The following is a 113,395-nucleotide window of genomic DNA, read 5'->3' as shown; positions in this document are numbered from 1 at the left end:
AGAAGACGATCGCTTTGGGGTTCAGGACGGCCGTGACGGCCCCGGCCCAGAGACTTCCCCATCCTGTGGACACAGTCTCAGGTCCGGGAAGTTCAAACGCATCCTTCCGGCTGTCGGCGATCTGCCGGTATCCAAGAAAGGCCAGATACAGAACGCCTGCCCATTTCACCGCCTGAAAGAGCACGGCGGACGCCGCCAGGATCGCGCCGACCCCCATGAAGGACAGACACATCAAGACGATGCTGCCGATCAGATCCCCGGCAATGCACATCATCGCGGCTCTTTTGCCCCTGGTCAGGGCCTGACCGATCACCAGAAGAACGCTGGGACCCGGAATGAGGGTCAGGACAATGCAGGCGATCGTGAATGCGATCCAGTTTTCAATGGACATGTGACGCTTTCTGAATTCCGGCTTGAAGCCTTTCAGGGTTCAATCGATAAATGCCGTTCCAGGAAGGCAACGAGATGTTCGTGGTGTTCGTTCTCGGACGCGCTGCCGGGGATGTGATCCTGTCCGTCATAATAATGGACCTCGGGATTTCGGCCATTCTTTTCCAATCGGGCCGATAACCTGCGGGTCATCTCGACCGACCAGACGCGATCGGCGGTCCCGTGACTGAGGAAGATCGGCCCGTTATAGCGCTCGATCTCGATCGGTTGCGTGGGAAGCAGATCTTCGGTGGAACCGCGCCAGGACCATGCACGCTGTGCCGGATCCCAGGATTGCCAGCCAGGATCCCCGGCATCACGATGCCGTCGCGCATCGAAAGCACCACAGACGACGTCCGGCGGACTATGAGCGGCCACGGCGTCCGGCATGCCTTCCAGGCCATCGCGCGCCATCAGCGAGGCCAGAAGAAGCGCATGCTCTGCTCCGCGCGACACACCGTAGAAAGCCACTTTGCCGCCCGTAGCCGGAAAGGCGCGAAGGGCGGCAAGCGCTTCCACGGTACGATCCAGCGGCACATCCTCGATACTGCCTGCGTTCCAGGCGTTGCCGCCCCTGGAATAGCCGAAAGGGAAGGCAAGGAAGCCGTGCGCCGCCAGCAACACGGCATTGCGATGGCTCCACCCCGAATAGGCACCTTCCGATCCGTGAAAGATCATCACGGCCGGAAAAGGCCCGTCCCCCGGCGGGCCATAGGTCGTGCCCCAATCCGGGATTAGTCGCCGAACGATTTTCAACGCCATGTTTTGCCTTTCGTTCTTCCGTTACAGCCGAATGACGGGCTTTCAGATATCCGGCTTGGTCAGCATCAGCCAGATGATGGCCAGGACGGCAATAAACGCCGGAAAGCCGCAGGCGAACCAGATCCGGTAGAGCCGGTGATAGGCGGGCGGCAGCGCGGTTCCCGCGTCCCGGGCGGAAGCTGCAAGGCGCCGCAGCCTGATCTGGATCCAGACCACCGGCAGCCAGAACGCGCCGACGAAGACATAAAGGCCGAGGGAGACGGCCACCCAGCCCTCCAGGACCGGATAGCCGGTTATGTTCGCCAAAAGCACGCCGGTGACGGGCTGGAAGATCGCCGCGGTCGCGGTGAAGACCGTGTCGGCCAGCACCACGATCCCGGCGGTATGGGCGATCAGGGCCGGATCCTGCGACCGGTTGGAGATCACCATGAAGAACGCGATGCCCGCGCCGGTTCCAAGCAACACGCAAGCGCCGATGACATGGGCAAACCGCAAAAGCTCGTAGACCATTATCGCCGCTCCAGCAAAAGCGCCGGGAAGAGGGCCAGCATCATCGCCGGCAGAACCTTGACCAGAGGTCCCAGCGGATCCGCCCACAGGTCCGGCGCGATGAAACTGCCGCCGATGAGATAGGCCAGCGAGACCGCGACCATTCCAAGGCTTGCCGGCCGGGTCCATTTGCGGACAAGGATCGCAAATCCAAGACCGATATCGATCACCGAGCCGCCCAGAACCGCCGTCCCGGCAAGAAAACCGGAAACGCCCTTGTCCGTCAGGACGGCTGCCGCTTCACCGAAGCTGAAAAAACCGATCAGGCCGGACAGGATCCAGAACAGGGACAGGACCGCGATCGCCGCGGGCAGCAGCAGATAGAGCCGCGAGAACATCCTTTCCTGCGGAGTTGCGGGCATGGCCTGTAGAGTCTCGTCCAGGCCGCGCAGGTGACGGCCGCCGCGCTTCTTCCATTCCGACGGATCGCCGACAATGCCCCCCGCCAGCGCCTTCAAGGCATTGGTGCGCAAGGGCGAGCGCCAGCCGAGCCAGCCGAGGGCATCCGCGCCCTTGCCTGTCAGACTGATCACGGCATCCGGGACCGGCAACATGGACCGCCAGGGCTTGTAGCCGAGCCAGGCCCTGATCCTTGTCGTGAGTTCTCCGAAACTTCGGGACTGATCTTCGGTTATGTCGGCAATGAACCGGACACCAAGCTCGCCGCCTGCCGCCTGAACCACCGCCTCGGCGAGATCTTCGACGAAGACGGTCCGGACGGGCACGCCGGATCGAATGGCAAACCCCACCCCCGGCATGGCGGCGCTTGCGCGCAGCAAGGCGGTGCCGCCGTAGGCCTCCGGCCCGATCACCAGAACGGGCCGGAGCACGATCCAGTTCAGGTCCGATGCGGCGATCAAGGCGTCTCCAGAAGCCTTGGTCCGGAAGAAATCCGTCGATGCATCTTCGGCAACGCCGGCGGCGGAGATCTGGATAAAGCGGGTATCAGAGCCGTTCAGCGCCGCGATCAGTTCCGCGATCGCGGTCTCATGGATGGCCTTCAGGCTGTCGCGTGCGCCGTCTTGCAGGGCGCCGGAGGCGTTGACCACCACATCCGCGTCGGCGAGGTCCCGTTTCCAGGTTGCCGCATCGGTGCGGGCAATATCGCGCTCCAGCCAGGCAATATCCGGATCGCTGGCAAGGCCCGCCGCCAGGGACCGGCCAATGCCCGTGACCTCGTAGCCGGCACGTTTGAGGGCGCGGATGCAGCCGGCGCCGATAAATCCGTATCCGCCCAGCACACAGGCTTTCTTGGCTGCCAAACTCCGCCCCTTTTTCCGTCAATGACAAAGGAGTGGCGCAAGCACGGATCATGCGCAACCGTTTCGGGCGTCAAAATGAAAAGGGCGCCCCGAGGAGCGCCCTTTCCCTTAACCAGATCCTGTGGACCGGATTACATCTTGTCGGTGACGACCGTGGTGGTGGCGCCTTCCGGCTCCTTGGTGATGACCGGATCGGAACCGCCGGCCAGCAGGGACTTCACGGTGCGCTCGTAAGCGGCCATGTCGAGCTTGCCGTCGGAGCCGTCAACCAGCTTGTTGATCTCGCGGACCATGCGCTTCTGGTGCTTTTCGGTCTGGGCGCCGGTGGCGTCGTTTTCAAGAACGATCTCGGCGGCTTCGTCCGGATTCTCGTTCGAATAGGCCCAGCCCTTCATGGACGCGCGCACGAACCGGGCGAGCTTGTCGACCATGGCCGGGTCCTTGAGGCTGTCTTCCAGCACATAAAGGCCGTCTTCCAGCGTGGCGACACCCTGGTCTTCATACTTGAAGACGATCAGGTCTTCTTCCGGAATACCGGCGTCGATCACCTGCCAGTATTCGTTGTAGGTCATGGTGGAGATGCAATCCGCCTGCTTCTGCAGCAGCGGGTCGACGTTAAAGCCCTGCTTCAGGACGGTCACGCCATCAGCTCCGCCTTCGGTCGGCATGTTGAGGTGGCTCATCCAGGACAGGAACGGATATTCGTTGCCGAAGAACCAGACGCCCAGGGTCTTGCCCTTGAAGTCTTCCGGCGACGTGATGCCGGTGTCCTTGCGGCAGGTGAGCATCATGCCCGACTTCTTGAACGGCTGGGCGATATTGACGAGCGGCACGCCCTTTTCGCGGCTGGCAAGAGCCGACGGCATCCAGTCGATGATCACGTCCGCGCCACCGCCTGCGATCACCTGCGGCGGAGCAATGTCCGGGCCGCCCGGCTTGATCGTGACGTCCAGGCCTTCCTCTTCGTAAAAGCCCTTGTCCTTTGCCACGTAATAACCGGCAAACTGACCCTGGGTGACCCATTTCAGCTGAAGCGTGAGCTCATCGGCCGCATGTGCAGCACCCGCCATGACCGTTGCGCCGAATACGGATGCAACCGCCAGAGCTTTCAAAGCCTTCAATGCCATTCCCCTACTCCTCTTTCGTCGGGGCCGACCGGCCCCTTCTCTGGAAACTTTCAAGACCAACGAAGCGAACGAGAGCCTTCTGCCCCTGCCGTCATGAACGCGCGCGCCATCGGCAGCCTATCCGCTCCGGTCCTCCGACGCCCGCACTCTTTTTGCTTTTTCGCGCGGGCAATTCGTCTGACCATTTGGTCAAGAAATCGTAGGGAACTGCCGAGCCTGTGGTCAAGGCGAATTTTTAATCAGAGGCAAATTTGGCGACGTCCGAAGACGACCCGGCACGATAACCGGCAACAGGCCATGCAACCCGCATCTCACCTTTTTCCAAATTTTGTTGCAAAATTCTTTGACAAAATCGCGCCTTATTCACCTCGACATCTTATATCCAGGAATAATAAATATTGTTATTTATACTGATAATCAACCTAAGTAATATCCAATACTCCTTTAGTTACTCAAAGTAATTATTTATTATATTTAGAATGACTAGACTCGGGTGACTTCCTTCTCTCAAGCGCTTCTCGAGAGAGTGAACACGCATTGTACCGGCTTCGAAGCCGAGACCGTGAAATGGGGGAATGCCGATGGAAAATGCCAGCGATGCCGCACTGAAATTCCTGTCGTCCGCAATGTCGGAGCGGGAGCGGACCGCCGAAATGAGAAAAAGCGTTGCCGGTAAGCTCCCCGATATTCTCGATGAATTCTATGCTCGCATCATGGCCTCGCCGGCGGCGGAGTTTTTTCCGGATACCGGTAAGGTTACATCGGCCAGATCCGCCCAGCTCAATCACTGGGAGGCACTTTTCAAGGACGAGCTGTCGCCCCTTACCCTGGAAAAGTCCAAGGAGATCGGCAAGACACACCTGAACGCCGGCCTGTCGCCGGTCTGGTATATCAGCGCCTACGGTTGGGTCCTGATGAAACTGGTGCCGGAACTCGTCCGCAGGCATCGCTTCCGCAAGGGTGAGCTGGAAGGCGTTCTTTGCACGCTGATCTTCCGGCTGTTCTCCGACATGGCCGCGTCGCAGACCGGTTATGAAGAAGCACTGGTCTTGAAAACTCTCAACGATGCGCGGGAGAACAAGACCGACAGCCTTGGCAAGCTCGCCGACTCGGTCACGGATATCAACAAGGTGATCCTGCAGCTGGCGTTCCTGCAACGGAATTCGAACGACGTGGCAAACAACGGCCAGACGATTTCCTCGGCGGCGACAGAACTCGTTTCCTCGGTCGAAAGCATCGCCTCCTCCAGCGAGAATGCCGCGCAGGAAGCACAGGACAGCAACTCCTCCGTCGCAAACGGACGAACAGCGATCGGCCAGTTGTCGTCCGTTGTGTCCAACATCGCCCGGGCCGTCCATGAAACATCCAGCAGTGTCGACGAGCTTTCCGAAGCCTCCGACCAGATCGGCCAGATGCTGAGTGTGATCGAAGGGATCGCACAGCAGACCAACCTGCTGGCGCTGAACGCCACGATCGAGGCGGCGCGCGCCGGAGAAGCCGGCAAGGGTTTTGCCGTCGTGGCCTCCGAGGTCAAGCAGCTGGCAACCCAGACGGCTCAGTCCACCGATGATATTGCCCGGCGCATTGCCGCGTTGCGAGAGGGCATGTCGGCGATCCAGACCAACATGCAAACCTCCACCGAAGCCGTCGAGGAAAGCGAAGAGGCGATCGCCCGTACCTCCGAGCAGATCGACCGGTTCGCACAGCAGGTCGAAAGCGTTTCGGGCCGGATGTCGGAAATCGCCGGCGTGCTGTCCCAGCAGAAGGAAGCCAGTGGCGAAATCGCGCTCAGCATCAGCGACGTGGCTAACCTCGCCGCCGACAGCAACGAGTATGTGAAGATCATTGCATCGGCAATGACCTCGAGCACCAACCAGTTCAAGGCCAATGCCGACCAGCTGTTCGACCCCCAGTCCGATGTCGGACTGTGCTACATGGCCAAAATCGACCACGCATTGTTCAAGAAACGCATAATCGATACCTGTCTGGGTGCCGACAACTGGAACGTGGCCGATGTTCCGGACCATCACCATTGCCGACTGGGCAAATGGTACGACCAGATTACCGATGAAAGCATCCGCGCCCTTCCGGCGTTCCAGTCGCTGGTCAACCCGCACCAGGTGGTACACGCATCCGCCAAGCTGGCGCTCGAAGCAGCAAAGGCACAGGATCACACAGCCATGCTGGACGCCCTGAAGAAGCTCGACGATGCGAGCGGAGAGGTGACCGAAGGGCTCGACCAGTTGGCGAGTGCCATCAAGGCCCGCCACCAGACCGGCAGAGCCGCCGCCTGACCAAAGCCACCCTTCAGACATACGGAACCCTGCCACATGCCACTGAAAGCACTTTATATCGATGACGACGAGGACATCGGCACCATTGCCGTCATGTGTCTGAAATTGAACGATGCATTCGACGCCCAGCATGCATCCAGCGGGGCCGAAGGGCTGAACATCGCCGCGGACTGGAAACCGGACGTGATCCTGCTGGATGTGATGATGCCGGTTATGGACGGACCGACGACGCGCGTAAAGTTGAAGGACAATCCGGAAACCGCCGATATTCCGGTGATTTTCGTCACGGCGAAGACACAACCCAACGAGTTGAAAACCCTTTCCGAGCTGGACGCTCTCGGCACGATCGCCAAACCTTTCGAGCCGATCTCCTTTGCAGACGACGTCACACAGATCCTGGAAAGAATCGGATAAGCCCGGACCGCGTTTGGCGGGCCGCCTTTCGCCGCATTGCAAACGACCGGATGACACGCAGATCGGTTCGCCGGAGCCATCGCCCCGGTTTCACATTGGCCGAAGTCAGGAGGCGACTGCCTTTTTCCGGATTTTCCGATCCGTGAGGTCCCGCAGCATCTCAGGCAAATCTCCGGGCCGGCTTCGCGACTTGACCACGTTCAGATCCACCCGGGGATCATCGATCTGTACATCGAGAGCGGTGAGGACGACGACCACCATCCCTTCCACACCGCCCAGATCGTCAAGGATCTCCAGACCGTTTCCATCCTCAAGGGAAATGTCGATGATCAGAACATCGAAATAATCGACCGCGATCCGCCGCCGGGCTTCGTCCAGGGTCCGGGCCTGAACCAGCAGGATATCCTCCGCGACACTGGCGGCCAGGACTTCATAGAAGTCCGTGTCGTCTTCAATATGGAGCCCCACCAGCCGGGCGTCGCCATCCTCTCTTTCGAGAGCGTCCATCAGGGCGTTGGCTTCCGCCAGAGGAAATTCGATGCGGAAGGTGGTTCCCTCGCCTTCCTGACTGGTGAAGTCGATCGCTCCGTTCATCCCCTCGACAAACCGTTTCGTAATCGCCAGGCCGAGGCCGGTGCCACTCTTTTCCCGGCTCGATGTCCCGTCGGCCTGAGCAAAGGGCGTAAAAAGGTTTTTCTTGAAGTCTTCCGGGATTCCCTGTCCGGAGTCGATGATGGATATACGAACATATCCGCCAATCCTTTCAGCCCGGATAACCACGGTTTTCCCGGATTCCGAAAACTTGACGGCGTTGGAAATCAGGTTCGCAAGGATCTGCTGGAGCCGGTTGACATCAATCGATACCAGAAGCGGCTCCTCCGCCAGTCGAAGGTCGATCGAAACGTCATGCTGTTCCGCATATCCGGCATTGAGGTCGGCGGCCTGTTTCAACTCCGCGTGCACGTCTGTCGTGCTCATGTCGTATTCGATCTTGTTGGCGGAGAGTTTCTCGAAATCGAGGATGTCATTGACGAGCACGATCAGACGCTCGGTGTTCTTGCGCGCCAGATGCACCATCTGACGGAAGGAATCGGACAGTTCTTCAGGCATCAGCCGTTCGATCAGTCCAAGAGAACCGCGGATGGAGGTGAGCGGCGTACGCAATTCGTGACTGACCGTGGACACGAACTCCGCCTTCAGACGATCCATTTCCTTGCGGTCGCGAATATCCCGGATGACACCGCTGAATTTGACAGCACCGTCGAGCCGCAAGGCGCTGATTGCCAGTTCGATCGGAATTTTTTCTCCCGAGCGGGTAATGGCGACCACCTCGCGGCTGGTATCGATGAAACCGCTTGGCGCGCCGCTGACATACCGACTCAGGAATCCGTCATGCACCGCCGCCAAGGGGGCCTCCATGAACATGGAGACATTCTTGCCGATAACCTCCTCGGCCTTGTAGCCGAGGATGCGCTCGCAACTGGGATTGAAGCGTTCGACAATGCCGTTCTCACCGATCAGGAGCAGACCGTCCAGAACGTTGTCGACAATGGCGCCCGCGCGCGCTTCCGAAGCAATCAGCGCCTGTGTCCGTTCCTTCAGGGAGCGGGCGAGGTCGCCGACCTCATCCCCACGATCGACAGGCAGCTTTGCAAGCAATTCGTGATCATCAAGGCTGCGGACAAGACCGACCAGACGGTTCAGCGGCACCATCATCGCCCGGGCGATCAGAACGGAAACCGAAAGACAGGCCAATATCAACACAATGCCGGTCAGCACCACATCCCTGCGGGTCTTCCGCGCGTCCCGGTAGAGCTCTTCGTCAGTCACCTGTAAAATGACCGAAACAAAATCCGATGCACCGACATTGCCGTCTTCCTTGACGAAAAAGGCCACATTGTCGACGCCGTGAATCAACCCCTCCTGCTTCGAAGACCGAAGCGTTTCAGCCACAAATCGGGGCATCTGCCTGGTGTAGGCGTCATGAAGCTCCAAGGGATGTTCTATCGAAGAACCGTCTCCTTGATACTGCATGTAGTCGCCGGAACCGTTGACCACAAAGGTATTGGTTGTCGGCGCCAGTTCCTCGAACGTCGACCGCAGCATACTTTCGTAATCGACGTTGATTACGAGAAAGCCGAAGCGGGTCCCGTCCGCCCGGTCGATCGGCAGCATCCCGCGAATTGCCGGGATCTGCCGGGGATCCACGCCGCCGAATTCCCGATTATAGGTCACATCGGAAAACAGCACCTTTCCCGAGGCACCGTCCATTGCCCTGATGAAATATGGCTCGCCTGATTTTTGCTGCAACAGACTGGCCGGCGTCGGTCTCTCTCCATTTTCGACCCGGTCGATACGGACGACTTCCCTGCCCTGATCGGCAACGCCAATGAAGCGCATTTGGAAATAGCTCGGGCGATTACGCATGATCGAGGCAAAGATCGCCGACAGGCGGGACCGCCAGCTTTCCAGCGACGATCCGTCATAGGGGTCAATGCCGCCGTTTGCGGTTGCCCGGATGATTCCCCGAATGGGCGGCGTGGTCGAAAGGGCGAAAAGATCCTCCTCTATGTCCCGATAGGCGAGCCGGAACCTTTGAGCCATCAACTTGGTATGACCCGCCAGTCTTTCCTCCGCCTGGTCGAATGTCGCCTGCCGAATTCGATTGTAGGCAATCGAGCCGATGACAAGGGTACTGGCAATCACGCAGCAAAAGGCCAGGAGCATGATCCTGCCCTGCATGGATATCGTGAACAAGCGTCGTGGCCGGCCCTGCGCCTCCGGTTCGTTTTCAAAAGAAAAACCTGGTTTCATCGTACTGTCCCCCCCCGCAGGGAAAATGGCCCCGCTTACGGATTTTCGGCTTGCGAGTGCAGAACGATCCGGTTCCGACCCTGCCTCTTGGCCTCGTAAAGCGCCGCATCGGCCGCCCCCAGCAAGCCTTCAACCGTTGCGGCATCATCCAGCCCGCAGACACCGCCGCTGAAGGTCACCGTTTGAGGACCTTCATCCGTATCGAACAGAAAGTTGGAAAAACTTCTCCGAATCCCGTCGAGAACCCGCGCGCCCTGTTCGGGGGTCGCGTCCAGCAGGATCAGGCCGAATTCCTCACCGCCGTAGCGTGCGATCACATCGACGCTGCGCAAGGACCCGGTCAGGCAGTTGGCGAACATCTGAATGACCCTGTCTCCGACCTGATGGCCGAAGGTGTCGTTGACCGCCTTGAAGTGATCCAGGTCCAAAAGGCACACGGCCATCGGCGCGCCGGTTCGCCTGGAACGACCGACTTCCGATGCCAGACGTTCCTTGAAATTCACGTGGTTCAGCAGACCGGTCAGGCTGTCGCGCTCCATGATCTTGCGCAGTTCCATTGCCCGGGAGACACGGATGCAGATCTTGTCGGTCAGGGTGGCGAGATCGACCGGCTTGGTGATGAAATCGTCACCGCCGATCTGCCGGGCCTCATGCTGGATTTCTTCGTTCCGTTCAGCGGACAGGAACAGGATCGGCAGGGAGAGGTTCGGCCGCGACAGTCGCAGGGCCTTGGCCACATCCAGCCCGTTCGCCTCGGGCATGTCCAGATCCATGACGATCAGATCGGGACAGAAATCGTCCACGACCTGTCCGGTCCTCAATGGATTGGACAGGGTTTCGGTCCTCAGGCCCCGCTCCTGGAGGGCAAAGGCATAGGCTTCGGCGACGATGTCGTCGTCATCAACGATCAAGACTTTCGACTCGACCTGCTGATTGCGGTCGAAGTCCGAAAACCAGCCTTCCAGCTCAATGAGATCGACCGGAAGCTGAACCAGAGCGGAGACACCGAGGCGAGCTGCTTTGATCCTGAAATCGAAGTTCTTGTTTTCACAAAGGACAATGACCTTGTGGTCCGCGATCAGGGACGCCGCCAGTTCAAGCTCCGGATCCGCTTTTTCATGAATCACCGCGGCAAGGCAGTTCTCGCCGCCGCCGGGACTGCAGGCAACCTCGTATCCGAGACTTCTCAACTTCTGGCTCAGGTCCGTCAAATGGGGATCCCGATCGAACAGGTAGATGCGTTTTCTTTCGGCTCGGACGGCACCTATTTTCGGGACACCTGAAACAGTTTTCGATCCGGAATTTTCTGATTTTACCATTGAAATCAATGTCATATGACCACCCCGAAAAGCACGAAAAATTGCCCCGACCGCAGCATCAGGAGTTGATGGATCGGCGAATGTCCTCAGCGAGTTGCCGCGTTCGCTGAGCTATGCGTTCCGGGTCCGCCTTGTTTGCGATCAGCGCTTCCACTTCCTGCGCGGGAGCCGTCAGTTCACCAAACCCGAAGACACGGCTCGATCCGGCCAACCTGTGAACCAGGTGGGAAACCTGGTCGAACATGCCCGGATCCACGGCACTGCGTTCCAGCTCGCGGCCGAATTTTTCGAGCATGTCGAGCTCAGAAGTAAGCCGCTTCGTAAAAGCCTCCGTCAGCTCTGCAAAACGACCGTCAAATGCTTCAACCATATCGGTGCCTCAACAACAGACATGAAATTAGATTAAACTGTATTTATTAACACGAAATTGAATAAATACATGATTTCACTTATTCATTTATTGTTATTTTTCACGATGATTGATATTTACGCTACATTTCATTAATTAAACTGATTTGTTTATTTTTACTTCCTCTGGGTTCCCCGAAGAATTCAGGGGGATTCCCCGGCACTGGCTTTTCCTGCGATTGTGCCCGGACACCCTGCAGCAACGTCCGGGAAAGACAACAGCCGCAATGCGGATGGAAATACTGCAAATATCAACTAGACCCAGGACGTCTCAGCGGTCGTTTTCGTGAAAGGTCAGCAAGGGCATGAGCAGGGAAAATAACTCGGCCTGCGATGAAATCCCGCATTTGCGATAAAGTTGTTTGCGGAACACTTTGACGGTCTGCGCGGAAATGCCGAGGCGCAGGCCGATCGAAACGGAAGAATGGCCGCGCAGGATCAGCAATGCGATTTCCGCCTGTCGCGGACTAAGGGAGACGCCGTGCTCCTGCGTCATGGCCGAGATCAGGTGGTCGGTCAGATCCTCGTCGCGAAAATCGCCGCTTGATTGCAGGCCGGACCAGCGCTGTTCGATCAGGCCGCAGACAATGGGGGCGATGCGTTCCGCCTTCTGAACATCGCGCACGGAAAAGCGCCGGCTGGAGGTCACGTCCCGGCCAAGGCAGATATGCACCGACACCCCTTCCGCCGGATAGGCGATATAGGCCATTTCGTCGATCAGGGTGGTGCGCTGGTAATAGGCGGCGAAATACTCGTTGCGGTGAAACTGGTCCGGCGCGATCCCCTTCAGCCGATAAAGCCCGGGCGGGGCGTTTTCGACATGCAGCGCGTGGAACGGATCCAGCAGATAGGCCCCCGGGATATAGTCGGTTTCAAGCTTTTCATGGACCCGTTTTTCAACCGCCTGGGTAAACAGCACCTCCGGCGCCCTGTTCTGGAAATAGGCCAGCATGGTCGTGTTATCGATCTCAAAACACCGGATAAGCCATTGGTACAGCTTGGTTTCGAACTGGTCGGTCGCCAGAGCGGATATGGCCGCTCCCAGATGCTTTTCCGCTGAATTCGGAAGTTCCATCGGACATACCTCCTTGGGGGTATATACCCCCCACATTGTGCCGATTTACGGTTTCACTCACCAACTCAGGGGTATCAGAGAAGAGGCGTCCATGGCCAGCACCGAAATAGCGGTCGGTATCGACAAGGTGGTCAAGCGATATGGCCCGATCACTGCCCTGTACGGCGTCTCCATGGATATCCGCGAGAACGAGTTCTTCACCCTGCTCGGACCATCCGGCTGCGGCAAGACCACCTTGCTGCGCTCCATTGCCGGCTTCGAGGAGGTGACCGAAGGCGCCATCCGGCTGAAGGGCGCCGACATCACCGGCCTGCCGCCGCACAAGCGGCCGGTGAACACCGTCTTCCAGCAATACGCCCTGTTCCCGCACATGACCGTCACCGAAAACGTGATGTTCGGCCTGCTGCGCAGCGGCTGGTCGAAGCAGGAGTCTCGTGCCCGCGCCGACCAGGTGCTGCAGCTGGTGCAGCTCGGCGACTTCGCCACACGCCGGCCCGCTCAGCTTTCCGGCGGCCAGCAGCAGCGCGTCGCCCTTGCCCGCGCGCTCGCCCCACGGCCCCAGGTGCTTCTCCTCGACGAACCGCTGTCGGCGCTGGACCTGAAACTGCGCCAGGCCGTCCGCATGGAACTGAAGGCCCTGCAGCGGGAAACCGGCATCGCCTTCATCTTCGTCACCCACGACCAGGAAGAAGCGCTGACCATGTCGGACCGGATCGCGGTGATGTCGGACGGCCGGGTCCAGCAGATCGGTTCGCCCAAGGAAATTTACGAGACCCCGCTCAACCGTTTCGTCGCAGACTTCATCGGCGAGACCAACCTGCTCGATGTCGAAGTCCGCTCCGTTGAAAACGGTATGGCGGCGATCCTGCTGCCCGGCGGGCACGGCTTCACCTGCCCGGCCGCGGCCGTTGTGGATCCCGGCAAGGGCCATCTGTCGGTTCGGCCCGAACGCATCAGCCTGTGCGGACAGGGACAAGGCGATCTCGATGCCACCGTCGAGGGCCAGGTCTATCTCGGCACCGACATCCACCTTCAGGTCCGCCTCGCCGACAGCGAGAGGATGACCGTCCGGCTGCAGAATTCCGAGACGACGGCGGTTCCCGAAACCGGTGCCACCATCGGTCTCAAGCTGGAGGCAGGCGCCGCGCGCCTGCTCGCCGACTGATGGCGGCCGGCGCGCCGATGGGCGAGGGGTCCGCCTCCAACATCTATCGCGGCAACAGCCTCAAACTGATGCTTCCGGCCTGGATGATGATCGGCGTATTCCTGCTCGCGCCTGTCGCCATGATGGCGATCTATTCGTTTCTCACCAAGGAATTCCGCGGCGGCGTGATCTGGGAATTCTCGCTTGCTGCCTACGATCAGTTCTTCTTCGACCGGGGCCTGTTCGGCGACGAGCCGCCGACCATCGAGTGGACCTATATCGGCATCTTCTGGCGCTCGATCTGGCAGGCGGGGCTTGCCACCATCGCCTGCCTGCTGATCGGGTTTCCGACCGCCTGGTTCATCGCGACCCGCGACCCGAAGACCCGCTCCGTCTGGCTGTTCCTGGTGACCGTGCCCTACTGGGTGAACCTCTTGATCCGCACCGTGTCGATGAAATTCCTCATCCGCGACACAGGCCCCCTCAACGAGTTCCTGCTGTGGACCGGGACCATTTCCGAACCGCTCGGGCTGATCAACACGAATTTCGCCGTCCAGCTCGGGCTTTTCTACAGCTACCTGCCGTTCATGGTGCTGCCGATCTATGCGGCGGTGGAACGGTATGACTTCGCCCTCTCCGAGGCGGCGGCCGATCTTTATTCCGGCGTCTGGACCACCCTGCGGCTGGTCATCCTGCCGGTGGTGAAACCGGGGATCGTCGCCGGCTGTATTCTGGTCTTCGTTCCTTCCCTCGGCGCCTTTCTCGCGCCCGATCTTCTGGGCGGCGCCAAGACCTTCATGATCGGCTCGCTGATCGAGGAACAGTTCAAGGGCGCTGCCGGCAACTGGCCCTTCGGCGCCGCGGCCTCGACGATCCTGCTGACCATCGTCATGGCGGTGCTGCTCGTCTATGCCCGCAACCAGAACAAGGGGGCGTGAGATGGCAGCCAAGACCGACCTCCGCCGCTTCCCGGGCTTCCTGACGATCACGATCCTGTGCCTGATCGTTCTCTACGCACCGCTGATCGTGGTCGCCGTCTATTCCTTCAACGCCTCGACCTCGATCACCAAGTGGGGCGGCACGTCGCTGGCCTGGTACGTTGACGTCTTCACCGGTCCGGAAGCGCCGAAGTTCCAGCAGGCGGCGATCAATTCCTTCGTCATTGCCATAATCGCGTCCATCGTCGCGACGGCCATCGCCACCCTTGCCTCCGTCGCCATGACCCGGACCGGCCGGTTCCAGGGCAAGACGCTGAGTTTCGCGCTGATCAGCCTGCCGCTGATGGTTCCCGAAGTGGTCACGGCGGTGGCGAGCCTGGTGTTCTTCACCGCGATCGGCTTCACCACCGGGCTGATGACGATCCTGGTCGCCCATATCGTCTTCTGCATCCCGTTCGCCTATCTGCCGATCTCGGCACGGATGCAGAGCATTCCGGACATGTACGAGCAGGCGGCAATGGATCTCTACGCCACGCCGAGGGAAGCCTTCAAGCTGGTGCTGCTGCCGCTGATGACGCCCGGGATCCTGTCCGGTTTCCTGCTCGCCTTCATCATTTCGCTCGACGACTTCCTGATCACGAATTTCGTCAAGGGAGCCGGCGTCGAAACCCTGCCGACGGCGATCTTCGGATCGGTGAAGCAGGGCATCAAGCCCAACATCATGGCCATTTCCACCCTGATGCTGGGCATATCGGTGATTTTCGTCTCCCTGTCCTGGCTGATCGGCCGGGCCGGGCAAAACAAAGCAAAAGAAAACTAAACAAAACAACAGCCAACCAGAGTGGAGCAAGACATGAAAAAGCTTCTGATGACGACGTCCCTGGCGCTTCTGGCCCTGACCGGCGCGGCGCAGGCCGAAGGGAAACTCTCGATCTATCACTGGTTCGAGTACATTCCGCAGGAACTGCTCGACAAGTTCGCCAAGGAATACGACGTCGAGGTGACCATGGACACCTTCGACAGCAACGAGGCCCTGCTGGCGGCGCTGAAGGCCGGCAAGCTCGGTTCCTACGATGTGGCCGTTCCGGGCGACTACATGGTCAAGATCCTGAACAACGAAGGCATGCTCGACACCTTCGAACCGTCCGAGCTGTCCAACTTCGGCAACATCCAGGAACAGTGGGTCGATGTTTCCTTCGATCCGGGCCGGAAAAGCTCCATCCCCTACCAGTGGGGATCGACGTCCTATTCCGTCAACCGCGACATCTACAAGGGACCGATCGACAGCCTGTCGGTGATCTTCGATCCGCCGGAAGAGCTCAAGGGCAAGATCAACGTGCTCGACACCGCCGGCGAGACCCTGACCCTCGCCTCGCTCTACCTGGGCATTCCCCAGTGCACCTCCGACCGCGACCAGCTGAAAGCGCTGAACAAGCTGGTGATCGACGCCAAGGCGGATTGGGCCTCCTTCGGCTCGGATGTCGCCAAGGACGTTCTCGTCTCCGGCGATGCGGCGGCCGGCATGATCTGGTCCGGCTTCTCCGCCAAGGCGCGGGCGGAAGGTGCCAACATCGAATACGCCTTCCCGAAGGAAGGCTACATCGTGTGGATGGATAACGTCGTTCTCCTGAAGGACGCGCCGAACCGGGAAAACGCGCTGAAGTTCATGAACTTCCTGCTCGAGCCGGAAAATGCCGCGGCGGTGACCAACTACGCCCAGTACATCTCGGGCGTGAAGGGCGTCGATCCGTACCTCGATCCGGAAGTCAAGAACTCACCGGAATCCAATCCGCCGGAAGGCCAGAAGGGCGTCTTCGTGGAGGCCTGCCCGCAGGAAACCCAGGTTCTCTACGACGCCATCTGGACCAACCTGAAGAAGTAAGCGGATCGACAGCCATGAAACTCGCGCTTTACCAGGGACCGGCGATCGGCGGCGATATCGAGGCAGGCTTTGCCCGCATCGAACGACACTTGTCGGCCGCCGCCCTGGCGGGCGCGCGCATGGCTGTGTTTCCGGAAGTCTTCCTGCCCGGCTACAACCGGCCGGACCTGCACAAAAGCCTCGCCCAGCCTCTGGGCGGGGCCTGGACACAGCGTTTGTCCGCCCTTGCCAAACAGACCGGCTGCGGCCTGACCATCGGCTGGGCGGAGGCCGCCGACGGCAAGGTCTATAACGCGGCCACCTGTTTCGACGACACGGGCGCGCAGCTCGCCCATTACCGCAAGATCCAGCTCTACGGACCGATGGAGCGCGCCAGCTTTTCCTACGGCGATGCCTATACGGTGTTCGATCTCTACGGCCACAAGACCGCGCTGATGATCTGCTACGACGTGGAATTTCCGCAGCACTGCATTGCGCTGGCCGAACAGGGCGTCACCCTGGTTCTGGTGCCGACCGCCAATCCGAAAGGGTTCGAGCACGTGTCGACCGCTTTTGTGCCGGCGCGGGCGGCGGAAATGCGCCTGACAATCGTCTATGCCAATTTCTGCGGAACCGAGGGCGATGTGACCTATGGCGGTCACTCCGTCATCGTCGGCCCCGATGCCCGGGTGCTCGCCTCCGCCGGACAAGGCGAGGCGCTTCTGGTCGCCGACCTCGCCCCGGTCGACAACATCGCTCCGGAACTGCTTTCACTTCAACGCCAAGACTACAGGGAGGTCGGGAGAACCGATGAAACTTGATCTGAACATGACCACCGACGCGGTGCTGACGGCAGATACCCATCTGATCCAGTCCTTCGCCGACCTGAATGCCCTGAAACAGAACGGCGCGCGCACCGTGATCGTCGGCGCCGACGGCGCCATGGTCCGCGACAGCGAGGGCAACGAGCTGATCGACGGCATCGGCGGCCTGTGGTGCGTGAACGCGGGCCACCGGCGCAAGGAAATCATCGACGCGATCACCCAGCAGCTCAACGAGCTGGACTTTTATTCGACCTTCTACAATTTCACCCACCCGACGGCCGCCGCCCTTGCGGAAAAGATCGCAAGCCTGGCGCCCGGCCACCTGAACAAGGTCTATTTCGGCAATTCGGGATCTGTCGCCAACGACAGCGCGGTGCGGATGCTGCACCACTACAACAACCGTCTCGGGCGGCCGAACAAGAAGAAGATCCTGAGCCGCATCGGCGCCTATCACGGTTCGACCCATCTCGCGATCGCCATGACGACGCCGCTCTATTCGGTCGGCTGGGACGGCGCCAACGACCTGGTCCATCATCTGCGCTCGCCGCACTACTGGCGCGAGGGCGACGGCATGAGCGAGGCGGAATTCCTCGATGCCCTTGTGGAGGACCTGAAGACCTCCATCGAAGACATCGGCGCGGAAAACATCGCCGCCTTCATCGCCGAGCCGATCATGGGCGCCGGCGGCGTCATCGTGGCGCCGGAAGGCTATCACGCCCGCATGGCCGCGGTCTGCGCGGAAAACGACATCAAGTACATCTCCGACGAGGTGGTGACCGCCTTCGGCCGCCTGGGCCATTTCTTCGCGTCGCAGGACGTGTTCGGCGTGACGCCCGACATCATCACCACGGCCAAGGGCCTGACCTCGGGCTACCAGCCCATGTCGGCGACCATCGTGTCGGACGAGATCCACGAGGTCATCTCCGGGCCGGGCGGGCTGTTCCTGCACGGCATGACCTATTCCGGACACCCGGCCGCCGCCGCCGCCGGGCTGGCCAATATCGCGCTGATGGAAAGAGACAAGCTGCCGGAACAGGTGCGCACCACCGGCAAGATCTTCGAAAGCGCCCTGCGCGGCCTCGACGATCTGTCCATCGTCGGTGAAGTCCGCGGCAGCCATTTCATGGTCGGCATCGAGTTCGTGAAGGACAAGGCGACGAAGGAACCGTTCGCGCCGGAAGACGGCATCGGCCTGAGGGTCGCCCGCGCCGCCCAGGCCCGCGGCCTGATCGCCCGGCCGCTCGGCAACATCCTGATCCTGTCTCCCACCCTGATCCTGACGGAACGCCAGATCGGGGAGGTGGCGGACATCCTGCGGGACAGCATTACGGAAGTGATTTCCACGCTTTAATCGCTGGTGTGTGGTGTCACGGCGTATGTGTTGCAAGTCTGGCCTATCCGCTTGTTTTCCTCTCCCCGTGAGGGTTGGAAAATCGCATTTGATCGAAATCTTTGGCCACACGCTCGATGTTACCTCTCCCCCATTTTAGGTTTTCTGGGGGAGAGGTCGGAGCGAAGCTCCGGGTGAGGGGGCAGACTTTTCCATATTTCTCCAACGTTTGAGCCCCTCACCCCAACCCTCTCCCAATGGGAGAGGGAGCTGGATCTTGCCATATGCGAATGCCCTGACCTTGACGGGGAGAAGTGGGTATGCGGGACTGTTTTCGTGTTCACTCTCTCCCTCGGGCCGGAGAAAGCTGGCCAAATCGGGCGAAATGTCGGCAAATGGGCCCATGAGCACCGCATTCGACATTCTCGACCGCCTGATTGCCTTTCCCTCGGTAAGCCGGGACGGCAACATCGACCTGATCCGCTACGTTGCGGACTTCCTTGAGACAAACGGCATTCAAAGCCGGCTCTACCCGTCGGAGACGGGCGACCGGGCCAATCTGTTCGCCACTGTCGGTCCGGAAGGGCCGGGAGGGATCGTCCTTTCCGGCCATACAGACGTGGTTCCGGTGGACGGTCAGGACTGGACCCGCGATCCGTTTCGCATGAGCGAGGCGGACGGCCGCCTCTACGGCCGGGGCACGACCGATATGAAGGGCTTCGTCGCCTGCGCCATGGAGGCGATGGTGGCGGCAAAGACCCAGCCCCTGTCGCGGCCGCTGCATATCGCCCTTTCCTATGACGAGGAGATCGGCTGCGTCGGCGTGCGCCCGATGCTGGCTGAGCTTTCCAAGGCCGGCCTGAAACCGGACTGGGTGCTGGTGGGCGAGCCGACCTCGATGCAGGTGGCGGCCGGGCATAAAGGCAAGACCGGCGCCCATGCGACCTGTTGCGGTATCGCCGCCCATTCGGCGCTGGCGCCGACCGGGCTCAACGCCATTCACCTTGCCGCCGACTTCCTGAAGGACATCCGCGCCCTGCAGGGAGAACTGGAGGAAACCGGCAGCCGGGACGACGACTACGACATTCCCTACACCACCGTTCATGCGGGCATCATCCATGGCGGAACGGCGCTGAACATCGTGCCGGATCACTGCAAACTGTCCTTCGAGATCCGCAACATCGCCTCCGACGATCCGAAGGTCCTGCTGGACCGCTTGTTCGAGTCCGCCGGACGGATTTCCGCCAAGGCCAGGGAGCGGTTTCCCAAGGCGGGCATCGACATCGAGATCTTCAACGAATATCCGGGTCTCGATACCTCCTCCGGCGGCACCGCCGTTTCGAACGCACTCTCCCTTTCCCGAACCAACCGGGCGATCAAGGTTGCCTTCGGGACGGAGGGCGGACTGTTCACGTCGACGCTCGGCGTGCCGGCGGTGGTGTGCGGACCGGGCAGCATGGAACAGGGCCACAAACCGGACGAGTTCGTGACCCGCGATCAGATGGAAGCCTGCCGCGCCATGCTCGGCCGGGTGAGCGATCAACTTGCTGCTTAGTTTTTTCTGAAGCAAAATATAGAAAAGAAAGAATTTACCTAATCAACCGATCCGGCCATCATCGAAGGCAATTGAAATGCCAGGACGGGGCTCGGATATGACGGTTGAAAAGGTAGAAGCGCTCGTTGTCGGCGGCGGCCAGGCAGGGCTTGCCATGAGCGAGCATCTGAGCAGATGCGGCATTTCCCATCTGGTCCTGGAACGGCACCGGATCGCCGAGCGCTGGCGGTCGGAACGCTGGGATTCGCTGGTCGCCAACGGCCCGGCCTGGCATGACCGGTTCCCGAACATGGAATTTCCCGATTGCGACCCGGATGCTTTCGTCGCGAAGGAAGATGTCGCGGATTATTTCGTCGCCTATGCGGACCAGATCGCAGCGCCCATCCGCTGTGGCGTGGAAGTGACCGAAGTCAGGCGCAACACCGGTCGGCGCGGATTCCGCATCGAAACGTCGGACGGCCCGATCGAGGCCGATTATGTGATCGCGGCAACCGGCGCGTTCCAGCACCCGGTCATGCCGGACATGGTTCCCGCGGAGGTCGGCATTACCCAGATGCATTCCGCCGCCTACCGCAATCCCGGCCAGTTAGCCGAAGGCGCGGTTCTGGTCGTTGGCGCCGGCTCATCCGGCGCGCAGATCGCGGCCGAACTGCTTGAGGCGGGCAAGCGCGTCTATCTCTCGGTCGGCCCGCACGACCGCCCGCCGCGCAGCTATCGCGGCCGCGACTTCGTCTGGTGGCTGGGGGTCCTGAACAAGTGGGACGCGGAAGCCACGCCGGGCGTGGAACATACGACCATTGCGGTCAGCGGCGTCGACGGCGGCCACACGGTCGATTTCCGCCGACTGGCCGCAAAGGGCATGATGCTTCTGGGCCGGACCGAGGCCTACGAGAACGGCTCCTTGCGTTTCGCACCGGACCTCAAGGCCAATATCGAAGGCGGGGACGCCAACTACCTGTCGCTTTTGGACGAGGCCGATGCCTTTATCGAACGCAACGGTCTGGACCTGCCGGAAGAACCCGAGGCGCGCAGGATCGATCCGGATCCGGAATGTGTCGCAAACCCGATCCTTGAGCTGAACCTGGCGGATGCGGGGATCACCACGATCATCTGGGCGACCGGCTTTTCCGTCGACTACGACTGGCTGAAGGTCGACACATTCGACGACCGGGGCCGGCCGATCCACAAGCGCGGCGTCTCGCAGGAGCCGGGGGTCTATTTTCTCGGCCTGCCCTGGCAGACCCGGCGCGGATCCTCCTTCATCTGGGGCGTGTGGTACGACGCCGGATATGTGGCCGACCACATCGCCAAGCAGCGCGGCTACATGACTTACACCCGCACGCCTCAGCTGGAGACGGAAGACGCATGACGGACGGAAAACCCATGGCCCATAAACGCATCCGCTGTTTCAACACCAAAGACACCTATCCGGAGCAGAAGCTCGACAACGATCTCTGCCAGGTCGTGGTCGCCAGGGGCACCATGGTGTTCGTGCGCGGCCAGATCGGGCAGGATCTCGACACCACGGAAAATGTCGGCATCGGCGATGTGACCGCCCAGGCGGAACAGGCCATGACCAACATCGACATGCTGTTGAAGGAAGCCGGCTCGGAACTGTCGCATATCACCAAGATCGTCATCTACATCGTCGATCCGCGCTACCGGGAGGCCGTCTACCGTGTGGTGGGCAAATGGCTGAAAGGCGTTTATCCGGTCTCGACCGGGATCGTCGTTTCGGCTTTGGCGCGTCCCGAATGGCTGGTCGAGATCGACGTGACCGCCGTCATTCCCGACGCATAGTTCAGGGGCTCTTTCATGACCTTCTCCATTTCCGCCTGCTGCCCGAGATCCGGAATGATGGGGATCGCCATATCCTCGTCCTCTCCCGCCGTCGCCGCGCGCTGTTCCCATGCCCGTGCCTGTGCCGGCGTCGTCGCCTCGCAGAACATCACCGACCCGTCGCTGGGGCCGAAGGCGCTCGATTTGCTCGAAAGCGGCATCGGGGCGGAAAAGGCGCTGGAGATCCTTCTGTCTGATTATCCGACCAGGGACTGGCGGCAGGTGGTCGTCCTCGACCGAACCGGGCAGACGGCGACATTTTCCGGTGAGCACACCCTTGGCATCCACGCCACCGCGCAGGGACCCTATTGTGCCGCTGCCGGAAATCTCCTTGCCAATGACACGGTTCCCTCTGCCATGGTCACCGGCTATTCGGAGGCGCAAGGCGATCTCGGCGACCGGCTGATCGCGGCCATGAAGGCCGGGCTTGCCGCCGGCGGCGAGGCCGGACCGGTTCATTCCGCCGGTCTCTACATGGTCCGCAACGTGAGCTGGCCGGTGGCGGACCTCAGGGTCGACTGGGCCGAGGACGACCCGATCGGAGCCCTGTCGGACCTCTGGGCTCTCTACAAGCCCCAGCTTGAAGACTACGTCACCCGCGCCATCGATCCGACCGCGGCCCCAAGCTACGGCGTGCCCGGCGACGAATAATCCAAGCATTGTCGAGCCCATCAGCATCCCATCATTCCGAATGTGGCGCGATTTTTGTTTTCATCCGCATATATGGATTTTGGATCGATAGGTGGGTCGGGAGTCCTTCGTTAGTTAGTCCGGTCATAGGGTTGTCTGGTCCGCCTGACATGGAGGCGGCGTCAGAGTAGCGTGACCTCATAAGGACGACGGAGGATAAAAATGACGGCGTACCCCGGTACCGCGAACAAAACGGAACCGAGCTGCATCTGGCTGGTGCAAGGACACTACTTGCCTGAGAACTCGCGCGGTTGGAGGCCTTTCGAAGCATACGAACACGATGACCGAAGTCCTGCAAATGTTGTCGAAGCAATGAGACTCACAACGACCGGCCATTTCCTGCCAAGAGAGCGCTTTCCGACGGCCAACTATCCTCGGAAAGACGACGACCAAGGCGCGCACCGAAAACGTATTCCTCAAATTTTCTGCAATGGCTTCATCTTCGTCTCAAAGGAGAGCGCGGATGTGCTGCGCCATTTTGATCTCGGCAAGGGAGCGCTTTATCCAACGCGGCTCTGGTATCCTGACCGTGTGACGCCGGTGCCGGGGGAGTATTTCTATCTCAGCCAAGGCAACAGAAAGAACGCTTTCCTGCCGGAGCGTTCACCAAACGCACGGAAAGTCTACAAGTCTCAGGATCTGTGGACTCTGATGCCTAATCCTGAAGATGACCAGTTGGCTTTCTCAGACGTTGCGCTGGAAGGGCCAGACATTTGGTGGGACGAACGCATAATGTTGTATTTTTTTATCAGTGACCGACTAGCGCAGGCTCTGGAGCAAGCCGGGACAGCTCGTGATTGGCACTTTTTGCGCTGCCCGGTGGTGGCTAAGCGCGGGGAATGAGAGCACGGGCAATCTGACCATCATTGTTTTTTCGATTGAACCCAATGCTGGCTAAAATACCGGCCTGCACAGGAAAGAAACCGTTAGGCCACGCCCCCATGCGTTTCACGCTTAGACAGCTTGAGTATTTCATCGCCGCCGGCGAGACCGGCAGCATCACCCGGGCGGCGGAGCGGGTCAGCATTTCCCAGCCGTCGGTGTCGACGGCGATCTCCCAGCTTGAAAAAGAGCTCAACGTCCAGCTGTTCATCCGCCACCACGCCCAGGGGCTGTCGCTGACCCCGGTCGGTCGGACGCTGCTGGCGGAAGCCAAGCAGCTGCTGGAACAGGCGGAAACTCTCTACAGCGTCGCGACGGAAGCCAGCGACGATATCCGCGGCCAGCTCAACGTCGGCTGCCTGACCACCCTGGCGCCGATGATCCTGCCGGAACTTGCGCTCGCCTTCACCTCCGCCTTTCCCGGCACCACCATTCGCCCGCATGTGGACCATCAGGAAACCATGCTGAACGGGCTCAGAAGTGCGGCCATCGACGTGGCCGTGACCTATGACCTGTCGATCCCGGAGGATATCGATTTCCAGCCGCTGGTCGAGCTTCCCGCCCATGCGCTCTTCGGCGAGAACCATCCGCTGGCGCGGCGGTCTTCAGTCAGCCTGGAGGAGCTAGCCGAGCTGCCGATGGTCTTCCTCGACCTGCCGCTCTCGGGAGAATATTTCCAGGCGCTGTTCATGGCGGAGGGCCTGACGCCCAACATCGGCTACCGTTTCGCCCATCCGGACGTGATCCGCACCATGGTCGCCAACGGCTTCGGCTACACGCTCGCCAATGTGACACCGCGCTCGGATGCCGCCCTCGATGGCCGCAAGGTGGTCCGCGTGCGCCTGTCCGGCAGCCACCGGCCGATGACGCTCGGGGTGGCAAGCCTGAAATCCCTGCGCCCCTCCCGGCTGGCGGAAGCCTTCAAGGCCCACGCCCGTTCGTTCATCTCCAGCGCCTATGTCCCCGGCATGGTCGCCCCGGCCACGGCGCCGAAGTAGGGTCGCCTTAGCCGTTGTGCCTCTCTGGTCTATTTCGGCGAGGATGGCAATGCCGTCCGAATAAGAACTGAGCTCTTAGCATTTAGCCTCATGCCAATTTAGACGACACCAACCGATTGATGCTCACGCCTTGTTCGGCCGCCTGGATAGCCAGATTACGATGCTGCTCGGGCGGAATCCGAACTTGAAACTTCCCGCTGAACTCGCGAGAAGCCAAAGGCACGGGTACTTGCTCTCCATTCGCAGACATATCCGCGACCACTTCGCCCACGAGCTTAATCAGCCCTTTCAGAGCGGCCGTTTGTTCCGGTGCCAGGTACGACAGGCTCGGGAACTCGGCACACAAGGCGACATACTCGCCATCGTCTTCTGACCATGTGACACGGTAGGTATAATGTTTATGGTCAACCATTACCCTGTCCCTCCATTTTCCTGATTGCTGCCAATACCTGTTTCACCTGGTAGGCTTTCGCCTTTCCGTTCTTTCCCTTTTGGATGTTCACCCGTGGGTCGCCCAACCAAGGCGTTTTGTAAACGTGATGACTCGTTCCCCGTTGGCGCGGCTCACCAAAAAAGTGTTCGCACACTGCTGCGAGACTGGAAAAACGCACATTTTGCGGCGCCGTTTCCATCTCTTTGAGGATTTTGTCTAGCTGCTTCACATTTAAAATATAGTATCATTATTGGTACTATTCAAACGAATAATGATCAACATTTGATACCTAGAGCGGGTCGCCGGAAATCGGCGCAGCCTTGATATCCGCCTGCTTATTCAGAACAGCAAAAAGCATTTACTGCCGCAGAAGGGTATCCGCGTCCTTACGGAAGGCCTCGACGGACGTGAAGAAGGCGTCGAGCAGGACGCTGCGCTCGTCGGCGAGGGAAAAGACCACTTCATCGTATTCGCGATGCATGTCGCTGACCGGCACCCGGTGGACCACGTCGGTGCGCCCGGTGCCGAAGCGCCACATGAAGCCGACGCCGAGGCCGTTGACCACGGCCTCGTAGACCGCGTCGCGGGTGTCGAGGGTCAGGAACGGGACGGGCTCGAACCCGGCAGCGCGAAAGGCACGGTCCACCACGCGCTGGGTCGACGAGCCGCGGGTCCGGAAAATCAGCGGCTCAGCCATCAGCCGCTCGCAGGTGACAGAAGCCTCCCGCGACAGGGCGCTGTCCGGATGGACGATGGCGACCACGTTCTGGCGGGCCAGCAGCGCCTGGCGGAAACGCCCGTCGGCGGGCACGTCCGGCAGGACGGCGACATCGACCTCGCGCCGCAGGACCGCCTTGGTAATCTGTTCGTGGGACCCGGTCTCCACGGCGATCTCGATGCTCGGATGGCGTTTCAGGAATTGGGCGACCAGCGCCATGCCGGGCATGGAATTGCCCAGCCCGATGGTCAGCCGACCGTTCAGGAGCGTGTTGTGGCGCGACAGGATCCGCCGAGCCTCACGCTCGGCTTCAGCCATACGTTCGGCGATGTCGCAAAGTTCGTTGCAGAGCGGCGTGGGATAAAGAACGCCGTTCTTGCGGTCAAACAGGCGGACGCCGAATTCCGCCTCCAGTTCCTTGACGTGACGGGCCACGGCCGGCTGGGAAATCTTGAGCGCCCGGGCGCCTTCCGCATAGGAGCCGCCGGCCGCGACCGCATTGATCGCGCGGATACGAGACAATGTCACCGACATGAAAAGTCAGCCATTCCTGTTGGAAGCAACGCAAATGTTTTGCTGGCCCATACCATAGGTTTTCTTTGTTACGGCGGCGTCACACTTAGACGACAGTTTCATATCCATCCCGAGGCCGGAGCCACGTTCCGGCTTTCTTGAAACAAAACGGACCGCATTCCGTACCCGGCCCCTACGCGGTGAGGGCGCCGGAACGATCAATTGCGGCCAATCGGATGGACAGATGCTGGAATTGAGAAACAGGCAGGTTCAGGACCTGACCCCGGAGATGGTCGCCGGCTACGACGCCGTCCTGTGCGACCTCGACGGCTGCCTGGTTGCCGGAGGACAGCCTCTTTCCGGAGCGCTGGAGTTCGCCGATGCGGTGGCGGACCGCCTCTGGATCGTTTCCAACAATTCCGCCGATACCGGGGAAACGCTTTCCGACCGTCTGGCCCTGATTGGCTTCGACATCCCGGACGATCGGATCTGTCTGGCCGGTGAAGTCGCGGTCAACCGGATCGCACGGGATTATCCGGGTGCTGCCCTCCAGGTGTTTGCGGAAGACCCGATCCGCGATCTGGCGGAAACCCTCGGTCTCCGGCCGGTCGACACGGCGCCCGATGTGGTGCTGCTGGCGCGCGATCCGCGTTTCACCATCGCCGACCTGCAACGGCTCCTGAAGGCGCTCCATCAGGGCGCCGACCTCATCGTCGCCAATCTGGACGCCACCCATCCGGATCCGGACGGCCTGCCGGTTCCCGAGACCGGAGCGCTCGCCGCCGCGGTCCGCCTGTGCAAGCCGGATGTGGTCCTGCGGTCCGTCGGCAAGCCGGAACCAACGCTGATCGACCTGGCGCTCGGCCGGTCCGGCGCCACGGCGGAAACCTCCGTCTTCGTCGGCGACAACCCGGCAACCGACGGCGAGGCCGCCGCCCGCGCCGGTCTGGCCTTCATTCATGTGGCCCGGCCGCCGGCCATTCCCTTGAACGAAAGCGTCGTCTCCCCACCCCAAGGAGCGCTGTCATGCTGAGTTATGTCCTGCGGACGCTGTTCAAGATGGCGATCACGCTGTTCATCATCATCACGCTGGTCTTCTTCGCCACCCGGCTTTCCGGCAATCCGATCGATTTCGTGATCGGCGAAGGCATCACCCAGGAAGACCGCCAGCTGCTGATCGCCTATTACGGCCTCGATGGGTCCGTCGCCACGCAATACTGGAAATTCATCGCCTCGATCTTTACCGGCGAATTCGGCCTGTCGTTCCTGGAGCGGCGTCCGGTCGCGGAAATCGCCGCCGAGCGGATCTGGCCGTCGCTGAAGCTCCTCTTCAGCACCGCGGTCTTCACCTTCGCGCTTTCCATCCCGCTCGGCATTGCGGCGGCGGTCTACCGGACCCGGTTCGTCGGCAGCGCCATCATGGCGATCGCCTTCATGGGCTATGCCGTGCCGCCCTTCGTGATCGCCACCCTGCTGGTGCTGATCTTCGCCTACACGCTCAACTGGCTGCCCGTGGTCGGAGACGGCACCGCGCTGCATTTCATCATGCCGACGCTTGCCATGTCGGGCATGTTCGTCGCGGCCCTGACGCGGTTTACCCGCAACGCCATGCTGGACGTACTCGGCCAGGACTACATGCGCACCGCCCGGGCCAAGGGCCTGCCGGAACGCACCGTGATCCTGAAGCACGGCCTGCGAAACGCCTCCATCACGATCCTGTCCGTCGTCGGCCTGCAGATCGCCGGCTGGATCGCCGCAGGCAGCGTGGTCATCGAATCCATCTTCTCCTGGCCGGGGATCGGCGACCTGCTGGTGCGCTCCGCGATCATGCGGGACTACCCGGTGCTCCAGTTCGGCGTGCTGATGGTCGCCGTCGCCGTCATCTGCATCAACGCCGCGGTCGACATCGCCTACGCCTATGCCGATCCGCGCATCCGTCTTGCAAAGGGATAAGCCATGAGCGACCTCACTTCTTCCCTTCCCCAGGCCACCCGGCGGCCGTACCTGTCCCTGCACCGGATCCCCGGCTACACACTGTGGTGCAAGGCCGACTGGGTTCTCAGGATCGCGCTGATCGTCGGGCTCATCCTGGTGCTGCTGACGATCGCAGCACCCTTGATCTCGCCGTTCGATCCCAACCATCAAAGCCTGATCTCGCGCCTGCGCCCGCCGCTCGGCTTCGAGCGCTACAAGGCCGGATTTTTCCTCGGCACCGACGAACTTGGCCGGGACATTCTCTCGCGCTGCATCTACGGCCTGCGCCTGACTTTTGCCCTTGCTCTCGCCGGCGCCGTCATCGGGCTTCTGATCGGCGGCACACTCGGGCTGCTGGCCGGTCTCGTCGGCGGCGTGTTCGAGGATATCGTCATGGGCGCGGTCGATGCCCAGATCGCCATTCCCTTCACCCTGATCGCGCTGCTGATCCTGGCCATCTTCGGCAGTTCGCTGGAGGTCATGGTGCTGGTGCTCGGCGTCTACGGCTGGGAGCAGCACGCGCGTATCGTTCGCGGCGAAGTACGCAAGCTGACCGGAATGCCGTTCATCGAGGCGGCACGGGCGGCCGGCGCCACCCCGCTGCGCATCGCCCTGCGCCACATCCTGCCCAACGTGGTGTCGCCGCTGGTGGTCCAGTTCACCCTGAACTTCTCCAACATCGTCATCCTGGAATCGACCCTGTCGTTCCTCGGCCTCGGCGTCCAGCCGCCGACCGCGACCCTCGGGTCCATGGTCGGCGTCGGCCGCGACTACCTGCCGACGGCACCGTGGATCGTGGTCGCCCCGGCGATGATGATCCTGCTCCTCACCTTCGCCGTGCAGATCCTCGGCGACTGGCTCCGCGACCACGCCGACGTGCGCCTGCGCAGCCGCTGACCCTTTCAAAAACCAGAAGCCGGAACGGCCACTGCCTGCAACCCCTTGAAGCCCTGGAGGCTTATGATGAAGAAACTTCTGGCAACCACCGCACTTGTTTCGATGCTTGCATCGGGCGCATTCGCGGCAGAGATCACCGTTGGCGCCGCCAACGTTTCCAGCTACCTCGATCCGGGCCGCGACCATTCCAACGTCGGCTCCCAGTTCTATTACAATGCCTTCGACACGCTGATCGACCGGAACCACGACACCACGGAGACCGAATGGGTTCCGGCCCTTGCGACCGAATGGAAGTTGCTCGAGCCGACGGTCATGGAACTGAAACTGCGCGAAGGCGTGAAGTTCCACAACGGCGAAGACATGACCGCCGACGACGTGGTCTTCTCCCTGAACCGCATGTACCAGGCGACCTTCACGCCTTATCAGGTGCGCGCCCGCGACCGCCTCGGCAATTTTGAGAAGGCCGAGAAAGTGGACGATTACACCGTCCGCATCTACGCCAAGCGTCCCGAGCCGCTGTGGGAAACGCTTTTGAACCTGCAGCAGGTCATGATCATCCCGGAAGAGTACACCAAGGCGCTCGCCGGCGATCCGAACGTCGCAGAAGACGACGACTACGAAGCCTTCTCCCTGAAGCCGGTCGGCACCGGCCCGTACAAGGTCGCCGAATTCGTTCCGGGCGAACGGGTCGTCTGGGAAAAGTTCGACGATTTCTGGGGTGAAAAGGCCCCGCTCGACAAGGTCACCGTCAAGCACATGCCGGAAACCGCATCGCGCATCACCGCCCTGAAGACCGGTGAAGCCGACATCATCACCAACATCGCTCCGGACCAGCTGTCCCTGATCGAAAGCGATCCGGACATGAAAGCCGAAGGCAGCGCGACCGCTCTGTTCCACGTCATGATCATGAACGTGAACCATCCGGTGCTGAAGGATCCGCGCATCCGCCAGGCCCTGTCACTGTCCATCGACCGGGACGCGCTCAACGAAGCCCTGTGGCTCGGCAAGGCCGTGGTGCCGTCGACCCACACGCTGAAGGAATTCGGCCAGCTTTACCAGCCGGAGCTGACGACCTTCGAATACAATCCGGAAAAGGCGAAGGAACTCCTGAAGGAAGCCGGTTACGACGGTACCGAGATCACCTTCGACACCGCGCCGAGCTACTACACCAACGGCCTGCTCGCCGCTCAGGCGATCATGGAAATGTGGGCCGAGGTCGGCATCAAGGGCAAGGTGAACGTCGGCGACAAGTGGACCGGCAATTCCCCGGATCTGATGGTGCGCAACTGGTCCAACCCGATGTATTTCGCCGATCCGTTCGGCTGCTTCGGCGTGATGTGGGCCCCGAACGGTCCGTCGGAATCCGAAGGCCGGTTCAACACCGACGAGGAGTACGCGAAGATCTGGGAGAAATTCCGCTTCTCCGGCGATGTCGAACTGCGCCGCGCGGCCTATGCGGACCTGATGGAACGCATCAAGCAGGATCCGCCGGTTCTGCCGCTCTACCGTCCTTACGAAAGCTGGGCGATGAAGACCAACGTCAACTGGGCGCCGAAGCCGGGTCACATTCCCTACGTGCTCGACTTCCGCGCCGGTTCGATCTCCTTCGACTGAGTTTGACCGTTACCTGACAAACCCTGCATCGCCGGCTCTCGCCGGCGGTGCCTCTTCCCCGAAAACATAAAAAGGCTTCCCCCGTGTCCGTCCGCATCTGCATCGTCTCCGACATTCACCATGGCACTCCGACCACCACCAAGCGCGGCGATACGGCGCTCGGGCTGATGGACGAGTTCGTGCGCTTTACCAACGACGCAAAGCCGGATTTCGTGGTCGATCTCGGCGACCGGATTTCCGATATGGACCGGGACACGGACCTGCGCCTGGAACGCGAGGTCGCCGAGGCGTTCAAGCCGATCACGAGCCCCATCCATCACATCAATGGCAATCACGACCGGGACTATCTGGAGGTATCCGACAACGAGGAAATCCTCGGCCAGTCGCTTGAAAACACCACGTTCGACATCGGCGGCTGGCGGATCGTGCTGTGGCGCGCAGATAGCAAGATCATGCGCTCGCCGGAACACTCCGGCTTCGTCCTGCGCGAAACCGATCTGGTCTGGCTGTCTCGCGTCGCCCAGACCGCCGACCGGCCCTTGCTTGTCATGAGCCATGTGCCGATTTCCGGCCATGCCCAGACCGGCAACTACTATTTCGAACGCAACCCGGAATCCTCGACCTACCCGATGGCGGAACGCGCCCGCGCGGCCCTTGCCCAGGCGCGGGTGCCGGTCACCTGCATAGCCGGCCACGTGCACTGGAACACCATCACCACGGTCGACGGCATCACCCACCTGACGCAGCAATCGCTGACGGAAAGCTTCACCACCAACGGCGAACCGGCTGGCGCCTACGGCATGCTGGAACTCGGCGACACGGTGAACTGGCAAGTCCATGGCGACGATCCGATCGCGTTCTCGTTCAAGCCGGGCCTGGCCCGCTGGACCCCGCCGCTTCCCGGCTTCGACAGCCATCCGGAATTTGCAGCCCGCCGCAGAGGCCAACTGAAATGAACGCTCCCGTCGTCGAGGTACAGGACCTGCGCATTGCCTTCGGCAGCCATGAGGCGGTCAAGGGGCTCTCCTTTGCGATCCGGCCTAAGGAAACGCTGGCGCTCGTCGGCGAATCCGGGTCGGGAAAATCGGCGACGGCGCTATCGATCCTGCGCCTGATCGAACGCGAAGGCGGCCGGATCGCCTCCGGCAGCATCCGGCTGCGCGATAGAGACAACGTCATCGACCTGACGGATCTGCCTGATGCGCGGCTCTCCGACATTCGCGGCGACCGGATCTCCATGGTGTTCCAGGAGCCGATGACCTCGCTCAATCCGGTGCTGACCGTGGGCAACCAGCTGGCGGAAGTCTTCATCCGCCACCGCGACATGTCCGTGCGCGCGGCACTGGCCGCCTCGGTAGAGGCCCTGGACCAGGTGCGTATTCCGGAGCCCGCCCGGCGGCTGAAGCAGTTCCCGCACGAGCTTTCCGGCGGCCTGCGCCAGAGGGTGATGATCGCCATGGCGCTTGCCTGCCGGCCGCAGCTTCTCATCGCGGATGAGCCGACGACGGCGCTCGACGTGACGACCCAAGCGGAAATCCTCGACCTGATCCGCTCGCTTCAGGCGGAAATCGGCATGGGGGTCCTGTTCATCACCCACGACATGGGCGTCGTGGCGGAAATCGCCGACCGGGTCGTGGTCCTGAAAAACGGCATCAAGCAGGAAGAGGCAACGGTCGCCGACCTGTTTCAGGCGCCGAAGGCCGCCTATTCCAGGCAGCTTATGGCCGCGACGCCGAAACTGGGCGAAGGCAGCCAGGCCGGCAAACCGGCAAGCGAGATCGTGCTCCAGGTGGATGGGCTGTCGACCCGGTTTTCATCGAAGTCCGGGCTGTTTTCAAAGAAGACCGACAAGCACACCGCCGTCAACCGGGTCTCCCTTCAGGTCGCGCGCGGCGAGACGCTGGGGCTCGTCGGCGAATCCGGTTGCGGCAAGTCCACGCTCGCCCGGTCGATCCTTCGGCTGATCGAACCGGAGGAGGGCACCGTCCTTCTGAACGGAAAGCCGATGACCGGTGTCTCGAAAGACGTGCTGCGCGAAACCCGCAAGGACGTGCAGATCGTGTTTCAGGACCCGTTCGCAAGCCTCAACCCGCGCCTTGCCGTCCACGACCTCATCACCGAACCGGCGCGGATTCACGGACTGGTCTCGGCCAGGGACCAGAAGGACCTGGCGGCTCAGCTCGTCGAGAAAGTCGGCCTGGAACGGGACGCGATCTTCCGGTTTCCGCATCAGTTCTCGGGCGGCCAACGGCAGAGACTGTGCATCGCCCGGGCGCTCTCCGTGTCACCGAAGCTGATCATCGCCGACGAGGCTGTGTCCGCGCTCGACGTCTCGATCGCCCGGCAGGTGACCGACCTGATGCTCGACCTTCAGGCGCGCGAGGGCGTGTCCTTCCTGTTCATTTCCCATGACATCGCCGTGGTGGAACGGGTCAGCCACCGGATCGCGGTCATGTACCGGGGCGAAATCGTCGAAACCGGCCCGACGGACCGGCTTCTGTCGGCGCCGGAACATGCCTATACCCAGCGGCTTCTGGCAGCCGTGCCCAGCGCGATACCGGCGTCGCTCAGAGTTCTGCAATGAAGGCGGTCAGGGCCGTGGTCGCGAAGCTGATGATCGCCTCATCGGCCAGCAGTCCGTCCTTCATCTTGTCATTGGCGGTCGGGACGACGACTTCCTGATAGGGAAACACCCGGGCCAGAACCGCGCTCATGGCGTATTTCAGCTGCGCCTGGGCGCGGACGCCTCCGAGCGCGCCGCCGGAGACGGTGATGACGAAGACGGGCTTGTCCTTGAAGACGGAGGCATAGCCCGGCCGCGAGGCCCAGTCGATGGCGTTCTTGAGGACGCCGGGAATGCCGTAATTGTATTCCGGAGTGACGAACACCACACCGTCGGCCTCCGCCACCTGGCGCTTGAAAGTCTCGACTTGCCGGTTGTCGGTTATGTCGGCGTTGTAATGGGGCAGCGCGCCGATGTCGGCCTCGTCAAACGCACAAGCCCCGGCAAGGGCAGCCTGCAGCGCCCGCTGGGTGCCGCGGGCGGAAGAGGCGGTCCGCAGGCTGCCGCAGATGAAGAGGAGCGTCTTCATGGGTCTGGTCTCCGAAGTTTTTATAGCCGGGCGAGATAGGTCGCGATCGGCGGGAAGGCGACGATGATCGCGATGCACAGGATCATGGTGAGGACGAAGGGCATGGCGCCGCGGAAGACGTCGCCCAGCGTCAGGTCCGGATCAGCCATGGACGACTTGATCGTGTAGACGGACAGGCCGAAGGGCGGCGTGAGCAATCCGACCTCCACCCCGATCACGGTCAACACCCCGAACCAGATCAGGTCGAAACCTGCGGCCTCCGCGACGGGCAGGGCGATCGGCAGCAGGATCAGCATGATCGAGATGGAATCGATCAGGCAGCCGAGCAGGATCACCAGCACCAGGAAAAGCAGCAGAAATCCGTAAGCTCCGAGCGAACTGCTGAGAAGCAGATCGGCCAGTGCGTTCGGCAGGCCGGACAGCGCCAGCATGCGGCTGAAGAAGCTCGCCGACATGATCAGGAACAGGACGGACACGGTGATCTGCCCGGTTTCCACCAGCAGACGCCAGAAGCTGCGGCCGGTCAGGGATCTGCGCAGGAGCGCGACCACCAAAGCCCCGAACGCGCCTGCCGCGCCGGCTTCGGTCGGATTGAGAAAACCGCCGTACAGACCGCCGAGGACGAGCAGCATCAGGCACAGGATCGGGATCGCCTTGAACACGATGTCGAGCAAATTCAATTCGCCGATATCGCTTGTGTCATTCTCCTTTGAAAAGACGAAGTCCTTGCGGAACGTGGCCATGAGCCAGATCGCCAGGCAGAACATCAGGGAGAGCAGGATTCCCGGACCGATGCCTGCGAGGAACATGCGGCCCACCGATTCCTCGGCAATGACCGCATAGACGATCATCAGGAGCGACGGCGGGATCAGCATGCCCAGCACCGAACTGCCCGCGACGACCCCGGTCGAGAACTGCCGCGAATAGCCGTGCCGGGTCATTTCGGGAACCGCGACCCGGCTGAAGACCGAGGCGGATGCGATCGAAATGCCTGTAATCGACGCGAAGATCGCATTGGAAAACACGGTGGCCATGCCGAGACCGGCGCGGATCCGCTTCATGGCCCGTTCGAAGACATCGAACGTGTCCTTGCCGACGCCGGAAACGGTGACGAGCAGTCCCATCAGAACGAACAGCGGCACCACCGCGAAGAGATATTCGCGCAAGGAATCGTTGGCGACGGCGCCGATCATGCGAACGGCGACGATATCGTTGCGGATGGCGGCGACGCCGAAGAAGGAAACCGTCAGCATCGAGACCCCGATGGGCATGCCGAGATAGATCAGGACCATCAGGCCGGCGATGGCCGCGATACCGATTTCGACCGGGCTCATCTGGCACCTCCCGACGCCGCATAGCGCAGGGCGGCAACAACACGCATGAGAAATTCAATCGCGGCCACGGTCACGCCCAGCAGGATGAGCACCCGGAACGGCCACGTCGGCAGGGTCGCGATACCGGTCACCCCGATGTATTCGCCCGACTTCCAGTCCTTCTCCAGGATCCGGACCGTCGACCAGGCGATGCCGCCGATCGCGGCGGCGCCGACCGCATCGAAAACGGCGGACAGCAGGGCCCCTGCGCGCGGATAGCTTTCGCGGAAACCGGTGAAGAAGATTTCCGTACGGGCGAGACGGTCGGCGCGCACGGTGGTGGCAAGCTGCAGATAGACGATCATCACCAGCATCAGGGCGCCCAGTTCGGAGACAAGCGGCAGGGATGCGCCCAGGGTGTTGCGGGCCACCGCATCGGCGCAGATGACCAGCATCAAAACCCCGATCAGCAGCGTGCCCGTCGCCGCCAGCGCATCGACGAGAAAGGCCCAGGAGCGGCGCAGGATTGGAAGCCGGCGTTCCGTTTGGGAAACGCCGGCCTTTTCAGGATGTCCCGTCACGTTGCCGGACCGCGATCAGAGATCGTTGTCCCAGGCCCGCACGGGCGTCTCGCCTTTCTTGCGGAGACCGGTCATGTAGGCCTTGAGGAAATCGCGCGCCGGAATGTTCCGCTCCTCAAGGGAATCGGCCCATTCCTTGGCGAGATTCGGCATGGCGTTGACCCACGCCCCTCGATCAGCCTGCGTCATTGGCGTGATGGTGACCGGCGGGTTCTGGTCGGCCCCGACCTCGACCATCTTGTTGAGCGCGAATTCGTGGCGCTTCAGCAGGTCCTCGCCGTGGGAGACCGTGTAGTACTTGCCCGCCTCGACCATGGCGTTCTGCACTTCCTCGGGCAGACCGTCCCAGGTGTCCCGGTTGATCGCGACCGCGCCGGAGAAGGCAACGCCCATGTCCACGCGGGTGATATAGGGCGCCACCTCGTAGATCTTGGCCGGCAGGACGCCGAGGGCAAGCGACAGCACACCGTCCGACACGCCGGTCTGGATGTCGGTGTAGAAGGTGGTGAGCGCCCCGTCGACCGCATTGGCCCCGGTGCCGCGCAGCCAGTTGCCGAGCACGCCGGGAGCGGACAGTTTCATGCCGCTAAGCGCGGCGAAGCTGTCCAGAGGCTGCTTGGTGTAGAGGTCATAGCCGTCGGTTCCGGTGAAGCCGAGCACCTTCAGATTGTGCTGTTCCCACTCGTTGCGGAAGGCGTCGTTGGTCTCGAACAGTTCCTCCATCACCGACAATTGGACCGCCGGGTTGTTGGTGGAAAACGGCGCATAGCCGGACGCCTGGCTGAGCGGCAGCTTGGCGGCCTCCAGGAAGGAGAACACCCAGCCGATATCGGTGATGCCTTCCTCCACCGAGGTCAGCGTGGCGTTTGCCTTGTAGAGCTGGCCGCCGAAGGCCTCGTTCCAGTCGATCTTGTAGTTGCCGGTCTTGGCCAGGATCTCGTCGGTTTTGGCCATGAAGTGGGTCTTGATCATGCCGACCCACGGGATCGCGGTCGGGTGGCTCGACGCCACGGTGAGATTGATCGTTTCCTGGGCCATGGCCGGCACGGATAGTGTCAGCATGCCCGCAGTCAGCAGTCCGAACAGGGTTTTCATTGGTTCCTCCCTCCCTCTGTTCACAGCAATTCAAATGTCTGGCTCGAGTAGTCGAGCCGGACGGTGACGCTGCCTTCGTTGATCATCCAGGGGCGGACCCGGAAGGTCCGGGCGCCGCTCCGGTGCATCGGATCGCGTTCGGCAATGGCGATGGCGTCCGCCCGCGAGGCGGCGCGCACGACGACAAGACCTTCGCCCTCCCAGCGCTGCTCGTCGTCGGTCCACATGGGTCCGGCCGCATACATGATGCCGTCTTTTTCAAGCTGGACCTGGAAGGCCAGGTGGTCGGCCATCTGTTCCAGAACCGGTCCGATGCCGTTCGCCGGCTCGGTGAAGATGGCGTAGAGCTGCTTCTGCAGCATCTCGCGGCTGGCTTCCATGACGTCCGGCACCGGCAGTGCCGTCAGTTCCCCATTCCCGCTCATTGTTCCCCCCTTTGCTTCTTTGCGCTAAAGGCCCTCCCGGCCGACGCTTATCCGGTCTTCTTCCGCCTGAGTTCTTCGCGGATTTCGGCGCCGTGCTCGTCGAGCACCGGCGGCGGCACGATGTCGAGATCCGGCTCGCTGTCGAACGAATAAGGCGCCCGCACGGTGGTGAACGGCCCCATCGACGGGTGCTCGGCATGAACCGCGATCTGCAGGTGTTTCGCCTGCGGGTCTTCCAGCGCCTCGTTGGAATCGTAGGCCGGCGAATGAGGCACTTCCGCCGCCAGCAGCTTGTCGCACCAGCTTGCACGGGTGTCTGTTTTGAAGACCGGCGTGAAATGGGCGATCAGGTCGTCCTGGTGTTCGATCCGCCGCAGGCGTTCGCTGAAGCGCGGATCGTCGTTGAGTTGTTCCTGTCCGGTTGCCTGCAGCAGGCCGTTCCAGAACTTGGCCGGGGAGGAAAGATGGATCGCGATCCATTTCCCGTCGCTGCATTCAAACGTGTAGGACTGGGACACCACGGGGCGCGACAGCGGCCCCATCACCTCGCCTTCGGAGAAATAATGGGTGAAGCTGTCCAGGTTGAAGTGGGTCATGGCTTCCAGCATGGAGATGTCCAGCCGGCGGCCTTCGCCGGTCTGCGTCCGCTCCAGGAGGGCGGCGAGAATGCCGAGCGCGGCATACTGGCCCGTGACCGCATCGGCGATCGCCGGGCCGATCACCCGCGGGTTCACCGGCGGGGTCAGCAGGCGCAGATAACCGCTGGCGGCCTGGGCAACCGTGTCATAGGCCGGGCGGTCCTTCGACGGACCGGTGCGGCCGAAGCCTGAAATCGCGCAATAGATGAGATCCGGATTGACCTTGCGCAGATCCGCCTCCCCGGCCCCGAGCTTTTCGGCGACACCCGGCCGGAAGTTCTGGATGAAGACATCCGCGGAGGCGACCAGGTCGTGCAGGACCTGAAGATCTTCAGGCTTCTTGGTGTCGAGCGCGATGGAGCGCTTGTTGCGGTTGTAGGTCTGAAAGTGCGGCGAATAGAGGCCGCCCTTGAAAGCGCGGAACGGGTCGCCTTCGCCCGGACGTTCGACCTTGATGACATCGGCGCCAAGATCGGCCAGATGCATGCCCGCGGCAGGACCGGTGATGTAGGTGCCCAATTCGATCACGCGGATGTTTCTGAGGATCTTGACCATGGCTCAGTCCCGCGCCGCCTTTGTTTCTTTTGTCTTTTTCGAAGGTTTCCCGTCGTAGGCGATCGCGAGATCCGCCTCGTTCGACATGATGAAACCGATCGAGCGCTGCGCCTCTTCGTAAAGGTGCGCGGCCAGGCCTGCTGTGCGGGCAAGCAGGGGGACCGCCTTCAGGGCGTCGAGCGGCCAGCCGGCATCGAGAATGGCGGCCGGAATGGCGCCGGAGACATTGATCGGCAGCGGCCGGTTGATGATGCCGGGGGCATGTTTCGCCAGCACGCGCAGGGTTTCGATGTAAACGCCGGAGATGCCGTTCTTGTCGGCGATCTCAAGCAGCCGGTCCGCGCGCGGATCGCCGGCGCTGTGCTGGGGGTGACCGAGACCGGGAACCTTCTTGCGCGCTTCCTTGAGGGCGTGAAGGCTTTCGATCGCGGCGGTGTCGATGTCCTTGTCTTCGCTCTTCGCCTTGGCGATCACCTCGGCGAGATACCGGCCGGCGATCTCCGAACTTCCGGCGACCACCGAGCCCATGCCGAGAAGGCCTGCGGACATCGCCCCCTGCCAGGCTTCGGGTGCGGCGGCCAGCGTCATGCGCGCCGCCTGCACGCTCGGCACCAGACCGTGCTCCGCGATGGAGACGAGACAGGCATTCATCATGCGCCGCTGCTTGTCCGTCGGTTTTTCTCCCAGGACCAGCAGCCAGAAATAGTCGGTGAAATCGATCTCCCCGATCAGCTCGTCGACAAGGTTGTAGCCCCGCACAGTGATGCTTTCCGCGTCTGAGGTCGCGATAGCCGTGAAAGCCTGATCCTGCTTTCCGATACGCATGTCCGCTCCTTATATTTTTCGGTATGCGAAAACTTTTACGCTTGTAGAAATTTATTATCTGTTTTACGGTTTCGTCAAGGGTGCACGGCCGATTGCGAAGCTAATGTCGCGAAATCAACGGCTTGGCAGACGTACGGGAGGAGACGATGAAAGACGTGAACGAGTTCACGATCACCCAGGCAGTGAAGGAGTCCTTCAAGACCGAGGACGGAAGCCGCATTCAGCTTTTGATCAACAAGCTGATCGAACACCTGCACGACTTCACGCGCGAGGTGAACCTCACACACGAGGAATGGATGGGCGTGCTCACCTTCCTCTATGACTGCGGCAAGATCTCAACGCCGGACCGGCACGAGTTCATTCTCCTGTCCGATGTGCTCGGCTTTTCCGCTCTGGTCGATATGATCAACACGCGCGGCGGGGCCACGGAAGGGTCAAACCTCGGCCCGTTCTATCTGGACAATGCGCCGGACATGCAGCTTGGCGGCCATCTCGCCGACGGTCGCGACGGTGTCACCGTGCTTGTCCACGGCAAGGTGATGGACACGCTGCGCAATCCGCTTCCCGGCGCGATCATCGACACCTGGCAGGCCGATTCCAGCGGCACCTATCCGATCCAGGAGGAAGGCCAGGACAAATACGACCTGCGCGGCAAGTTCGTGGCCAACGACAAGGGCGAATACTACTACACTACCGTCCTGCCCAAGCCCTATACGGTCCCCTATGACGGCCCGGTCGGCGATCTTCTGCGCGCCGGCAACCGGCACGCATGGCGCGCGGCACATCTCCATTACATCATCCGCGCCGCTGGCATGAACGCGATCACCACCGAAGTCTTCTTCGAAAACACCGAATATCTGGACAATGACGCGGTGTTCGGCGTACGCAGGTCGCTGATTGCAAAGCTGGAGCCGGTCAAGCCGACCGACACGTTCGACTTCGATTTGAAGATCAAACCTGACGCCAAGTTCAAGTTCGATTTCGTTCTCGCTCCCCAAGGCTGAGCGGGAACGGAAAGGAAGCCGACTTGGAAGAGACGACCCGACCACCGGAATTCGTGGAAGCGCTCGCTAAGGGCCTCGCGATCATCGAATGTTTCGACAGCGGGCATCCGGAAATGAGCCTCAGCGAAATCGCCCGCCGGACCGGCCTTACGCCGGCCGCGGCCCGGCGCAGCCTGATCACGCTGGTGGAACTCGGCTATGCCGGGCACGCCAACAAGCGGTTCTTCCTGCGGCCGAAGGTGATGGGACTGGGCTCTGCCTTCTATTTCTCCGCGCGGATCGACGAGATGCTGCTTCCCGAACTGCGCAACGTGGTCGAGGATTTCGGCGACGCCTCTTCGGTGGGAACGCTCGACGGCGAGGATGTCATCTATATCGCCCATTACTCGGTGCAGCGTGCCCGCCGCGCCACCGCCGTCGTCGGCGCGCGTTACCCTGCCCATGCCACTTCGCTCGGCCGGGTGCTTCTGGCAGGCTTAAGCAACGATGCGCTGTACGCCTATTTTCACGACCTTCGGCCGAAGGCGCTCACCAACAAGACCGTGACGGACAAGGAGGCGCTGCGGCGCGAGGTGGAGCTTGCCCGCGAACGCAACTACGCCACCACCGTCGACCAGCTCGACTACGGCATTACGGCAATCGCGGTGCCGATCCGCGGCAGCAACGGCCGGACCATCGCGGCCCTGAATTCCTCCGGCTACACCGGACTGGTGACCCCGGAACAACTCGTAACCGAACGCCTGCCGAAGCTGCAGGCGACCGCTTCGCGCATCGCCCATGCGATCGCACGCTATCCGATGGCGGAATCGATTATCGGCAGCTGACCCGGCGACAGGATGTCTGTCACTCCCGTCGTCTGCTGCCGTCGTCGCACATGCAAGACTAGGGAGGACTTCCAATGTGCAGACTTTGCGGGAGCGGCGCGCCGCTTTCTTCATGCCCGACGCGGCGTTACTATCTGAGCCTTGCCGGCACCGCCGGCGCGGAGGCCGCGGCCGCAACCCTCAACGGTTCGACCGCCGCCCAGGATGCCGCGGCAGCGACCCTGCCCAAAGGCATCGGCGAAGCGGGCCGGAAGGTGCTGATCAAGGGGGGCGCGATTCTTTCGGTCGACGACAGCATCGGCAACTTTCCCGTCGGCGACGTCCTGATCGACGGTAGCCTCATCGCGGAAGTCGGCGCCAACATCGATGCGCCGGACGCCGTCGTGATCGATGCTTCGGGAAAGATCGTCATGCCCGGTTTCATCGATACCCACCACCACCAGTTCGAGACCGCGCTGCGCGGGGTGCTTGCGGATGCAATCCTGATCAACGACGGCCGTCCGGAAAGCGAATACAATTATTATGAGAAGATGCTGCAGACCTTCTCCATGGTCTACCGGCCGGAGGACGTTTACATCAACGAGCTGTTCGGATCGATCGCCCAGCTCGATGACGGAGTCACCACCGTGATGGACGTCAGCCAGATCCATCATTCGCCGGAGCATTCGGACGCGGCCATCGAAGGCCTGCGCGACGCGGGCCGCCGCTCGGTGTTCGGCTATTTCGAGGGCTGGGGCGACAATGCGAAATATCCGGAGGACGCCCGGCGCATCAAGGCGGAGCATTTTGCCTCCGACGACCAGCTGATCACCATGGTCATGGGCGGCGAGATCTACCTGCCCGGTTACGAGAAGAGCTGGGAGATCGGCCGCGAGCTAGGCCTTCCGATCGCGCTCCACGTGGTCGGCACCTTCGGCATGCAGCCGGTCTTCGATGAACTGGGTGCCGCGGGCAAATTCGGCCCGGACAACATCTTCATCCATATGACCGGCATGTCGGACGAAGGCTGGAACTACACCGCCGACGCGGGCGCGCATATTTCCCTGTCGGTGCCGATCGAAATGCACATGCGCCACGGCGCACCGCCGATCCAGAAGGCGATCGACCACGGCCTCCGGCCGTCCCTGTCCTCCGACGTGGAATGCACCATGACGGCGGACGCCTTCACCCAGATGCGCTCCATGGTGACCCTGCAGCGCATGTGCGCCAATGAACTGGCGCTGGCCGGTAAGGACTATCCGACCCTGCTGACGGCCATGGACGCGATCCGGAGCGCCACCATCGAAGGCGCGCGCGGTCTCAAACTGGACAAGAAGACCGGCTCGCTGACCCCGGGCAAGGAGGCCGACATCATCCTGCTCGACGCCGAAGCCCTGAACGTCGCGCCTCTCAACCACGTGCCGGGCACCGTGGTCACGCTGATGGAGCGGACCAATGTGGACACCGTCTTCGTCGCGGGCAGGATCCGGAAATGGCGCGGGGTACTGATGGGCTTCGATCTGCCCCGCCTGCGTCGGGAACTCGAAGCCAGCCGCGATTATATATTCCGGGCCGCCGGTATCGATCAGGATCTGTTCCGGCATTAGGTCCCATTTCCCGGCAGGTGGCGGACCTCCGATTTCAGTTTAAAAGCCGGAAATCGTCGGAACGCCACCTGAAAGTACGGACCCTTAAAGCAGCCGGTTAGCGGCCGAAGACGCGGACGGTCGCGCGTCTCAGCTTGAGACTCGTTTCCTCATAGATGAATTTGACAGAGGCGATGTTGCGCCTGGGGCCCTTGAGGTCGATCGCGCGCGTGCATCGCCCTGCATTGATCCTCCTGGCAATCTTGACGTCCTGACGGCCGCCGTTGGCGAAGCGGACATCGACATCGTAGAAACGCACCGGATTGCGGAAAACACAGATCTTGATCTGCTTAAAACGCCGTGGCCCGGACGCGTGAACCACGTCCCGGTCCACCCGGTCGGTCACGACCCTGGTGCCAATCAGGTCCCAGGCGAAAGCAGGGCCGGGAATTGAAATCGCCAGAACGGCAGCGACAGACAACGCAATCGAATAAGTACGCATGCTAGACAATCCTTATCTCTTGCCCACTACCGGAAGAGATAGGAGGCCGGAGATATCCCGGCATGCGACGTTCGTGCGATGGGCGATGTTTTTCCTGGTGCCGTGCCGATGAGGAGTTATCGGCACCGTTCACCTGTAAGCGCTAACTGCTTTCCTGCCGCCTTTCAGCCAGCGCAACAACAGCAAGCTGGCGATTCCGGAAGGAACAAGAGCCGCCAGCGCGATCAGCGCGATGATGAGCGGCGCGGCCCACAGGGTCTCGAAGTTGTTGAGCTTCACATCGCCTTTTCGGTCCGGGCTAAACAGGATTTCGTGGCTGGATCCGATCGGGAAATTCCAATTGGGAGACGACAGTCCCGTGCTTGCCTCGGTCATGGAGCCGTCGGAGAATTGATATCGGAAGACGGGACTGTAGGCCATCGTGTCCCCGTCCCAGGGTGTCCAATCCTCCCATTCATAGACCCGCACGACCTCTCCGATTGTCCGTGCGGCCGTGGCATCGAGGTAAAGGCTTTGGAAGACCAGCCAGACCGTGGCGCACAGGAACCCGATCGGCAGGAGGAAGATCAGAAACCACATGCGCCATGAGGCTTCCCGCTTGCCGTCGCGCGTGCGCAACAGCCATTGGTGGGAGTTCATCGGGATGTAGACAAACATACCTTCGGCTCCTTGAGATTATTCCGGCCGGAGCCGTTCGGCGGCCGCCAGCTTTCTGCCGACCCGGTGGAACAGCCAGCCGCATGACCCGAAAAAGGCCGCCAGAAGTCCGGAGACGAGTAGCCCCCAGATGCTGCGTTCCGGGTCGATCCGGTTGAATTCGGGATTACCCGCCAGGTAGCGGACCGGAAACGTCTGCCCCTTGGCGAGGCCTCGGTAGAAATCTTCCGAAACCCGGCTCTCCTGCCGATAGTCCCGGCCGTCGGCCGCTAACCTGTAGGTTACGTGATAATCCGTCCGCATTTCGGTCCGGACCGCAGTTCCGCCAGCGCCATAGTAGCTGCGCACCACGCGATACGTCTCGTCGCGCAGGTCGACGACCGTTGCCTCGCCGGTTCTGCCGGCAACCTTCAGCAGGATTTCGCCCGCCCCCAGATAAACCAGCGCCAGCACCGCAAGCAGTGCGACGCCATAAAGAGCAAAGGCGAAGTAACGCAGTATTCTGGCAGCGTCCGATACCGGCTTGCCGACTGGCCTGGAGGTGTCCGCCTCAGCCATTGGCCGCCGCCAGCGGATCGGGCCCGAAGCGGTTTTCGCCGGACGTTCCTTTAAGGAAGCCGAGTTCAACGATCATCCACAACGAAACCGCGATCGACACATAGGTGACGATCATCGCCGGACGTCCCGGCACCGCGACCGCGACGCCGGCGATGTCCACGGCGGTATAGCCGATCAGGAAGATCGTCATCACGCTGTTCAGGATGGCGGGGCCGAGAAAAATAACCGCATAGGGTACGGCCGGCTTGTCCCTGTCATGCAGACGCTTCACCACCACGGCCGCCCAGATGTAACACATGGCAACCACGACGATGAGCTGCACGATCTTCATCCCCAAACCTGCCGGCAGAGCGGCGAACAATCCCAATCCCACCGCAACGCCGATGACCGCCATAACCAGGAAACCCAGCCAGAAAGTGCGCCGGGAAATGCGTCCGTCAAAACTTGTAAAGAGTGTCATTTCACTGTCTCGAAATTTAACCGGCCCCTAAAGATCCGGGCCGGTCGAAACCCACGCAACCACGCGAACGATAGGGGATCCGTCACCGCCGCACATCACACGAACGTCGCACGCACAGCCGCTTCCTTCTGCCTAGCCTTCCGGACGGGCAGAAGGAAAAGGACTGTATTTGGATGTCTCATTTCAGATTGAAAGCATGCACCAGTGCCGTAATGTTTTTTGCGGCGATCACCTTGTTGCCCATGCCCGCTTCGGCCGTCGACCTGGGAGCCTTGGCGGACCGCTTCCAGGCGCTGGACATCAAGGTTCTGAACAAGCCCGCGACCGCTGCCTCGCTGTCGACGCTCAAGTTCCTATCCGTCACAAGCACCGCGACCGCGTTTTCCGACGAAGACCTGAAAGCCGTCGTGGACTTGCCCAAGCTGCAAAGCCTGACGATTATCCACCAGCTTGACCTGACACCGTCCGGACTGGCTGCGATTTCCGGTTCATCGTCCCTGACCAACCTGTCTCTGACCAATCTTCAGATTACCGACGAAGCCGTCAGCGCGATTGCCGCCATGGCCAATCTGAAAGCTCTCAGCCTGGCCAGGGTGAAAGGCATCACCCCGGACGGGTTTGCGGCGCTCGCCACGTCAAAAAGCATCGAGCAGCTCACCCTGACAAGCATGTCGGTCGGCGATGCCGGACTGGAGGCGATTTCGGGCATGAGCCAGCTGGAACGCCTCAACATCGCGCGAACCAAGGGCGTCACCCCCAAAGGCGTTGCGTTGCTTGCCGGTCTGCCGCGCCTGCGCGACTTCGAAGCAAGCAATCTCTATATCGACGACGATGCGCTGAAGGCCTTTGAAAAGCATCCCTCTCTCAGCCGTTTGAACCTGAACAATGTGGACACCATCACCGACGCGGGTATCGGGCACATCGCGACCATTCCGGGTCTGAGCGAGCTCTTCCTGAACGACACGATCATTACCGGTACCTCGTTCAAGGCGCTGGCGGCTGCCCCCCATCTGAAAAGACTGTACCTGCAGCGGACAAGTCTCAGCGACGAAACGGCCGGCGATATCGGCAAGCTTGCCCAGCTTGAAGAGCTGAACCTGAACGAAAACCACGTCGGCGATCCGACCGCAGCGGAAGCGGCCAAGATCATCAGCCTGACCAACCTGTCCATGGCCGGCACGGACGTTGCCGACGAGGGGCTTAAAGCCTTCGCCGAGCACGGCTCGCTGGCCTTCCTGACCCTGTCCAAAACAACGGTCTCGGATGCCGGGATCGCCGCACTGGCAGGCAAAAATCTCAAAAGTATCAATATCGACGAAACCGCCGTCACGGATGCCGCCCTCAAGCATCTGGCCGGGCTTGAAAGCGTGACTTCCATCAACGTGCGCAAGACCGGCGTCACTGCCGAAGGAGTCGAGGAAGCAAAGAAGATCCGCGGCGATGGCAACCGCCTGAACATCTACAAATAACCGCCTGTCCGCGATCAAGGAACACCTCCCATGTCCGACCAGTTTACGGAGACAACATCCACATCCTGGTTCCGACGGATCACCGGTGCTTTCGGTGGCATAGCCGCCGGTTTCCTCCTCGTCATCGTCGCCTGCGGCGCTCTTTTCTGGAACGAGGGCCGCGCAGTGAAACTCGCGCGCGCCCTCAACGAGGGCGCCGAAACCGTCGTGTCCGTCGCTGCCGCACGCCCGGACGTTACCAACGACGGCCGGCTCGTTCACATCAGCGGACCGGTCAGGGTTGCCGCGCCACCGGCCGACCCCCTGTTCAGGGGCCTCGCGTTGCCGGTCAACACGATCCGGCTCATACGCCATGTCGAAATGTACCAATGGAAAGAAGAGACACGGCGCGAAACGCGAAACAAGATCGGCGGCGATACGCAAAAGGTGACCACCTACAGCTATTCCAGAACCTGGTCCTCCGGCCCCATCGCCAGCTCCAACTTCAAAAAACCGGAAGGACACGAAAACCCCGATTTCGCAGTCCCTCAAAACAGCGCGACGTCCGAAAGCGCAGCCGTCGGCGGGTTCCAGTTCCCCGGACGCATCCTGGCGGGACTTGGAAAGACGGAAACCCTGCCGCCGTACCAGACCCCTCTTGCCGGGTTGAAAAAATTTCTGGGCAACAGCTTCAAAGTCCAGCCCTCGGCCGACGCCATCTATGTGGGCAACAATCCGTCATCCCCTGCGATCGGCGACTTGAAGATAACCCTGACTGCTTTCGTCGCCGATAAGGCCAGCATCGTCGGCATGCAGCAAGGCGACCGACTCATGCCCTACAAAACCTCCAGCGGAAACAAGATTTTCCTCACAGCTGCCGGCGACAAGACGGCCACGGACATGTTCGAAACCGTCAAGTCGGCAAATGTCACCAAGACCTGGATCATTCGCGGGGTCGGCACGCTCGCGATCCTGATCGGCTTCCGGCTTATGTTCTCGATTGTCGGCGTTCTCGGCGATATCATTCCGTTTATCGGCGACGTCTTCCGCTTCGCCACCGGGCTCGCCGCCCTGGCTTTGACGTTTGTCCTCGCGCCGCTGGTCATGGGCGTGGCCTGGATCGCCTACCGGCCCGTTCTCGGACTCATTATGCTGATGGCCGGACTGCTGATTGCCGCAATGTTTCTGTTCATCGGCAAGTCACGAATCTCGGCACGGAAAACAGGCACAGGTACATCATCGCCGGCCTCCCCCGCTTAAGAAGGATTTTTTTGAGCGGTGAATGGATCGGTCGAAAAATCCGGGTCAAGCAGCTCCATTCGATGATGGTCGTTTCGCCATTCGGCGCAGCCTTGCCGGGCGTCATCAACCGTCCTCTTGCACGCGATTCGCGCACGCGATGTTTGTATGATGGCCAGGTCTTGCCTAAGAATGAACGGTCAGACGTATGTCGAGTGCCAAACCTTCACCGATAAATGACTGCGTCGACACTGTTTAGTCAGCGCCGGAGTGCGTCTCTTGCAGTTTGAAAAGAAGCGCCAGATCATCGACCTTGCGCACCAATCCGTTTCCGACCCGGCCAAGACCGAGCGGTTCATCAAAGAACTCTCGGCAATCTACGACAAGTCGCAATCTCCGGAAGCGCTTCCGGGCGGCCAGACCCGGGAAGGCGAACAGGTTCTCGATCATGTCGAGGCGGAGCTTCATTTCGAGCAGGCGGCGAACGCATTCGCGCGCTTGTGGCAGCAGAATGATTTCCGCGCCGCCAGCCTGCGCGACGAGGGCGATTTCGTTCTTCTTGACCGCAACGGGACGATTATTTCGGTCCACGCCGACGATGAACAGAACATGCCTTTCGTTGCGCGACAGAATGTTTTTTCCGCACCGATGGACGCGGAAGGCGAACACCTCCTCAAGGACGGTTTGAAGCAGATCTTCGGAGCTCGACCCGAAAACGTGTTCTGCATCGTTCCGTTCTACCGGAATGATCAACGGCGAACCCTTTGGGCTCTGTCTCCGGCGACGACCAGCGAAGACGGCACCGCTGCGCGGCTCAGCCGGATCGACTTCGACTGGTCCCAGGCAGCCGGCGAAGCGATTACGGAGGCCTTTGGCCTGTCGAAATCGGAACAGGAGATCCTGAAAACGCTGGTGAGCGGCCAGAGCCTGACCGAACTGGCGACCAAACGGCAAAGGTCCGTCGAGACCGTCCGTACCCAGGCCAAGTCACTTCTGACGAAGACCGGCGTCAGTTCGCAACTCGACCTCGTGCGCCTCTTCGCCGCGATCACCCTGGTCACGCCCGAACTGTCGATCCCGGTGCACGGGAAACCCGATGACGGCACCCCTCCCGGCAGCCTCATCCTGACATTGCCGGACAATCGGCAAATGCAGGTGGAAATATGCGGTCCGCCGACCGGGCGGCCGGTGGTTTTCCTGCACAACATGTTTTCCGGCACGATCATGCCGCCGGTCGTTCTCGACAGCCTGCACCGACACGGAATCAGGCTGATCTGTCCCTGGCGGGCCGGCTTTGCCAAGTCGACCGCATTTCCGGAAAAGCCGGCCTCGCCGGAGCGGGCCTTCGCATCGGACCTTGCGTACCTGCTCGATGTACTGGGTATCGGAAAGACGGTCGTCGTTGGTCACATGTCTTCGGCCATCTATGCGGCCACGGCTGCCGCCCTGCTGCCGGACCGGTTTCAACATGCCGTTGCCATTTCCGGTTTTCCGCCGTTCCTGGCCCGCAGACACATAGACCATCTGCCGGCATGGCCACGCCTTTTTGCCTATACTGCGCGGTATTTTCCCAAAGCGCTGTCATTGCTCGTCCGGGGCACATTCGGGCTTCTGGTGGAAAACCGGATCGAGGTTCTGTTCAACAACCTGTTTGCCGGAGCGGCGGAGGATACGGCGCTGATTTCCGACCCCGTCAACAGAGACCTTTTTCTGAATGATTTCCGCCGGGCCTTCGAACAGGGAACCGCGGCCTATGAAATCGACGCAGCACTGGCGGCGTCCGACTGGTCCGACTGGCTGAAAAGACTCGCACCGCGCCGGATGTCATTCATCCACGGTGTTCATGATCCAGTGACACCGCTCGACCTGGTCATCGAAATTGCCGACCTGAGGCCGGAAATCGACCTGATACCGCTAGAGGGCACCGGCCAACTGGCTCTCTACCAGGCTCCGGACCGGATCATCGCCCTTCTGGCCGGTCTGGGCGAATAAGAGACCGGCTCCTTCGTTTATCCGCAGTCCGACCGCAAACGCCTCAATTTTCAGCAGTCTTCAGGAATTACCCCATGTGGGGTAAGCGCCATTATCCGCATCTGCCTAATGTGACGAGGGTCAGGTTCCCAGGGGCAAAGTTCGGATGATATTGAAAGATGAAACACGACACCGCCTTGAACATCGTCGGAGAAATCTACGACGCGGCCCTGGAGGCCGATCAGTGGCCTGAACTTCTGACGAAGATCGCTGCATTTTGCGGCGGGGCCAACGCCGCCCTTGTGGCCGTCGATCCCGATATCAACTATTCTTCGGTGATTACGCCCGGCGCAAATCCGGACTCGCTCGTCGCCTATAACCGGCACTGGTGGCGGCACGATCCCCTTTCCGAACTTGCTGCCAAAACGCCTCCGGGCAGGTTCATCTCGGTGGCCGACATCGATCGCGACGCCTATTTTTCCAGCGCGTTCTACAATGAATTCCGGCGTTTTACAGGCTATGGAAACTACGGCGTGACCGTGCCGCTTTTTCGGGAACGGACCGCGTTCAGCACGTTTGTCCTGCAGACCTCGCCCGCGAAGGACGAATTTGAGGTGCAAACATTGCGGAAAGCACGGTTGATGGTTCCGCATATCGAGCGGGGCGTGTCCATAGCACGCAAACTCCATCGCCTGGACCTCCAACGGTCCCTAATCGATTGCAGTCTCCGGTCCGACCATGCGGGGCTCATTCTGGTCGATGCCAAACGACGGTGCCTGTATCTGGACGATGATGCGGAGGATCTGCTCGCAACGGAACCCGGGATCGCCGTGAAGAACGGCGTCTTTCAAGTGCGGGACGCAAAAACAGACATCCGTCTCAAATCCGCCGTTCAGTCCTGTGCCCGGATCGATCCGCATAAGCCTTGCGGCAAACCCATTGGAATCCAGCGGGAGCACGGACAGGCCGAGCTTGTGATCGACGTCCTTCCGTACCGCTCAAATACCGGCAATCCGCATGGAACGCCGGCAGCCGCCATGCTTGTGATCCGGGCCCCGGACCGGGGCAAGGTCGCGGATATGGAGGATCTAAGGGTCCGTTTCGACTTAACGCCAGCGGAAGCCGCACTCGCCGTGGAGATGCTCAAGGGTGATGGCCGCGCGGCAGCGGCTGCGCGGTGTGGCATTTCCATCAATACCGCCAGAACCCATCTGATGCGGATCTTCGAAAAGACCGGCGTCAAGCGGCAGGCAGAGCTGATCCGTGTGTTGATGGACACCTGAAGCTAGATGTGCCGGATCGTTTCTGGGCCGTTTTTTCTCAGTGTTCGTATTTTTGTCGTTATGATCCGTGGAGCTGTCGCAAATCGTTCTGGGATTTATGTTTCGCAGGGTCGGCCTATGGGCTTTTTGAGGGCATCTTGTCCGGTCAAAATCCTTGAGGCAGTTTTCAAACGCAAAAAACCCGGCGGTGTGCCGGGTTTTATTGTTTGGTTGCGGGGGCCTGATCATACCGAGACTTTAAATTCAAAGCTTGTGTGGATGCGCAGGTCTTAGCGCACCGTCCGACCAGATCCGGAGCCTCCAGATCGGTTCGTTAGAAAACGGCTCCGTCTTCCGGAAGCCCTTCGGCGCGCAGCAGCTTACGTGCCGGCCAATACACGCAGTGCAATCTTACCATGAGGTGTACTATCCGCCGCACTCCAACTCGATCCCCTAACAATATTGGTAGTCTTATTATCTCCTCTCTTTACCCACAATGACGTTTCCGGCCAGGGGGCATAATCCTGCAGAAGGTTAACGGATCCGCTCGCTCCCAGGCTGTCCCGCACGTCTTGCGGCATACCGGGCATCATTGATGTTGCTGAAAGCCCCGGAGCGATTGTGACCACACCAATCCTGTGGCGCGTCAGTTCCCGCGCCGCGAGAAGGGTTAGCGCGACGATCCCATTTTTGGAGGCCGGTTATCCAGCACCAGGCACGGTATGGCCGGGGTTTCAATAGACAGCCCGCAGTCAATGCAGATTCAAAAACCGCTCGTAAGGAGTAGTCGATCGCGGCGCGGACCGTTACCGAGATGGACGTCAAGTTTGGCAACTTGCAATGCCGTGGAGCAACATTCATTCCCGGTGGCGATATCAGCGAGTTTGACCGGTGTCTATTACGTTTTCAGCGCCCATTCTCCCGTTGCAAGGAATGGGCTATGCCAAGATCAATTCCTTCATCGCGCCAACCGCAGTTCTGTATCCGGACGGCCCCAACCCGGCGATCACGGCCGTGGCGACTTTCGACACCAGCGAGTTGTGATAGATCGCGTCGCGCCGGTGGATGTTCGAGATATGCAGTTCGATGATCGGACCCGGGAACATCTTCAGGGCGTCGAGGATCGCGATCGAGGTGAAGGTGAAGGCAGCCGGGTTGATGATGATGCCGCCGGCCGGGGCATCGATGGCTTCGTGCACCCACTCGATGATTTCGTATTCCCGGTTGGACTGATGAAATTCCACCGGCGTGGCGCCGGCCGCTTCGCGGCACATCGCCTCGACTTGCACCAGGGTTGTGTGGCCGTAGATCTCCGGTTCGCGGGTGCCGAGCCGGTTCAGGTTGGGACCGTTCAGGATATAAATGGGATTTGCCATGGGCCGCTCCGCGAAGGGATGGAAACGCGATTTCCGCCGTCAGGTCGGAGATCGGACAGGCGGACGTGCAGATTGTCCGCCTGAAGGTGGTGCCGACAGGAAACGCGCGGGCAGGCAAAAACCTGCCCGCGCGGCTCGAGTGGCCTCAGATCATCACTGGATGGCATTGATCCTGTCGACGATGCCTTCCGGCCAGTCCTTGGCAAGATCGGACTTCAGATACTTGTCCTGAGCGTAGGCCCGGAAGGCATCCACGTCCGGCTTGTAGATCTTCAGGCCTTGTTCCTTGAAGAAGGAACCGAGTTCCGCTTCCCGGTTGAGGTGCTGCTCCGTGCTCCAGCCAATGGCTGCATCGGCAGCCGACTGCACCTTGGCCTGCTGTTCCGGCGACAGCTTCTTCCACGTGTCGAGCGAGATCGACAACAGGTCGTAGCCGACGAGGTGAGACGTCAGGACGATCTGCTTCATGACTTCGTAGAACTTCATGTTCTGGACGTTGGGGAACGGATTATCCTGACCGTCGATGACGCCGTTCTGCAGCCCGATATAGACCTCGCTGTAAGCCATCGGCACCGGGTTGGCGCCGAGCGCGCTGCCCATGAACTGCCAGGCTTCGCCGCCCGGCATGCGCAGCTTGACGCCGGACATGTCGGCGGGGGTCTTGATTTCCTTGTCCAGATTGAGACCGACCTGGCGGACGCCGAAATAGGTCGGGCCTAGGATCTTCACCTTGAGCTTATCCTCGACCATTTTGGTCATTTCCTTGCCGACGTCGCTGGCGAAGAATTTGCGCAGGTGATCGGAGTCGCGGAACAGGTAGGCCGACGTGAGCACGGACCATGCCGGGATCTGCTTGGCGATGTCCTGCGGGGCGATGTTGCCCATTTCCAGGTTGCCGCGCTGCATGGCGACCAGCTCGGTGCCCTGCTTGAACAGCGTGCCGCCGTAATAGCCGTTGAACGTGAACTCGTCGCCGATGCCATCGGCGAAGTTCTTCATCATCTCGGCGCGAATGTCCTGCGGCGAAAAGACGGCCGAGAAGTTCAGTTCCATCTTGTCTTGTGCCGACGCGGTCGCGCCTGGCGCGATGAGGGCCGCGGCCACACCGGCGGCCAGCAGCGTGCGTCTCGTGAATTCCATCATGGCTGTTACCTCCCAAGCCAAATGTTCACGACGGTTAATTTCCGTCACCGGGAGTCGTGCCATTAGACGAACTCAATTTCAATGGGTATTATCAAAAATCTCATAGATTATTGATTTTATCCTTTCCATGCCGCTTGCCGGGACGGCGGGAAACTGCAAAGAAGGGGTCCATGAGAGCCGCCGAAGTCGCAACGCCCGACATGTCCGTCGAAACGTCCGGAGAGATCGCCTACCGGCAGATCCGGCGCGATATCGTTTTCGGCACGCTTGTGCCCGGGTCTCGCCTGAGGCTGGAAAGCCTGAAAGCGCCCTATCTGGTCAGCGTCAGCACCTTACGCGAAGTCTTCAACCGGCTCGCTTCCGAGCGGTTCGTGGTGGCGGAGGGCCAGCGCGGTTTCCATGTTTCGCCGGTTTCGGAAAAGCATTTCAGGGAAGTGGCCGGCATGCGCGAATTGCTGGAGGCCAATGCGCTTCGGCAATCTTTCGTGCGCGGCGACCTGGAATGGGAAGCACAGGTCGTAGCCGCCCATCACAAACTGACGCGGATGGAGGCGCTGATGGAGGCTGGGGACCGCACCCGGACGGAAGCGTGGAAGCGCTACGACGGCGAATTCCACGGCGCCTTGATTGCCGCCTGCGGCTCCAATGTCCTGATGGAAGCCCACCGCCGGATCTTCGATCACTTCCTCCGCTACCAGATCGTGGCCGTGGTCTATCGCGGCAAGGCTGCCTGCAATGAGCACCGCCGGCTCCTGGAATGCGCGCTGGAGCGTGATCACGAGACCGCGGCGAAAATCCTTGCCGGACACATCGAGGCCTGTGTCGAACACACTCTGAACAATGGGCTGTTGAAGGTGTGAATGTGGGACGCCATTTCAAAACGCCTCATTTATGCGGAGCGTGTCAATGAAACGCGAAGTGCCGCCGCACTCCGGGCAGGCCGTTCCGACGATCGGGGAAGGCGCCTATCGCCAGATCCGCTCCGACATCATTTTCGGCAAGCTGGCTCCGGGGCAGAAGCTTCGGCTGGAGAAACTGAAAGATGCCTATGGCGCAAGCGTCAGCACGCTGCGGGAAATCCTGAACAGGCTCGCATCCGAAGCGCTTGTGGTGGCGGAAGGCCAGCGCGGTTTCCAGGTCGCGCCCGTCTCGGCGGCAAACCTGAGGGAAATAGCGGACCTGAGACTTCTTCTGGAAACCCACGCGCTGGAGCAGTCCTTCGCGGCAGGTGGCATGGAGTGGGAAGGGCGCGTGGTCGCGGCCCATCACCGGCTGAAGGCGCTCGAAGCCAGGATGCGCGACGGCGATCACAGCGAAATCCAGTCCTGGAAACGCTATGACTGGGAGTTCCATCAGGTGCTGATTTCCGCCTGCGGATCGGAACTGCTGATGGAGACACATGCGGACGCCTTCGACAAGTACCTGCGCTACCAGCTCGTCGCGCTTTCCTATCGTGGCGATATCGCCGCCGAAGAACACCGCCTCCTGCTGGAACATGCGCTAAAGCGCGACGCGGCCAGGGCCTGCGAGGTGCTTGCCTGCCACATCCGGGGCGGTGTGGAGCATGCCCTGGCGACCGGGACGATTGGCTGAGGAGACCGTCGATACGGTCTTGGTGTTTTAGCGCTGATTTTTCGGCATCAAGGAAGCCTACCAAATCGAAAAGCGAGCAGTGTCTCAAAGCTCCTACTAGGCATTCAGGTCCGAGATTCGATTTCCGTTATCTTTCCTGGCAGCCTACCCCCTGGGCATGCCCTTTGCCCGGAGATGGCGTTTCTGGGCGGCGATGCGGAAGGGGGCGTTGCCGGCGCCGTAGCCGGAATAGCCGCCGCGGCGCTCGATGATCTCGAAGAAGAAGCCCTCGCCGAAGAACGGGCTGTAGAGCTGGAAATACTCCCCGCCCTTTTCGTCCCGGTCATACAGGACACCGTGGCTTTTCAGCCGCTCGAGGAAGACGTCGTCCAGTCCGAAGCGGGCATCGAGATCGTCGTAGTAGTTGGGCGAGATGACGAGCGGCTTGAAGCCGTTGATGGCGAGCGCAGCGGCGGTGGCGAAGATATCCGCCGTCTCGAAGGCGAGATGCTGAACAGCGGAACCGAAATTCTCCGTCAGGAAGTGGCCGGCAAGGGTCTTGCGGTTTTCCGCGCCGTTGAGCGTGATCCTTAAAGATCCTTCCGTATTCTCGATCGCCTGGCTGCGCACCAGGCCTGCCGGGTCGACCACGTCCACCATCGGCGTCTTCTCCGTCTTGAAGATCGAGGTGTAGAACAGCAGCCAGGTCAGCATCTCGTCGAAGGCCATGGTCTCGGCGATATGGTCGATGCGTAAGAGATCCGCCGGCTCCGCCTTGCGGTCGTCGGAGACAGGAGAAAACTCGATCTCCCACACCCGGGCGAGCTCGCTTGTGCCGTCGATGAAATGTATCACCCCGCCGCTCAAGCCCCGGATCGCGGGGATGTTCAGTTCCCCCTGCCCCACCGGCTGCTCGAAGGGTTCGGCGCCGAGCGCCCGCGCCCGCTCTACGGTGGCCTTTGCATCGGCCACCTTTAGGCCGATGTCGCAAACATTGGTGCCGTGGGTCACGTAGGAGGAATGGGCGAAGCCCGACTGTTCGGTGTTGAGCACGATGTTGATCTCGCCTTGGCGCCACAGGTCGACCTTCTTCGACACGTGCCGGCCGAGGCGGGCAAAGCCGAGCGTGTGCAGCAGGGCTCCGAGATCGGCTGCTTCCTGTTCGCTGGCGGCGAATTCCACGAACTCGATCCCGGACACCGCGATCCGGTCCGGCATGTCCGGAACCTCGATCTTGATCCCCGGTTCCTGCCGCTTCACTTGATCCATCAGGTAGACCAAGGACCGGTGGCCGTCGACGGAGATCGGCTTGGCCGAGCCGCCGCGGAACTGGTCGTTGAAGATCTCCAGCGAGATCACCCCGTCATAGCCGGTGGCGGCGACCGCGCGCATGAAGCCGGTGACGTCGAGATCGCCTTCGCCCGGCATGTTTCGGAAGTGGCGGCTCCAGTAGAGCAGGTCCATGTCGATCTTCGGCGCATCGGCCAACTGGACGAAGAAGATCCGGTCCCCGGGGATGGAGCGGATCGTCTCCGGATCGATTTTACGCGCCAGCGTATGAAAGCTGTCGAGGATCAGGCCGACGTTTGCATGATCGGCGCGGCGGACGATCTCCCAGGCATCCCGGTGATCGCTGACATGCCGGCCCCAGGCGAGCGCCTCATAGCCGATGCGAATGCCGTGCCTGGCCGCCCGCTCCCCGAGTTCGCGGAAATCATCCGCGGCCCGGTCGATACCGCCGAGCGACAACGGCGACACGCTGGAGCAGATCAGCACCAGGTCGGTGCCGAGTTCTCCCATCAGGTCGAACTTGCGTTCCGCCCGCTCGAAGGCGCGGGTTCGCTGCGGTTCCGGCATGCCCTCGAAATCGCGGAACGGCTGGAACAGGGAAATCTCCAGACCGTGGTCGCGCACCATCTGGCCGACTTCGCGCGGGCTGGCGTCGAAGGCGAGAAAATCGTTCTCGAAGATTTCCACCCCGTCGAACCCGGCTGCCGCGATGGCTGCCAGCTTCTCAGCCAGATCCCCCGAAATCGAAACCGTCGCAATCGCCGTTTTCATGACCGGTTACTCCGTCGCGTAACAATTGGCGAGCCATGCGCACATGCGGGCGAGGCTCGCGCGCGAGGCCGCGCAATATTCCATGGCGCGCAGATAGCCGTGGATCAGGCCCTCGCCGGTGTCAAATTCCACCGGCACGCCGGCGGCCCTGAGTTTGTCGGCATAGGATGCGCCGTCGTCGCGCAGCGGATCGTATTGCGCCACGGCGATATAGGCTTGCGGCAGGCCAACATGGCTTTCGGCGAGCGACGGGGCCGCGAGCGGGTTTTGCCGGTCTTCTTCGTTCGGGCAGTAATTGGCATTGACCGTGGGCATGCCGGCGACCTTCAGAAGCGGCGCATCGGCGTTCTCAGTATAGGACGGCTTGCTCATGTCGAAATCGGTGCCCGGGTAGATCAGCAGCTGCGCCATCGGGGCATAGGCGGTGCCGCGCAGGGCAATCGTGATCGCTGCAGCAAGATTTCCGCCGGCACTGTCCCCGCCGACGGCGATCCGGTTTGGATCGATGTCGAGATCGGCCGCATTGTCCTTCGCCCATTTGACCGCGTCCCGGCACTCGTAGACCGCCCGCGGAAACGGATGTTCGGGCGCAAGAGCATAGTCGACGCTGATCACGGTCTGTTTGTTTTCGGCCGCGATCCGCATGGTGATGTCCGCGTGGGTCATCGGGCTGCCTTGCGCCCAGGCGCCGCCATGCATGTAGATCAGGCAAGGCTGCGTGCAGCCGTCGTCGTGCCGGTCGACGCGCACCAGCACGTTGCGCTTTTCACAAGGCACGAAGCGTACGGAAGAGGTGACGCCCTCAGGCCGGGGCAGGCGCATGCGTTCTGCGATATATTCGAACAGAAGCCGGCGCTCCTTCGGCGAGGCATTGGCTGGCAGCACCGACCAGCCTTTGTCCCAGACCGATAAAAAGGCGTCTAGTTCCGGATTAATCATCTGAAATTCCTCAAGGTTTCAGCTTACCCCTTGTAACCGAGCATCCGCGGCAGGAAGAGCACGAAGTCCGGTACGAAGGTGATGAAGGCAAGTGCTGCGAACAGCGCAATGATGAACGGGACGAGGTCGCGCACAATGCGCGCCAGCGGTTGCTTGGTTATGTTGGCCACGATGAACAACAAAAGCCCGTAGGGTGGCGTAATCAGCCCCAGCATGGCATTGACCACGACCACGACCCCGAAATGCACCAGATCGATCCCAAGCGCCTGGGCGGTCGGAATGAAGATCGGAGCGATGATCAGAAGGATCGCGCCCGCCTCGAGGATGCAGCCGAGCGCCAGGAACAAGAGGTTGATCGCGAGCAGGAAGCCCCATTTCGACAGTTCGAACTGGGCCATGAAGTCCGCAATGGAATTGGGGACGTTTTCGCGGGTGATCACGTAGTTGAAGGTGAGAGCGCCGGCAATCAGGATACCGACGGTCGCCGTCGACCGGGCACTGTTCAAAAGGGTCGAGTAGAACTGGCCGGCTGTGACCGACCGGTAGACGACGACCGAGATGACCAGGGCGTAGAAGGCCGCGACCGCGGCCGCCTCGGTCGGGGTGACGACACCGCCGTAGATGCCTCCGAGCAGGATGACCGGCAGCATCAGGGCCGGAAAAGCCTGCATGGTGACGCGGGGCATCTCCGAAAGCGGGACACTGTCATCGACCGGGAAATTGCGCCGGCGGGCAATGATGGTGTTCATGACGGCGAGCACGAGGCCCATCAGCAGGCCCGGCGCCATGCCGGCGGCAAACAGGTAGCCGATCGACTGATCGGAGACGAGCGCATAGAGCACCATCGGGATGGACGGCGGAATGATCGGACCGATGGTTGCCGTCGCCGCTGTGATCGCGGCGGAATAGCTGGCCGTGTATTTGCCGTCCTTGGTCATCATGCCGATGATGATCCGGCCCATGCCGACCGCATCTGCGACCGCGGAGCCCGACATACCGGAAAAGATCAGAGACGACACAACGTTGACGTGGCCGAGCCCGCCGCGGAACCGGCCGACCAGAGCCTGGCAAAACCGGAGCAGACGGTCCGCGAGGCTACCGACGTTCATGATGTCGGCGGCCAGGATGAACAGGGGAATCGCAAGCAGCGTGTAGCTGTTGAACAGGCCCTGCAGCAGTGTTTCAGACGCGATTGAGGGATCGAAACCCTTCAGGACCAGGTAGATGGTCGAGCCGCAGATCATGGCAAGGCCGATCGACAGGCCCGACAGGGCCAGGGCGACGATCAGGATCAGCGAAAGAACGAAAGGATCAGTCATAGTCGTGCATTTCCGACGCCGCACCGACGGCATATTTGGGGTGGTTTCCGCTAAGGCCGTGCCAGACGCTGATCAGCGACCGGATAATGACGGATAGGGCGAAGGGGATGTAGATCATGAAGACGTAGTCGAAACGGATCTGCATGTAGGCGGTCCGTTCGATGGCCATGAAGGTCACGTAGTCCCAGACGTTGGGCAGGGTCCACAGGAAGATGCCGGCACACACCAGTCCGGTGAAGACATCCATGATCCGTTGTATGGCCGCCGGGACCGAGCCGTAGACGATGTCGAGCCGGATCACGTCATCTTCCCTGACGACGAAGGCGTAGCCGAACAGTATCCCCCACAGCCAGGCGATGGCGACGTATTCGACCGTCCAGCCGAGCGGCAGGTTGAGCACGTACCGGAAGACGATCTGAATCAGAAAGCTGACAAAAAGGCTCGCCAGCACAAGCGCGAGAATGTTCTCGGCCCTGCTGTAGAGGAATTCGATTGATCTGGTCACACTGGGCACGGGGAAACATCCGGTTCTAAGGGTAAGGACCCGGCATTCGCTGCCGGATCCTGAAGGTTTGTTGCGCGGGTTACTCCGCGTTGATCTTGTCGATCAGACCTGCTGGCCAGTCCTCGGAAAACCTGGAATCCGCATAGGCCGCGAGCACATGGTTGCGGAACGCGTCGATGTCCGGAGTATACACTTCCAGACCCTGTTCCTTGAAGAAGTCGACCAGTTCGCCTTCTCGCTTGCGAGTAACCGCGTCGAGAGCTTTCTGGAAGTTGATCGAGCACTCCTGGACCTTGGCCTGCTGCGCCGGCGTCAGGCTGTTCCATTTCGAAAGAGAGATGGAATGCTGGTTGTTGGCGATCAGGTGACCGGTCAGGATGATCTGGTCCGTGACCTCGTAGAACTTCATGTCCTTGTCGGTCGGCAGCGGATTGTCCTGGCCGTCGATGGCGCCGGTCTGAAGCGCGGTATAGACTTCCGTAAAGGCCATCGGCGTCGGGTTGGCGCCCAGGGCTTCGCCGACGAACTGCCAGCCTTCGCCGCCGGGCATACGCAGCTTGACGCCTGCCAGGTCCGCCGGGGTCATGATCTTTTTGTCGCCCTTCAGGTTCAGGTGGCGGGTACCGATATAGGGGTTCGACAGCACCTTGACCTTTGCCTTTTCCTCGATCTCCTTCATCAGATCGTCCAGCGCGCCGGAGGCCCAGACCTTCCGCATGTGATCGTAGTCGCGGTAGAGATAGGCGGCACCGAGGATGCCGGTCGACGGGACCTGATTGTAGAAATCGTAGATGGCGAGGTTCGCCATATCGAGATTACCGCGCTGCATGGCGGTCAGCTCGGTGCCCTGCTTGAACAGGGTCGCGCCGTGATAATCCTTGAAATTGAACTCGTCGCCGAGACACTTGCCGAAGCTTTCGCGCAGGATCTTCGTGCGGTCGTCGTTTTCAGGAACGGTGTCGGAATAGACGATCTCGACCTTGTCGGCCGCCAGAGCCGCCTTGAGCGGCAAGACCACGGAGGTGAGTGCGACACACCCCGCGGCCAGTTTCAATAAAGCCTGCATTGTTTCCTCCCATTGCAGTTTCTGCACCCTTGTTATTTTCCTTAGGCCGGCCGGGCGCCGGGTATCGGCCTGTTGAAGCCGGTCACCTCTTTCTGCGGGTGGCCTGGTTGATCGAAGGCATCGAACGTCGCCTTCATTCTGGAAATGTCCGGCTTGATGCCGGTGAACAGTTCGAACGCCCGAACGGCCTGGAAGACCGCCATGCCCGACCCCGGAAGAACCCGGCATCCTCGTGCGCGCGCACTGGCCAGAAGCTCGGTTTCAAGCGGGAAATAGACGATGTCCGCGACCCACAGGGACGGATTGAGCAGCTCCGCGGGAAACGGCGTCCCCGGGGACTTGTCCATCCCGACAGGCGTCGCGTTCACCAGCCCGTTGAGGTCCTCGACGGTTCCATGATCGATCCGTTCGATCGTTTTCGCGACAAGGCCGGGACGGTTTGTGCGGACCTGTTCTGCAAGCCGTTCCGACCGGCCTGCATCCGCGTCGAAAATGCGCAACTCCCGGACGCCGCAGTCGGCAAGGGCATGGGCGACCGCGCCGCCTGCGCCGCCCGCGCCGATCAGGACAACGCGGTCCCGCACTGTGCCTTCCATGTTGCGCCGGAAGCTCTCGGCAAAGCCCCACAGGTCGGTGTTGTGCCCGTAGCGACGGCCGTCGCGAAAGACGACCGTATTGACCGAGCCGATGGCGGCTGCGTTCGCCGACATGTCGTCCAGCAGCGGAACGATGTCGATCTTGAAGGGATAGGTGACGTTGAGGCCATTGAAGCCGGACATTTCCGCTGCCCGGACAATGTCGCTCAAGTCAGGGGAAGACGGTTCGAAGCTATCGAGATCGATGATCTTGTAGACGGCGCGCATGCCAAGCGCCTCTGCTTCGGCCATATGCATTTCGGGTGTCCTGGAACGCGCAATGCCGCGCCCGACCAGTCCTGCCAGCAACATCTTTGCTGCGCCGCTCACGCGTCGCTCCTCCCGCGTTTTTATTCGTTGGTCGCAAAATGAACCTCTCGGTTAATTGTGTCAATCACTTTGTACCGTTTGGTTAAATTGCTATGGTATCCGCGTCTCCTCTGGGGTAGAAAGAAGCCATGGCCATCGATGATTCTATGACTGCAGAAACCGGAACGAACCGCGCCCGCTGGAAACAGGATCCGGAAGGAGTCCGCGCGGATATTCTCGCGGTGGCCCTGGAGGAGTTTTCCCGCAACGGCCTGTCCGGCGCGCGCATGGACGACATTGCCGCCAAGACGCGGACGTCGAAGCGGATGATCTATTATTATTTCGGCGACAAGGACGGCCTTTACCTCAAGGCGCTCGAGGCGGCATACAAGAAGGTGCGTACCGGGGAGGAGAAGCTCGATCTTGAGCATCTTCCTCCGAAAGAAGCACTGGAACGGCTGGTGGAATTCACCTTCGACCATCACCGGAAAAATCCGGATTTCATTCGCCTCGTCATGATCGAGAACATCCACCACGGCCGCTTTCTGGAGCAGTCCGATGCAATCAAGAAGCTCAATGAGGCGGCTATTTCCCGCATAGCGTATATTTACGAAAAAGGGGTGCAGGAAGGCGTGTTCCGCGACGGCCTCACCCCCTTGCGGATTCACTGGATGATTTCGGCCATCAGCTTCTTCAACGTCTCGAACAGCGCGACCTTTTCCTTGCTGTTCGGCAATGATTTGAAGAGCGTCAAGGGACAAGAAATCCTTCGTTCGGATGCCAGCCAGGCGGTGCTCAGCTTTGTTTGCAAATGAGTTTATTCAGACTGCTTTACAGATGCTCTTTGCTGTTGCTTAGAACATTCAAGCGATCGATTGCGCGAAGGATTTGCACCCCACCAAATAGATATTGAGACAAATTCCAGACTTGGCCAATGGCGGTGTCGGGTATGCCTGATTAGATGGATGGGTTGAGCAATTTCGTGGGAAACGGCGAGGCAGTTGCTATCTCCATTTAGATAGGCGTCGCATTGGTCAAGGCCTTGGCCTTCAATGCGGGTAAACAACATTTTTTAGCGTCAACCGCTAGGCTGAATCGACATTCATCGCATCCATAAGATATCGGCCGCGATTTGGATGAATGAGAGAAAATTGATCGCCTTTCGATCGTATCGAGTAGCTATGCGGCGAAAATGCTTGAGCTTGTTGAAGCAGCGCTCGATGAGATTTCGAGCCTTGTAGGCTTGGAAGTCGTAGGGGATGATGTGCTTGCGGGTTGGGTTACATGGGATGACGGCCTCCGCATCCATATCCGCGATGATCTTTCTCAACGCATTGGAATCATATGCCTTGTCGGCCAGGGCCCGGCATGGCTAGAGCCTTTAAGCAACTCCGGCGCCTGGGTAACGTCGCCACGCTGGCCGGGTGTCAGGATGATCTTGACGGGCCGTCCTTTGCCGTCGGTCGCCATATGGATCTTGGTGGTCAATCCTCCTCGGGAACGCCCCAGAGCCTGGTTGCCGTCCCCCCTTTTCCGGTCGCTGCCTGTTGATGGGCGCGAACCAGAGTGCTTTCGAGCATGATGTAATCGTTGTCGGGGTCTTCGATCAGGTGATTGAACACCTTCTCCTAGACTCCGGCCTTGGCCCAGCGGGTGAAGCGTTTGTGAACGGTCTTGTATTTGCCATAACGGCCAGGCAGGTCCCGCCAGTGAGTTCCGGAGCGCAAAACCCACAAAACGCCGTTGACAAACAATCGGTTATCCTCGCCACAACGGCCGGGGTCGCCCGGCTTGCCGGGTAAATGATCACAGATGCGCCGCCATTGGGCTGTCGTCAGTTCCTAGCGCTTGGTCATCACAAAACCCCAGATCAACAAATCTGGAGCCCCATGAATCACACATCACAACTAATTTGAATCATGAATGTCGATTGGACTTAGGGCTCCCCGTGTACCGACTTGCAGGGAACTTGGCGGCGCCGAAGCGCTCAAGTGCCGCAAGGCCCAACGAAATTGTCGAAGGTCGCTTTCAGGCGTTCCGGATCGGCCGGTCGGCCGGTCAGAAGCTCGAAGGATCGGGAGGCCTGGAAGATGGCCATTCCGGAGCCCGGCAGGACGCGACAACCGATTTTGCGCGCATCCTTGAGAAGCTGCGTCTCGAGGGGGAAATAGACGATGTCGGCGACCCACATGGCCGGATCAAGCAAGTCCGCAAGCAGAGGAGACCCCGGGGATTTCGCCATTCCGATCGGCGTCGCGTTGACGACCCCGTCCACACCGGACACGGATCGGCTGTCGAGGCAATCGACGACTTCGGCGGACATGGCCGGCCGGTTCGTCTTCAGTTGTGCGGCAAGATTGCCTGCGCGCGCCCGGTCGACATCGAAGATCAGCAGGTTTTCAACGCCGCGATCGGCCAGTGCATGGGCGACGGCAACGCCGGCGCCCCCGGCGCCGATCAGAAGGACATTCCGCCTGGCTACCCCTTCCATGCCCCTGTGGAAGCTTTCCGAAAAGCCCCACAGGTCGGTGTTGTGGCCGTAGCGGCGGCCATCGCGAAACACCACCGTGTTGACCGACCCCACCGCCCTGGCATTCGCCGACAATGCATCGAGCAGCGGAACAACCTGGATCTTGAACGGATAGGTGACGTTGAGACCGTTGAAGCCGGTCATTTCCGCCGCGCTCAGGATTTCGGCCAGATCCGGTTCACGTCCCGAAAAGACATCGAAATCGATAATCTGATAAACGCTGCGCATCCCGTGGGCGGCCGCTTCGGCCATATGCATTTCCGGTGTTCGCGAGCGCTGGATACCGCGCCCGACGAGCCCGGCAAGAAGCATGTCCTGCGACGGCATCAGACATTTGCGATCCAGGACATTGTCCTGTGTGAGTTGCATATCGGCCTGCATGGTTCGTTCGATTTTCCGCTTGTTTGCAAACTGGAGACGCGCACCGGGCAAGCCCGGTGCGAAAAGAATTGGAACCTCGTCGGTTCACGTCAGTCAGCAGGAACACCGGGAACGCGATAGAGGATACTGTCGAGGAGCCCGCCGTCGACGACCAGCGACTGCCCGGTCACGTAAGAGGCCGCATCGCTCAAGAGGAACCACACGGCCTCGGCAATGTCCTCCGGACGCCCCACCCGTCCCAGCGGAACGAAATTGGAGCGGGCCTCCAGCACGGCTTCATTGGTGTAGATCTTTTCCGTCAGCGGTGTTCGGATCATGCCCGGAAGCACTGCGTTGACGCGGATGCCGTCGCAGGCCCATTCCTGGGCGAGGCTGCGGCAGAGCATGTTGAGCGCCTGCTTCGAGATGGAATAGGCCGCGTTGCCCTTGAGCGGGGCAAGGCCCGCCATGGAGGAGGTCGCAACGATCGCGCCCCTGGCCGCCGTCAGCGCCGGCTTGAGGTTCTGGGCGAGCAACAGGGTTGCGCGCACGTTCTGATCCATCTGGGACTGCCAGGTGTCGATGGAGATGTCGGCAAGCGGCGTCGGCGCCATCGCTCCGGCATTGGACACGAAGCCCTGCACCTGCCCTTCGCCGATTTCCATGGCCCTGGCGGCAATTTCGCGGCATATGTCCGGATCAGACAGATCCCCGGCCACATAGGTCACCTCTGCACCGAGATCCGTCAGGCCGTCGATCAGGGACTGCGGGGCCGGTTTGCGGCCGGAGGTCGTCAGGACGAGCCTGACCAGACCCTGTTCCGCCTCGGCGATTCTCCTGCAGACGGAACCGCCGATTCCCTCGCTCGCTCCCGTGACCAGATATGTCTTCATGCGACGTTCCTTTATCGTTTCAGCTTATTTTTTATGGAATGCTATTCCATATTCGAAAAACATTCAATAATATCTCGATCAACAAAAGCGGAATCGGGAGAACCATCGATCGTGCGTTTTCAGGACAAAGTCATTGTGATCACCGGCGGCGCCGGGGGCATCGGATCGGCTGTCGCCGACCGGGCGGAGGCGGAAGGTGCACGGGTCGCGATCTGGGACCTCAAGGCCCCGGACAATGCGTCCCGTTTCTCGGCCACATGCGATTTGCGCGATCCGTTCGCGGTCAAGCAGGCCTTCAACCAGACCATCGACCAATTCGGCCGGGTGGACATTCTGGTGACCTGCGCCGGGATCACCGGCCGGACGACGCCGATCGAGGGGCTGGAGGCAGACGAGTGGCATCAGATCATCGACATCAATCTCACGAGCGTCTTTCTGGCCTGCAAATACATCGTGCCGGGCATGCGGCAGCAAGGCCAAGGCCGTATCGTCAATGTCGCTTCGATCGCAGGCAAGGAAGGCAACGCCAATCAGGTCGCCTATTCCTCCGCCAAGGCGGGCGTGATCGCGCTGACCAAGGCGCTGGCCAAGGAACTGGCGGAGACCGGCATTCTGGTGAATTGCGTGACACCAGCGATCATCGAGACTGACCTGATCCACCAGATGACCGACGAACAGTTGCAAGGCCTGTTGGCGCGCATTCCGATGAAACGGGCAGGCAAGGCACACGAAGTGGCGGAAATGGTTCTGTGGCTGGCATCCGAGCAATGCTCGTTTTCCACCGGCGCCGCCTTCGACATGTCCGGCGGGCGGGCCACCTTCTGAATACGCACATTGCGGAACGATACAGGCGAGAGGAAACGGGAGGGTAACCCCATGAACGAATGCAGGATTGCGGTGATCGGGGCCGGCGTGATCGGCCAGCAGCACCTTGCAACCATTGCAAAGGCTGCAGACAAGGCAAAGGCGGTCGCCCTTGTCGATCCCCTCCCGGCTTCTTCGAAGGTTGCCGAAAACGTAGGCGTCCGCTTGTTTCCGGACACGGCCAGCCTCCTGAAGGACGGCGGATTTGACGCTGCCATTGTGGCCTCGCCCAATGCGACGCATGTGCCGATCGCCCTTGAACTTATCGATGCGGGCATCCCGATCCTGGTCGAAAAGCCGGTCGCAGAAACCGCGCGGGCGGCGATCCGGCTGGCGGAGGCGGCAGAGCGGAAGAACGTTCCCGTCCTTGTCGGCCATCACCGGCGCCACAATCCGATCATTCAGGAAGCCCGGTCGCTGATCGCAGCCGGCAGGATCGGAAAGCCGGTCGTGGCAACCGTCATAGGCGCCATGTTCAAGAACGCCGGATACCACGATGTGGAGTGGCGGCGGCAACCGGGCAGCGGCGGGCCGATGCTGATCAACATGATCCACGAGGTCGACCTGCTGCGCTATATTTTCGGGGACATCACGGAGGTCGTGACCCTGGCGTCTTCCGCCGTGCGCGGCCTTGATGTCGAGGACAGCGCGGTGGCGTCCGTACGTTTCGAAAGCGGCCTTCTGGCGAATTTCACGGTGACGGATGCCGCGGTTTCCCCGTGGGCCTGGGACCTGACGGCCGGCGAAGTTCCCAAGCGCTTCCCCGCCCTGCCTGCGAGCGCCCATTATTACAGCGGAACCGAAGGGGCGATCTCGCTGCCGGACTTCCACATCTGGTCTTATCCGGGAGAAAAGTCCTGGTACGAGCCGATGATGCCCGAGAAGCATACCGTGCAGCCGGAAGAGCCCTTTTCTGTCCAATTAAAGCATTTCCTGTCCGTCGTGGACGGAAATACAGAGCCGTTGGTAACCGTCCGGGACGCCATGCAAAGTCTTGCCTGCGTTGAGGCAATGCTGTTTTCTGCACAAAGCAGAATGGGGCCGGTTTCACCGCAATCCATGCTGTCCTAACTGGGGGATACACAATGAGTAGCGTGATCGAGAAAGCTCTCGGCATCCTGGAACTACTTACGGAGGATCCCGACGGCTACACGGTGAGCGAAATCGCCGCCCGCACCGGCCAGCCGATGAGCGGGGTTCATCGCCAGCTGAATGAATTTGCCCGGCTCGGCTATGTCCGCCAGCACGAAGCAGGGGGTCGCTACACTCTGAGCCTCAAGCTGGCGGCCATGGGCCTGAACTATCTGACCCGCTGCGGCATCAACGACTTTGCCCAGCCTGTGCTCGACAAGCTTGCCCAGGCCAGCCACGAACTGATCCGCCTGTCCGTCGTCGACGGCGACAAGCTAATCTGGGTCGCCGTGGCCCAGGGCGCGACCACCGGACTGCGATACGACCCGGGCCCGGAACAGGGGATGCAGATCCACCTCGCCTCCACGGCGGGCGGCCTCGCCTGGCTGTCGACAATGGACGACGACGAAGCGATCGCCCTGGTCAGCAAGCAGGGACTGCGCTCGGGATCCACGGCCGCGGGCCTCAGGGTCATCGAAAGCATCGCCGAACTGCAGAAGCTGCTCGCCACCTTCCGGGAGCAGGGCTACGCCTATTCCGCCAACACCTATACGGTGGGACTGGCGGCAATGGCAATGCCCGTTCGCAACGCGCTGACGGGCAACGTGGTCGGCTGCGTGTCGATCGCAGGCCCCTACGCCCGTCTCAACGAAGACCGCGCCAGGGAACTCAGCCCCACGCTCAAGCAGGCCGCGATCGAACTTGGAGCGGCCAGCTCCGCGTCCTCGTTCTTCACCCACAGCGCCAGCCTGAAACAGGCCGGTTAGTCCGGAAAGACACGAAGTCCGACTGGTTTGAACAGTCCGCCACCCGTGGGCGCCAAAAGCGTCTGCGCAGGATTCGTGCGCCCTATTCGCATCGATCCAGCAAAAATTTCGTAAGGAAAATCAATGTCTCACATCCCTTCCCTTTCCTTCCTCACCCTGCACGACGTGGCGCCGACCGCTGCGATCCAGGCGGCGGCAGAAGCCGGATTTCAAAAGCTGGGCCTGCGCCTGTTGCCGGCCAACCCGCAAGCGGAAGCGCCATACCCCCTTCTGACGGACGATACCCTTCTGAGGGAGACATTGTCCGTGCTTTCGGACACCGGGCTCCAGGTCGCCGATATCGAGATGGTTCGCCTGAACGCGACCACGACGCGCGACGACTACGCGGCCTTGCTCGTCCGGGCAGCCGCTCTTAGCGCCGGCAACATCCTGGTCGTCGGGGACGACACCGATGAGGTCCGCCTGACCGAAAAATATGCCGAATTCGCCGAAGTTGCGGCCGGTTACAAAATCAACGCCGCCCTGGAATTCATGCCCTTCACCGGCGTTCCCGATCTGGCGACGGCGCAGCGCATCGTCGATGCGGTCAACACGCCGAATGCGACAATCATAATCGATGCCCTGCACGTGCACCGGTCCGGGACGACCTGCGACGAGATCGCCGCCCTGCCCGTGCACCAGATTGCTTACGGCCAGCTGTGCGACGGCCCCGTGCCGTTCGACCCGTCCAGGGAGGAGCTCACGCGCATCGCCCGGACCTCCCGCAATTTCCCGGGCGAAGGGGGAATCGATCTCATGGAACTGGTGAAAGCCCTGCCGGAGGATCTTCTGATCAGCGTCGAGGTGCCCGACGTGGAATTTGCCCGGACCGCCTCTCCCGTCGAGCGGGCAAAGCGCGCCTTCGAGACCGCGACGTCCACCCTCGCAAAAGCAGGACATGCATGGGCCTGACAAAACCGGGCCTGATTCCGGGCAGAATGGTCGAAATCGATATATGGAATCCAAAACAAAAAAAGAAAAGATTTTAAATCTTGAATTTGATTCCATTTTTTGCAAGTGTCGCGATCAAGCTTCGTGGTGAAGCTGGCCCTCATGGCAATTTCTGACTGGGAGGAAAATGATGAGGAAAATCACTCGCCGTACGGCACTTGCGCTTGGCATTGCCGCCTGCACCCTGGCCGGAGCGACCGGCTCGTTCGCACAGGACAAGATGCGCATCCGTTTCTCGACGGTTTTCAACGAGCAGGATATCCGCGCCAATATCGTCAAGCAGTTCAGCAACGCGATCGCCGACGACTTCGATTTCGAAGCCTATTACAACGGTACCATGTTCAAACAGGGCACCGAGATTATCGCGATTCAGCGCGGCAATCTGGAAATGAGCGATCTGCCGCCCCAGGACATCGCCAACTTAGTTCCCGAATGGTCGCTTCTGACCGCGGCCTATCTTTTCCGCGATGCCGACCACCTGACCCGCTTCTTTGAAAGCGACGCCGGCCAGGAAATGAAAGGCATGGCCGAAGATAAGCTGAACATCAAGATCCTCGGCCCGATCTACAACGGCACCCGTCAGGTCGGCCTGCGCATCGACAAGGAAATCAAGACCCCTGCAGACATGAACGGCGTCAAGCTGCGCATGCCCGGCGGTGAATCCTGGCAGTTTCTCGGCCAGGCCCTCGGCGCAAATCCGACACCGATGGCCTATGCGGAAGTCTACACCGGACTTCAGATCGGCGCGATCGACGGCCAGGACAATCCGCTGAGTAACGTCCAGGCTATGAAGTTCTATGAAGTCATGTCCCAAATCGTGGAAACCAGCCATATCCTGGGCTACACGCTTCTTACCGTGTCCAAGGACGCCTGGGACAAGATGAGCCCGGAACAGCAGCAGAAGTTCCAGGCAGCAGCCGATGCCGCGATTGCCGCCAACAATGAGCTGCAGCTTCAGAAGGAAGTCGAGCTCGTCGGCTTCATGAAAGAGCACGGCCTGAAGGTCTACAAGCCCGACGTCGACGCATTCCGCGCCTACGCGCAGGACATGTACAAAAAGTCCGACATCGCGAAGAACTGGCCGGAAGGCATGCTTGAGCGGATCAACGCTCTCTAAGCCCACCACGCGGGGAAGGTCGCCGACCGGTAGGTTCTGCGGTTTTCCCCGCTCCCGGCTTTGCGTCTCAGTTCTTGATACGGATCTCTCTCATGCTTGCATGGCTTCATCGGCGTGCCGAAAACGTCGCGGCCTTTCTGCTCGCCCTGGTCTTCGCGGCGTTCATTCTCCAGGTCGTCTTCCGCTATTTGCTCAATCTGCCGAGTGGCTGGGCATCCGAACTCACCGTGACCGCATGGCTCTGGCTTGTGCTTTGGGGCGCTGCCTTCGTTCTGCGCGAAGAAGAGGAAATTCGCTTTGACATCCTGACCACGAGTGTCGGCAAGCGAACCCGCGCCGTGATGGCCCTGGTGACCGCCGTGGTCCTGCTCGTGGTCTATGCCGCGTCCTTTCCCGCGGTCTACGACTTCGTCTCCTTCATGAAGATCCAGAAGACGACCTATCTGAAGATCCGGTACGACCACCTGTTTTCCATCTACCTGCTGTTTGTGTTGGCCATTCTGGCCAAATACGCGGTGATCGGTGCGCGTTCCTTCGGCCGGGCCATTTTGCGCTCCCCGAAAAAGGGAGAAGCAAAGTGAGCCTCGCCGATCCGTTTACCGTCGCCATTCTCTCCATCCTCGGCCTGTCGATCCTGGGCCTCCCGATCGGTCACGCGATGATCGTGTCGTCGACGATCTATCTTTTCCTGGCCGGGCTCGATATGGGCACAGCCGCCGAGCAGGTTCTGAACGGCCTGCACACCAGCTATGTGCTGCTGGCAGTGCCCCTGTTCATCCTGGCTGCAGAGCTTATGAACAACGGCTCGATGACGCTTCGCCTGCTGGAATTCTGCAATGCGATCGTCGGGCGGTTCCGCGGCGGGCTGGCCCTCGTCAACGTCCTGCAGAGCATCGTCTTTGCCGGCATGTCCGGATCGGCCATCGCCGACGCCGTCGGCACCGGCCGGATGATGCAGAAGATGATGACCGAGGGGAACCGCTATCCGGCAAGTTTCGCGGCAGGTCTGACGGCCGCTTCCGCCGTGATCGGGCCTATCATTCCGCCGTCCATTCCAATCGTGATCTACTCGCTCGTCTCCGACGCCTCTATCGGTTTCCTGTTTTTGGCGGGCGTTCTGCCGGGGCTGGCCATGGGGCTCGTCCAGATGGCGCTCATCGTCTATATCGCCCGCAAGCGCGACTTTCCGGTCGAAGCTCCGGTGCCGATCAGGGAACTCCCCAGGATCACGGTACGCGCCTTTCCGGCCCTCATGATGCCGGTCGTCCTGCTCGGCGGTATCTATGGCGGCATCACGACGCCGACCGAGGCCGCCGCGGTTGCCGCCCTCTATGCGCTGTTCATCTCGGTCTTCCTGTACCGTTCGGTGACATGGAAGGGGACCTACACCTCCGTCCTGTCCAGCGCGCGCATCTCGATCTCTGTCGGCATGCTGATCGCCGGTGCCCTCGCCTTCAACTATGTGGTCACGGTCGAAAACATCCCGAACGCCCTGAAGGCTTATATCGGCGGTTTCGATCTCTCCACGACAGGCTTTCTGCTGCTTGTGAACGCGATCCTGCTGGTCCTGGGCTGCCTTCTGGAAGGCACAACGATCCTGCTGATCGTGATCCCGGTACTGATCCCCACCGCCAACGAACTCGGAGTGGACATGGTCCACTTCGGTATCGTGTGCGTCATCAACATCATGATCGGGCTGATCACCCCGCCATACGGGCTGTTGCTGTTCGTCATGTCCTCCATATCCGGCGCGAACCTGAACAGCATCGTCAGAGAGATCCTGCCGTTCCTGTTCGCGATGCTGGCCCTCCTGCTGCTGATCACCCTGACGCCCGACTTCGTGCTCTGGCTGCCTCGGCTGTTTGGATACAAGGGCTAACCTTTTTTATCGGGAGACACTAAAATGAAACGCCATATTCTCATCCTGAACGGACCCAACCTGAACCGCCTGGGCAGGCGCGAGCCGGAAATCTACGGCACGACCACGCTGGCCGACGTGGAAGCCATGTGTGTTGCCGCGGCCCACGGCAACGAGATCACCTTCCGCCAGTCGAACCGGGAATACGAGATCATCGACTGGGTGCATGAGGGCATCGACACGGCCGATGCAATCATCATCAACCCGGCCGCCTTCACCTTCTATTCGATCGCCATCGTCGACGCCTTGAAGATGTTCAAGGGACCGATCGTCGAGCTGCACATTTCCAACGTGCATTCCCGCGAGGCGATGTATCACAATTCCCTGGTATCGCCTTATGCGACCGCCGTCATGGCCGGCTTCGGCGCAAGAGGATACCTGCTCGCCATCGAAGCGGTGCTGGACATGCTCGATCCCGGAGCAGAAACGGCCGAAAAATGATCTACGAACGCAGGGCCTATCTGCTGCGGCCGGGAGAAGAAGGCGCTTTCTGGGACGCCCAGAAGAAGTGGAATTCCGGCCCGCTCTTCCTGCCGCTGCTGCGGGCCAATCTCTTCTACATGGTCTGCCCGGGCGAGGACGGGACGGAAATCCTGCATTTCTATCGCTATGATGACCTGGACCACTGGCGTGCGACCTACGACCGGTATTTCGCCAAGCAGGACAGTAACTTTTTCGCGACCGTACGCGGCCTCATGCTGTCCCAGCAGACGGATTTCTTCATCGAAAGTCCGTTCTATCCGGGCAACGGGGTGAGCACACCGCAAGCGCTCGCAGACGACCCAACGGTGGTAGAGACGATCGTGGATGCCCTGCCCGGCCAACTGGCGCCGTACTGGGAGAAAGCGGGCGAACGACCGTTGATTGCGGTTCAGTCCCTGACCGGCACCCTGCATCGAGCCCTCGAATATCGTGCCTTTCCGACCGAAGAGGCCGCCAGGGTGTATGCCGAAACCAAGACGGAGACGCCCTGCCCGGACGGCATCCGTCAACGCCAGGTCCGCATCGGCCGAGCCCCCATACTTCCCGGACGTTTTTCTTACTTTGAAGGCGGCGCAAATACGGCATCGAGCGAGAGGATTGCCCCATGACAGACGCATCGACGACGATCTCCCGATTGCCGGAGAATGCAGAATTCGATGTCGCGGTTCTGGGCGCCGGCGCGGCCGGGATGGCTGCGGCCGTCTTCGCAGCCCTAAAGGGGGCATCGGTCATTCTTATCGAAAGGACGGAGTATGTCGGCGGAACGACGGCCTATTCGGCCGGATCCGCCTGGATTCCCAACACGCGCCATGCCGCTCCCGATGACAGCCCGGAAAGGGCGAAGAGATACCTCGACAAGGCGGTCGGCAACCGGTCGTCCGCGTCCATGCGCGACGTGTTCCTGAAAAACGGTCCGCTGGCGGTCGAGGAGCTTGAAACCCGTACGGACCTGAAATTCAGCGCCCGGTCGCTCCATCCGGACTATTTGTACGAGCTCGATGGATCAACCTCCCACGGCCGGGCGCTGGAACCGCAGCCCTTCGACGCCAGTCCGCTCGGCAGGGATCTGAAACTCGTCCGCCCGCCGATCCCGGAATTCACGATCCTGGGTGGCCTGATGGTCGATCGTGACGACATCTCCCACCTGCTGAACCTGACGAAGTCTCTGAAGTCATTCTGCTATGCGTTCCGGCTGCTCGGCTCATATCTCTTTCAGAAAGTCCGCTTTGGACGGGGGACCCGACTTGTCATGGGCAATGCCATGATCGGGCGGCTGTTGAAGTCCGCACTCGATCTCGGCGTCACCATCGCCACGCAGACCGAGACGGAAGCCTTTTCCGGCGACGAAAACAGGATCGATGGCCTTGTGGTCCGCCAGGGAGACGTGGAACGCAAGCTGACGATCCGGGGCGGCGTCATTCTCGCAAGCGGCGGCTTCGGACGGCATCCGGAACGGCGCGCAACGCTCCTGCCCGAACCGGTTCTGGATTACAGCCCCGCCGCCCCCGGCCATACCGGAGCCCTTCACGATCTCGCCTTCGCCAAGGGTGCTGGCTACGGCACCGGCGCGGAACAAAATGTATTCTGGGCGCCCTGCTCGGTTCGGAAGCGGCCCGATGGCACAACGGCGGTTTTTCCGCATTTTGTCATGGACCGGTCGAAGCCTGGTACCATCTGCGTCGACAAGAACGGCAGGCGGTTCACCAACGAAAGCCGGTCCTACCACGAGTTCGGCGTTGCCATGTATGCCGCCGACGAGAACGGGTCGAGCATTCCGGCCTATCTCATCGCCGATGCCAAGGCGCTCACCAAATACGGCCTGGGCATGGTGCGACCGGGTGGACGGTTTCTCGGGCCTTTCCTGGAAGATGGATATCTCGTTCGGGCAAACACCCCCGAAGACCTGGCCGAAAAACTCGGTATTGACGCTTCCGCACTCAAGCAGAGTATCGAACGGTTCAACGGTTTTGCCGAGACCGGTGTCGATGAGGACTTCCATCGAGGCGAGACTGCCTACGAATGCGTCAATGGCGATGCGACCCACAAGCCCAACCCGACGCTCGGCAAGCTTGAAACCGCACCATATTACGCAGTCAGACTCTGGCCCTGCGACATCGGCTCCGCCACCGGCCTGCAGACCGATGAGAATTGCCGGGTTCTGACGGAGTCCGAACAGCCGATTGAGGGACTTTATGCCTGCGGCAACGACATGCAATCCGTCATGGGCGGTGTCTATCCGGGCCCCGGCATCACCATAGGACCGGCCATCACATTCGCCTATGTCGCGGCAAACCATGCCTGCGAGCGGGCACAAGACGGAAAAAGCCGCGCGTCAGGCGATGGCGGCTCAAGGCAGAATATTGGAGAAAACTGATGGCTCTGACCGGTAACGCATTTCTCGCCATGTGGCACGATATCGACCCTGCGGCGCAAAACAACTACATGGAGTGGCATACGCGCGAGCACATGCCGGAGCGGCTCTCCATTCCCGGCTTCCTGATCGGCAAGCGGCTTATCAATCATTCCTTCGACCGCTATTGCTACGGCACCATCTACACCGGCGAAAACGTCGAAATCTTCCGCTCCCCAGCCTACCTGGAACGCCTGAACAATCCGACGCACTGGAGCCTGGGAGTGCAGCCGGCGTTCCGTAATTTCCTTCGGGTCGCCTGCGAACGCATCGCTTCGGCCGGCCTCGGCAACGGCGGCGCGCTCGCCACGGTCCGGTTGAGCTATGTGGACGGCGGCAACGAGGCAACGCTTCGCGCCGGAGCCCAGGCGCTGGCCGAGGCACTTCTGAAAATCACCGGTGTCTGCAGCGCCCACGTCGGCGTGGCCCGGACTGAGGTCTCCGACGTCAAGACGAAGGAAACCGAACTCCGCCCGGAAATGAACGAAAGTGCCTTCGATGCGGTCGTGATCGCCGAAGGCAGCGGACTGCCGGAACTGGAAGCCGTCGTTTCGCAGATCGAGGCGGCCATCACTGCAAGCGATTGCGGCGTCGGAGCGCCGAAAACGCTGGTCTACAACCTCGCCTATCAACTCACCGCAGAAGACATGCGCCAGGGCTAACTCTCCCCGGCCCCGAAACCGCGCAAAGGAAAAACAAGATGAAGGCAATCGCGAAACTCCGCCCGGAACCGGGCGCCATGGCGGTCATCGAGAAAGAAAAGCCGGTTCCCGCAGCCGACGAAGTGCTCATCAAGATCGGAGCCGGCGGTATTTGCGGAACCGATGTCGCCATCTGGAAATGGTACGAGGCGGTCGTCGGCCAATATGCGCCGACCTTCCCCGTCGTGGTTGGCCACGAATTTTCCGGCACGGTGGTCACAGCGCCGGAAAAAAGTTCGCTGAAACCCGGCGACGTAGTCGCAGTCAATCCCCAGAAAGGCTGCGGCAAATGCCGTTATTGCGACCTGGGACGCCCGACGCTCTGCGACCAGCGCCGGATGATGGGCGGTCACGTCGACGGCGGCTGGACCGAATTCGTCGCTGTGCCGGTCAAACAAGTCCATGCGCTTCCCGAAAACATCGACCCGGCCGTCGCCCCATTGCTTGAGCCCTTGAACGTGGGCGTTCATGCGGTGTACGAGCGTGTTCCCGTCCGGGGTGGTGATGTCGTCGTGGTGATCGGTGCCGGACCCATCGGATTGCTGACCGGCCTGCTCGCCCGCCACGCAGGCGCCAGCGAAGTGATCATTACCGGCGTCAGTGCCGATGCGACCCGGCTCCGTCTCGCGGCGGACCTCGGCATGCTTCCGGTCAATGTGGAAACGACCGATCCGGTCGACTACCTGAAAAAGATCACGCCTGAGAACGCCGATATCGTTTACGAGACGAGCGGCAATGCGGCGGTCGTCCCGCAGATGCTGGACCTGATCGGCAAGGCAGGCCGTGCGGGCCTGATCGGCCTGTGCCACAGCCCGGCCAATGCCATCACCACCCCTGTCGTGCTCAAGGAAATGGAGCTGATCGGCTCCCGTGGCTACAACGACACCACCTGGCGGCTGGCGATGCGGCTGTTGCCCGGCGTGTCGAAAGACCTGATGCGGCTGGTGACCCACGAATTCGGCTTCGACGAATTCGAAACCGCCCTGTCGCTGGTGGAAAATCGTGAGGGCGTGAAAATCATTCTCCGGCCGTAGGAAGTCGAGCAGTCAACTACGCCTCCGGCCGGATAAATTCTACTGGATTTTATACCAAGCAATAGCGAGGAGAAATCCGCGCGATAGACTTGGCGTCAATATAAACTAACTAGTTCGTTCATTTTGATGGACCGGGAACGAAGTTCGGGTTATGGACGAAAGGATCTGCCTGCAAACCGTGAAGCGACCGCAGGCCGGTCCGATGGGAGGAACAGCGAGACCTTAGGCCTAAGTCGCTGATTTATAATTACGAATGATGACGGGATGGAAGTGATCGAACGACCGGACATTGAATGTGTAGCCAGGGTTTCGAACCAGTTGGGCGAAACGCCGCTCTGGTGCGAGCGGGAGCAAAAGCTGTGGTGGCTCGATATCGAACAGCCCACGCTTTTCGCGCTGACGCCCTCATCCGGCGAGCTGGAAAAATACGAACGCAATTGCATGTTCCTCGGCAGCCAGGCCCTGACCAGATCCGGACGGCACCTGCTTGCAGAGGACCTCACCCTGTCCCTGACAGGCACGCCCGACGGCGATGGCATCCCCCTGGCCGAAGTCGAGCCCGGTCTCGACAACCGACTCAATGACGGCCGGGTCGACGCGCAAGGGCGACTGTGGATCGGGACGATGGACAATCAGCTTCACCGCCCGAACGGAAATCTCTACAGGGTCGATCCGGACGGCACTGTCACTACGATCATGGACGGTGTCATCGTCTCCAACGGCATCGCCTTTTCTCCGGACGGCAAGCTCGTCTACTTCACCGACACCCGCAGGCACTTGTCTTTTGTCCTGATGATCGATCCGGCCGACGGCGTCGTCACGGACACGAAGATCTTTGCCGACTACTCGGGCACGGGCGAGCGCCCCGACGGTGCCTGTGTCGATGTTGACGGCTGCCTGTGGGCCGCCTTTTTCGCGGGCGGAAAAATCGTCCGATACGCACCGGATGGCCGGATCGATCTGGAAATCCCGCTGCCCGCCACCAATCCGACCTGCCTGTGCTTCGGCGGACCGGATTTCAAGACGCTTTATGTCACCACGGCCTTCAAGTTCCTGGATGATGCCCAGCGCGCAGCCGAGCCTCTGGCCGGCGCGCTGCTGGCGATCCATGGGGTGGGCCAGGGTGTGCCAGAGAATCGCTTCGACGTCTGACGTCGCGATACCACCGATTTCGGGAGGAAACAGGAGGAGTACCCGATGAATTGGAATAAAGTGAAAACCTTGGCCCTGGCCGGCGCCTTTGCCGTCAGCCTCGGCTCTGCCGCCATGGCGCAAGACAAGATCGAGCTGATCTTTCCGGATGTGAACCCGCCCAACGTGCCGCGTTCCGTCGCTTTGACCGATATCTTCGCCAAGGAAATCGGCGACGATTTCGACTTCAAGCCCTACTTCAGCGGCACCCTGGTCAAGCAGGGAACCGAGCTGGTCGCCATCCAGCGCGGCAACGCACAGATGGCCCTGCTGCCGCCGTCCGACTTCGCCAAGCAGGTTCCGGAATTCGACATTCTGGGCGCCGCCTACGTGATCCGCGATGCAGAGCATCTGCAGAAAGTCTTCGACAGCGAAGTCGGCGACACCTTCCGCAAACTCGCCCGTGAGAAGCTGGGCGTCGAGATCATTGGCGTCTCCTACTACGGCACCCGCCAGGTCAACCTCCGCGGCGACAAGGAGATCAAGACCCCGGCCGACATGGACGGCGTGAAGCTGCGCATGCCGGGCGGCGAAAGCTGGCAGTTCCTGGGCGCTTCGCTTGGTGCCAACCCGGTTCCGGTCGCCTATTCCGAGGTCTATGTCGCGCTTCAGACGGGCGTGATCGACGGCCAGGACAACCCATTGCCGAACGACAAGGCGATGAAGTTCTACGAGGTGACCAACCAGATCGTGCTCACCAGCCACAACGTCGGCTTCGGCATCCTGGTCATGAGCTCGGAGGTCTTCGACAAGCTCACCCCTGAGCAGCAAAATACGGTCAAGGCCGCAGCCCGCAAGGGCTTCGAATGGAGCAACCAGCAATATATCCAGCAGGAAGCCGACCTGGTCGACTTCTTCAAGGGTGAAGGCCTGAAGGTCTACACCCCCGACGTGAAGGCGTTTCAGGACTATGCTCAGGAGAAGTACAAGTCGTCTCCGCTGTCTGAATCCTGGCCGAAAGGCATGCTGGAAAAGATCAACGCTTTGTAATAAAACCACATCCAGCGGCGAATACAATTTGAGGGGCCATTTGGCCCCTCTTTCGCGTCATCGGCGTCTTTCAAGTGCGGGACGCAAAAACAGACATCCGTCTCAAATCCGCCGTTCAGTCCTGTGCCCGGATCGATCCGCATAAGCCTTGCGGCAAACCCATTGGCGTCCAGCGGGAGCACGGACAGGCCGAGCTTGTGATCGACGTCCTGCCGTACCGCTCAAATACCGGCAATCCGCATGGAACGCCGGCAGCCGCCATGCTTGTGATCCGGGCCCCGGAACGGGGCAAGGTCGCGGATATGGAGGATCTGAGGGTCCGTTTCGACTTAACGCCAGCGGAAGCCGCGCTCGCCGTGGAGATGCTCAAGGGTGATGGCCGCGCGGCAGCGGCTGCGCGATGTGGCATTTCCATCAATACCGCCAGAACCCATCTGATGCGGATCTTCGAAAAAACCGGCGTCAAGCGTCAGGTAGAGCTGATCCGTGTGTTGATGGACAGTTAAAAACAGGTTGTCGGCGCTGCCGTCACAAACGCAAAAAACCCGGCGCGCGGCCGGGTTGTTTTGTGTTTGCTTGCCAGGGCCTGATCACACCGAGACTTTAAATCCAGAGTCTTTAAGGCCAGCGGAATCGTAATCCGCATTTCGGGGAGCGAATCCCTCCTCCGCTACCACCAATCCAACGCACCCGTTTGACGCCGTTCGGATACGCTTTTCCCCTCTTGGGTAGCATTGTTTTTAGCGGCACACGGTCTGCCTGAACCGCGCGATCTTTTAGTATTTACACGACTGAATACCATTGGAATTAACGACCGGTTTCCGCCCAAAATGACAAGGTGGCAATTCATTGTTTAAGACTGGAGTTAGTTGCCTCCTTGAATTTGCGCACCGGTTTCCGCCAGGTCTCTCCGGAAACGGCAGAAAATCGCCAAAGACCGCTTAATCCCAACTAATCCCGGAAAAGCCCTCTGTGCCAAGTGTTCTTGCGCGTTACACGTGTGGCTTTTCCAAGGCGCCTTCTTCCGCCTAGAACATGGTTTGTGGAAGGAAGAGCGCTATCTGCGGAAAGACCACCAGCAACGCCAGCATGACGATCATGGCGAACCAGAAAGGCCAGATTCCCGCGAATATTCGCGTCATCGGCACGTCAGGTGCAATGGATTTCACGACAAAGACGTTGATGCCGATCGGCGGTGAGATCATGCCCATTTCCAGCACGATCACGACAATGATACCGAACCAGACCAGATCCCATCCGAGGGTTGACGCGACAGGCAGGACCACCGGCAGGGTCAAAACCATCATCGCGATCCCCTCAAGAAATGTTCCAAGGAAGACATAAACCGCGATGACCACCAGCAGGATGCCCAGGTCTCCGACCGGAAGCGCCGTGAGGAAGCCCACCAGCCGAACCGGGATTTCGGTTAGCGACATAAATGGAATGAAAACGAAGGCGCCGATCAGGATCAGGAAGACCGTCGAGGTCGCGCTCATCGTCTGGAGGCCGACCAGACGCAATTGCCGCAAGCTGAGCGAGCCGCGGACAACCGCGATGATAAATGTCAGGACTGCCCCCACGGCCGAAGCCTCGACCGGTGTGAAGAAACCCGTATACATGCCGGCAATCGTCAGAAAGATGATGCTGGTAATCGGTAGCGCTTTCATCAACGCCCGGAACTTCTCCGTCGCGCTGGAACGCTCGCCCGCCGGCCCGAGATCCGGTCGCCACCAGACCTGAAGCGAGATGACCAGGATGAACAGCAGCGTCAGCAAAATGCCAGGGATGATCCCCGCCATGAAAAGCTGACCGATACTCTGCTCGGTCAGGATCGCATAGATGATCATTCCACCGGAAGGCGGGATCAGGAAGCCAAGGGTCCCCCCTGCAGCCACTGCACCGGTGGCGAGTGAATCATCGTAGCGAAACCGGCGCATTTCCGGAAGCGCTACTCGGCCCATCGTCACAGCGGCGGCCAGAGAGGATCCTGAAAGGGCTGCAAACCCAGCGCAGCCGGCAATTGTGGCAGAGGCCAGCCCGCCGCGCAGGTGCCCGAGAAACGCATAGGCCGCCCCGAACAGGCTGTTCGACATGCCTGACACACCGGCAAGGTTGCCCATCAGGATGAAGAGCGGGATGACAAGCAGATTGTAATTTGAAGCAGCTTCGAAGGTTTCTCCAGAGAGGTTCGACAAGGCTGTCTTCCATCCCTGCGCCCAGGCCCGATCGATCGGCAGACCCAGTTCGATCATTTTTTGTTCGGTCGCAAAGAGCGTTCCGAAGAAACCGACGATGATCATGCTGAGTGCCACGGGAAAGCGCAGCGCCAGCATAGCAAAAAGACAGACAAGCCCGATAAACCCGATGATTTCAACGCTCATTCGCCCCCTCCCAGTGACATCGGGGCGGACCGTCCCTTGCGGATGATCTTCTGCGCATCGAAAAACTGAATAGCGGCGAAGACCGCGAAGCAGACCGACAGCAGGTAGTAGAAAGGCTCATAGGAAATTGCGAGCTGTTGCGTGACCTCACCAAAGCGCGCCGCTTGTGTCCCCGCCGTTCCCAACTGCCAGGCCATCAGCACGAGGAACGCGCCCCCGGTCAGACGGGCAAACGCCTGCATCCATCGAGAGACGGCGCGCGGCAGCAATTCGCTGACCACTTCGATCTCGATATGCGCGCCGGTCCGGGCACCGAACGGAATCGAAAGGGCGACGAAACCGACCAGGCAAAGGATGAGTACATCCTCGACCCCTGTGATCGGCGCGTTCAGGAGCTTGCGCATGATCAGGACGTTGAAGACGCAAAGCAGCGTCATCAACGCCAGAATGGTACAGCCTGTTGCGAGTGCAATATTGGCAAACCACTTATCGAACCTGCCCGGACCGGCCGCCTGACTGGCGGCCGATTGAGGTTTGTTTTCCGAGACGTTCATATCGAGATCCTTTTCTCAACCGGCCGGAGACCGGCGATCAAGGGTTGAGTGCCTTGTAGATCTCTCCGGCATCGTCGATGCCGTTGTCCTGATACTGCGCAAAGATCGCCTTGAGACCGGCCTTGGAGCGCTCGTTTATGCGGGCGAGCTCTCCGTCAGAGACCCGAACCATCTTGCTCTCGGACATCTTGTCGGGATTGGCCGCCATCTCGGCCCTGGCCCTGGTGTCCGCCTCGTCGAAGGATTCCGCCGCCCGCATGGAAAAGGGGCGCCCCGCGAGGGAATCGATCAAAGCCTTGTGTTCGGGGGAGAGCCCCTCGTAGCGCTCCTTGTTCATAACCACGAACAAAACGGCGAAATGAACCGGCACGTTCTCCACGAAATAGGGGGACACATCCCAGAAATTCCAAGGCGGCGTGATGTTGCTGTAAGCGGTATAGGCGGCGTCGATCGTGCCGGTGGACAATCCGGTGTAGACATCGGTGATGGGCATCTGCACCGGCACTGCGTCGAGTGCTTCGAGGATCGGCTGCGTCATCGAGGCATAGGGAACCAGCTTAGCGCCCTTCCATGCATCGAGCGTCGACATGTCTCGGGTCGATGAGATCACGTTGCCGGCGACGGTAAACAGGCCAATCAGCTGCACATCTTCATATTCGTCGGCCAGATATTCGTCATAGGCGTCCCAAACCCGCGCGGTCGACTCAACCGCCGTCTTTGAGCTCCCCGGCAGAATCGCCAGCATCGTCTTCGGAAATACGGTTGGGGTATATGCGCTGACGCCCAATGTCATATCGGCAACCCCCTCCAGAGCACGCTTGTATTGCTGCACCGGCCCGGAACCAAGCTGACCTCCGGGGAAGACCTGGACCGTCAACGATCCGCCCGACTGTTTTTCGAGTTCCTCCGCGAACCAGGACAGCACCCGCGTGTGCAAGTGGTGCGGTCCCGGCAGGAAACTCCCGACCGTCAACTGCTCCGCGTTTGCGCCCGATGCTCCCGCGACACCTGCCAGCAGGGTTGCGGCCATCGCCACATTCCTCATTACATTTCCGAACATCTGTTTCCTCCTCCTGTTCAGTTTTCCAGTCTGCGATCTGATGGCCCGCGAGACGGACCATGAACGCCAGCCCGCGGGCGCGCTGCGCGGTTGGCCGCCATGCCGCCGGTTATCGAGACACGCGCATGAGTACCGGGCGCGAAAGAGAGCAAATCCGAACATGCCCCCTCCCGGAGCATGTCCCTCGTTTCAGGCGCCCGGCGCTCCGCTCATTCGTGCTTCGCCGCCGGTATCAGCAGATCGTCGAGCGCAATCCGCCCGAAAAACGCGGTCCTGACCTTTCCGGCGACCTCGGCAACTTCTTCGGCGCCGTCGCCAAGCAGATCGACGACGGTTCGAAACGGCCGCGTCCCATGGTCGAGATTGAGAATGCGCAACACTTCGTCGGCGACGACCTGCGGGTGTGCCTCGGCCGGCATCAACGCCGACAGTCGGTCGCCGATCGATCCCGTGACATCGTCATATCGGGCATATGCGGCTGTGCGCTCGTGATCCGCCGGATGCGAGGCCTTGGGGAAATGCTCCGTGCCTGCTGTGAACGCACCGGGCGAAACCATCACCGTTTCAATGCCGAAGCGCGACACCTCAAGAGCAAGCGAACCGGCCAGTGAATCCATCGCCGACTTGGCCGCCGCATAGGGCCCCAGGAAAGGCGGGAATCCGCCATGCACCGTGGTGGAACTGATCCATAACAAGGTGCCGTGTTCCCGCGCCCGCATATACGGCAGGACCGTCCGGTTCACGCGATGCGCGCCGATCACATTCACAGCATAGTTCCCGGCGATCTCTTCCGGACTGAACGCTTCGGTTGGTCCCATCACCAGGTGACCAGCATTGTGTATGAGAATGTCGATGCGACCTTCTTGCCCGATGATCATCTCGATTGCCGTGGCGACAGAAGTGTCCGACAGGATGTCCAGTTCGACAATTTCCAGCCGCAGGCCCTCTGCCGCGGCCAGCGCCGTCAATGTGTCGCCATGGTGTTTGTTTCGCCCGTTCACATCGCGCATTGACGCGTAGACCGTATAGCCACCACGAGCGAGGGCCTCTGCCGTCAGACGGCCAATTCCCGTAGCCGCGCCTGTAATCAGTACGACTTCTGACATCAAGTTCTCCTTGCCGGTGAGCGGCTTGTTTCGTCAGCCTCTGCATTTCTCAAATATAATATTTTTACATATTTAATCTATTATCAAGATAAAAATATATTTTATTGACAGAACCTTGCAAAAATCCTTCGGCCGACCCGTTAGGATCGGCCAAGGCGTTTCCAACGAGCTCTGTCGATCAGGCCATTCCGCCGTTGGCTCTCAGAATTTGGCCGTTGACCCAGCCGCCTTCGGGTCCTGCCAGGAAGGACACGGCATTGGCGATATCTTCAGGCGAGCCGAGACGTTCGAGCGGATTCATCTTCGACAATGCGGCGATCTGCTCCTCGGTCTTGCCGTTCAGGAACAGATCGGTTCCGGTCGGTCCGGGAGCAACTGCATTGACACACACATCCCGCCCCCGCATTTCCTTTGCCAGGATGCGGGTCATCGCTTCGACACCGGCCTTCGTTGCGCCGTAAACACCGTATGTCGGCAACGAAACAGCAATGACGGTCGTGGACATGTTGATGATCCGGCCACCGTTGCGTACACGCTGCGCCGCTTCACGCATCACGTTGAAGCTGCCTTTGAGATTGATCGCGATGGTGCTGTCGAACAGCGCATCATCACTATCGGCTATCGGTGCCAGTTTCATGATGCCGGCGTTGTTTACAATGACGTCGACACCACCGAATGCCGCTTCTGCGGATTCAAACAGGCGCGCGACTTCCTCCGGTTTGCTGACATCCGCCTGAGTCGTGACCGCCCGTCCGCCGGCGGCTTCTATTCTTTGCGCGAGGTCCGATGCAGCTTCCGCATTGCCAGCATAGTTGATCACGACGGCAAATCCGTCACCGGCCAGGCGTTCCGCGACGGCCGCGCCGATCCCCCGGGATGCCCCCGTGACGATTGCGACCTTTTCCCGTGTCTCTGACATTTTTGAAACCCCTTTATCTGTCGTCCTCCGCCGTCCGGCGAGGTTGGTGGCGCGACCATAGCCATTGCCATAATCCGGATAATCATATATTTTTCGACATCACTATTCGATTTTCAGGAATAATAATTTGGACCGCTTCGATGCCATGCGCGTGTTCACGCGCGTTGCGGACAGACGCAGCTTCACGCGTGCCGCGCTCGATCTCGGCCTGCCGCGTTCAACGGTCACCGATGCCATTAAAGAGTTGGAGCGGCGGCTCGGCGTTAAACTTCTTGAACGGACAACCCGTGTGGTGCGGCCCACCCTGGACGGGGAGGCTTACTATCAGCGCTGCCTCTCCATTCTGTCGGATATGGAAGATGCGGAGAGCGTGTTCGTCGGTGCCAAGCCACGCGGAATTTTGCGCGTCACGGCGCACAGCAGCCTTGCCCGGAATTTTCTTTTTCCCGGTCTGCCGAAGTTCTTCGATCTCTACCCCGATATCGACCTCTACCTGGGTGAAGGCGACCGTCTGGCCGACCTGATCCGTGAAGGCTATGATTGCGCGATCAGGGCAGGCATTCCCCAGGACAGCGATCTCATCGCGCGGCAGATCGCCCTCCTTGACGAGGTCACGCTGGCTTCGCCCGCCTATCTGGAAAAGCACGGTGTCCCCAGTCATCCCGACGAACTCGCTCAGGGACACAGGATGGTCGCTTTCCAATCGTCCGCAACCGGAACACTGCTGCCGCTGGAATTCAAGGTCGACGGAAAAATCCGCGAGCTGACCCTGCCGGCGCGAATGACGGTTGAAGGAGCGGATTGCTACATTGCGGCAGCCATTCAGGGCTTGGGCCTGATCCAAATTCCTCATTACCGCGCAGACGAGTTTATAAAGACCGGAACGCTCGTGCAGGTCCTTGAGGAATTTCCGCCGGAGCCGACGCCGGTTTCACTTCTTTATCCGCGAAACCGGCAATTGTCGCCGCGTGTCCGCGTCTTCCTTGAATGGGCATCCGGCCAATTCTCATCACGTTCCGGCGGGGCTGAAGGCCGCGGCTAACTGCGTGCCTTCCGCGCCGCTCGCATGCGTCTGACCCACACACGCTATATGCCGACGCTTTATCCGTCCGCCTCGTAATTATGGACGAAATCGCCTGGAATATCCGGCCCCCACAAATAGATTGAATCTTCCGCCGGATAGTCGCCCGCCTCCCAGTCCTGCGTGAGCGGGATATAATCGATGTCGGCGGAATATTCCGAGTAGCTGCCCCACGGGTCTTTGACATAGTGGAAGTAGTTCGATCCCAGCACGTGGCGACCCAGTCCCCATCCCTCTGAGAACCCATTGTCCGCCATCTGCATGGCGCCGAGGCCGATTTCATTGATACCGCCCACGTCCCAGCTACAGTGATGCAGACCCGGAGCCGGCGATTTGGCAAAGGCGACGAGATGATGGTCTGATCCGTGAATTCCGTGCATGAAACAAATGCCGTCGCCCGACTGATCGGAAAGCCGCAAGCCAAGGACACGGCTGTAAAAGCGGATGCTTTCAAGAACATCTGGCGTAAACACCAGGATATGAGCGAGGCGTCGGGGCCTGATCTGCGGGGCTTTTGAACGCTGCATCGATCCCATCTGTCCAGGCGCGACGGATGTGGTCAGAAAGTCCACTTTTCCCGACGGAGAACTTTTTCCGGCGGCCTTGATTTCGATCAGAACGCCATTTGGGTCGTGAAACCACATCCCATTGGAATCAAATCCCCGAGGTGCATCCAGGAGTTTCACGCCATCGGCTTCGACCCGCTCTTTCATGGCGTCGAAATCTTCCTCGAACAGGCCGAACGAGATGAAGTTCAGCTTCTTCCGGCGTCCTTCCGACAAGGTCGCCCAGCGATGCCCCGAACCGAAGGTATAAAGCCCCAGTCCATCGCCTTCTTCACGGACGTCGAGCCCGAAGGCCCGGTAGAACTTCTCAGCTTCGGTCAGGTTGGGCACAACCATGTTGAAGGCGTCCATTGAGTGAATTCCCAGTTCCCCGGGACGCTTGGTAATACCGATCTTGCCTGTAATCGCTGTCATTTCCGGATCCTCCCGTTATCCGTCAACTGAATTGGGCGGTGCAGCCGGCGCTGGCGCACCCCGAGGTTTGAAAGCTCGAAAACTCAAGCTCGTTTCCTGGCGTCCTCGACCGCTAATGCCGGGTTGAAGTTGTTTTTTTCCGCCATGGAACGGCCGGTAAGTGTGTCGAAGACGGCGGTTGCGTCGGAGCTGTCCGAAATCGAACCGCGCCAGCCCACCACCTGGTCCGGCCTGATAATCGCGAACTGAGCTTCGTAGAGATCCGCAGCGACCGGTTCGCCACTCAGATCGACAATTTCCAGATCCAGGCCGCGCCTGGCCGCTTCTTCGGCAAAGAGCTGCGCGGCCGGCGAAGCGGGATTGAAAACAAGAAGGGTCCATTCAAATCCGAACCGGTCGAACAGCGAACTGCCATCCTTGAGCCAGGCATGGGGAGCGCGCCCGCCGGGCTTGGCGCTCGGCACATAGACCGATGGCGCATCGGGAGGGATGGGCGTGCCATCGCGGAAGACAGCCGGCGACGCGTCGTAGCGCGCGCCTAATGTGAACCCCGGAATGGTGAATTCCTTGCGGGCGTGCTGCTCCAGATAGGCACCCGCGCGGCTTCGGGCCGCTTCTCCCGCAGGCCCCTCATCCTCAATCGCGGGAGACGGAACATAAAGACCGATGGAATCGGCGAAGCCGATCGCAAACCGGGTGTTGCGAAGCGCAACCGGGCGGCGTTCCGCCTCATATGTCGACAGAAGGGCAGGATCGGCATGGCCTTTGACAACGGCCGCAAGTTTCCAACCGATATTGACGGCGTCCTCGATTGCCGTGTTGTAACCCATCCCGCCGGTCGGCGTGAAAAGATGAACGGCATCGCCGCCGAGCAAGACCCGGCCTTCGCCGAACCGTTCGGCGACGAGCGCACGCCCGGCCAGCCAGGATGCGATACCTGTCACCTTGAAGGGAATGTCCGCGCCGACGGACTGGAGGAACAGCTGGCCGGCATCCTCCTCCGTCATCGTTTCGGCGTGCTCATGATCTTTCAACTGAGTCTGGAGAACGAACTTGCCGCGTCCGTCGACCGCAGCCAGAAGCGCGCGCCGGCGTTTGTTGAATGTCCAGTACATCCAGGCTTTGGGATTCCGGAGCTCCGTGTAGAACGCCGGCGCGTCGATATAGATGGACAGCATTCGCCCGCCCATGAAATCGCGTTGCGACGCGTCGGCACCGGCGTAGCGTATTCCAAGCTGCTTGCGGACCTGGCTCTGGGCTCCATCGGCGCCAAAAAGATAGCTCGCACGTATCAGTTTCCGGGTTCCGTCGGTCAGGTTCTTGACGTCTGCGATGATACCGGTTTCGTCCTCTACGAAACCGGACAGCTCGCAGTTGAAACGGAGGCTCACGTCATCCAGCGCCTCGGCTTTGCGAAACAGGGTTTGCTCCACGAGGCTTTGCGGTACGCGGTGCGGCAATTCCGGACCGTTCCACACCTGCTCGTTTTCCCTCACGAAACGTGCAGCGTCGCCGGAACTCGGCATGCTGTGGCGGGCCAGCTCATACCCGGCATAAGTTGTGAAATAGGCAACATCCGTTGGATAATCGCCAGGCAGGCCGAGCTTCCGGATCGCGTCGGCAAACCCGAGGCGGCGATAGTGTTCCATCGAACGCGCCTGCGTGGCATTCGCCTGTGGCGCGGTTGCAACCCCGCCTTCCCTGTCCACGACAATGGTTGAGACACCTCTGCGGCCCAGTTCGTTGGCCAGCATGAGACCGCATGGTCCCGCTCCAACGATAACAACACTTGCTTTGGCCGGCATCATGACCTGCTCCTCCCTCGTGGATAGGGAGAGGAGTGTTAAGCATCAAAAGCGATTAACAATAGATTTCAAAATTGTCTGACCGATAAATGATTGCTATCGGTCATGAACTCTTCCGATTTTGCAACTCTTTGGACCAGATGCGAAAAATATTCCGCCGCCGGTGTCAGTCCTATTCCAGGCCTGTGCACCATCATGATCGGCGGCGCCGCAAAAACCTCGTCCAATTTGATCTGCTCTACAAATCCGCTCACGGTTGGCGATTCAATCCACTGAACCGGCATCATAGCCAACAGATCCGTATTGATGATAACGGTCAGGACTGAAAATGCGGACTGGCACTGGCAAACAAGGTGCGGTGCTCCAAGTCCGTGTTCAGCGAATACCTGCTTGAGTTCATCCTCCGCATTGCGCGTGATTGACGTGGTCAGCCATGCCGCATCAGCGAGGTCGTGAAATGACCTTGCGTTGGTCAGCGGATGACCTCGGCGGCAGGCGACGACGCGCGTGTTGTCAAACAACTTCGTGATTTGAAGGTCCGCCGGTTGGACCCGTTCGGTTACGGGCCCGACATAGAGATCGACCTGACCGTTGCGCAACTCCGCTTCAAGCGTTGGAAGGAACCCTTCAATGATGCGCAGCCGAACATTCGGATAGCGGGTCTGAAAGGAGCGCAAAATCTTCGCGAGGATACCGAGATGAGCCGCGGAAGAAAAACCGACGACAAGTTCGCCGTCCACCTCGCCTTGCCGCTGGTTCACAGCTTCGCGTGCCCTGCGTATCTCACCGAGAATTAACATCGCCCGAACCAGGAACTCCTGCCCGATCGACGTCAGCCTCACGCCGCGGGCTTCGCGCACGAACAATTGCGCGCCAAGGGAATGTTCGAGCTCCTGAATACTGCGTGTGATGGCCGGCTGCGCCAGTCCAAGCGCGCGCGCCGCCGCGCGCAGGCTTCCGTTTTCCGCAACAGCCACAAAGTCGCGAAGCTGATTGAATTTCATCCGCTGCTCCGATCACAATTCATTATCAGTTCGATTTATTTGATATCTAACATGAAGCACCCGCCCGGGATAAATCATAATTCATAGCTTGGAATGCGCGGGCCGAATGCGGTCGGATATCGCCCATCTCCCTGCTGCCGAAAAGCGAATTCTGGGAGGAATAAATGCTTAAGATTCTTGGGACTGCACTTGCCGCATTCGCCATGACCGCCTGGCTTGGCGGCATTCGGGAAGCAGACGCAGCCGATTTCATTCTGAAAATCTCGTCCCCTGCGCCCCTGAGCGACAATGATGCGCTGTCGGCCTGGTTCAGAGCGTTTGAAAAGGGAGTGGAAGAGCATTCAGACGGCCGGATCGATGTGCAGCTCTACCCGTCAAGCCAACTTGGCCCCATCCCCTCAACGGTAGAGGGGGTGGCGTTGGGCACAATCGAAATGACGGCGCCTATTATCGGCTTCCTGTCCAAGCTCGATCCGCGCTTCCAGGTGCTCGATGCTGCCGGCCTGTTCGACAGCGAGGAACATGCGTTGAAGACGCTGTCCGATCCGAATGTCCGCAAATTGCTTTCAGAGTTTGGGGCTTCGGCAAACGTCGAACCGCTTTTTGTCCTCACAAGCGGTCAGAGCGTCGTGATTTCAAGGTCCGCGATCAACGATCCCGACAAGTTCTCTGGCGTGAAGCTGCGTACCGGCGGAGCAACGCCGCTGCTGAACGAACCGATGCAGGCCCTGGGAGCCGCTCCTGTCGCCTTGCCTCTGGGCGAGGCCGCTCCGGCCCTACAGGTCGGGACCATCGATGCGGCAGCCATCAATATGCCGGTTGCTATCGGGTTCAAGTTCGCCGATGTGGCCAAGGAGGCGACTTATCTTCCCGGCAGCTTCACGGTAATCGGCGGGATCATCAGCAAGGATTTTCTGGCCCAGATCGGACCGGAACTTGAGGCAGTCGTCCGCGAAGAGGCGGAAAACGCGAAGAAAGCCTACGCCGAAAAGCTCAAGAGCGGCCCGGCGTTCCTTGAGGGCGTTTGGGCCAAGCAGGGAGGGCACCTGTACACTTTCGACGCGGAACAGCAGAAGGCTTATTCAGACGTTGTCACCGCGGCGGTCGAAAAGGTCGTTTCCGGCAATCCGCAGATGAAGGCCGACTACGACATCCTCAAGGCAGCCGCCGACGCGGCGCGCTGATCGACCTGACAGCCGGAGGTGCCAGCCTCCGGCAAGAGGTGAAGGGAGAGCAGGATGTTTCGCCTGGCTGATCGGATAATGACCGGCATTCTTACCGTGCTCGGAATGACGCTGATTGCGATGGTTCTCTTGAGCGTCGTCAATGTCATAAGCCGCTATATCTTCGGCAGGGCGCTGCTTTGGGCCGATGAAATCGCGGTCCTGGCGATGATCGTAACGGCCTGGCTTGGCCTGATCATTTGTGCGTGGCGTAACATGGAAATTCGAATGGAGGTCGTCGTCTCGGCGCTTCCGCTTCCGTTGCAAAACGCGATCAGGCTTATCCAGCAAGCCACGATCGCGGCGTTTTGTTTCTGGGCAACGTGGTTGTCCTTCGGCTACGTCGCCAGGGTTTTCAGGTTCGGCATGACAAGCGACAGCGCCGGTATTCCGATCTGGTATTTCCACAGCGCAGTAACCGTCAGTCTGACGGTTGTGGGCCTCATTGCTTTCTCCCGGATGCTCCAGACCGTTTTTGCCAGCATCGGAGGGTCCGGTCTTGGCAAGCAGGCGAAAGGCCAGGAGGTATGAGTTTCGCCCTTGGTATTTTGCCCGCAACCCTCCTGGTTGCCGGTTTCCCGATCTTCATAGTCCTGTTGGCGGCGTCCATGATCGCCCTCAGCGTCTACATGTCCGTCCCCTTGACCGCGGTTCAGCAGAACCTGTTCGGCTCCATTAACACTGTCGGTCTTCTGGCCATTCCCTATTTCATTTTCGCAGGCGAACTGATGTCCCGTGGAACGGTTTCGGTCCGCCTCGTGAATTTCGTCCGCTCCTTTGTCGGACCTTTGCCCGGCGCCCTTGGCGTGACGACCGTCGGTACGGCAAGCATCTTCGGAGCGATTTCCGGCTCCAGTGCAGCCGCGGTCGCTTCGGTGGGCAAGGTCATGTATCCGGCAATGGATGCCGCGGGCTATCCGAAAACGACTTCCGCGGGGATGATCACTTCGGTGAGTGCGATCGGCATCATTATCCCGCCATCGATTCCGATGATTGTCTACGGAGCGTCTTCAGAGACCTCGATCCCCCGGCTCTATGCCGCAGGTATCCTTCCCGGTCTGCTGCTTGCCGCGATGCTCGCCCTTTACATCGTGATCCGGGCAAGCGGCTCCCGCTTTGAAGTCGCCGAACGTCTTTCCTTTTCAAATATCCTGAAAGCGACAGGGCGGGCATTCTGGGCGCTCGGGGCGCCGGTCATTGTCCTTGGTGGGATTTATGGCGGCGTCTTTTCGCCGACCGAGGCGGCCGCGGTCGCCAGTCTCTATGCCATCGTTGTCACCCGCCTGATTTTTCGCGAGCTGACTTGGAAAGATATCCTGGAATGCGCAATGAACACGGTCCTGTTCTCCGCGCAGATCCTGGTCATCGTTGCGACGGCGGGACTGTTTTCCTGGATCCTGACGGTCAATCAGGTTCCCCAGCACCTTGTCGCCTGGATTGCGTCCGCGAATGTTCAGCCCTGGCAGTTTCTTCTGATTGTCAATGTCCTGCTGCTCGTCTGGGGATGTGTCATGGAGCCGATGTCGGCCATTCTCCTGCTTACGCCGGTGCTTATACCGCTCGTCAATGCCCTTGGTATCGACAAGGTCCACTTCGGGATCATCTTGACCCTGAACCTAGCCGTGGGGCTCTTCACTCCGCCATTCGGCATCAACATCTTTGTCGCCCAGTCCGCATTGAAAATGCGCACCATCGATGTTTACCGGGGTGTGCTCCCCTTCCTGCTGGTGTTTTTGGCTGCTCTTGTGCTGATCACTTACATCCCCGCGATTTCCATGATGAGCGCAGAGCTGTTCATGCTGGACTAGATCGAATTAAAGATCCGCCTGCGGACGGTCTTGAGAGCAACGCGTCTCAGGTGTTCACTGAGGATCGATGAAATTCTCGATCACATTGGCCTGCGATCTCAGGATTGTGTCCAGGCGGCGGCCTGTGTCCTCGGTCAAATCCGACTGCTTCACGACGAAACTTAGGGACGCGTGGACCGCCAACGCCTTGAAATTCATGGGGACCGCTATTCCCGCAAGGCCTGCATCCACCTCACCAAGTGCCGTTACGATACCGGCCTTGCGAATGGACTCAAGCTCGGCGCGAAAGGTGTCGGTGACCAATTCGCCTTTGCCCGACAATTTTAGCAACAGCTTGTCGCGCCTGCGCGGGGACAGGCCCGCCAGAACGGCTTTTGATGTGGCGCCCCGCATGATCGGCATGGGCCGGCCACGCTCATAGCTCGTCTGTTCGCCAAAGCGGGCCGAGCGGGCATCGGCAACACACATAACCTTGTCACCGTAAAGCCTGGCGAGCACGACACAACAGGGGATACCTGCCTGCTCGACCAAAGGCATCAGGAATGTTCTGCCGGACCGCACAAGCGGATCGGTTTCTCTCAATCTGTGTTCGAATTCGAGAAAAATCGGTCCGAGTCGATATTGGGAGTCTGCCGCACTTTCCAGAAAACCTGCGGCGACGAGCTCACGCACGGTGCGGTAAACGTTGCTGGCAGACGTCTGCAATGCGTCGGACATATCCGCCACTGTCCATAGACTGCCCTGATCGAGAAACAGCCGAAGGATGTTCTGATATCGGTCAAAACCAGCCACTACCTGACCCTCTTGCGCGATCGTTCACCCGGCCCCGAATCCGCATGTTGCCGGACCGGCCAGACCGCGCAGACTACTGCCGCAGGTTTTCGCGTCAAACGATTACCTGATAGGCGCATTCGGGTGGAAAAAGATCTTCCGGTGTCAGCAGACGGGCGGTGACGCCCTGTTCATGGCAGTAACGAAGAAACGCGTTCAACGTCTTCCGGTTTGCTTCCACGCCATAAGGCCACACATTCCCGTCCGGAAACAGCAAGTCACTCATCGCGGTCATATAGTCCGCTCCCCAGGCCACCGGGAAATACGACGTGGTAATATCCGTCAAGGCGTTGACCGTTCGGCACTTGGCCTCGTCAAACGCGTCGACGATGTTTCGCAAAATCCAGCGGTTTGCATCGTAGAGTTCCTTGCGCACGACCATCACATGCATGATGGGAAAAATCCCGGTTTCGTCGAAATAGGATTTTTCGGCCGCCTGGACGTCTGCAAACAGCCGCCGCACCTTTGGATGGCCGACCAGGAAACTGTCCGGCGGCCGGGCTGAAATGACCGCGTCGATGTCGCCGGCGGCAATCATGTCGCTCAAGCTGCGATCTGCCGCCGTGTGAAGTCTGACGCCCTTGGGCAGGGAAAGCTTCAGCCCCTCCTTCCGACCCGGGCGGTTGACACCTGCCTGCACCCAATCGATTTCCTGCAGCGGAACATTCGCCTGGTGAACGAGATACCCCTTGGCATAGACGGCCGCGGTTTGGGACCATTGGGCAATGCCGACGCGTTTTCCCCGCAGATCACCTACATGGACGATACCGGCGTCCGAGTTCACGTAGAAAGCGCTTTGCCGGAACACCCGGGAAGGGAAGACCGGAATCGCCACCATTTCCGGACGCGCGCAACCGTCGATGTGGGCGCAGTATCCGGCGAAGGAATACTCGGATACATCGAATTCTTTTCCCATGGCAAAGCGCAAACCGACCTGCTCGAAAGGATAGGTCAGGATATTGAGATCAATTCCCTCCGGCCGGACGCGGCCGGTTACGAGGTCCCGGGTATGTGCGTAATCGCTGATTGCCATAGTAAGACGTAACGGCATTGAATAGCTCCGTAAATTGACCGGTATCTGTGGTTCCATTGCCGTCAAACCGGGCTGCTCGTCCGGGGCGGCTGGGAACAGTCTGGGCGGCTTAAAGCTCTTTCATCAGCCGACCGGTGCCTGGCTGGATCGGATAAGGCCGGGCAAACTGCCTTTCCGCTGCCGGTGTCCCCTACCCCTGAGCACCGGTCCCGAGCCCGGCGCCGCACATCATTCGGTCGCTGACTGCTGCCTGTTCCTGCGTGTTTGTTTCCTCCGACTCCGTGCCCCGGCAAGGCGCGGCGGCTCTGTCATTGCAGGCAACAATAACGGGATTGGCGGAGAGGTACAACGATTATCCGTTCTTTTTATCAAAATATGAAAATATATAAAAATTAAATAGAGACCCGAAAAATCGGAGAAAGTTCTCTCTGCATCCGGATCACCCTGTAAATTCAGCCTTATTTCCCAAAAATTCCCGCGAAACACGAAATGATAATGGGTGCTCGATCAATATTCCCCTCATTCTGTAATTGACCATTTTATCATTATTAGATAATTCAGAGAAATTATGGATGCCCTGGAGCGGTGTCTGGTTTAGGGAGGAAATCGATCTCATGAAACGCGTATTAGGCTCAGCACTTCTCGCCGCAGGTCTTCTCTGCACAACCGGCGCATTTGCCGAGGAGACGCTGCGAGGCATCTCCGCATTGCCGAAGAACAACATCGTGACGCAAAGCTTTCTCGACTATGTCGAAATGGTGAATGCGGCCGGGAAGGGTATCGTTCGCATCGATGTCGTCGGCGGACCGGAGGCCTTGCCGGCCAATCAGCAAGACACCGCGCTTCGAAATGGCGTGATCGACATACAAAGCGGACCGGCCGGCTATTATTCCGGCGTCTTGCCGGAAAGCGAGGCTTTTACGGGCGCGACCGTGACTGCGGCCGAAGCAAGGAAAAACGGCGCATTCAACATGATGAAAAAGGCCTGGCGCGATCGCCTGGGGGCGGAGCTGTTGGCCTGGAACGGCGCCGGGATCCAATATTACATCTACCTCGCGACAAAACCCCGCCTCGACGAAGCCGGCAATATCGACCTCAAAGGCGTTAAGCTGCGGTCGGTCGGCACATACCGCGACTGGTTCGATGCCCTGGGCGCGCAGAATATCATGCTGCAGCAGTCGGAAGTGTTTACCGCGCTTGAGCGAGGCGTTGTTGATGGTTTCGGCTGGATTACCTTTGTGTCGGATATTGGTGTGAACAGCCTTCTCAAGGCACGCATCGGCCCTGCCGTTTGGCAGGGGTCGCCGGTCATTATGATGAATGCCGAACGCTACGATGCCCTGTCGCCGGAAGCGCAAAAGATCCTGCAGGACGCGTCCATTGAGTTGGAAGCGAAAATGGCGGCAAAAATGCCGGAGCGGAATGCCCACGAAGCCGAAAGGCTGAAGGCCGACGGCGTGGAGCTCGTCGAACTTGAACCCGCCGCGGCCAGGCAGCACGTGAAACTTGCTCAGTCCGTGGTCTGGGACAAGTTGAATGAAGTGGTTCCGGCATTCGCCGCCGAGATCCGCCCCCTGCTTTATCCTGAAAACTGAAAACCCCTATTGCGCAGGTGCCGCCGCATTTTTGCAGCGGCACCGCACTAAGGATCAGACATGCAGAAAATCATTCTCGGTTCTGCGTGGGCCGGCTTCATCCGCGTCCTGTTTGGCTGCGGCGCGGCCTGCCTGCTGCTGATTGTTACGGTCACCATTTGGGATGTCGCCGCCAGAAATGCGGGATTCTATGCGCCGATCTGGCTGAGCACATTCGTCGAGTTCGCACTGCCCGTCTGCACGATGTTCGCAGCGCCCTATCTCGTCCGCCAGCGCGCGCATGTCGCCATGGAGCTTATCGATGGTGCGCTTAATGACAGCGCAAAACGGCTGCTCGTTTTCCTGACCGACATTGCCGCCGCAGGCGTCTCGCTCCTGGTGGCTTGTTACGCATGGATCGGCGGCTATGACAGCTGGAGCCGCAGCGAAGTCGTGGTTCTTGCAATCGACGTGCCCCGCTGGATCCTTTACGCGGTTCTGGCAACGGGCCTCCTGTTGTGTGCGATCGAATTTATCCGCCACGCCGTCCTTGCTGTGCGGGCCCTGGCGTTCGCTCACCGACCCGATGCCGGAGGAAGATCATGATGCCCTGGTATCAGGCCTTTCTGATGATGATCGGCGTGATCCTTGCGCTGATGGCGTTACGGATCCCGGTGGCTTTTGCGTTTCTGATCGTGAATGTCATTGGCGTGTCCATTTTCATGGGGGGCCATTTTGGGCTGGTGCAGCTCGCCGCCAATGCCTCCGAGGCTCTTGCCAATTATTCCCTGGTGCCGATCCCGCTTTTCATCCTGATGGGCGAACTGTTTTTTCACACTGGCGTCGCCCAGAGGGTATTCGTCGTCGTCGATCAATTGCTGGGAAGCGTTCGCGGGCGGCTTGCCTATGTCTCAATCGGCGGAGGAACAATATTCAGCGCCCTGTCAGGCTCCAGCCTGGGCAACGTGGCCATGATGGGGTCGACGATGTATCCGGAGATGCACAGGAAGGGTTACTCCGACACATTGTCCATCGGCCCGATCATTGCGACCGGCGGCCTGGCCGCCATCATTCCGCCCTCGGGCCTTGCCGTCGTCCTTGGAAGCCTGGCCGGGATGGATGTCGGGAGGTTGCTGCTTGCCGGACTGGTACCCGGACTGCTTCTCGCCTTTTCCTTTGCGGCTCTGGTTTTCGTGATCTCGTTTCTGCGCCCGGAAGCCGCGCCGCAATATGAGACCGCCCGAATCTCCTTTGCGGAGAAACTGTCCCTGATCGCGGTCAATCTCGTGCCGATGGCTCTCGTCATCATCGTTGTGATGGGGCTCATCATTTTCGGCATCGCCACGCCGACGGAAGCCGCCGCTTTCGGAGTCGTTTCCGTCATGCTGGTCGCCGCATTGTTCCGCCAGCTAACCGTCAAGGCGATCGTCCAGGCCGCTTCGAGCGCCATGAAGATCAGCGGCATGATCTTCATGATCATTCTGGCATCGACGACGTTCAGCCAGATCCTGTCCCTCTCCGGGGCGACACGCGGATTGGTGGATTGGGTTCAATCGGTCGATTTCAGCCTGACGGCCGTATTGGCGACGATGGCCCTGGTTCTGATCGTGCTCGGTGCGTTTCTTGAGCCCGTCGGCATCATGATGCTGACCATCCCGGTGTTCATGCCCCTGGTACAGAGTTATGGCGTGGATCCGCTTTGGATGGGGGTTTTCATCCTCATCTTCATCGAACTGGGGCTTGCCACACCGCCATTCGGTCTCGCGCTTTACGTGATGCTGGCGTCGGCGCCTGGAAAGTCCATCATCGACTTGACCCGCGCCGTTGCTCCTTATCTCGCCTGTTCTCTGCTGTTGGTCGTGCTGATTACCCTGGTCCCGGACATCGTCCTGTTCCTGCCCTCGCTGGCAGCGCGCTGAGCCTCTTTTTCCAACCTCAACTCAATTCTGGTGCGTTATGATGAAATCTATCAAGGGTCGAATGCTTATTAACGGCGAGCTTGTCGAAAGCGTTAGCGGCCGGTGGAAAGACTGTATCAATCCCGCAGACGAAACCGTCATCGGTCAGGCACCGGTGGGAACACGCGAAGACGTCAACCGCGCTGTCGATGCGGCTCAGGCCGCATGGCCGGCCTGGTTTGAAACCGATGCGAGCGAGCGGGCCGACATCCTTCTCAAATTCGGAGAGAAGCTGTCGGAACGTTTCGAGGAACTGGCGAAAATCGAGGTGATCGATAGCGGAAACACGCTGAAGCCGACACTTCACGCGATGGACGAGATCTCCAAGACGATCAAGTTCTATGCCGGGATCGCGCCGATGATCCGCGGCGAAACCATTCCCGCTTCGACCCGGCACATGCACATGACGGTGTTGGAGCCCTATGGAGTCGTCGGCCGGATCGCAGCCTATAATCATCCGGCCCTGTTTTCTGTTGCAAGAACGGTCGCTGCCCTGGCTGCGGGCAATGCCATTGTTGTCAAACCGCCGGAGACCTCTCCCCTGTCCGTTCTTGTGCTTGGAGAGGTCGCGCGGGAAACCCTGCCGGCAGGGGTGTTCAACATCGTCAACGGCCCGGGTTCCGAAGTCGGCGACGCCCTGGTGCGTCATCCGGAAGTCAAACGTCTCGCTCTGATCGGCTCCGTTGTGACCGGGCGCGCGATTCAACGCGCGGCCGCGGACGTCGCCGTCAAGCACATTACCCTGGAACTCGGCGGCAAGAACCCGATGATCATCTTCCCCGATTCCGATCCGGAGAAGGCTGCGACAAGTGCCGTCAAGGGCATGAATTTTTCCTGGCAGGGTCAGTCCTGCGGCTCGAACTCCCGCGTCCTTGTGCACCGGGATATCTACGAGGACGTGCTGGCGCGTATTTCCGCAAAGGTTTCAGCTCTGCGCCTTGGCGATCCGTTGTCCCTTGAGACCGATATGGGGCCGATCAACAACGCCAGGAGCTATGCGCATGTCACAAGCTTCCTCGATCGGGATCAGACATCGGGCGCACGGACGATGACCGGAGGCAAGCGCCCCGGCGGCCCTGAATTCGCGAAGGGATACTGGGTCGAGCCGACCGTGTTCGCCGATGTATCGCCGTCCATGCGGGTTTGGCGCGAAGAGGTTTTCGGGCCCATCATGGCAGTTGCCCCCTGGGACGATTACGAAACCATGGTCGGTGAGGCGAACGATACAACCTACGGGCTTTCGGCCGCCATCTGGACGAATGACATCACCGTCGCGATGAAGACGGCCAGACGTTTGCGCGCAGGCAGCATCTTTATCAACGGCTCAAACACGCATTTCGTCGGCATGCCTTGGGGCGGCTTCAGGGACAGCGGGATCGAGCGGGAAGAAGGCGTCGAGGAAATCCGAAGCTATCTGGAGACCAAGGCAATCAACATCATGCTTTGACCGGCGCGGCGCGCAAACAAGGCGGAGGCCGTCCCCATGGAAAAGAGTGGGCCCGGCCTCCGCTGGCGATCCGTTCGCGGACGCTCGTTTCCAGGGGGTTATGATTGCGAGAGTTTGTCGGAAGACAACAGGATTTCCGTCGTCTTCCGTATGTGTTCGGCCATCAGCTTTCGCGCCAACGGTATATCCTTGGCCATGACGGCATCGAAAATCGCCTTGTGTTCCGCATTCACATCGCGTTCGGTCCGGGCGAGGGAAACGGATAGCCGGCGATACCGTTCGCTCTGGTTAAACAGCATCTTCCGAATTCTCAGGAGCCACGGGCTCATGCAGTTGGTGACCAGCGCCTCGTGAAACACGGAATGAGCCTCCAGCCATGCCGGATTGGCGACCTGGCGGTTTTCCGGATCGCGCTCCGGCAGATTTGCCAGGCGGTGGTAAGCAGCCACAAGCTTCGTCTCGGAATCGAGATCGGCGTGTTTGATCGAGTTTTCCAGGCACTCACCTTCAACAAGAACACGCGTTTCCGTGATATCTGCCAGGTCCTCAACGGACACTTTCGGGACAGAATAGCCCTTTTGCGCCGTGGCCACGGCCATTTCTTCCGCGGCAAGCCGGGCAAGCGCCTCTCTTACGGCGCCGAGGCTGATCTTCATGTCAGCGGCAATTTCATTGATGCGGAGACGTTTCCCGGGCTCAAGACGGCCTGTGAGGATTTCATCCTTGATCTGCTGATACGCCGCTTCCGTTTGCGTACCGCCGGCCGGTTTGGTCATGGAAAAATCCTTTATCAATGGGAAAATATATTTACCAAGCCGATTGCGACCTTACAAGAGATCGATCGAAGCTCTTCAGGCATGAAAAATTCACGTCCATGTCGGTTGAATGAAATTGAAAATTATTGCAATAATTTCATTTGGTCGACAGGAAATAATTCGTGCCCGAAATTACCGCAAAAGACATTGCCCATGCCGCCGGCGTTTCCCAGGCGGCAGTTTCCCGTGCCTTTAATCCGACAGCTTCCATAAAGCCCGGGAAACGCGAGAAGATCCTGAAGGTGGCCCGTGAGATGGGGTACGAGCCGCCGGCACTGAGATCCCTGACGGAAGCGGGCTCCGGCGCAATCGCGCTGATTGCCGCCGATCTCGACAACCCGTTTTACCCGGTTGCCGCGGACATGTTGGCAAAGGCTCTGTTCAAGCGCGGATGGCACCTGATCCTTTATACGGTTCCGCAAGGCCAGACCGTCGACGACGTCTTGCGGAATGTCCTGAAATTCAAGCCCGAGGCGGCAATCGTCGCATCGGCAACACTGTCATCTTCCGTTGTTGCGGCCTGCCGGCGCCAGGGCATGCCGATCATACTTTTCAACCGCACCCAACACGACCCGAATGCAACGGCCGTGGTCTGCGACAACTATGCCGGCGGCCGCATGATCGCCCGCCGCTTCCTGGAGCAGGGCCGTAGCCGAATTGCCTTCATCGGCGGCGTGCAGGACACCTCGACCCACCGGGAGCGCCTCCGGGGGTTCGAAGATGCACTTGCCGAAGCCGGCGCATCCGTATTCGCACAAACAAACGGCCGTTTCTCCTATCAGGGCGGACGGAGCGCGGCGTGGGATCTGCTCCACCAACCTCACCGCCCCGATTCGATCTTCGCCGCAAACGACGTCATGGCGCTGGCGACAATCGATGTAGCAAGGACCCTCGGCCTGTCTATTCCAGACGAGCTTGCCATTATTGGCTTTGACGATATCCCGATGGCGAGTTGGGAGTCCTACCGGCTGACCACAGTACGCCAACCAACCGAACGCATGGTGACCGATGCGCTCGAACTCATCGACATGCAATTGTCGGATCGTTCGATCGAGGGCACCGTCAGAACCTCCCCGGTGCGTCTGGTCCTGCGCGACAGCGGTTAGATATTCCTTCCGATCTGCCACCAGTTATATCCGTCTCGATCCGGAACACGGCTTCCTCAGGGGCGATTCCGCTTGAGCAAAAATGAAAATTTTTCAATATTTCATATTTTATTGCATTGCTTTTCATTCGCGCTAGCTTGGTCAGCAGGACAAGGAGACGCCTCATGACTATTGCCTATCTGAAGCGCGGCAAACCGGAACTGGAACGCTCGCAGGACGACGAGAAGACCCGCGCAGTTGTTGAAACAACATTGAAGGATATTGAAACGCGCGGGGACGCTGCCGTGCGGGAACTGTCCGAAAAGTTCGACAAGTTCAGCCCGCCGTCCTTCCGCCTGTCGCAAAGCGAGATTGACGCTCTGATGAACCGTGTCTCGGCGCGTGATATGGAGGACATCAAGTTCGCGCAAGCCCAGGTGCGCAATTTTGCCCAGGCTCAGCGCGACTCCATGCTCGACATCGAAATCGAAACCATGCCGGGCGTCATTCTGGGCCACAAAAACATCCCCGTACAGTCGGTCGGCTGCTACGTTCCCGGGGGCAAGTTTCCGATGGTCGCCTCAGCGCATATGTCTGTGGCAACCGCGACGGTGGCCGGCGTACCACGCATCGCCGCCGCCACGCCGCCCTTCAAAGGCGAGCCCAACCCGGCCGTGATTGCCGCCATGCATCTGGGCGGCGCCCATGAGATCTATGTCCTCGGCGGCATACAGGCGATTGGCGCCATGGCTATCGGTACCGAAACCGTTGATCCGGTGCATATGCTCGTCGGTCCGGGCAACGCCTTTGTTGCCGAAGCCAAGCGCCAGCTGTTCGGGCGCGTTGGTATCGACCTGTTCGCCGGTCCCACTGAAACCATGGTCATCGCCGATGGGACCGTGGACGCCGAGATGTGTGCCACGGATCTGCTGGGCCAGGCCGAGCACGGCTACAATTCGCCGGCTGTCCTGGTCACCAATTCCGAAAAGCTTGCCAAGGACACGCTCGCGGAAATCGACCGTATCCTGAAGATCCTGCCAACCCGGGAGACCGCTGCGAAGAGTTGGGAGGACTACGGCGAAGTCATCGTCTGCGACACCTATGAGGAAATGCTCGAGGTGGCCAATGACATTGCCTCCGAGCATGTCCAGGTCATGACCGATCGCGACGACTGGTTCCTGGAACACATGACCTGTTACGGTGCCTTGTTCCTCGGCCCGCGCACCAACGTCGCCAACGGCGACAAGGTGATCGGCACCAACCATACGCTCCCGACGAAGAAAGCCGGCCGGTACACCGGCGGCCTGTGGGTCGGCAAATACCTTAAGACCCACAGCTATCAAAAAGTTCTGACCGATGAGGCCGCGGCAAAGATGGGCGAATATTGCTCGCGGCTCTGCATGCTGGAAGGCTTTGTCGGCCATGCCGAACAGGCCAATCTGCGTGTGCGCCGTTACGGCGGTCGCAACATCCCCTACGGCACGGCCGCGGAATGAGCGTTTCACCGACCTTCCGCCTCGATGGCAAGCGCGCGCTTGTCACCGGGGCGGGGCGCGGCATAGGCCGGGCTATCGCCGAGGCCTTTGCCGAATGCGGAGCAGAGGTTGTTCTTTGCGCCCGCACCCAGAGTGAAATCGAGGAGGCCGCCGACACGCTCAGGGCCAGGGGACTGGCGGCGACCGCCCAGGCTTGCGACGTCATGGACGTTGCAGGCTTTTCCGACCTGATCGAAAACCAGGCTCCCTTCGACATTCTGGTCAACAACGCCGGCACCAACCGGCCCAAGCCGCAAAGCGAGGTCACGGAAGAAGACTACGACGCGGTCATGAACCTCAATGTGCGCGCCGTCTATTTCGCCACGAAGGCGGTCGCCAAATCGATGATCGCCGCGGGACGCGGCGGCTCGATCATGACCCTGTCTTCCCAGATGGGCCATGTCGGCGCGGCCAACCGGACAATCTATTGCGCGTCGAAATGGGCGATCGAAGGCTTTACCAAGGCGCTCGCATGCGAACTCGGTTCGCACAAGATCCGCGTCAACACGATCTGTCCGACCTTCATCGAGACCCCGATGACGAAGCCGTTCTTCGAGGATGAGACCTTCAGAAACTCGGTCCTGTCGAAGATCAAGCTGGGGCGCATCGGCCAGGTGTCCGACGTCACCGGAGCGGCCGTATTCCTGGCTTCCGATGCCTCCAGTCTGATGACCGGCAGCGCGGTGATGCTGGATGGAGGCTGGACTGCGGAGTGACGCAAGGGCGGCCGGGACGCCGCTTGGCAAACACGTTCGGGCTGAGGCCGCGAGGGTCCTTCGACGTTACGGCCGCCCTGCCCCCGCCATACCTGGCCGCAAGCGGTAAACCTCGCCGAAGCGCGTGATATTGTCCGGATCGGTATTATCCATCGCAGCCACGCATAGATAGAGATCCTTACGGTCCTCTCCGCCGAATACGCATGCGATGGCATTCTTCCCCGGAAATTCCAGTCGCTTGATGACCTTTCCTTCCGGCGAAAGGCGGACAAAGGCATGGTCGAACAGCAGCGGCACCCAAAGGCAGCCCGCGTCATCCATGCACAGGCCGTCCGGCGATCCCGGTAACACTGCATGAACCCGGCGGTTGGTCAAACGGCCATCAGCAGCGATTTCGAACTTGAGGATCGACTTACCGAATGTCTCGCAGACATAGAGTGTCTTTCCGTCCGGCGTGATCACCATGCCGTTGGGAAAGAACAGCTCTGTCGCGACGACCTTGAAGCCGTGATCGGGATGATGGGCGAAAATCTTGCCGGTCTGCACCGGGTCTTCCTGGCCGAAGAGGAAGCCAGTGTCGCCGACCCAGCCCCATCCCTCCGGTCCCAGGATCATGTCATTGAGAAAGCCGGTCGCGTTGGCACCGATATCGTGAATGACGGACACTTCCCCAGTTTGCGGATCGACCGACAGGATCTGCCGGCCAACACCGGTCGCCAGGCAGATCCGGCCATCGGCTTCGAAATCCATGCCCGAAGGCCGCCCTTCAATCTCCGCAACCGGATGAACCGCGCCGCTTTCGCCGATCGAAACCAGCCTGAAATTCCAGACATCGGAAATCCATAGCCTGCCATTCCTCCATCGCGGCGCCTCCGGCCACGCGAGGCCGGAAGCAAAAGGGTCCGGCCGTCCCGAAACGGACATCAGGCCATCTCCACTTCATGCGGAATGAAATGCAGCCGGGTCAACAACTCATCAACCAGCCCCCCCAGATCTTCGAGCTTCGGCACACCGCCAAAGACATAGAAGTCGGGCCGATGGATGACCGCCTCGAGGCCGTTGGCGGCAAAATAGTCGGTGTAGGCGCTGTCGACGTCGATAACGTCGGCCGGGCCGGATCTGGCCACATAGACGAAATGAACCCCGACCCGCTCCAGTGCCGCCTTTTGTTCCGGCGAAAGCACTGACGATGGATCTGCCTTTGTGCTGATCACCACGAACCTGGAGCTCGGATAAAATTCGTCGAACAGTTCACGCCGGCCGTCCTTCTCCACCACGGCCTGAAGACCAAGCGTTCCGGCCAGGCCTAAAGGCCTGCCATTGCCATCAAGCGCAAGAACGCCGGACTCAAGCTTTGGAAAATCCGGCATCGGCGGCATCCAACCGTCACGGAATTTCTGGTCGCGGATCCGCGCCTCTTCCGGATCGAGCGTACAGGGAACCTTGCCGGCCTCCAGAGAGATGAGTGTCCAATCCCTGGTGTGCGGCGACCGTTCCTGCTCATAGGTTTCCAGCAGCGCTTCATCGGCCACGCCGCGCCTGACCAGGTCCAGTTTCCAGGCCAGGTTCTTGGCATCGCGCATTCCGGAACACATGCCCTGCCCCATAAAGGGCGGTGTGGTATGAGCGGCGTCGCCCATCAGAAAAACGCGTCCGCGCCGCCATTCAAGCGCATGTCGCGCCTCGAATGTATAGACGAGCTGACGAACAATCTCGACGTCATCGGGTGTAATTCCCCGTTCCGCCAACAGCTCCCACGCCTTTTCCGGCTTCTCCATATCCGCAGGATTTTCGCCCGGCAGCAGCGCCCATTCCCAGCGCCGATGCCGCTTGCCGAGCGGCAACACGGTAACCGGCCGACGCGGATCACAGATCTGGCCACAGTCGAACTCAAAGTCGATTTCGCGCTTCTTGCGCGCGTCGACCACAAGCCACTTCTCGTTAAAGAACAGATCCTCGCGTTCTATTCCCAGGTGGTTGCGCATGCCGCTGTTGGCCCCGTCGGCGGCAACGACATAAAGACCTGAGATAACCTGCTTTTCATTGGTCGCGACCGGGCGGAGATTGCCGGCCTGAAGCTGCGTTTTTGCAATCGTCAGGGTGACCTTCGCGCCGTCATCATCGAAATCCTGGGCTTCGAACTCGAGAAATTGCGTGATGTTCGGGTCTTTGTCGAGGCGCTTGCTGATCGCGTTTTCGAAGACAGGCTGGAACTGCATGTAATCGGAATTGTATCCCGATATGCCCTTTTCGCCCCAGTCAAACTCCAGAAGGAGTTCCCCGTCGGCATTGACCCAGACATATTCGGTTGTCGGATAGCTATCGGCGAGCATTTCCTCGGCGCAATCAATCGATTGCAGAAGGCGGACAATTTCATGGTCGAGATGCCCGGCCCTCGGCAGACCATAAAGATCGCGATGCTTTTCGACGATCGCGACACTCAATCCGAGTTGCGATGCCGTCGCTGCCATCGTGAGCCCGACCGGGCCACGGCCGATGATGATAATATCAAAAACCTTGGGTTTCATATGTTCCTCCCGTCGGCCAGATCTGTCTGGCATCGTCTTTTGGAAAAATGCTGTCGCAAAACCGAAGAGCTTTCTTCGGCGCCGGCCGGGCCTGAAACTTGGCTGCGGAATGCATCGAAGAAGCCTCTTCAGACGGGCGGCCAAAACGGGTGCGGGAAAACCGGCCACCTTCTTCAGAACCGGAAGAAAAACGCCGGCAATGAACGCCGGCGTTTTTCCGTCACCGGTCAGAACTCAGTAGGAGCACGCTTCGGTGTACTGATCGGCGTTTTCGGTGCTGATGATTTTGTGGTCTTCATAATATTTTGCGTCGACGCTTTCACCCGCCAGCACGGCCTTGGCAACATCGGCTGCCCGTTCTGCGGAAGCGACCGGGAGCATCAGGACCGTAGCGGTCATAGCGCCGCGCTGCAGGTTTCTCATTCCCGGCGCCTGGCAATTGCCTCCGACGACGGTCAGTTCTCCCTTGCCCTCGCCCAGGGAGACACCGGCCGTCCGCGCAGCTTGTATTGCCGAATTCGCCAGCGTGTCATTCATACCGTAGATTCCGTCGATCCCGCCTTGAGCGGCAAAACGCGCAAGTAGCTGGCCGGCTGCCTGCTCTCCGGCAACCGGATTCCAGCTGACGTCCTCGATCGCGACGATTTCAGCGTCCGGCAATTTGTCTTTCAGGGCATCGGTGAAACCCTGCATCCGAACCGGTGCGATACCTTCAGCCATCGAACCGGTTATCGCGGCAACCTTGCCGTTTTCCTTGCCAGCTTCGCGTAATGCCTGTGCCATCGCGACACCGGCCTGCTGCCCGAGCACATAGGAATTCTCGCCGATATAGCTGGCTGAAAGCGGAACCATGTCGCTCTGGGGCTCCGATACGATCGTCACAACCGGAATATTGGCGTCATGTGCGCGGGTCGCCGCCGGCACGATCGCCTTCTGACTGATGGGCTGAATGACAAGAAGGTCGAATTTCTGCCCTATGGCATCATCGATCTGCCGTGCCTGCAGGGCCGGGTCAAAAGGGCTTGAGAAAACGCTGACCGAAAAGTCGTTCGCGCTCGCCTTCTTTTCGAAGGCCTGCGCCCATGTCCCGATAAAGGCGTCCTGTGTCGGCCCGACCAGAAGCGCGACACGTCCTTCGGCGAGAGCCGGCACGCTTGTAAACGAAAATCCGGCCACCAGCAGGCCGGCGGCGGCAAGCGTCTTCTTCAAATTCGTCATCTTGTTCCTCCCTTTATCGGAAAACCGGCGAAAGCGGCCCCTCCCGAAAGAACACCTCTCCCTGATGTCCTTTGCTCCGGCCGGCTTCGCAATGACAGGGACGCTAACATAAGATTTTTTATTCTAAAATATATTTTTTATGATAATATCCATTTTAGTGCCAAAGATAGAACTCCGCTTGCCCGGAGCCGTTGGGAGCGGATCGGGACAAACGCATAAAGGGAGGAAAAAGAATGCCTTGCCGTTCATCGGAGGAAATAAGCCGGTTTGACCATGAGCTCGAACCCGGCCGGAAAGCGGGTTCCGCAGGCAACGCAAAATACCGGAAGCCCAGGCGACACAAAGCGGCAGGGGAGCGCCGATGATCGCCGTGACTGCAGCCTTGAATGAAAAGCAAACGCCGGCAGTGCCACCCAAAGTCTTGAATGCCCGAAATTTGAGTAAGCGTTTCGGACATATTCAGGCACTGGAGAATGCGGCCATCGAACTGGAAGCCGGCGAGATCCGCGCGGTCTGCGGGGAAAACGGCGCGGGCAAGAGTACGCTGGTCAAAATCCTGACCGGCATTATCCAGTCCGACACGGGAACCATCGAAATAGACGGCCGTGCCGTCCATATCAAAAGCCCGAGAGACTCGCAGCAGGTCGGTCTCAATCTGGTTTCTCAAGAGCTCAGCATCTGCCCCGATCTGTCGGTCCTGGACAACATCTGGCTGGGATCGATCGAAGTACCGCTGCTGCATCGCAAGAAGACGTTTCGCGACCGGGCGCGGAAAACACTGGAGATGCTCGGCGCGGCGCACATTGATCTGGACCAGCCGGCGTCGAAGCTGAATACGGGCGAACGGCAGATCGTCGAGATCGCCAGAATGCTCGGGCGCAACACGCAGATACTTATTCTCGACGAACCCACCGCAACACTTTCCGACTCCGAAATCGAGCGGGTCATGCAGGCCTTGAAGGCACTGAAACGGGAAGGTCACGCGATCCTCTATATCACCCACCGGCTGTCAGAGGTTTTCGAGATCTGTGACACCGTCACCGTGATGCGCAACGGTCGGGAAGTCCTGGCGGCAAACGTCTCCGATCTCGACCGGAAGGCATTGATCGAAGCCATGCTCGGCAGACCGTTCGAGGAACTGTTCCCCACGCACAAGCCGGCGTCCGATGAAGCGGCGGCACTCCGGATCGCCGATCTGAATATCCCCGGGACTGTCGAAAAGCTGAACCTGGATGTGCCACGTGGCCAAATCGTTTGCCTGACCGGCCAGATCGGGTCGGGGGCCGAAGACGTGGTGCACGCCGTTGCCGGAATGCTTGTGGAAGCCGAAGGAGAGATTACGGTCAACGGCTGCCGCCTGCAGCCCGGGTTTCCGGAAAAGGCAAAGAAACTCGGGGTCCGCTTCGTTTCGGGTGACCGGGCGGAAGAAGGGATTTTCGTCGGTCTCAGCGTCACCGACAATCTTGTGGCAACCCGTCTGGACGCCCGCGGTCTTGCCGGTGTGCTGTCGCCGGGTGCGCTCAGGAAAGAAGCCGCCCGGCTGGCCAAAAAAATCAGGTTTGACCAGAGGCGCCTCGCTTCGATTGCGTCCACCTTGAGCGGCGGCAATCAGCAGAAGCTCGCTTTCGGCCGCTGCATAGACCATGGCGAGCCCGGGGTCATCGTAATGATTGAACCGACCCGCGGCATAGACGTCGGCGCACGGGCGGAAATCTATCAGCTCATGCGCGATTTCTGCGACCAGGGCTACGGGCTGCTCATCGCATCTACCGACTTTTCCGAGGTTCTGGGCATCGGCGACCGGATCGTCACCCTCTATCGGGGGAAAGTCGTTCAAACGTATCACGCCGGGCAAGTCACCATGCCCCAGATCGTGGCCGACGTAACCCACCCGGTGATGTCATGACGAACAACACGCAAGCGCAAAATGCCTTACAACCGGATTCCGGCACAATGACAAGCCATCTCAACGGGCTCCGACCTTCTCCTTCTTCCCTGTTTCGCTGGTGCGTCGTTGCGGCACTTGCCGTCTTCGCGGCAACCACCCCCGGTTTTTTGTCACCGACAAGCATCCGGTCGCTGCTATCGACAGCGTCTTTGGTCGGGTGCGTCGCCGTGGGCATGACATTTGTCACCATGAGCGGCAACATCATGTCGTTCAGTCTTGGCGCGAGCCTTTCCGCAACGACCGTCGTTTTCGTATGGCTTCTGCCTTATGGCGCGGCGACGGCCGTCACCGGTGCCTTGTTGTTCGGTGCCGGCATCAATGCGGCGCAGGGACTTGTCATCGGCTATTTCCGCGCCAATCCCATCATCGTCAGCATGGCGGCCTTCGCACTGATCCTTGGCGTGTTCACCATGCTGACAGGCGGACGAGGCATCTACATCACGACCAGCGACGCCGATATCTTCAACGCCAATTTCGGCGTCGTGCCGGGACCGCTGGTGGCCTTTGCCGCCTGTGCCCTGGTCGGACAGGCGATCCTGCGGTTTACCCGCTTCGGTCGCCGGGTCTTCCTGGTCGGCAGCAATCCGCGAGCGGCGCTGGCTGCGGGAACGGAACCATGGCGCACCGTCACATGGGCCTATGCCCTTGCCGGGCTGTTCACCACCGTGACCGCCGTACTGATGGCCTCCCGCTACGGGTCAGGCGACCTTCAGCACGGAACTGGTTTTGAATACCAGGCAATCAGTGCCGTTCTGGTGGGCGGAACCGCCATCCAGGGCGGACACGGGTCGGTGCTGCGAACCTTCATCGGAACAATGCTGATTGCCATCTTCAAGGCGGTCCTGATCCTGCGCGGGTTTTCGACCGAGCTTCAGCAACTGCTCATCGGCGTCGTCGTGCTTCTCGTCATCATGCTGCAGTGGCGCGCGGGAGATCTGAAATGAGCGGACTTATGAAAAACAGAAATGTCCGGGCATATCTGCTTCTTGCCTTCATCGCATTGACACTTGGCATTGTTGGCGGCCCGACAATCTTCAGCGGAAGAACGATGTTCAGCATTCTGCAGCAATTCGCGGTGCTGGGGCCGGTCGCCCTGGCACTGGGGATGACGATGGCGATCCGTCATTTCGATCTTTCGGTTGCGGGCATGCTGGGCCTCGCGGGATGCATTGCCGTGCTCTGCGGGGTCGAAGATCCTCTACTCGGGATCGCGCTCGCCGTCGGATTTGGAGCCGTTTTCGGAGCGCTTCAGGGCGCGATCATAACGACATTGCGCCTGAGTTCGATCGGAGTGACGCTCGGCGGCCTGCTGATCCTGAACGGTCTCGCCTATGTGATCACCGGAAACCGGGAATTGGGTTACCCGCGTCCCGATGTGGCTCAATTTGTCGATGCCACTCTTGTCGATGTCTTTTCGTTTCGCGCGATTGTGGCCGTTGCCATCTTCGCGGTCATTGGCCTTGTGATGTCGCAGACCCGCCTGGGCCGGGACATTATCGCCTCGGGAAGCGATCCAAAGGCTGCGGCTATCGCCGGTGTCCCGGTGAAATCGATCACCATACTGGTGATGACATTTTCCGGGGCGGTGGCGGCACTTGCGGGCGGACTGCTCAGTTTCAGCCTGACGACCGCGTCCCCTACCGCGCTTGCGGATGTTCTGGTGCCGGCAGCCGCCGCCGCGATCATTGGCGGAGTATCCCTGTCCGGCGGACGCGGCCACCCGTTGGGCATTGCAGGCGGTGTTCTGGTCCTCTGCCTTCTGCGTTCCGGCCTCTCGGCCCTGAACGTCGAGCCGTATGTTCACAGCATCGCCATTGGCCTCGTGCTGGTCATTGTCGGACTTCTCGACAGCAATGACCTTGAGCGGCGTCTAATCAGCCTGCGGCGGGCCTTTGCGCGCCCCCGGCCGTCCTAGATTAACGGAATTCCAAAGCGCCGATCGGTTCGTCAGTGCAGCGGAGGATAGGCCGTCCGGCGGATTATCATCCGACTGAAAACCGGCGAAGCGACATAAAATATATTTCGTATTTACAAATATATTTTTAGATCTAATATGCCGCCATCGAGTTTCGAAAGACATAAGGAGACGCAAGGTGAGGTTCGTACGTTTTTTGCTGAATGGGGAAGAAGGCCTTGCCTTGGACGACAAGGGCGAACTGGTCGGCTTTGCGGCTTCCGATCCTCGCTACACCGGCAGCCTGGACACGGCGATTGCCGAGGGAACAGACGGATTGAAGCGCCTGGCGGACGCCTTGTCGAAGGGCGACCGTATCGAAGGCGAGATCCAATATCTGCCGCCGTTCGCCGCCTCCGGAAAAATTATCTGCGTTGGTCTTAACTATCGCGCGCATTCGGCGGAATCGGGTTACGAGCAGCCGGATTACCCTACGGTCTTCGCGCGCTTCACAAGCAGCCTCATCGGCCATCAGTCAGCGATCGTCCGTCCGGACATGTCCGATACGCTCGATTTCGAAGGCGAGCTTGTCGCTGTCATCGGCAAGGCCGGTTTCAAAATCGACAAGCAGGATGCCCTCGATTATGTCGCCGGGTATTCGATCTTCAACGATGGGTCCGTCAGGGAGTATCAGCATTTGACGCCCCAGTGGACTGTCGGCAAGAACTTTGACGCTACCGGCGGTTTCGGTCCGGCCTTCGTTACTGCGGACGAACTTCCCAAAGGCTGCCTCGGGCTGACGCTCGAAACCAGGCTTAACGGCAACGTGGTGCAACACGCCAGGATTGACGACATGGTGTTCGGTGTCGCCGACCTTGTTTCAATTCTCAGCGCAAGCATGACGATCGAACCAGGCGATCTGATTGTAACGGGAACTCCGTCCGGGGTAGGCGCCTCCCGCAAACCTCCGCTATACATGCGCCCTGGCGATGTGTGCGAGGTGGAGATCGAGGGAATTGGAACGCTGGTCAATCCAATTGCCAGTGAGACGGTCGCCTGAAACTCAGGCATTCAATGGAATTCGGTAGACGAAAACGGAGTCACCGGCACAATTTCCTCCGGGGTGGCTCGCTTCGCTAGAATTTCCGATCCCCCGCCTCCTGAACATAAAGGCGGATCTCTTCAGTGGGGGGGATCTCCAAGCCGTCAAGTTCCAGGAGAACAATCGGAGGCAGTAGCGTATGTTCGGTAGGTGCGGGGATCGCCGGCAGCGGTCCTCCGCCACCATTTCCTGCAGGTCCAATCTCGACGCATGGTTTGCATTTCCTCCAGTCTGAATGGGCTATTTGCCGGTTCGACGCGGTTCTCTGCTCGACCGAGGTTTCATGAGGATCCCCCGGCTGCAGGTCGGGGAGCTGGAAAGTGTCGCCGAAGTTCACCGCGAACTCGAAGCTGAACGCACCACTGGAGCGATTGTGCAGGAAGTGTAATATTCTGTTATCAAATGGGTATCCCGCCTTTCGCCTGTCCTTCAAACGCATCCCGCTCCTTTCAAGTCGGGTTGTTTTCAGCCCGGCTGTTTCCTGCTTTTTCCGGCTTTCGTGTTTCTTGTCATTTTGGCTTCCCCGTTGCACTTAACCCCCCCCACGGCGCGCGGTCGGGTTGTTTTTTGTATGGTTTTGGGCAGGATTTGCTTGTTTTCTGGCGCGGTTCGTCGGGTTATGGCGTCCTTTCGGGGGGCAGGTCAATGTTCACTTCCTGGACCCACTTGAGCAAACAAAAAAAGCCCCTTTCGGGGCATTGTTGTTTGGTAGGGGTTGGAGGATTTGGTGGATTTTTGTCCTGCTTTGTCGGCCTTCGGCCTTCTTTTGGGCGCCTGGTGAGGTTCCAATCCTCGACCGCGGTCACCAA

107 protein-coding genes and 1 pseudogene (1 of these 108 cut by a window edge) are annotated in these 113,395 nt (G+C 60.2%); 60 read left to right on the top strand and 48 right to left on the bottom strand.

Annotation, left to right across the window (positions count from 1 at the left end):
• The 5 genes from ACN0SO_RS14810 to ACN0SO_RS14790 form a co-directional block, all read right to left on the bottom strand.
• On the bottom strand, positions 1-391 hold the 5' portion of the coding sequence (locus tag ACN0SO_RS14810; RefSeq protein WP_417679013.1) for a LysE family translocator. 230 nt of this gene lie to the left of the window's left edge; 391 of the gene's 621 nt are visible here — the first part of the coding sequence; the start codon lies at positions 389-391; its stop codon lies off the left edge, out of view.
• Between the two features lie 32 nt (positions 392-423).
• Entirely contained in the window at positions 424-1,191 is a 768-nt protein-coding gene (locus ACN0SO_RS14805; RefSeq protein WP_417679011.1) for an alpha/beta hydrolase family protein, read from the bottom strand.
• Between the two features lie 42 nt (positions 1,192-1,233).
• Positions 1,234-1,701, bottom strand: a complete 468-nt coding sequence (locus tag ACN0SO_RS14800; RefSeq protein WP_417679009.1) for a DUF2269 family protein — start codon at positions 1,699-1,701, stop codon at positions 1,234-1,236.
• Positions 1,701-3,002 carry an SDR family oxidoreductase gene (locus ACN0SO_RS14795; RefSeq protein ID WP_417679007.1) on the bottom strand — a complete coding sequence of 434 codons (1,302 nt, stop codon included), beginning with the start codon at positions 3,000-3,002 and terminating at the stop codon, positions 1,701-1,703. Before ACN0SO_RS14795 ends, ACN0SO_RS14800 begins: the two co-directional genes overlap by 1 nt.
• Before the next feature lie 131 nt (positions 3,003-3,133).
• Positions 3,134-4,072, bottom strand: a complete 939-nt coding sequence (locus tag ACN0SO_RS14790) for an ABC transporter substrate-binding protein (RefSeq protein WP_417679363.1) — start codon at positions 4,070-4,072, stop codon at positions 3,134-3,136.
• Between the two features lie 638 nt (positions 4,073-4,710).
• On the opposite strand from ACN0SO_RS14790, the gene ACN0SO_RS14785 reads away from it, so the two are divergent.
• Together ACN0SO_RS14785 and ACN0SO_RS14780 are read left to right on the top strand one after the other, a co-directional pair.
• Positions 4,711-6,423 (top strand): methyl-accepting chemotaxis protein, encoded by a 1,713-nt coding sequence (locus tag ACN0SO_RS14785; protein ID WP_417679005.1) that lies wholly within the window; start codon positions 4,711-4,713, stop codon positions 6,421-6,423.
• Positions 6,424-6,459: 36 nt separating this feature from the next.
• A complete protein-coding gene (locus ACN0SO_RS14780; protein ID WP_417679003.1) occupies positions 6,460-6,837 on the top strand; it encodes a response regulator in 378 nt (125 codons plus the stop codon).
• Between the two features lie 105 nt (positions 6,838-6,942).
• Here the strand turns inward: ACN0SO_RS14780 and ACN0SO_RS14775 are convergent, their stop codons facing one another.
• From ACN0SO_RS14775 to ACN0SO_RS14760, 4 genes are all read right to left on the bottom strand, one after another.
• Positions 6,943-9,651, bottom strand: coding sequence for an ATP-binding protein (locus ACN0SO_RS14775; RefSeq protein WP_417679001.1), 2,709 nt, complete (start codon positions 9,649-9,651; stop codon positions 6,943-6,945).
• Positions 9,652-9,686: 35 nt separating this feature from the next.
• Positions 9,687-10,862: a diguanylate cyclase gene (locus tag ACN0SO_RS14770; protein WP_417678999.1), complete on the bottom strand. Its 1,176-nt coding sequence runs from the start codon at positions 10,860-10,862 to the stop codon at positions 9,687-9,689.
• Positions 10,863-11,028: 166 nt separating this feature from the next.
• The gene (locus ACN0SO_RS14765) at positions 11,029-11,340 is read right to left on the bottom strand and encodes an Hpt domain-containing protein (RefSeq protein ID WP_417678997.1); all 312 of its coding nucleotides are present in this window, start codon (positions 11,338-11,340) and stop codon (positions 11,029-11,031) included.
• A 309-nt stretch (positions 11,341-11,649) separates the two neighbouring features.
• The gene (locus tag ACN0SO_RS14760; protein ID WP_417678995.1) at positions 11,650-12,453 is read right to left on the bottom strand and encodes a helix-turn-helix transcriptional regulator; all 804 of its coding nucleotides are present in this window, start codon (positions 12,451-12,453) and stop codon (positions 11,650-11,652) included.
• 91 nt (positions 12,454-12,544) lie between these two features.
• On the opposite strand from ACN0SO_RS14760, the gene ACN0SO_RS14755 reads away from it, so the two are divergent.
• The 12 genes from ACN0SO_RS14755 to ACN0SO_RS14700 all read left to right on the top strand — a co-directional run bounded on the left by ACN0SO_RS14755 (position 12,545) and on the right by ACN0SO_RS14700 (position 24,514).
• The gene (locus tag ACN0SO_RS14755) at positions 12,545-13,618 is read left to right on the top strand and encodes an ABC transporter ATP-binding protein (protein ID WP_417678993.1); all 1,074 of its coding nucleotides are present in this window, start codon (positions 12,545-12,547) and stop codon (positions 13,616-13,618) included.
• Positions 13,618-14,535, top strand: a complete 918-nt coding sequence (locus tag ACN0SO_RS14750; protein ID WP_417678991.1) for an ABC transporter permease — start codon at positions 13,618-13,620, stop codon at positions 14,533-14,535. Before ACN0SO_RS14755 ends, ACN0SO_RS14750 begins: the two co-directional genes overlap by 1 nt.
• A gap of 1 nt (position 14,536) precedes the next feature.
• On the top strand, positions 14,537-15,355 hold the full coding sequence (locus ACN0SO_RS14745; protein ID WP_417678989.1) for an ABC transporter permease: 819 nt from the start codon (positions 14,537-14,539) through the stop codon (positions 15,353-15,355).
• Positions 15,356-15,388: 33 nt separating this feature from the next.
• On the top strand, positions 15,389-16,417 hold the full coding sequence (locus tag ACN0SO_RS14740; protein ID WP_417678987.1) for an extracellular solute-binding protein: 1,029 nt from the start codon (positions 15,389-15,391) through the stop codon (positions 16,415-16,417).
• A gap of 14 nt (positions 16,418-16,431) precedes the next feature.
• Entirely contained in the window at positions 16,432-17,217 is a 786-nt protein-coding gene (locus tag ACN0SO_RS14735) for a carbon-nitrogen hydrolase family protein (RefSeq protein ID WP_417678985.1), read from the top strand.
• Entirely contained in the window at positions 17,207-18,571 is a 1,365-nt protein-coding gene (locus tag ACN0SO_RS14730; RefSeq protein ID WP_417678983.1) for an aminotransferase class III-fold pyridoxal phosphate-dependent enzyme, read from the top strand. The genes ACN0SO_RS14735 and ACN0SO_RS14730 overlap by 11 nt, the downstream gene beginning before the upstream one ends.
• A gap of 382 nt (positions 18,572-18,953) precedes the next feature.
• Positions 18,954-20,105, top strand: a complete 1,152-nt coding sequence (gene argE, locus ACN0SO_RS14725; protein WP_417678981.1) for an acetylornithine deacetylase — start codon at positions 18,954-18,956, stop codon at positions 20,103-20,105.
• Between the two features lie 97 nt (positions 20,106-20,202).
• Positions 20,203-21,474, top strand: a complete 1,272-nt coding sequence (locus ACN0SO_RS14720) for a flavin-containing monooxygenase (RefSeq protein WP_417678979.1) — start codon at positions 20,203-20,205, stop codon at positions 21,472-21,474.
• A gap of 14 nt (positions 21,475-21,488) precedes the next feature.
• Complete coding sequence (locus ACN0SO_RS14715; RefSeq protein ID WP_417679361.1) at positions 21,489-21,905, top strand: RidA family protein; 417 nt, start codon at positions 21,489-21,491, stop codon at positions 21,903-21,905.
• Positions 21,906-21,920: 15 nt separating this feature from the next.
• Entirely contained in the window at positions 21,921-22,595 is a 675-nt protein-coding gene (locus tag ACN0SO_RS14710) for a DUF1028 domain-containing protein (protein WP_417678977.1), read from the top strand.
• A 201-nt stretch (positions 22,596-22,796) separates the two neighbouring features.
• Positions 22,797-23,477: a hypothetical protein gene (locus tag ACN0SO_RS14705; protein WP_417678975.1), complete on the top strand. Its 681-nt coding sequence runs from the start codon at positions 22,797-22,799 to the stop codon at positions 23,475-23,477.
• 98 nt (positions 23,478-23,575) lie between these two features.
• The gene (locus tag ACN0SO_RS14700; protein WP_417678973.1) at positions 23,576-24,514 is read left to right on the top strand and encodes a LysR family transcriptional regulator; all 939 of its coding nucleotides are present in this window, start codon (positions 23,576-23,578) and stop codon (positions 24,512-24,514) included.
• Positions 24,515-24,602: 88 nt separating this feature from the next.
• On the opposite strand, the gene ACN0SO_RS14695 is transcribed toward ACN0SO_RS14700, so the two are convergent.
• Together ACN0SO_RS14695 and ACN0SO_RS14690 are read right to left on the bottom strand one after the other, a co-directional pair.
• Positions 24,603-24,926 (bottom strand): type II toxin-antitoxin system HicB family antitoxin, encoded by a 324-nt coding sequence (locus ACN0SO_RS14695; protein ID WP_417678971.1) that lies wholly within the window; start codon positions 24,924-24,926, stop codon positions 24,603-24,605.
• 379 nt (positions 24,927-25,305) lie between these two features.
• Entirely contained in the window at positions 25,306-26,199 is an 894-nt protein-coding gene (locus tag ACN0SO_RS14690) for a LysR substrate-binding domain-containing protein (RefSeq protein ID WP_417678969.1), read from the bottom strand.
• A 223-nt stretch (positions 26,200-26,422) separates the two neighbouring features.
• Here ACN0SO_RS14690 and ACN0SO_RS14685 point away from each other — a divergent pair, with 223 nt between their 5' ends.
• The 6 genes from ACN0SO_RS14685 to ACN0SO_RS14660 all read left to right on the top strand — a co-directional run bounded on the left by ACN0SO_RS14685 (position 26,423) and on the right by ACN0SO_RS14660 (position 33,247).
• Positions 26,423-27,211 carry an HAD-IIA family hydrolase gene (locus ACN0SO_RS14685; RefSeq protein ID WP_417678967.1) on the top strand — a complete coding sequence of 263 codons (789 nt, stop codon included), beginning with the start codon at positions 26,423-26,425 and terminating at the stop codon, positions 27,209-27,211.
• Positions 27,205-28,131 (top strand): ABC transporter permease, encoded by a 927-nt coding sequence (locus ACN0SO_RS14680; RefSeq protein WP_417678965.1) that lies wholly within the window; start codon positions 27,205-27,207, stop codon positions 28,129-28,131. Before ACN0SO_RS14685 ends, ACN0SO_RS14680 begins: the two co-directional genes overlap by 7 nt.
• A 3-nt stretch (positions 28,132-28,134) precedes the next feature.
• Complete coding sequence (locus ACN0SO_RS14675; protein WP_417678963.1) at positions 28,135-29,049, top strand: ABC transporter permease; 915 nt, start codon at positions 28,135-28,137, stop codon at positions 29,047-29,049.
• Positions 29,050-29,115: 66 nt separating this feature from the next.
• Positions 29,116-30,663 carry an ABC transporter substrate-binding protein gene (locus ACN0SO_RS14670; RefSeq protein WP_417678961.1) on the top strand — a complete coding sequence of 516 codons (1,548 nt, stop codon included), beginning with the start codon at positions 29,116-29,118 and terminating at the stop codon, positions 30,661-30,663.
• Positions 30,664-30,746: 83 nt separating this feature from the next.
• The gene (locus ACN0SO_RS14665; RefSeq protein WP_417678959.1) at positions 30,747-31,619 is read left to right on the top strand and encodes a metallophosphoesterase family protein; all 873 of its coding nucleotides are present in this window, start codon (positions 30,747-30,749) and stop codon (positions 31,617-31,619) included.
• Entirely contained in the window at positions 31,616-33,247 is a 1,632-nt protein-coding gene (locus tag ACN0SO_RS14660; protein WP_417678957.1) for an ABC transporter ATP-binding protein, read from the top strand. Before ACN0SO_RS14665 ends, ACN0SO_RS14660 begins: the two co-directional genes overlap by 4 nt.
• Here ACN0SO_RS14660 and ACN0SO_RS14655 read toward each other — a convergent pair.
• Genes ACN0SO_RS14655 through ACN0SO_RS14625 form a run of 7 tightly spaced genes read right to left on the bottom strand, consistent with a single transcriptional unit; the run spans position 33,231 to position 39,187 of the window.
• Complete coding sequence (locus tag ACN0SO_RS14655; RefSeq protein ID WP_417678955.1) at positions 33,231-33,755, bottom strand: NADPH-dependent FMN reductase; 525 nt, start codon at positions 33,753-33,755, stop codon at positions 33,231-33,233. The genes ACN0SO_RS14660 and ACN0SO_RS14655 overlap by 17 nt on opposite strands.
• 20 nt (positions 33,756-33,775) lie before the next feature.
• Positions 33,776-35,089 carry a TRAP transporter large permease gene (locus ACN0SO_RS14650; protein WP_417678953.1) on the bottom strand — a complete coding sequence of 438 codons (1,314 nt, stop codon included), beginning with the start codon at positions 35,087-35,089 and terminating at the stop codon, positions 33,776-33,778.
• Positions 35,086-35,649, bottom strand: coding sequence for a TRAP transporter small permease subunit (locus ACN0SO_RS14645; protein ID WP_417678951.1), 564 nt, complete (start codon positions 35,647-35,649; stop codon positions 35,086-35,088). The genes ACN0SO_RS14650 and ACN0SO_RS14645 overlap by 4 nt, the downstream gene beginning before the upstream one ends.
• 15 nt (positions 35,650-35,664) lie before the next feature.
• Entirely contained in the window at positions 35,665-36,744 is a 1,080-nt protein-coding gene (locus ACN0SO_RS14640) for a C4-dicarboxylate TRAP transporter substrate-binding protein (RefSeq protein WP_417678949.1), read from the bottom strand.
• Between the two features lie 20 nt (positions 36,745-36,764).
• Positions 36,765-37,169 carry a YciI family protein gene (locus ACN0SO_RS14635; protein ID WP_417678947.1) on the bottom strand — a complete coding sequence of 135 codons (405 nt, stop codon included), beginning with the start codon at positions 37,167-37,169 and terminating at the stop codon, positions 36,765-36,767.
• Between the two features lie 47 nt (positions 37,170-37,216).
• Positions 37,217-38,362: a CaiB/BaiF CoA transferase family protein gene (locus ACN0SO_RS14630; RefSeq protein ID WP_417678945.1), complete on the bottom strand. Its 1,146-nt coding sequence runs from the start codon at positions 38,360-38,362 to the stop codon at positions 37,217-37,219.
• A gap of 3 nt (positions 38,363-38,365) precedes the next feature.
• Positions 38,366-39,187 (bottom strand): citryl-CoA lyase, encoded by an 822-nt coding sequence (locus tag ACN0SO_RS14625; RefSeq protein ID WP_417678943.1) that lies wholly within the window; start codon positions 39,185-39,187, stop codon positions 38,366-38,368.
• A 146-nt stretch (positions 39,188-39,333) separates the two neighbouring features.
• On the opposite strand from ACN0SO_RS14625, the gene ACN0SO_RS14620 reads away from it, so the two are divergent.
• The 3 genes from ACN0SO_RS14620 to ACN0SO_RS14610 all read left to right on the top strand — a co-directional run bounded on the left by ACN0SO_RS14620 (position 39,334) and on the right by ACN0SO_RS14610 (position 42,601).
• Positions 39,334-40,191 carry a dioxygenase gene (locus ACN0SO_RS14620; RefSeq protein ID WP_417678941.1) on the top strand — a complete coding sequence of 286 codons (858 nt, stop codon included), beginning with the start codon at positions 39,334-39,336 and terminating at the stop codon, positions 40,189-40,191.
• Between the two features lie 23 nt (positions 40,192-40,214).
• On the top strand, positions 40,215-41,015 hold the full coding sequence (locus ACN0SO_RS14615; protein ID WP_417678939.1) for an IclR family transcriptional regulator domain-containing protein: 801 nt from the start codon (positions 40,215-40,217) through the stop codon (positions 41,013-41,015).
• 74 nt (positions 41,016-41,089) lie between these two features.
• Positions 41,090-42,601, top strand: a complete 1,512-nt coding sequence (locus tag ACN0SO_RS14610) for an amidohydrolase family protein (RefSeq protein WP_417678937.1) — start codon at positions 41,090-41,092, stop codon at positions 42,599-42,601.
• Between the two features lie 97 nt (positions 42,602-42,698).
• On the opposite strand, the gene ACN0SO_RS14605 is transcribed toward ACN0SO_RS14610, so the two are convergent.
• The 4 genes from ACN0SO_RS14605 to ACN0SO_RS14590 all read right to left on the bottom strand — a co-directional run bounded on the left by ACN0SO_RS14605 (position 42,699) and on the right by ACN0SO_RS14590 (position 44,757).
• The gene (locus tag ACN0SO_RS14605) at positions 42,699-43,082 is read right to left on the bottom strand and encodes a hypothetical protein (RefSeq protein ID WP_417678935.1); all 384 of its coding nucleotides are present in this window, start codon (positions 43,080-43,082) and stop codon (positions 42,699-42,701) included.
• A 129-nt stretch (positions 43,083-43,211) separates the two neighbouring features.
• Entirely contained in the window at positions 43,212-43,739 is a 528-nt protein-coding gene (locus ACN0SO_RS14600) for a DUF3592 domain-containing protein (RefSeq protein ID WP_417678933.1), read from the bottom strand.
• An 18-nt stretch (positions 43,740-43,757) separates the two neighbouring features.
• A complete protein-coding gene (locus ACN0SO_RS14595) occupies positions 43,758-44,297 on the bottom strand; it encodes a DUF3592 domain-containing protein (RefSeq protein WP_417678931.1) in 540 nt (179 codons plus the stop codon).
• Positions 44,290-44,757 (bottom strand): DUF805 domain-containing protein, encoded by a 468-nt coding sequence (locus ACN0SO_RS14590; RefSeq protein WP_417678929.1) that lies wholly within the window; start codon positions 44,755-44,757, stop codon positions 44,290-44,292. The genes ACN0SO_RS14595 and ACN0SO_RS14590 overlap by 8 nt, the downstream gene beginning before the upstream one ends.
• Before the next feature lie 212 nt (positions 44,758-44,969).
• Here ACN0SO_RS14590 and ACN0SO_RS14585 point away from each other — a divergent pair, with 212 nt between their 5' ends.
• The 4 genes from ACN0SO_RS14585 to ACN0SO_RS14570 all read left to right on the top strand — a co-directional run bounded on the left by ACN0SO_RS14585 (position 44,970) and on the right by ACN0SO_RS14570 (position 50,698).
• A complete protein-coding gene (locus tag ACN0SO_RS14585; RefSeq protein ID WP_417678927.1) occupies positions 44,970-46,226 on the top strand; it encodes a hypothetical protein in 1,257 nt (418 codons plus the stop codon).
• A gap of 30 nt (positions 46,227-46,256) precedes the next feature.
• The gene (locus ACN0SO_RS14580) at positions 46,257-47,465 is read left to right on the top strand and encodes a TMEM43 family protein (RefSeq protein ID WP_417678925.1); all 1,209 of its coding nucleotides are present in this window, start codon (positions 46,257-46,259) and stop codon (positions 47,463-47,465) included.
• Positions 47,466-47,723: 258 nt separating this feature from the next.
• On the top strand, positions 47,724-49,436 hold the full coding sequence (locus tag ACN0SO_RS14575; protein ID WP_417678923.1) for an alpha/beta fold hydrolase: 1,713 nt from the start codon (positions 47,724-47,726) through the stop codon (positions 49,434-49,436).
• Positions 49,437-49,594: 158 nt separating this feature from the next.
• The gene (locus ACN0SO_RS14570) at positions 49,595-50,698 is read left to right on the top strand and encodes a helix-turn-helix transcriptional regulator (RefSeq protein ID WP_417678921.1); all 1,104 of its coding nucleotides are present in this window, start codon (positions 49,595-49,597) and stop codon (positions 50,696-50,698) included.
• A gap of 917 nt (positions 50,699-51,615) precedes the next feature.
• Here the strand turns inward: ACN0SO_RS14570 and ACN0SO_RS14565 are convergent.
• Together ACN0SO_RS14565 and ACN0SO_RS14560 are read right to left on the bottom strand one after the other, a co-directional pair.
• The gene (locus ACN0SO_RS14565) at positions 51,616-52,053 is read right to left on the bottom strand and encodes a type II 3-dehydroquinate dehydratase (RefSeq protein ID WP_417678919.1); all 438 of its coding nucleotides are present in this window, start codon (positions 52,051-52,053) and stop codon (positions 51,616-51,618) included.
• Positions 52,054-52,206: 153 nt separating this feature from the next.
• Entirely contained in the window at positions 52,207-53,193 is a 987-nt protein-coding gene (locus tag ACN0SO_RS14560) for a sialic acid TRAP transporter substrate-binding protein SiaP (protein ID WP_417679359.1), read from the bottom strand.
• 173 nt (positions 53,194-53,366) lie between these two features.
• On the opposite strand from ACN0SO_RS14560, the gene ACN0SO_RS14555 reads away from it, so the two are divergent.
• Together ACN0SO_RS14555 and ACN0SO_RS14550 are read left to right on the top strand one after the other, a co-directional pair.
• The gene (locus ACN0SO_RS14555; RefSeq protein ID WP_417678917.1) at positions 53,367-54,056 is read left to right on the top strand and encodes a GntR family transcriptional regulator; all 690 of its coding nucleotides are present in this window, start codon (positions 53,367-53,369) and stop codon (positions 54,054-54,056) included.
• Positions 54,057-54,102: 46 nt separating this feature from the next.
• Positions 54,103-54,789, top strand: coding sequence for a GntR family transcriptional regulator (locus ACN0SO_RS14550; RefSeq protein ID WP_417678915.1), 687 nt, complete (start codon positions 54,103-54,105; stop codon positions 54,787-54,789).
• Positions 54,790-54,933: 144 nt separating this feature from the next.
• Here ACN0SO_RS14550 and ACN0SO_RS14545 read toward each other — a convergent pair whose 3' ends face one another.
• The 6 genes from ACN0SO_RS14545 to ACN0SO_RS14520 form a co-directional block, all read right to left on the bottom strand.
• A complete protein-coding gene (locus ACN0SO_RS14545; RefSeq protein ID WP_417678913.1) occupies positions 54,934-56,829 on the bottom strand; it encodes a bifunctional sugar phosphate isomerase/epimerase/4-hydroxyphenylpyruvate dioxygenase family protein in 1,896 nt (631 codons plus the stop codon).
• Between the two features lie 6 nt (positions 56,830-56,835).
• A complete protein-coding gene (locus ACN0SO_RS14540; RefSeq protein WP_417678911.1) occupies positions 56,836-57,768 on the bottom strand; it encodes an alpha/beta hydrolase in 933 nt (310 codons plus the stop codon).
• Positions 57,769-57,791: 23 nt separating this feature from the next.
• The gene (locus ACN0SO_RS14535) at positions 57,792-59,087 is read right to left on the bottom strand and encodes a TRAP transporter large permease (protein ID WP_417678909.1); all 1,296 of its coding nucleotides are present in this window, start codon (positions 59,085-59,087) and stop codon (positions 57,792-57,794) included.
• On the bottom strand, positions 59,080-59,592 hold the full coding sequence (locus tag ACN0SO_RS14530) for a TRAP transporter small permease (RefSeq protein WP_417678907.1): 513 nt from the start codon (positions 59,590-59,592) through the stop codon (positions 59,080-59,082). The genes ACN0SO_RS14535 and ACN0SO_RS14530 overlap by 8 nt, the downstream gene beginning before the upstream one ends.
• A gap of 79 nt (positions 59,593-59,671) precedes the next feature.
• Positions 59,672-60,658, bottom strand: a complete 987-nt coding sequence (dctP, locus tag ACN0SO_RS14525) for a TRAP transporter substrate-binding protein DctP (RefSeq protein WP_417678905.1) — start codon at positions 60,656-60,658, stop codon at positions 59,672-59,674.
• A 41-nt stretch (positions 60,659-60,699) separates the two neighbouring features.
• Positions 60,700-61,623 (bottom strand): shikimate dehydrogenase, encoded by a 924-nt coding sequence (locus tag ACN0SO_RS14520; protein WP_417678903.1) that lies wholly within the window; start codon positions 61,621-61,623, stop codon positions 60,700-60,702.
• A gap of 128 nt (positions 61,624-61,751) precedes the next feature.
• Here ACN0SO_RS14520 and ACN0SO_RS14515 point away from each other — a divergent pair, with 128 nt between their 5' ends.
• Positions 61,752-62,417 (top strand): TetR/AcrR family transcriptional regulator, encoded by a 666-nt coding sequence (locus ACN0SO_RS14515; protein WP_417678901.1) that lies wholly within the window; start codon positions 61,752-61,754, stop codon positions 62,415-62,417.
• Positions 62,418-62,704: 287 nt separating this feature from the next.
• Here the strand turns inward: ACN0SO_RS14515 and ACN0SO_RS14510 are convergent.
• From ACN0SO_RS14510 to ACN0SO_RS14500, 3 genes and pseudogenes are all read right to left on the bottom strand, one after another.
• Positions 62,705-63,440, bottom strand: a pseudogene (locus ACN0SO_RS14510) (IS5 family transposase).
• 149 nt (positions 63,441-63,589) lie between these two features.
• On the bottom strand, positions 63,590-64,501 hold the full coding sequence (locus ACN0SO_RS14505) for a shikimate dehydrogenase (protein ID WP_417678899.1): 912 nt from the start codon (positions 64,499-64,501) through the stop codon (positions 63,590-63,592).
• Between the two features lie 101 nt (positions 64,502-64,602).
• On the bottom strand, positions 64,603-65,385 hold the full coding sequence (locus ACN0SO_RS14500; RefSeq protein WP_417678897.1) for an SDR family NAD(P)-dependent oxidoreductase: 783 nt from the start codon (positions 65,383-65,385) through the stop codon (positions 64,603-64,605).
• Positions 65,386-65,496: 111 nt separating this feature from the next.
• On the opposite strand from ACN0SO_RS14500, the gene ACN0SO_RS14495 reads away from it, so the two are divergent.
• From ACN0SO_RS14495 to ACN0SO_RS14425, 15 genes are all read left to right on the top strand, one after another.
• Entirely contained in the window at positions 65,497-66,210 is a 714-nt protein-coding gene (locus tag ACN0SO_RS14495; RefSeq protein ID WP_417678895.1) for an SDR family oxidoreductase, read from the top strand.
• Positions 66,211-66,261: 51 nt separating this feature from the next.
• Complete coding sequence (locus ACN0SO_RS14490) at positions 66,262-67,320, top strand: Gfo/Idh/MocA family protein (RefSeq protein ID WP_417678893.1); 1,059 nt, start codon at positions 66,262-66,264, stop codon at positions 67,318-67,320.
• 14 nt (positions 67,321-67,334) lie between these two features.
• Positions 67,335-68,147: an IclR family transcriptional regulator gene (locus ACN0SO_RS14485; RefSeq protein ID WP_417678891.1), complete on the top strand. Its 813-nt coding sequence runs from the start codon at positions 67,335-67,337 to the stop codon at positions 68,145-68,147.
• A gap of 123 nt (positions 68,148-68,270) precedes the next feature.
• Positions 68,271-69,098, top strand: a complete 828-nt coding sequence (locus ACN0SO_RS14480) for a sugar phosphate isomerase/epimerase family protein (RefSeq protein WP_417678889.1) — start codon at positions 68,271-68,273, stop codon at positions 69,096-69,098.
• Between the two features lie 166 nt (positions 69,099-69,264).
• A complete protein-coding gene (gene dctP / locus ACN0SO_RS14475) occupies positions 69,265-70,254 on the top strand; it encodes a TRAP transporter substrate-binding protein DctP (protein ID WP_417678887.1) in 990 nt (329 codons plus the stop codon).
• Between the two features lie 92 nt (positions 70,255-70,346).
• Positions 70,347-70,835, top strand: a complete 489-nt coding sequence (locus ACN0SO_RS14470) for a TRAP transporter small permease (protein WP_417678885.1) — start codon at positions 70,347-70,349, stop codon at positions 70,833-70,835.
• A complete protein-coding gene (locus tag ACN0SO_RS14465; RefSeq protein ID WP_417678883.1) occupies positions 70,832-72,133 on the top strand; it encodes a TRAP transporter large permease in 1,302 nt (433 codons plus the stop codon). The genes ACN0SO_RS14470 and ACN0SO_RS14465 overlap by 4 nt, the downstream gene beginning before the upstream one ends.
• Before the next feature lie 24 nt (positions 72,134-72,157).
• Positions 72,158-72,613 (top strand): type II 3-dehydroquinate dehydratase, encoded by a 456-nt coding sequence (locus ACN0SO_RS14460; RefSeq protein ID WP_417678881.1) that lies wholly within the window; start codon positions 72,158-72,160, stop codon positions 72,611-72,613.
• On the top strand, positions 72,610-73,263 hold the full coding sequence (locus ACN0SO_RS14455; RefSeq protein ID WP_417678879.1) for a hypothetical protein: 654 nt from the start codon (positions 72,610-72,612) through the stop codon (positions 73,261-73,263). The genes ACN0SO_RS14460 and ACN0SO_RS14455 overlap by 4 nt, the downstream gene beginning before the upstream one ends.
• Entirely contained in the window at positions 73,260-75,029 is a 1,770-nt protein-coding gene (locus ACN0SO_RS14450; protein WP_417678877.1) for an FAD-dependent oxidoreductase, read from the top strand. Before ACN0SO_RS14455 ends, ACN0SO_RS14450 begins: the two co-directional genes overlap by 4 nt.
• Entirely contained in the window at positions 75,029-75,727 is a 699-nt protein-coding gene (locus ACN0SO_RS14445; RefSeq protein WP_417678875.1) for a hypothetical protein, read from the top strand. The genes ACN0SO_RS14450 and ACN0SO_RS14445 overlap by 1 nt, the downstream gene beginning before the upstream one ends.
• A 38-nt stretch (positions 75,728-75,765) precedes the next feature.
• Complete coding sequence (locus tag ACN0SO_RS14440; RefSeq protein ID WP_417678873.1) at positions 75,766-76,800, top strand: zinc-dependent alcohol dehydrogenase; 1,035 nt, start codon at positions 75,766-75,768, stop codon at positions 76,798-76,800.
• Between the two features lie 264 nt (positions 76,801-77,064).
• Positions 77,065-77,952, top strand: a complete 888-nt coding sequence (locus ACN0SO_RS14435) for an SMP-30/gluconolactonase/LRE family protein (RefSeq protein ID WP_417678871.1) — start codon at positions 77,065-77,067, stop codon at positions 77,950-77,952.
• Between the two features lie 45 nt (positions 77,953-77,997).
• Positions 77,998-78,981, top strand: a complete 984-nt coding sequence (locus ACN0SO_RS14430) for a sialic acid TRAP transporter substrate-binding protein SiaP (protein ID WP_417678869.1) — start codon at positions 77,998-78,000, stop codon at positions 78,979-78,981.
• A 74-nt stretch (positions 78,982-79,055) separates the two neighbouring features.
• A complete protein-coding gene (locus ACN0SO_RS14425) occupies positions 79,056-79,487 on the top strand; it encodes a helix-turn-helix transcriptional regulator (RefSeq protein ID WP_417678867.1) in 432 nt (143 codons plus the stop codon).
• Between the two features lie 522 nt (positions 79,488-80,009).
• On the opposite strand, the gene ACN0SO_RS14420 is transcribed toward ACN0SO_RS14425, so the two are convergent.
• From ACN0SO_RS14420 to ACN0SO_RS14400, 5 genes are all read right to left on the bottom strand, one after another.
• Positions 80,010-81,362 carry a TRAP transporter large permease gene (locus ACN0SO_RS14420; RefSeq protein ID WP_417678865.1) on the bottom strand — a complete coding sequence of 451 codons (1,353 nt, stop codon included), beginning with the start codon at positions 81,360-81,362 and terminating at the stop codon, positions 80,010-80,012.
• Positions 81,359-81,916 (bottom strand): TRAP transporter small permease, encoded by a 558-nt coding sequence (locus ACN0SO_RS14415; protein ID WP_417678863.1) that lies wholly within the window; start codon positions 81,914-81,916, stop codon positions 81,359-81,361. The genes ACN0SO_RS14420 and ACN0SO_RS14415 overlap by 4 nt, the downstream gene beginning before the upstream one ends.
• 37 nt (positions 81,917-81,953) lie before the next feature.
• Positions 81,954-82,976, bottom strand: coding sequence for a TRAP transporter substrate-binding protein (locus tag ACN0SO_RS14410; protein WP_417678861.1), 1,023 nt, complete (start codon positions 82,974-82,976; stop codon positions 81,954-81,956).
• 209 nt (positions 82,977-83,185) lie between these two features.
• Entirely contained in the window at positions 83,186-84,082 is an 897-nt protein-coding gene (locus tag ACN0SO_RS14405; protein ID WP_417678859.1) for an SDR family oxidoreductase, read from the bottom strand.
• Positions 84,083-84,260: 178 nt separating this feature from the next.
• Positions 84,261-85,001, bottom strand: coding sequence for an SDR family oxidoreductase (locus ACN0SO_RS14400; RefSeq protein ID WP_417678857.1), 741 nt, complete (start codon positions 84,999-85,001; stop codon positions 84,261-84,263).
• 127 nt (positions 85,002-85,128) lie between these two features.
• Between ACN0SO_RS14400 and ACN0SO_RS14395 the strand changes: the two genes are divergently transcribed.
• Positions 85,129-86,043: a LysR family transcriptional regulator gene (locus tag ACN0SO_RS14395; protein ID WP_417678855.1), complete on the top strand. Its 915-nt coding sequence runs from the start codon at positions 85,129-85,131 to the stop codon at positions 86,041-86,043.
• 59 nt (positions 86,044-86,102) lie between these two features.
• On the opposite strand, the gene ACN0SO_RS14390 is transcribed toward ACN0SO_RS14395, so the two are convergent.
• The 3 genes from ACN0SO_RS14390 to ACN0SO_RS14380 form a co-directional block, all read right to left on the bottom strand.
• A complete protein-coding gene (locus tag ACN0SO_RS14390) occupies positions 86,103-87,062 on the bottom strand; it encodes a VOC family protein (RefSeq protein WP_417678853.1) in 960 nt (319 codons plus the stop codon).
• 83 nt (positions 87,063-87,145) lie between these two features.
• Positions 87,146-88,870, bottom strand: a complete 1,725-nt coding sequence (locus ACN0SO_RS14385) for an FAD-dependent oxidoreductase (protein WP_417678851.1) — start codon at positions 88,868-88,870, stop codon at positions 87,146-87,148.
• A gap of 65 nt (positions 88,871-88,935) precedes the next feature.
• Positions 88,936-89,871 carry a LysR substrate-binding domain-containing protein gene (locus ACN0SO_RS14380; protein ID WP_417678849.1) on the bottom strand — a complete coding sequence of 312 codons (936 nt, stop codon included), beginning with the start codon at positions 89,869-89,871 and terminating at the stop codon, positions 88,936-88,938.
• Positions 89,872-90,035: 164 nt separating this feature from the next.
• Here ACN0SO_RS14380 and ACN0SO_RS14375 point away from each other — a divergent pair, with 164 nt between their 5' ends.
• The 3 genes from ACN0SO_RS14375 to ACN0SO_RS14365 are packed head-to-tail and all read left to right on the top strand — an operon-like array spanning position 90,036 to position 92,902.
• Positions 90,036-91,055: a TRAP transporter substrate-binding protein gene (locus ACN0SO_RS14375; RefSeq protein WP_417678847.1), complete on the top strand. Its 1,020-nt coding sequence runs from the start codon at positions 90,036-90,038 to the stop codon at positions 91,053-91,055.
• A 54-nt stretch (positions 91,056-91,109) separates the two neighbouring features.
• Positions 91,110-91,625, top strand: a complete 516-nt coding sequence (locus ACN0SO_RS14370; RefSeq protein WP_417678845.1) for a TRAP transporter small permease — start codon at positions 91,110-91,112, stop codon at positions 91,623-91,625.
• Positions 91,622-92,902, top strand: a complete 1,281-nt coding sequence (locus ACN0SO_RS14365) for a TRAP transporter large permease (protein ID WP_417678843.1) — start codon at positions 91,622-91,624, stop codon at positions 92,900-92,902. Before ACN0SO_RS14370 ends, ACN0SO_RS14365 begins: the two co-directional genes overlap by 4 nt.
• Before the next feature lie 54 nt (positions 92,903-92,956).
• Here ACN0SO_RS14365 and ACN0SO_RS14360 read toward each other — a convergent pair whose 3' ends face one another.
• Positions 92,957-93,694, bottom strand: a complete 738-nt coding sequence (locus ACN0SO_RS14360) for an IclR family transcriptional regulator (protein WP_417678841.1) — start codon at positions 93,692-93,694, stop codon at positions 92,957-92,959.
• Positions 93,695-93,788: 94 nt separating this feature from the next.
• A complete protein-coding gene (locus tag ACN0SO_RS14355) occupies positions 93,789-94,784 on the bottom strand; it encodes a hypothetical protein (protein WP_417678839.1) in 996 nt (331 codons plus the stop codon).
• 554 nt (positions 94,785-95,338) lie between these two features.
• On the opposite strand from ACN0SO_RS14355, the gene dctP (ACN0SO_RS14350) reads away from it, so the two are divergent.
• The 4 genes from dctP (ACN0SO_RS14350) (at position 95,339) to ACN0SO_RS14335 (ending at position 99,745) form a co-directional block, all read left to right on the top strand.
• Complete coding sequence (gene dctP / locus ACN0SO_RS14350) at positions 95,339-96,361, top strand: TRAP transporter substrate-binding protein DctP (RefSeq protein WP_417678837.1); 1,023 nt, start codon at positions 95,339-95,341, stop codon at positions 96,359-96,361.
• A 60-nt stretch (positions 96,362-96,421) separates the two neighbouring features.
• On the top strand, positions 96,422-96,946 hold the full coding sequence (locus ACN0SO_RS14345) for a TRAP transporter small permease (RefSeq protein ID WP_417678835.1): 525 nt from the start codon (positions 96,422-96,424) through the stop codon (positions 96,944-96,946).
• Positions 96,943-98,259 (top strand): TRAP transporter large permease, encoded by a 1,317-nt coding sequence (locus ACN0SO_RS14340; RefSeq protein WP_417678833.1) that lies wholly within the window; start codon positions 96,943-96,945, stop codon positions 98,257-98,259. Before ACN0SO_RS14345 ends, ACN0SO_RS14340 begins: the two co-directional genes overlap by 4 nt.
• A 61-nt stretch (positions 98,260-98,320) precedes the next feature.
• The gene (locus ACN0SO_RS14335; RefSeq protein WP_417678831.1) at positions 98,321-99,745 is read left to right on the top strand and encodes an aldehyde dehydrogenase family protein; all 1,425 of its coding nucleotides are present in this window, start codon (positions 98,321-98,323) and stop codon (positions 99,743-99,745) included.
• A gap of 98 nt (positions 99,746-99,843) precedes the next feature.
• On the opposite strand, the gene ACN0SO_RS14330 is transcribed toward ACN0SO_RS14335, so the two are convergent.
• On the bottom strand, positions 99,844-100,521 hold the full coding sequence (locus tag ACN0SO_RS14330; RefSeq protein ID WP_417678829.1) for a GntR family transcriptional regulator: 678 nt from the start codon (positions 100,519-100,521) through the stop codon (positions 99,844-99,846).
• Between the two features lie 161 nt (positions 100,522-100,682).
• Between ACN0SO_RS14330 and ACN0SO_RS14325 the strand changes: the two genes are divergently transcribed.
• The 3 genes from ACN0SO_RS14325 (at position 100,683) to ACN0SO_RS14315 (ending at position 103,896) form a co-directional block, all read left to right on the top strand.
• Positions 100,683-101,666 carry a LacI family DNA-binding transcriptional regulator gene (locus ACN0SO_RS14325; RefSeq protein WP_417678827.1) on the top strand — a complete coding sequence of 328 codons (984 nt, stop codon included), beginning with the start codon at positions 100,683-100,685 and terminating at the stop codon, positions 101,664-101,666.
• A 164-nt stretch (positions 101,667-101,830) separates the two neighbouring features.
• On the top strand, positions 101,831-103,141 hold the full coding sequence (hisD, locus tag ACN0SO_RS14320; protein WP_417678825.1) for a histidinol dehydrogenase: 1,311 nt from the start codon (positions 101,831-101,833) through the stop codon (positions 103,139-103,141).
• Entirely contained in the window at positions 103,138-103,896 is a 759-nt protein-coding gene (locus ACN0SO_RS14315) for an SDR family NAD(P)-dependent oxidoreductase (protein WP_417678823.1), read from the top strand. Before hisD ends, ACN0SO_RS14315 begins: the two co-directional genes overlap by 4 nt.
• A 66-nt stretch (positions 103,897-103,962) precedes the next feature.
• Here ACN0SO_RS14315 and ACN0SO_RS14310 read toward each other — a convergent pair whose 3' ends face one another.
• The 3 genes from ACN0SO_RS14310 to ACN0SO_RS14300 all read right to left on the bottom strand — a co-directional run bounded on the left by ACN0SO_RS14310 (position 103,963) and on the right by ACN0SO_RS14300 (position 107,642).
• A complete protein-coding gene (locus tag ACN0SO_RS14310) occupies positions 103,963-104,820 on the bottom strand; it encodes an SMP-30/gluconolactonase/LRE family protein (protein WP_417678821.1) in 858 nt (285 codons plus the stop codon).
• The gene (locus ACN0SO_RS14305; RefSeq protein WP_417678819.1) at positions 104,820-106,568 is read right to left on the bottom strand and encodes a bifunctional 3-(3-hydroxy-phenyl)propionate/3-hydroxycinnamic acid hydroxylase; all 1,749 of its coding nucleotides are present in this window, start codon (positions 106,566-106,568) and stop codon (positions 104,820-104,822) included. Before ACN0SO_RS14305 ends, ACN0SO_RS14310 begins: the two co-directional genes overlap by 1 nt.
• 90 nt (positions 106,569-106,658) lie before the next feature.
• Positions 106,659-107,642 (bottom strand): sugar ABC transporter substrate-binding protein, encoded by a 984-nt coding sequence (locus ACN0SO_RS14300; protein WP_417678817.1) that lies wholly within the window; start codon positions 107,640-107,642, stop codon positions 106,659-106,661.
• A gap of 436 nt (positions 107,643-108,078) precedes the next feature.
• Between ACN0SO_RS14300 and ACN0SO_RS14295 the strand changes: the two genes are divergently transcribed.
• The 4 genes from ACN0SO_RS14295 (at position 108,079) to ACN0SO_RS14280 (ending at position 112,544) form a co-directional block, all read left to right on the top strand.
• Positions 108,079-109,548: a sugar ABC transporter ATP-binding protein gene (locus ACN0SO_RS14295; RefSeq protein ID WP_417678815.1), complete on the top strand. Its 1,470-nt coding sequence runs from the start codon at positions 108,079-108,081 to the stop codon at positions 109,546-109,548.
• On the top strand, positions 109,545-110,534 hold the full coding sequence (locus ACN0SO_RS14290) for an ABC transporter permease (protein ID WP_417678813.1): 990 nt from the start codon (positions 109,545-109,547) through the stop codon (positions 110,532-110,534). The genes ACN0SO_RS14295 and ACN0SO_RS14290 overlap by 4 nt, the downstream gene beginning before the upstream one ends.
• A 104-nt stretch (positions 110,535-110,638) precedes the next feature.
• Positions 110,639-111,505 carry an ABC transporter permease gene (locus tag ACN0SO_RS14285; protein WP_417678811.1) on the top strand — a complete coding sequence of 289 codons (867 nt, stop codon included), beginning with the start codon at positions 110,639-110,641 and terminating at the stop codon, positions 111,503-111,505.
• Between the two features lie 178 nt (positions 111,506-111,683).
• On the top strand, positions 111,684-112,544 hold the full coding sequence (locus tag ACN0SO_RS14280) for a fumarylacetoacetate hydrolase family protein (protein ID WP_417678809.1): 861 nt from the start codon (positions 111,684-111,686) through the stop codon (positions 112,542-112,544).
• Positions 112,545-112,620: 76 nt separating this feature from the next.
• Here ACN0SO_RS14280 and ACN0SO_RS14275 read toward each other — a convergent pair whose 3' ends face one another.
• The gene (locus ACN0SO_RS14275; RefSeq protein WP_417678807.1) at positions 112,621-113,118 is read right to left on the bottom strand and encodes a hypothetical protein; all 498 of its coding nucleotides are present in this window, start codon (positions 113,116-113,118) and stop codon (positions 112,621-112,623) included.
• Between the last annotated feature and the right edge of the window lie 277 nt (positions 113,119-113,395).

This window comes from Roseibium sp., from assembly GCF_048260565.1.
Taxonomy (GTDB): domain Bacteria; phylum Pseudomonadota; class Alphaproteobacteria; order Rhizobiales; family Stappiaceae; genus Roseibium.
The sequence above is the reverse complement of the archived record's forward strand: the minus strand, read 5'-3'. Positions and strand labels throughout refer to the sequence as shown.

What these genes read in the sequence shown, in the direction of transcription:
- ACN0SO_RS14375 (WP_417678847.1), top strand. Translation starts at nt 90,036, where the DNA reads ATGCTTAAGATTCTTGGGACTGCACTTGCCGCATTCGCCATGACCGCC.
- ACN0SO_RS14745 (WP_417678989.1), top strand. Translation starts at nt 14,537, where the DNA reads ATGGCAGCCAAGACCGACCTCCGCCGCTTCCCGGGCTTCCTGACGATC.
- ACN0SO_RS14415 (WP_417678863.1), bottom strand. Translation starts at nt 81,916, where the DNA reads ATGAACGTCTCGGAAAACAAACCTCAATCGGCCGCCAGTCAGGCGGCC.
- ACN0SO_RS14675 (WP_417678963.1), top strand. Translation starts at nt 28,135, where the DNA reads ATGAGCGACCTCACTTCTTCCCTTCCCCAGGCCACCCGGCGGCCGTAC.
- ACN0SO_RS14345 (WP_417678835.1), top strand. Translation starts at nt 96,422, where the DNA reads ATGCAGAAAATCATTCTCGGTTCTGCGTGGGCCGGCTTCATCCGCGTC.
- ACN0SO_RS14340 (WP_417678833.1), top strand. Translation starts at nt 96,943, where the DNA reads ATGATGCCCTGGTATCAGGCCTTTCTGATGATGATCGGCGTGATCCTT.
- ACN0SO_RS14680 (WP_417678965.1), top strand. Translation starts at nt 27,205, where the DNA reads ATGCTGAGTTATGTCCTGCGGACGCTGTTCAAGATGGCGATCACGCTG.
- ACN0SO_RS14790 (WP_417679363.1), bottom strand. Translation starts at nt 4,072, where the DNA reads ATGGCGGGTGCTGCACATGCGGCCGATGAGCTCACGCTTCAGCTGAAA.
- ACN0SO_RS14755 (WP_417678993.1), top strand. Translation starts at nt 12,545, where the DNA reads ATGGCCAGCACCGAAATAGCGGTCGGTATCGACAAGGTGGTCAAGCGA.
- ACN0SO_RS14785 (WP_417679005.1), top strand. Translation starts at nt 4,711, where the DNA reads ATGGAAAATGCCAGCGATGCCGCACTGAAATTCCTGTCGTCCGCAATG.
- ACN0SO_RS14290 (WP_417678813.1), top strand. Translation starts at nt 109,545, where the DNA reads ATGACGAACAACACGCAAGCGCAAAATGCCTTACAACCGGATTCCGGC.
- ACN0SO_RS14455 (WP_417678879.1), top strand. Translation starts at nt 72,610, where the DNA reads ATGATCTACGAACGCAGGGCCTATCTGCTGCGGCCGGGAGAAGAAGGC.
- argE (WP_417678981.1), top strand. Translation starts at nt 18,954, where the DNA reads ATGAGCACCGCATTCGACATTCTCGACCGCCTGATTGCCTTTCCCTCG.
- ACN0SO_RS14310 (WP_417678821.1), bottom strand. Translation starts at nt 104,820, where the DNA reads ATGTCCGTTTCGGGACGGCCGGACCCTTTTGCTTCCGGCCTCGCGTGG.
- dctP (WP_417678837.1), top strand. Translation starts at nt 95,339, where the DNA reads ATGCCCTGGAGCGGTGTCTGGTTTAGGGAGGAAATCGATCTCATGAAA.
- ACN0SO_RS14710 (WP_417678977.1), top strand. Translation starts at nt 21,921, where the DNA reads ATGACCTTCTCCATTTCCGCCTGCTGCCCGAGATCCGGAATGATGGGG.
- ACN0SO_RS14640 (WP_417678949.1), bottom strand. Translation starts at nt 36,744, where the DNA reads ATGAAAACCCTGTTCGGACTGCTGACTGCGGGCATGCTGACACTATCC.
- dctP (WP_417678905.1), bottom strand. Translation starts at nt 60,658, where the DNA reads ATGCAGGCTTTATTGAAACTGGCCGCGGGGTGTGTCGCACTCACCTCC.
- ACN0SO_RS14650 (WP_417678953.1), bottom strand. Translation starts at nt 35,089, where the DNA reads ATGAGCCCGGTCGAAATCGGTATCGCGGCCATCGCCGGCCTGATGGTC.
- ACN0SO_RS14515 (WP_417678901.1), top strand. Translation starts at nt 61,752, where the DNA reads ATGGCCATCGATGATTCTATGACTGCAGAAACCGGAACGAACCGCGCC.
- ACN0SO_RS14580 (WP_417678925.1), top strand. Translation starts at nt 46,257, where the DNA reads ATGTCCGACCAGTTTACGGAGACAACATCCACATCCTGGTTCCGACGG.
- ACN0SO_RS14390 (WP_417678853.1), bottom strand. Translation starts at nt 87,062, where the DNA reads ATGACAGCGATTACAGGCAAGATCGGTATTACCAAGCGTCCCGGGGAA.
- ACN0SO_RS14735 (WP_417678985.1), top strand. Translation starts at nt 16,432, where the DNA reads ATGAAACTCGCGCTTTACCAGGGACCGGCGATCGGCGGCGATATCGAG.
- ACN0SO_RS14485 (WP_417678891.1), top strand. Translation starts at nt 67,335, where the DNA reads ATGAGTAGCGTGATCGAGAAAGCTCTCGGCATCCTGGAACTACTTACG.
- ACN0SO_RS14605 (WP_417678935.1), bottom strand. Translation starts at nt 43,082, where the DNA reads ATGCGTACTTATTCGATTGCGTTGTCTGTCGCTGCCGTTCTGGCGATT.
- ACN0SO_RS14365 (WP_417678843.1), top strand. Translation starts at nt 91,622, where the DNA reads ATGAGTTTCGCCCTTGGTATTTTGCCCGCAACCCTCCTGGTTGCCGGT.
- ACN0SO_RS14775 (WP_417679001.1), bottom strand. Translation starts at nt 9,651, where the DNA reads ATGAAACCAGGTTTTTCTTTTGAAAACGAACCGGAGGCGCAGGGCCGG.
- ACN0SO_RS14300 (WP_417678817.1), bottom strand. Translation starts at nt 107,642, where the DNA reads ATGACGAATTTGAAGAAGACGCTTGCCGCCGCCGGCCTGCTGGTGGCC.
- ACN0SO_RS14355 (WP_417678839.1), bottom strand. Translation starts at nt 94,784, where the DNA reads ATGCCGTTACGTCTTACTATGGCAATCAGCGATTACGCACATACCCGG.
- ACN0SO_RS14625 (WP_417678943.1), bottom strand. Translation starts at nt 39,187, where the DNA reads ATGCGTATCGGAAAGCAGGATCAGGCTTTCACGGCTATCGCGACCTCA.
- ACN0SO_RS14410 (WP_417678861.1), bottom strand. Translation starts at nt 82,976, where the DNA reads ATGTTCGGAAATGTAATGAGGAATGTGGCGATGGCCGCAACCCTGCTG.
- ACN0SO_RS14430 (WP_417678869.1), top strand. Translation starts at nt 77,998, where the DNA reads ATGAATTGGAATAAAGTGAAAACCTTGGCCCTGGCCGGCGCCTTTGCC.
- ACN0SO_RS14315 (WP_417678823.1), top strand. Translation starts at nt 103,138, where the DNA reads ATGAGCGTTTCACCGACCTTCCGCCTCGATGGCAAGCGCGCGCTTGTC.
- ACN0SO_RS14700 (WP_417678973.1), top strand. Translation starts at nt 23,576, where the DNA reads ATGCGTTTCACGCTTAGACAGCTTGAGTATTTCATCGCCGCCGGCGAG.
- ACN0SO_RS14655 (WP_417678955.1), bottom strand. Translation starts at nt 33,755, where the DNA reads ATGAAGACGCTCCTCTTCATCTGCGGCAGCCTGCGGACCGCCTCTTCC.
- ACN0SO_RS14720 (WP_417678979.1), top strand. Translation starts at nt 20,203, where the DNA reads ATGACGGTTGAAAAGGTAGAAGCGCTCGTTGTCGGCGGCGGCCAGGCA.
- ACN0SO_RS14715 (WP_417679361.1), top strand. Translation starts at nt 21,489, where the DNA reads ATGGCCCATAAACGCATCCGCTGTTTCAACACCAAAGACACCTATCCG.
- ACN0SO_RS14805 (WP_417679011.1), bottom strand. Translation starts at nt 1,191, where the DNA reads ATGGCGTTGAAAATCGTTCGGCGACTAATCCCGGATTGGGGCACGACC.
- ACN0SO_RS14620 (WP_417678941.1), top strand. Translation starts at nt 39,334, where the DNA reads ATGAAAGACGTGAACGAGTTCACGATCACCCAGGCAGTGAAGGAGTCC.
- ACN0SO_RS14740 (WP_417678987.1), top strand. Translation starts at nt 15,389, where the DNA reads ATGAAAAAGCTTCTGATGACGACGTCCCTGGCGCTTCTGGCCCTGACC.
- ACN0SO_RS14490 (WP_417678893.1), top strand. Translation starts at nt 66,262, where the DNA reads ATGAACGAATGCAGGATTGCGGTGATCGGGGCCGGCGTGATCGGCCAG.
- ACN0SO_RS14750 (WP_417678991.1), top strand. Translation starts at nt 13,618, where the DNA reads ATGGCGGCCGGCGCGCCGATGGGCGAGGGGTCCGCCTCCAACATCTAT.
- dctP (WP_417678887.1), top strand. Translation starts at nt 69,265, where the DNA reads ATGATGAGGAAAATCACTCGCCGTACGGCACTTGCGCTTGGCATTGCC.
- ACN0SO_RS14780 (WP_417679003.1), top strand. Translation starts at nt 6,460, where the DNA reads ATGCCACTGAAAGCACTTTATATCGATGACGACGAGGACATCGGCACC.
- ACN0SO_RS14420 (WP_417678865.1), bottom strand. Translation starts at nt 81,362, where the DNA reads ATGAGCGTTGAAATCATCGGGTTTATCGGGCTTGTCTGTCTTTTTGCT.
- ACN0SO_RS14660 (WP_417678957.1), top strand. Translation starts at nt 31,616, where the DNA reads ATGAACGCTCCCGTCGTCGAGGTACAGGACCTGCGCATTGCCTTCGGC.
- ACN0SO_RS14550 (WP_417678915.1), top strand. Translation starts at nt 54,103, where the DNA reads ATGAAACGCGAAGTGCCGCCGCACTCCGGGCAGGCCGTTCCGACGATC.
- ACN0SO_RS14585 (WP_417678927.1), top strand. Translation starts at nt 44,970, where the DNA reads ATGTTTTTTGCGGCGATCACCTTGTTGCCCATGCCCGCTTCGGCCGTC.
- ACN0SO_RS14335 (WP_417678831.1), top strand. Translation starts at nt 98,321, where the DNA reads ATGCTTATTAACGGCGAGCTTGTCGAAAGCGTTAGCGGCCGGTGGAAA.
- ACN0SO_RS14470 (WP_417678885.1), top strand. Translation starts at nt 70,347, where the DNA reads ATGCTTGCATGGCTTCATCGGCGTGCCGAAAACGTCGCGGCCTTTCTG.
- ACN0SO_RS14555 (WP_417678917.1), top strand. Translation starts at nt 53,367, where the DNA reads ATGAGAGCCGCCGAAGTCGCAACGCCCGACATGTCCGTCGAAACGTCC.
- ACN0SO_RS14800 (WP_417679009.1), bottom strand. Translation starts at nt 1,701, where the DNA reads ATGGTCTACGAGCTTTTGCGGTTTGCCCATGTCATCGGCGCTTGCGTG.
- ACN0SO_RS14405 (WP_417678859.1), bottom strand. Translation starts at nt 84,082, where the DNA reads ATGTCAGAAGTCGTACTGATTACAGGCGCGGCTACGGGAATTGGCCGT.
- ACN0SO_RS14460 (WP_417678881.1), top strand. Translation starts at nt 72,158, where the DNA reads ATGAAACGCCATATTCTCATCCTGAACGGACCCAACCTGAACCGCCTG.
- ACN0SO_RS14595 (WP_417678931.1), bottom strand. Translation starts at nt 44,297, where the DNA reads ATGGCTGAGGCGGACACCTCCAGGCCAGTCGGCAAGCCGGTATCGGAC.
- ACN0SO_RS14630 (WP_417678945.1), bottom strand. Translation starts at nt 38,362, where the DNA reads ATGGTCAAGATCCTCAGAAACATCCGCGTGATCGAATTGGGCACCTAC.
- ACN0SO_RS14535 (WP_417678909.1), bottom strand. Translation starts at nt 59,087, where the DNA reads ATGACTGATCCTTTCGTTCTTTCGCTGATCCTGATCGTCGCCCTGGCC.
- ACN0SO_RS14400 (WP_417678857.1), bottom strand. Translation starts at nt 85,001, where the DNA reads ATGTCAGAGACACGGGAAAAGGTCGCAATCGTCACGGGGGCATCCCGG.
- ACN0SO_RS14705 (WP_417678975.1), top strand. Translation starts at nt 22,797, where the DNA reads ATGACGGCGTACCCCGGTACCGCGAACAAAACGGAACCGAGCTGCATC.
- ACN0SO_RS14540 (WP_417678911.1), bottom strand. Translation starts at nt 57,768, where the DNA reads ATGATTAATCCGGAACTAGACGCCTTTTTATCGGTCTGGGACAAAGGC.
- ACN0SO_RS14600 (WP_417678933.1), bottom strand. Translation starts at nt 43,739, where the DNA reads ATGTTTGTCTACATCCCGATGAACTCCCACCAATGGCTGTTGCGCACG.
- ACN0SO_RS14385 (WP_417678851.1), bottom strand. Translation starts at nt 88,870, where the DNA reads ATGATGCCGGCCAAAGCAAGTGTTGTTATCGTTGGAGCGGGACCATGC.
- ACN0SO_RS14480 (WP_417678889.1), top strand. Translation starts at nt 68,271, where the DNA reads ATGTCTCACATCCCTTCCCTTTCCTTCCTCACCCTGCACGACGTGGCG.
- ACN0SO_RS14565 (WP_417678919.1), bottom strand. Translation starts at nt 52,053, where the DNA reads ATGGCAAATCCCATTTATATCCTGAACGGTCCCAACCTGAACCGGCTC.
- ACN0SO_RS14670 (WP_417678961.1), top strand. Translation starts at nt 29,116, where the DNA reads ATGAAGAAACTTCTGGCAACCACCGCACTTGTTTCGATGCTTGCATCG.
- ACN0SO_RS14440 (WP_417678873.1), top strand. Translation starts at nt 75,766, where the DNA reads ATGAAGGCAATCGCGAAACTCCGCCCGGAACCGGGCGCCATGGCGGTC.
- ACN0SO_RS14690 (WP_417678969.1), bottom strand. Translation starts at nt 26,199, where the DNA reads ATGTCGGTGACATTGTCTCGTATCCGCGCGATCAATGCGGTCGCGGCC.
- ACN0SO_RS14730 (WP_417678983.1), top strand. Translation starts at nt 17,207, where the DNA reads ATGAAACTTGATCTGAACATGACCACCGACGCGGTGCTGACGGCAGAT.
- ACN0SO_RS14450 (WP_417678877.1), top strand. Translation starts at nt 73,260, where the DNA reads ATGACAGACGCATCGACGACGATCTCCCGATTGCCGGAGAATGCAGAA.
- ACN0SO_RS14570 (WP_417678921.1), top strand. Translation starts at nt 49,595, where the DNA reads ATGAAACACGACACCGCCTTGAACATCGTCGGAGAAATCTACGACGCG.
- ACN0SO_RS14610 (WP_417678937.1), top strand. Translation starts at nt 41,090, where the DNA reads ATGTGCAGACTTTGCGGGAGCGGCGCGCCGCTTTCTTCATGCCCGACG.
- ACN0SO_RS14765 (WP_417678997.1), bottom strand. Translation starts at nt 11,340, where the DNA reads ATGGTTGAAGCATTTGACGGTCGTTTTGCAGAGCTGACGGAGGCTTTT.
- ACN0SO_RS14545 (WP_417678913.1), bottom strand. Translation starts at nt 56,829, where the DNA reads ATGAAAACGGCGATTGCGACGGTTTCGATTTCGGGGGATCTGGCTGAG.
- ACN0SO_RS14760 (WP_417678995.1), bottom strand. Translation starts at nt 12,453, where the DNA reads ATGGAACTTCCGAATTCAGCGGAAAAGCATCTGGGAGCGGCCATATCC.
- ACN0SO_RS14685 (WP_417678967.1), top strand. Translation starts at nt 26,423, where the DNA reads ATGCTGGAATTGAGAAACAGGCAGGTTCAGGACCTGACCCCGGAGATG.
- ACN0SO_RS14435 (WP_417678871.1), top strand. Translation starts at nt 77,065, where the DNA reads ATGGAAGTGATCGAACGACCGGACATTGAATGTGTAGCCAGGGTTTCG.
- ACN0SO_RS14380 (WP_417678849.1), bottom strand. Translation starts at nt 89,871, where the DNA reads ATGAAATTCAATCAGCTTCGCGACTTTGTGGCTGTTGCGGAAAACGGA.
- ACN0SO_RS14590 (WP_417678929.1), bottom strand. Translation starts at nt 44,757, where the DNA reads ATGACACTCTTTACAAGTTTTGACGGACGCATTTCCCGGCGCACTTTC.
- ACN0SO_RS14635 (WP_417678947.1), bottom strand. Translation starts at nt 37,169, where the DNA reads ATGAGCGGGAATGGGGAACTGACGGCACTGCCGGTGCCGGACGTCATG.
- ACN0SO_RS14500 (WP_417678897.1), bottom strand. Translation starts at nt 65,385, where the DNA reads ATGAAGACATATCTGGTCACGGGAGCGAGCGAGGGAATCGGCGGTTCC.
- ACN0SO_RS14285 (WP_417678811.1), top strand. Translation starts at nt 110,639, where the DNA reads ATGTTCAGCATTCTGCAGCAATTCGCGGTGCTGGGGCCGGTCGCCCTG.
- ACN0SO_RS14560 (WP_417679359.1), bottom strand. Translation starts at nt 53,193, where the DNA reads ATGGAATTCACGAGACGCACGCTGCTGGCCGCCGGTGTGGCCGCGGCC.
- ACN0SO_RS14695 (WP_417678971.1), bottom strand. Translation starts at nt 24,926, where the DNA reads ATGGTTGACCATAAACATTATACCTACCGTGTCACATGGTCAGAAGAC.
- ACN0SO_RS14370 (WP_417678845.1), top strand. Translation starts at nt 91,110, where the DNA reads ATGTTTCGCCTGGCTGATCGGATAATGACCGGCATTCTTACCGTGCTC.
- hisD (WP_417678825.1), top strand. Translation starts at nt 101,831, where the DNA reads ATGACTATTGCCTATCTGAAGCGCGGCAAACCGGAACTGGAACGCTCG.
- ACN0SO_RS14505 (WP_417678899.1), bottom strand. Translation starts at nt 64,501, where the DNA reads ATGCAACTCACACAGGACAATGTCCTGGATCGCAAATGTCTGATGCCG.
- ACN0SO_RS14445 (WP_417678875.1), top strand. Translation starts at nt 75,029, where the DNA reads ATGGCTCTGACCGGTAACGCATTTCTCGCCATGTGGCACGATATCGAC.
- ACN0SO_RS14330 (WP_417678829.1), bottom strand. Translation starts at nt 100,521, where the DNA reads ATGACCAAACCGGCCGGCGGTACGCAAACGGAAGCGGCGTATCAGCAG.